At 60.8% G+C, this 115343-nt stretch carries 108 protein-coding genes, 1 pseudogene, 1 riboswitch and 1 other annotated feature (1 of these 111 running past the window's edge); of the genes and pseudogenes, 48 read left to right on the forward strand and 61 right to left on the reverse strand.

Annotated features, from left to right (window positions below):
• Positions 1-105: 105 nt before the first annotated feature.
• The 5 genes and pseudogenes from AX760_RS26315 to AX760_RS18405 all read right to left on the reverse strand — a co-directional run bounded on the left by AX760_RS26315 (position 106) and on the right by AX760_RS18405 (position 3095).
• Positions 106-473 (reverse strand): annotated as a pseudogene (locus AX760_RS26315) (endonuclease domain-containing protein).
• A 166-nt stretch (positions 474-639) separates the two neighbouring features.
• Positions 640-1713 carry an ACR3 family arsenite efflux transporter gene (arsB, locus tag AX760_RS18390; protein ID WP_071834453.1) on the reverse strand — a complete coding sequence of 358 codons (1074 nt, stop codon included), beginning with the start codon at positions 1711-1713 and terminating at the stop codon, positions 640-642.
• A gap of 77 nt (positions 1714-1790) precedes the next feature.
• On the reverse strand, positions 1791-2222 hold the full coding sequence (gene arsC / locus AX760_RS18395; RefSeq protein ID WP_071834454.1) for an arsenate reductase (glutaredoxin): 432 nt from the start codon (positions 2220-2222) through the stop codon (positions 1791-1793).
• Positions 2219-2746: an arsenate reductase ArsC gene (locus AX760_RS18400; protein ID WP_071834455.1), complete on the reverse strand. Its 528-nt coding sequence runs from the start codon at positions 2744-2746 to the stop codon at positions 2219-2221. Before AX760_RS18400 ends, arsC (AX760_RS18395) begins: the two co-directional genes overlap by 4 nt.
• Before the next feature lie 16 nt (positions 2747-2762).
• Positions 2763-3095 carry an ArsR/SmtB family transcription factor gene (locus tag AX760_RS18405; protein WP_071834456.1) on the reverse strand — a complete coding sequence of 111 codons (333 nt, stop codon included), beginning with the start codon at positions 3093-3095 and terminating at the stop codon, positions 2763-2765.
• A gap of 148 nt (positions 3096-3243) precedes the next feature.
• Here AX760_RS18405 and AX760_RS18410 point away from each other — a divergent pair, with 148 nt between their 5' ends.
• The 3 genes from AX760_RS18410 to AX760_RS18420 all read left to right on the forward strand — a co-directional run bounded on the left by AX760_RS18410 (position 3244) and on the right by AX760_RS18420 (position 6507).
• The gene (locus AX760_RS18410) at positions 3244-3585 is read left to right on the forward strand and encodes an ArsR/SmtB family transcription factor (RefSeq protein WP_071834620.1); all 342 of its coding nucleotides are present in this window, start codon (positions 3244-3246) and stop codon (positions 3583-3585) included.
• On the forward strand, positions 3582-4829 hold the full coding sequence (gene arsK / locus AX760_RS18415; protein ID WP_071834457.1) for an arsenite efflux MFS transporter ArsK: 1248 nt from the start codon (positions 3582-3584) through the stop codon (positions 4827-4829). Before AX760_RS18410 ends, arsK begins: the two co-directional genes overlap by 4 nt.
• An 87-nt stretch (positions 4830-4916) precedes the next feature.
• Positions 4917-4972: a sequence feature (sul1 is cis-regulatory element that is thought to sense ions involved in sulfur or methionine metabolism; They are found in Alphaproteobacteria), on the forward strand.
• A 68-nt stretch (positions 4973-5040) separates the two neighbouring features.
• The gene (locus tag AX760_RS18420; RefSeq protein ID WP_071834458.1) at positions 5041-6507 is read left to right on the forward strand and encodes a SulP family inorganic anion transporter; all 1467 of its coding nucleotides are present in this window, start codon (positions 5041-5043) and stop codon (positions 6505-6507) included.
• Positions 6508-6533: 26 nt separating this feature from the next.
• On the opposite strand, the gene AX760_RS18425 is transcribed toward AX760_RS18420, so the two are convergent.
• From AX760_RS18425 to AX760_RS18470, 10 genes are all read right to left on the reverse strand, one after another.
• Positions 6534-7220 (reverse strand): winged helix-turn-helix domain-containing protein, encoded by a 687-nt coding sequence (locus AX760_RS18425; protein WP_071834459.1) that lies wholly within the window; start codon positions 7218-7220, stop codon positions 6534-6536.
• A 15-nt stretch (positions 7221-7235) separates the two neighbouring features.
• Positions 7236-7922, reverse strand: coding sequence for a phosphate regulon transcriptional regulator PhoB (gene phoB, locus AX760_RS18430; RefSeq protein ID WP_071834460.1), 687 nt, complete (start codon positions 7920-7922; stop codon positions 7236-7238).
• Positions 7923-8010: 88 nt separating this feature from the next.
• Entirely contained in the window at positions 8011-8727 is a 717-nt protein-coding gene (gene phoU / locus AX760_RS18435) for a phosphate signaling complex protein PhoU (protein WP_071834621.1), read from the reverse strand.
• Between the two features lie 73 nt (positions 8728-8800).
• Entirely contained in the window at positions 8801-9616 is an 816-nt protein-coding gene (gene pstB / locus AX760_RS18440) for a phosphate ABC transporter ATP-binding protein PstB (RefSeq protein ID WP_071834461.1), read from the reverse strand.
• A 13-nt stretch (positions 9617-9629) separates the two neighbouring features.
• Entirely contained in the window at positions 9630-10952 is a 1323-nt protein-coding gene (gene pstA / locus AX760_RS18445; RefSeq protein ID WP_071834462.1) for a phosphate ABC transporter permease PstA, read from the reverse strand.
• Complete coding sequence (gene pstC / locus AX760_RS18450; protein WP_071834463.1) at positions 10949-12433, reverse strand: phosphate ABC transporter permease subunit PstC; 1485 nt, start codon at positions 12431-12433, stop codon at positions 10949-10951. Before pstC ends, pstA begins: the two co-directional genes overlap by 4 nt.
• Before the next feature lie 96 nt (positions 12434-12529).
• Positions 12530-13564, reverse strand: a complete 1035-nt coding sequence (locus AX760_RS18455) for a PstS family phosphate ABC transporter substrate-binding protein (RefSeq protein WP_071834464.1) — start codon at positions 13562-13564, stop codon at positions 12530-12532.
• 160 nt (positions 13565-13724) lie between these two features.
• Positions 13725-14138, reverse strand: a complete 414-nt coding sequence (locus tag AX760_RS18460) for a VOC family protein (RefSeq protein WP_071834465.1) — start codon at positions 14136-14138, stop codon at positions 13725-13727.
• Between the two features lie 43 nt (positions 14139-14181).
• Positions 14182-15234, reverse strand: coding sequence for a L,D-transpeptidase family protein (locus AX760_RS18465; RefSeq protein ID WP_071834466.1), 1053 nt, complete (start codon positions 15232-15234; stop codon positions 14182-14184).
• 160 nt (positions 15235-15394) lie between these two features.
• A complete protein-coding gene (locus AX760_RS18470) occupies positions 15395-16102 on the reverse strand; it encodes a L,D-transpeptidase (RefSeq protein WP_071834622.1) in 708 nt (235 codons plus the stop codon).
• 385 nt (positions 16103-16487) lie between these two features.
• Here AX760_RS18470 and AX760_RS18475 point away from each other — a divergent pair, with 385 nt between their 5' ends.
• The gene (locus AX760_RS18475; RefSeq protein ID WP_071834467.1) at positions 16488-16841 is read left to right on the forward strand and encodes a hypothetical protein; all 354 of its coding nucleotides are present in this window, start codon (positions 16488-16490) and stop codon (positions 16839-16841) included.
• 61 nt (positions 16842-16902) lie between these two features.
• Here the strand turns inward: AX760_RS18475 and AX760_RS18480 are convergent, their stop codons facing one another.
• A complete protein-coding gene (locus tag AX760_RS18480) occupies positions 16903-17913 on the reverse strand; it encodes a DUF1775 domain-containing protein (protein ID WP_071834468.1) in 1011 nt (336 codons plus the stop codon).
• Between the two features lie 101 nt (positions 17914-18014).
• A complete protein-coding gene (locus tag AX760_RS18485; protein WP_071834469.1) occupies positions 18015-18413 on the reverse strand; it encodes a hypothetical protein in 399 nt (132 codons plus the stop codon).
• A 164-nt stretch (positions 18414-18577) separates the two neighbouring features.
• Positions 18578-18665, forward strand: a riboswitch (glycine riboswitch).
• Positions 18666-18807: 142 nt separating this feature from the next.
• Here AX760_RS18485 and gcvT point away from each other — a divergent pair.
• From gcvT to gcvP, 3 genes are read left to right on the forward strand one after another with little or no spacing between them, the layout of a single operon-like run.
• Positions 18808-19947: a glycine cleavage system aminomethyltransferase GcvT gene (gene gcvT, locus AX760_RS18490; RefSeq protein ID WP_071834470.1), complete on the forward strand. Its 1140-nt coding sequence runs from the start codon at positions 18808-18810 to the stop codon at positions 19945-19947.
• Positions 19948-19964: 17 nt separating this feature from the next.
• A complete protein-coding gene (gcvH, locus tag AX760_RS18495; protein ID WP_071834471.1) occupies positions 19965-20327 on the forward strand; it encodes a glycine cleavage system protein GcvH in 363 nt (120 codons plus the stop codon).
• Positions 20327-23191: an aminomethyl-transferring glycine dehydrogenase gene (gcvP, locus tag AX760_RS18500; protein WP_071834472.1), complete on the forward strand. Its 2865-nt coding sequence runs from the start codon at positions 20327-20329 to the stop codon at positions 23189-23191. The genes gcvH and gcvP overlap by 1 nt, the downstream gene beginning before the upstream one ends.
• A gap of 52 nt (positions 23192-23243) precedes the next feature.
• Here the strand turns inward: gcvP and AX760_RS18505 are convergent, their stop codons facing one another.
• The 9 genes from AX760_RS18505 to AX760_RS18545 form a co-directional block, all read right to left on the reverse strand.
• Entirely contained in the window at positions 23244-23663 is a 420-nt protein-coding gene (locus AX760_RS18505; RefSeq protein ID WP_175552094.1) for a response regulator, read from the reverse strand.
• Positions 23664-23677: 14 nt separating this feature from the next.
• Positions 23678-25549 carry a PAS domain-containing sensor histidine kinase gene (locus tag AX760_RS18510; RefSeq protein WP_071834474.1) on the reverse strand — a complete coding sequence of 624 codons (1872 nt, stop codon included), beginning with the start codon at positions 25547-25549 and terminating at the stop codon, positions 23678-23680.
• A gap of 110 nt (positions 25550-25659) precedes the next feature.
• Positions 25660-26052, reverse strand: a complete 393-nt coding sequence (sufA, locus tag AX760_RS18515; RefSeq protein ID WP_071834623.1) for a Fe-S cluster assembly scaffold SufA — start codon at positions 26050-26052, stop codon at positions 25660-25662.
• 110 nt (positions 26053-26162) lie between these two features.
• Positions 26163-26543, reverse strand: coding sequence for an SUF system Fe-S cluster assembly protein (locus AX760_RS18520; RefSeq protein ID WP_071834475.1), 381 nt, complete (start codon positions 26541-26543; stop codon positions 26163-26165).
• 10 nt (positions 26544-26553) lie between these two features.
• A complete protein-coding gene (locus tag AX760_RS18525; protein ID WP_071834476.1) occupies positions 26554-27795 on the reverse strand; it encodes a cysteine desulfurase in 1242 nt (413 codons plus the stop codon).
• Between the two features lie 56 nt (positions 27796-27851).
• Complete coding sequence (sufD, locus tag AX760_RS18530) at positions 27852-29126, reverse strand: Fe-S cluster assembly protein SufD (protein ID WP_071834477.1); 1275 nt, start codon at positions 29124-29126, stop codon at positions 27852-27854.
• 10 nt (positions 29127-29136) lie between these two features.
• Entirely contained in the window at positions 29137-29895 is a 759-nt protein-coding gene (gene sufC, locus AX760_RS18535; RefSeq protein ID WP_071834478.1) for a Fe-S cluster assembly ATPase SufC, read from the reverse strand.
• A gap of 74 nt (positions 29896-29969) precedes the next feature.
• On the reverse strand, positions 29970-31439 hold the full coding sequence (gene sufB, locus AX760_RS18540; protein WP_071834479.1) for a Fe-S cluster assembly protein SufB: 1470 nt from the start codon (positions 31437-31439) through the stop codon (positions 29970-29972).
• A gap of 145 nt (positions 31440-31584) precedes the next feature.
• Positions 31585-32751, reverse strand: coding sequence for a cysteine desulfurase family protein (locus AX760_RS18545; RefSeq protein ID WP_071834624.1), 1167 nt, complete (start codon positions 32749-32751; stop codon positions 31585-31587).
• Between the two features lie 227 nt (positions 32752-32978).
• On the opposite strand from AX760_RS18545, the gene AX760_RS18550 reads away from it, so the two are divergent.
• Positions 32979-33656, forward strand: coding sequence for an alpha/beta hydrolase (locus AX760_RS18550; protein ID WP_071834480.1), 678 nt, complete (start codon positions 32979-32981; stop codon positions 33654-33656).
• A gap of 57 nt (positions 33657-33713) precedes the next feature.
• Here AX760_RS18550 and AX760_RS18555 read toward each other — a convergent pair whose 3' ends face one another.
• Together AX760_RS18555 and AX760_RS18560 are read right to left on the reverse strand one after the other, a co-directional pair.
• Complete coding sequence (locus AX760_RS18555; RefSeq protein ID WP_071834481.1) at positions 33714-34904, reverse strand: GGDEF domain-containing protein; 1191 nt, start codon at positions 34902-34904, stop codon at positions 33714-33716.
• A 133-nt stretch (positions 34905-35037) separates the two neighbouring features.
• The gene (locus AX760_RS18560; protein ID WP_071834482.1) at positions 35038-36201 is read right to left on the reverse strand and encodes an anhydro-N-acetylmuramic acid kinase; all 1164 of its coding nucleotides are present in this window, start codon (positions 36199-36201) and stop codon (positions 35038-35040) included.
• Positions 36202-36337: 136 nt separating this feature from the next.
• On the opposite strand from AX760_RS18560, the gene tyrS reads away from it, so the two are divergent.
• Positions 36338-37591, forward strand: coding sequence for a tyrosine--tRNA ligase (tyrS, locus tag AX760_RS18565; RefSeq protein WP_071834483.1), 1254 nt, complete (start codon positions 36338-36340; stop codon positions 37589-37591).
• Between the two features lie 161 nt (positions 37592-37752).
• Complete coding sequence (locus AX760_RS18570) at positions 37753-38202, forward strand: Fur family transcriptional regulator (RefSeq protein ID WP_175552095.1); 450 nt, start codon at positions 37753-37755, stop codon at positions 38200-38202.
• Positions 38203-38242: 40 nt separating this feature from the next.
• Here the strand turns inward: AX760_RS18570 and AX760_RS18575 are convergent, their stop codons facing one another.
• The 5 genes from AX760_RS18575 to AX760_RS18595 form a co-directional block, all read right to left on the reverse strand.
• Positions 38243-39100 (reverse strand): metal ABC transporter permease, encoded by an 858-nt coding sequence (locus AX760_RS18575; RefSeq protein WP_071834484.1) that lies wholly within the window; start codon positions 39098-39100, stop codon positions 38243-38245.
• The gene (locus AX760_RS18580; protein ID WP_280950785.1) at positions 39097-39957 is read right to left on the reverse strand and encodes a metal ABC transporter permease; all 861 of its coding nucleotides are present in this window, start codon (positions 39955-39957) and stop codon (positions 39097-39099) included. The genes AX760_RS18575 and AX760_RS18580 overlap by 4 nt, the downstream gene beginning before the upstream one ends.
• Positions 39954-40853 carry a manganese/iron ABC transporter ATP-binding protein gene (locus tag AX760_RS18585; protein ID WP_071834486.1) on the reverse strand — a complete coding sequence of 300 codons (900 nt, stop codon included), beginning with the start codon at positions 40851-40853 and terminating at the stop codon, positions 39954-39956. Before AX760_RS18585 ends, AX760_RS18580 begins: the two co-directional genes overlap by 4 nt.
• Positions 40850-41752: a metal ABC transporter substrate-binding protein gene (locus tag AX760_RS18590; RefSeq protein ID WP_175552097.1), complete on the reverse strand. Its 903-nt coding sequence runs from the start codon at positions 41750-41752 to the stop codon at positions 40850-40852. Before AX760_RS18590 ends, AX760_RS18585 begins: the two co-directional genes overlap by 4 nt.
• 173 nt (positions 41753-41925) lie before the next feature.
• Positions 41926-45324, reverse strand: coding sequence for a YhdP family protein (locus AX760_RS18595; protein WP_071834488.1), 3399 nt, complete (start codon positions 45322-45324; stop codon positions 41926-41928).
• A gap of 349 nt (positions 45325-45673) precedes the next feature.
• Between AX760_RS18595 and AX760_RS18600 the strand changes: the two genes are divergently transcribed.
• The 5 genes from AX760_RS18600 to AX760_RS18620 all read left to right on the forward strand — a co-directional run bounded on the left by AX760_RS18600 (position 45674) and on the right by AX760_RS18620 (position 50638).
• Positions 45674-46141 carry a peroxiredoxin gene (locus tag AX760_RS18600; RefSeq protein WP_071834489.1) on the forward strand — a complete coding sequence of 156 codons (468 nt, stop codon included), beginning with the start codon at positions 45674-45676 and terminating at the stop codon, positions 46139-46141.
• 18 nt (positions 46142-46159) lie between these two features.
• Positions 46160-46987 carry a ferritin-like domain-containing protein gene (locus tag AX760_RS18605; RefSeq protein WP_071834490.1) on the forward strand — a complete coding sequence of 276 codons (828 nt, stop codon included), beginning with the start codon at positions 46160-46162 and terminating at the stop codon, positions 46985-46987.
• Between the two features lie 102 nt (positions 46988-47089).
• Complete coding sequence (locus AX760_RS18610; RefSeq protein WP_071834626.1) at positions 47090-48463, forward strand: M23 family metallopeptidase; 1374 nt, start codon at positions 47090-47092, stop codon at positions 48461-48463.
• Between the two features lie 164 nt (positions 48464-48627).
• Positions 48628-50202 carry a DEAD/DEAH box helicase gene (locus AX760_RS18615; protein WP_071834491.1) on the forward strand — a complete coding sequence of 525 codons (1575 nt, stop codon included), beginning with the start codon at positions 48628-48630 and terminating at the stop codon, positions 50200-50202.
• A 16-nt stretch (positions 50203-50218) separates the two neighbouring features.
• Positions 50219-50638 carry an NUDIX hydrolase gene (locus AX760_RS18620; RefSeq protein ID WP_071834492.1) on the forward strand — a complete coding sequence of 140 codons (420 nt, stop codon included), beginning with the start codon at positions 50219-50221 and terminating at the stop codon, positions 50636-50638.
• Positions 50639-50675: 37 nt separating this feature from the next.
• On the opposite strand, the gene AX760_RS18625 is transcribed toward AX760_RS18620, so the two are convergent.
• Genes AX760_RS18625 through AX760_RS18655 form a run of 7 tightly spaced genes read right to left on the reverse strand, consistent with a single transcriptional unit; the run spans position 50676 to position 56421 of the window.
• A complete protein-coding gene (locus AX760_RS18625) occupies positions 50676-50993 on the reverse strand; it encodes a TfoX/Sxy family protein (protein WP_071834493.1) in 318 nt (105 codons plus the stop codon).
• Between the two features lie 5 nt (positions 50994-50998).
• On the reverse strand, positions 50999-52618 hold the full coding sequence (locus AX760_RS18630; RefSeq protein WP_071834494.1) for an NTP transferase domain-containing protein: 1620 nt from the start codon (positions 52616-52618) through the stop codon (positions 50999-51001).
• The gene (locus AX760_RS18635) at positions 52615-53322 is read right to left on the reverse strand and encodes an XdhC family protein (RefSeq protein WP_071834495.1); all 708 of its coding nucleotides are present in this window, start codon (positions 53320-53322) and stop codon (positions 52615-52617) included. The genes AX760_RS18630 and AX760_RS18635 overlap by 4 nt, the downstream gene beginning before the upstream one ends.
• Entirely contained in the window at positions 53319-53654 is a 336-nt protein-coding gene (locus AX760_RS18640; protein ID WP_071834496.1) for an XdhC family protein, read from the reverse strand. The genes AX760_RS18635 and AX760_RS18640 overlap by 4 nt, the downstream gene beginning before the upstream one ends.
• A gap of 23 nt (positions 53655-53677) precedes the next feature.
• A complete protein-coding gene (locus AX760_RS18645) occupies positions 53678-54940 on the reverse strand; it encodes a vWA domain-containing protein (RefSeq protein WP_071834497.1) in 1263 nt (420 codons plus the stop codon).
• A gap of 1 nt (position 54941) precedes the next feature.
• Complete coding sequence (locus tag AX760_RS18650; RefSeq protein ID WP_071834498.1) at positions 54942-55871, reverse strand: AAA family ATPase; 930 nt, start codon at positions 55869-55871, stop codon at positions 54942-54944.
• Between the two features lie 22 nt (positions 55872-55893).
• Complete coding sequence (locus AX760_RS18655; protein ID WP_071834499.1) at positions 55894-56421, reverse strand: flavin reductase; 528 nt, start codon at positions 56419-56421, stop codon at positions 55894-55896.
• A gap of 151 nt (positions 56422-56572) precedes the next feature.
• Here AX760_RS18655 and AX760_RS18660 point away from each other — a divergent pair, with 151 nt between their 5' ends.
• The 6 genes from AX760_RS18660 (at position 56573) to AX760_RS18685 (ending at position 61891) form a co-directional block, all read left to right on the forward strand.
• Complete coding sequence (locus AX760_RS18660) at positions 56573-57676, forward strand: branched-chain amino acid ABC transporter substrate-binding protein (RefSeq protein WP_071834500.1); 1104 nt, start codon at positions 56573-56575, stop codon at positions 57674-57676.
• The gene (locus AX760_RS18665) at positions 57673-58707 is read left to right on the forward strand and encodes a P1 family peptidase (protein WP_071834627.1); all 1035 of its coding nucleotides are present in this window, start codon (positions 57673-57675) and stop codon (positions 58705-58707) included. Before AX760_RS18660 ends, AX760_RS18665 begins: the two co-directional genes overlap by 4 nt.
• Positions 58708-58786: 79 nt before the next feature.
• Positions 58787-59464 (forward strand): ribulose-phosphate 3-epimerase, encoded by a 678-nt coding sequence (rpe, locus tag AX760_RS18670; protein WP_071834501.1) that lies wholly within the window; start codon positions 58787-58789, stop codon positions 59462-59464.
• 31 nt (positions 59465-59495) lie between these two features.
• Positions 59496-60050: a hypothetical protein gene (locus AX760_RS18675; RefSeq protein ID WP_245295054.1), complete on the forward strand. Its 555-nt coding sequence runs from the start codon at positions 59496-59498 to the stop codon at positions 60048-60050.
• 64 nt (positions 60051-60114) lie between these two features.
• Positions 60115-61416 (forward strand): adenylosuccinate lyase, encoded by a 1302-nt coding sequence (purB, locus tag AX760_RS18680; RefSeq protein WP_071834502.1) that lies wholly within the window; start codon positions 60115-60117, stop codon positions 61414-61416.
• 166 nt (positions 61417-61582) lie between these two features.
• Positions 61583-61891, forward strand: a complete 309-nt coding sequence (locus tag AX760_RS18685; RefSeq protein ID WP_071834629.1) for a PilZ domain-containing protein — start codon at positions 61583-61585, stop codon at positions 61889-61891.
• Between the two features lie 77 nt (positions 61892-61968).
• Here AX760_RS18685 and AX760_RS18690 read toward each other — a convergent pair whose 3' ends face one another.
• Entirely contained in the window at positions 61969-62775 is an 807-nt protein-coding gene (locus tag AX760_RS18690) for a DUF2189 domain-containing protein (protein ID WP_071834503.1), read from the reverse strand.
• 221 nt (positions 62776-62996) lie between these two features.
• Here AX760_RS18690 and AX760_RS18700 point away from each other — a divergent pair, with 221 nt between their 5' ends.
• Both AX760_RS18700 and AX760_RS18705 read left to right on the forward strand, forming a co-directional pair.
• Positions 62997-63551: an RBBP9/YdeN family alpha/beta hydrolase gene (locus tag AX760_RS18700; RefSeq protein ID WP_071834505.1), complete on the forward strand. Its 555-nt coding sequence runs from the start codon at positions 62997-62999 to the stop codon at positions 63549-63551.
• 188 nt (positions 63552-63739) lie between these two features.
• On the forward strand, positions 63740-66286 hold the full coding sequence (locus AX760_RS18705; RefSeq protein ID WP_175552096.1) for a sensor domain-containing protein: 2547 nt from the start codon (positions 63740-63742) through the stop codon (positions 66284-66286).
• 51 nt (positions 66287-66337) lie between these two features.
• Here AX760_RS18705 and AX760_RS18710 read toward each other — a convergent pair whose 3' ends face one another.
• A complete protein-coding gene (locus tag AX760_RS18710; protein ID WP_071834507.1) occupies positions 66338-66652 on the reverse strand; it encodes a DUF1476 domain-containing protein in 315 nt (104 codons plus the stop codon).
• Positions 66653-66885: 233 nt separating this feature from the next.
• Here AX760_RS18710 and purC point away from each other — a divergent pair, with 233 nt between their 5' ends.
• The 6 genes from purC to arsC (AX760_RS18740) all read left to right on the forward strand — a co-directional run bounded on the left by purC (position 66886) and on the right by arsC (AX760_RS18740) (position 69967).
• On the forward strand, positions 66886-67650 hold the full coding sequence (purC, locus tag AX760_RS18715) for a phosphoribosylaminoimidazolesuccinocarboxamide synthase (protein WP_071834508.1): 765 nt from the start codon (positions 66886-66888) through the stop codon (positions 67648-67650).
• Between the two features lie 15 nt (positions 67651-67665).
• Positions 67666-67908 carry a phosphoribosylformylglycinamidine synthase subunit PurS gene (purS, locus tag AX760_RS18720; RefSeq protein ID WP_071834509.1) on the forward strand — a complete coding sequence of 81 codons (243 nt, stop codon included), beginning with the start codon at positions 67666-67668 and terminating at the stop codon, positions 67906-67908.
• A gap of 20 nt (positions 67909-67928) precedes the next feature.
• Positions 67929-68186 (forward strand): hypothetical protein, encoded by a 258-nt coding sequence (locus AX760_RS18725; protein ID WP_071834510.1) that lies wholly within the window; start codon positions 67929-67931, stop codon positions 68184-68186.
• Entirely contained in the window at positions 68183-68854 is a 672-nt protein-coding gene (gene purQ, locus AX760_RS18730; protein ID WP_071834511.1) for a phosphoribosylformylglycinamidine synthase subunit PurQ, read from the forward strand. Before AX760_RS18725 ends, purQ begins: the two co-directional genes overlap by 4 nt.
• Positions 68855-68907: 53 nt before the next feature.
• Positions 68908-69318, forward strand: coding sequence for a hypothetical protein (locus AX760_RS18735; protein ID WP_071834512.1), 411 nt, complete (start codon positions 68908-68910; stop codon positions 69316-69318).
• Positions 69319-69619: 301 nt separating this feature from the next.
• Positions 69620-69967 carry an arsenate reductase (glutaredoxin) gene (arsC, locus tag AX760_RS18740; protein WP_071834513.1) on the forward strand — a complete coding sequence of 116 codons (348 nt, stop codon included), beginning with the start codon at positions 69620-69622 and terminating at the stop codon, positions 69965-69967.
• Positions 69968-70041: 74 nt separating this feature from the next.
• On the opposite strand, the gene AX760_RS18745 is transcribed toward arsC (AX760_RS18740), so the two are convergent.
• Positions 70042-70287 carry a DUF1127 domain-containing protein gene (locus AX760_RS18745; protein ID WP_071834514.1) on the reverse strand — a complete coding sequence of 82 codons (246 nt, stop codon included), beginning with the start codon at positions 70285-70287 and terminating at the stop codon, positions 70042-70044.
• 102 nt (positions 70288-70389) lie between these two features.
• On the opposite strand from AX760_RS18745, the gene AX760_RS18750 reads away from it, so the two are divergent.
• Positions 70390-71808 (forward strand): aminotransferase-like domain-containing protein, encoded by a 1419-nt coding sequence (locus AX760_RS18750; RefSeq protein ID WP_071834515.1) that lies wholly within the window; start codon positions 70390-70392, stop codon positions 71806-71808.
• A 33-nt stretch (positions 71809-71841) separates the two neighbouring features.
• Here the strand turns inward: AX760_RS18750 and AX760_RS28080 are convergent, their stop codons facing one another.
• Complete coding sequence (locus AX760_RS28080; RefSeq protein WP_071834516.1) at positions 71842-72588, reverse strand: glyoxalase superfamily protein; 747 nt, start codon at positions 72586-72588, stop codon at positions 71842-71844.
• Between the two features lie 275 nt (positions 72589-72863).
• Between AX760_RS28080 and purL the strand changes: the two genes are divergently transcribed.
• From purL to AX760_RS18785, 6 genes are all read left to right on the forward strand, one after another.
• A complete protein-coding gene (gene purL, locus AX760_RS18760) occupies positions 72864-75095 on the forward strand; it encodes a phosphoribosylformylglycinamidine synthase subunit PurL (RefSeq protein ID WP_071834517.1) in 2232 nt (743 codons plus the stop codon).
• A gap of 18 nt (positions 75096-75113) precedes the next feature.
• Positions 75114-75347, forward strand: a complete 234-nt coding sequence (locus AX760_RS18765) for a BolA/IbaG family iron-sulfur metabolism protein (protein WP_037095612.1) — start codon at positions 75114-75116, stop codon at positions 75345-75347.
• 6 nt (positions 75348-75353) lie between these two features.
• Positions 75354-75581, forward strand: coding sequence for a hypothetical protein (locus AX760_RS18770; protein ID WP_071834518.1), 228 nt, complete (start codon positions 75354-75356; stop codon positions 75579-75581).
• 132 nt (positions 75582-75713) lie between these two features.
• Entirely contained in the window at positions 75714-76049 is a 336-nt protein-coding gene (gene grxD, locus AX760_RS18775) for a Grx4 family monothiol glutaredoxin (protein WP_071834519.1), read from the forward strand.
• Positions 76050-76481: 432 nt separating this feature from the next.
• Positions 76482-77717 (forward strand): multidrug effflux MFS transporter, encoded by a 1236-nt coding sequence (locus AX760_RS18780; protein WP_083531243.1) that lies wholly within the window; start codon positions 76482-76484, stop codon positions 77715-77717.
• Between the two features lie 53 nt (positions 77718-77770).
• Positions 77771-79054 (forward strand): multidrug effflux MFS transporter, encoded by a 1284-nt coding sequence (locus tag AX760_RS18785; protein WP_071834520.1) that lies wholly within the window; start codon positions 77771-77773, stop codon positions 79052-79054.
• A 79-nt stretch (positions 79055-79133) separates the two neighbouring features.
• Here the strand turns inward: AX760_RS18785 and AX760_RS18790 are convergent, their stop codons facing one another.
• The 7 genes from AX760_RS18790 to AX760_RS18820 form a co-directional block, all read right to left on the reverse strand.
• Positions 79134-79958, reverse strand: coding sequence for an inositol monophosphatase family protein (locus AX760_RS18790; protein WP_071834521.1), 825 nt, complete (start codon positions 79956-79958; stop codon positions 79134-79136).
• On the reverse strand, positions 79955-80845 hold the full coding sequence (gene ttcA, locus AX760_RS18795; protein WP_425348870.1) for a tRNA 2-thiocytidine(32) synthetase TtcA: 891 nt from the start codon (positions 80843-80845) through the stop codon (positions 79955-79957). Before ttcA ends, AX760_RS18790 begins: the two co-directional genes overlap by 4 nt.
• Before the next feature lie 127 nt (positions 80846-80972).
• On the reverse strand, positions 80973-81917 hold the full coding sequence (locus AX760_RS18800) for a glutaminase (RefSeq protein ID WP_071834522.1): 945 nt from the start codon (positions 81915-81917) through the stop codon (positions 80973-80975).
• A 91-nt stretch (positions 81918-82008) separates the two neighbouring features.
• Positions 82009-82626 (reverse strand): 30S ribosomal protein S4, encoded by a 618-nt coding sequence (rpsD, locus tag AX760_RS18805; RefSeq protein WP_071834523.1) that lies wholly within the window; start codon positions 82624-82626, stop codon positions 82009-82011.
• Between the two features lie 288 nt (positions 82627-82914).
• On the reverse strand, positions 82915-84426 hold the full coding sequence (locus AX760_RS18810; RefSeq protein ID WP_071834524.1) for a helicase HerA domain-containing protein: 1512 nt from the start codon (positions 84424-84426) through the stop codon (positions 82915-82917).
• Between the two features lie 126 nt (positions 84427-84552).
• The gene (gene murI, locus AX760_RS18815) at positions 84553-85350 is read right to left on the reverse strand and encodes a glutamate racemase (RefSeq protein ID WP_071834525.1); all 798 of its coding nucleotides are present in this window, start codon (positions 85348-85350) and stop codon (positions 84553-84555) included.
• On the reverse strand, positions 85337-86170 hold the full coding sequence (locus tag AX760_RS18820; RefSeq protein WP_071834526.1) for an RNA methyltransferase: 834 nt from the start codon (positions 86168-86170) through the stop codon (positions 85337-85339). Before AX760_RS18820 ends, murI begins: the two co-directional genes overlap by 14 nt.
• Positions 86171-86570: 400 nt before the next feature.
• On the opposite strand from AX760_RS18820, the gene AX760_RS18825 reads away from it, so the two are divergent.
• The gene (locus AX760_RS18825; RefSeq protein WP_071834527.1) at positions 86571-87785 is read left to right on the forward strand and encodes an NADP-dependent isocitrate dehydrogenase; all 1215 of its coding nucleotides are present in this window, start codon (positions 86571-86573) and stop codon (positions 87783-87785) included.
• A gap of 210 nt (positions 87786-87995) precedes the next feature.
• The gene (locus AX760_RS18830; RefSeq protein ID WP_071834528.1) at positions 87996-88346 is read left to right on the forward strand and encodes a hypothetical protein; all 351 of its coding nucleotides are present in this window, start codon (positions 87996-87998) and stop codon (positions 88344-88346) included.
• A gap of 279 nt (positions 88347-88625) precedes the next feature.
• Here AX760_RS18830 and AX760_RS18835 read toward each other — a convergent pair whose 3' ends face one another.
• From AX760_RS18835 to recA, 3 genes are all read right to left on the reverse strand, one after another.
• Positions 88626-89477 (reverse strand): AraC family transcriptional regulator, encoded by an 852-nt coding sequence (locus AX760_RS18835; RefSeq protein ID WP_071834529.1) that lies wholly within the window; start codon positions 89475-89477, stop codon positions 88626-88628.
• A 159-nt stretch (positions 89478-89636) separates the two neighbouring features.
• The gene (gene alaS / locus AX760_RS18840; protein ID WP_071834530.1) at positions 89637-92300 is read right to left on the reverse strand and encodes an alanine--tRNA ligase; all 2664 of its coding nucleotides are present in this window, start codon (positions 92298-92300) and stop codon (positions 89637-89639) included.
• 311 nt (positions 92301-92611) lie between these two features.
• A complete protein-coding gene (recA, locus tag AX760_RS18845; protein ID WP_071834531.1) occupies positions 92612-93700 on the reverse strand; it encodes a recombinase RecA in 1089 nt (362 codons plus the stop codon).
• 239 nt (positions 93701-93939) lie between these two features.
• Here recA and AX760_RS18850 point away from each other — a divergent pair, with 239 nt between their 5' ends.
• Both AX760_RS18850 and AX760_RS18855 read left to right on the forward strand, forming a co-directional pair.
• Positions 93940-94887: a carbohydrate kinase family protein gene (locus AX760_RS18850; protein ID WP_071834532.1), complete on the forward strand. Its 948-nt coding sequence runs from the start codon at positions 93940-93942 to the stop codon at positions 94885-94887.
• Between the two features lie 31 nt (positions 94888-94918).
• Positions 94919-95842 carry a pseudouridine-5'-phosphate glycosidase gene (locus AX760_RS18855; protein WP_071834533.1) on the forward strand — a complete coding sequence of 308 codons (924 nt, stop codon included), beginning with the start codon at positions 94919-94921 and terminating at the stop codon, positions 95840-95842.
• 48 nt (positions 95843-95890) lie between these two features.
• Here AX760_RS18855 and AX760_RS18860 read toward each other — a convergent pair whose 3' ends face one another.
• Entirely contained in the window at positions 95891-97840 is a 1950-nt protein-coding gene (locus AX760_RS18860; protein ID WP_071834534.1) for a putative bifunctional diguanylate cyclase/phosphodiesterase, read from the reverse strand.
• A 426-nt stretch (positions 97841-98266) separates the two neighbouring features.
• Between AX760_RS18860 and dksA the strand changes: the two genes are divergently transcribed.
• Positions 98267-98686, forward strand: a complete 420-nt coding sequence (gene dksA, locus AX760_RS18865) for an RNA polymerase-binding protein DksA (RefSeq protein WP_071834535.1) — start codon at positions 98267-98269, stop codon at positions 98684-98686.
• 187 nt (positions 98687-98873) lie between these two features.
• Here dksA and AX760_RS18870 read toward each other — a convergent pair whose 3' ends face one another.
• A complete protein-coding gene (locus tag AX760_RS18870; protein WP_245295055.1) occupies positions 98874-99842 on the reverse strand; it encodes a flagellar biosynthetic protein FliO in 969 nt (322 codons plus the stop codon).
• 387 nt (positions 99843-100229) lie between these two features.
• On the opposite strand from AX760_RS18870, the gene cckA reads away from it, so the two are divergent.
• The 5 genes from cckA (at position 100230) to AX760_RS18895 (ending at position 107008) form a co-directional block, all read left to right on the forward strand.
• The gene (gene cckA, locus AX760_RS18875) at positions 100230-102803 is read left to right on the forward strand and encodes a cell cycle histidine kinase CckA (protein ID WP_425348871.1); all 2574 of its coding nucleotides are present in this window, start codon (positions 100230-100232) and stop codon (positions 102801-102803) included.
• A 120-nt stretch (positions 102804-102923) separates the two neighbouring features.
• Positions 102924-103436, forward strand: coding sequence for a SixA phosphatase family protein (locus AX760_RS18880; RefSeq protein ID WP_083531244.1), 513 nt, complete (start codon positions 102924-102926; stop codon positions 103434-103436).
• Between the two features lie 169 nt (positions 103437-103605).
• Positions 103606-105081 (forward strand): YcjX family GTP-binding protein, encoded by a 1476-nt coding sequence (locus tag AX760_RS18885; protein WP_071834537.1) that lies wholly within the window; start codon positions 103606-103608, stop codon positions 105079-105081.
• Positions 105078-106181, forward strand: a complete 1104-nt coding sequence (locus AX760_RS18890) for a YcjF family protein (protein WP_071834538.1) — start codon at positions 105078-105080, stop codon at positions 106179-106181. Before AX760_RS18885 ends, AX760_RS18890 begins: the two co-directional genes overlap by 4 nt.
• Positions 106182-106456: 275 nt before the next feature.
• Positions 106457-107008, forward strand: coding sequence for a hypothetical protein (locus tag AX760_RS18895; RefSeq protein ID WP_071834539.1), 552 nt, complete (start codon positions 106457-106459; stop codon positions 107006-107008).
• A gap of 58 nt (positions 107009-107066) precedes the next feature.
• Here AX760_RS18895 and folK read toward each other — a convergent pair whose 3' ends face one another.
• Genes folK through folP form a run of 3 tightly spaced genes read right to left on the reverse strand, consistent with a single transcriptional unit; the run spans position 107067 to position 108814 of the window.
• Positions 107067-107588: a 2-amino-4-hydroxy-6-hydroxymethyldihydropteridine diphosphokinase gene (gene folK, locus AX760_RS18900; RefSeq protein WP_425348875.1), complete on the reverse strand. Its 522-nt coding sequence runs from the start codon at positions 107586-107588 to the stop codon at positions 107067-107069.
• Complete coding sequence (gene folB / locus AX760_RS18905) at positions 107581-107949, reverse strand: dihydroneopterin aldolase (RefSeq protein WP_071834540.1); 369 nt, start codon at positions 107947-107949, stop codon at positions 107581-107583. The genes folK and folB overlap by 8 nt, the downstream gene beginning before the upstream one ends.
• A gap of 4 nt (positions 107950-107953) precedes the next feature.
• Positions 107954-108814 carry a dihydropteroate synthase gene (gene folP, locus AX760_RS18910; protein WP_071834541.1) on the reverse strand — a complete coding sequence of 287 codons (861 nt, stop codon included), beginning with the start codon at positions 108812-108814 and terminating at the stop codon, positions 107954-107956.
• Positions 108815-108918: 104 nt separating this feature from the next.
• Here folP and AX760_RS18915 point away from each other — a divergent pair, with 104 nt between their 5' ends.
• On the forward strand, positions 108919-109542 hold the full coding sequence (locus AX760_RS18915) for a DUF922 domain-containing Zn-dependent protease (RefSeq protein WP_083531249.1): 624 nt from the start codon (positions 108919-108921) through the stop codon (positions 109540-109542).
• Between the two features lie 562 nt (positions 109543-110104).
• Here the strand turns inward: AX760_RS18915 and AX760_RS18920 are convergent.
• On the reverse strand, positions 110105-110425 hold the full coding sequence (locus tag AX760_RS18920) for a 2Fe-2S iron-sulfur cluster-binding protein (RefSeq protein ID WP_071834636.1): 321 nt from the start codon (positions 110423-110425) through the stop codon (positions 110105-110107).
• Between the two features lie 210 nt (positions 110426-110635).
• Positions 110636-111004: an Hpt domain-containing protein gene (locus tag AX760_RS18925; protein ID WP_071834542.1), complete on the reverse strand. Its 369-nt coding sequence runs from the start codon at positions 111002-111004 to the stop codon at positions 110636-110638.
• 662 nt (positions 111005-111666) lie between these two features.
• Between AX760_RS18925 and AX760_RS18930 the strand changes: the two genes are divergently transcribed.
• A protein-coding gene (locus AX760_RS18930) for an apolipoprotein A-IV repeat region-like domain-containing protein (protein WP_071834543.1) crosses the window boundary here: on the forward strand, positions 111667-115343 show its 5' portion. It continues 2671 nt past the right edge of the window; only the first 3677 of its 6348 coding nucleotides appear in the window; its start codon is at positions 111667-111669; the stop codon falls past the right edge of the window.

Below are 115343 nucleotides of genomic sequence, written 5' to 3' on the forward strand. Positions count from 1 at the left end.
TCGATCGTCCACATCGCAGCTTCCTTTCGTGATTCGAAAGCACAAAAGGAATCACAACCGCGCACAACCCGCAAACCGAAGTCCGCTAACCGATTCCGCCGATTCTCAAAGTCTCCGGACGGACACTAAGATGTTGATTTTGTATCCTCTCCCACAAGGGGAGAGGTAAAGCTCCCATTCGCCGGTATCCTTGAGTTCAGCCAAAATCGTCAGGCAGACGCCATCGAGGTTTTTGATGATGTCGTCGTTCCAGAAGCGCAGCACACGAAAACCTTTCGCTTGAAAGAATACATCGCGGGCGAGATCGCGCGGACTTTCGGCATGCTGGAAGCCATCACCTCGACGATCAGCCGCGCTTCAAAACAGACGACGTCGAGAATGCAGCTATGAAGCGGCACCTGCCGGCGAAATTTATGGCCTTCGAGTTGGCTGTTACGCAGGGCCTGCCAGCGGGTTTTCGCCAAGCGTCGCATCCGCCCGCATGGCGCGGGCGCGGCTGCGATTGATCGGCGGCGGCCTGTGGCGCATGGGCGGCTCCGGGTGTTTCGCGCACTGTAGCAAAAATCCCTTCACCTGCGATTTACAGGACATGACCAAAGCGAAATGCTGATTTTGCATCCACTCTGGTCGTATCCGCCATTACGCCGCCGGTGCGCGCCGATTGTCCGTCGGGAAATACCGCCGTCCCATCCAGAGTGCGAACTGCACGAGGATGATCAGCACCGGCACCTCGACCAGCGGGCCGATGACGGCGGCGAAGGCGACGGGGGACGCAAGCCCAAAGGCGGCGATGGCAACCGCGATGGCCAGTTCGAAATTGTTGCCGGCCGCCGTGAAGGCAACAGCCGTCGAGCGCGGATAGTTCGTGCCGACCGATTTTGCCATGAGGAAGCTGACGAAGAACATGATCAGGAAGTAGATCGTCAGCGGAATGGCGATCATCACGACATCGAACGGCAGGCGCACGACATCGCCGCCCTTGAGGCTGAACATGGCGACGATGGTGAACAGCAACGCGGCCAGCGTGATCGGGCCGATCGCCGGCAGGAAGACACCCTCGTACCAGTCCCTGCCCTTCGTTGCCGTCAGGATGCGCCGCGACAGATAGCCGGCTACAAAGGGGATGCCGAGATAGATCAGCACGGCCTCCGCGATTGTCCAGAACGAGACGTCGATGACGCTGCCCTCAAGACCGAACAGTGGCGGCAGGAATGTCAGGAAGAACCAGGCATAGACGCTGAAGAACAGGATCTGGAAGATCGAATTGAAGGCGACGAGGCCGGCGACATACTGGTTGTCGCCGCGCGCCAGCTGGTTCCAGACCAGCACCATGGCAATGCAGCGGGCAAGGCCGATGAGGATCAGGCCGGTCATGTATTCGGGATAATCGCGCAGGAAGAGCACGGCCAGCCCGAACATCAGCGTCGGCCCGATGATCCAGTTCTGCACGAGCGAGATTGCCAGAATGCGCTTGTCGGCAAAGACCAGATGCAGCTCCTCATACCGAACCTTGGCAAGCGGTGGATACATCATCAGGATCAGGCCGATGGCGATCGGAATATTGGTGCTGCCGACCGACAGGCTGTTCAAGGCGGCGGGAAACCCCTCGAACAGGCTGCCGAGCGCCACACCAAGCGCCATGGCGGCAAAGATCCAGACCGTCAGGTAGCGGTCGAGAAAGGACAGGCGAATGGACGGCTCTGCGGGCTGCATGGCGGGTTCCTTGCATAAAAGGTCTGCTTCCGCCCGTTCGGAGGCGGAAAGCCGGATATCATTGAACGGTGGTGTGATCAGACCCGACGGCCAGCCTCGTCGACGACGCTCTCGCCGTCTTCTTTCGAAAACGCCCCCTGCTGCGCGCTCGGCAGCAGATCGAGCACGACTTCCGACGGCCGGCACAGCCGGACGCCGAGCGGCGAGACGACGATTGGCCGGTTGATAAGGATCGGGTGTTCCATCATCGCATCGAGAAGTGCCGCATCGTCAAGATCCGTGTTGCCGAGACCGAGCTCGGCAAAGGGTGTGCCCTTTTCGCGAAGGAGGTCGCGGGCACCGGTGCCCATGCGCGCGATCAGTTGCGCCAGCAGGGCCCGGCTGGGCGGGGTTTTCAGATACTCGACGACATGCGGCTCGATGCCTGCATTGCGGATCATCGCCAGCGTGTTGCGCGAGGTTCCACAGTCGGGGTTGTGATAGATGACGATATCGGCCGGGCTGTTCATGCGACGTCCGGCCTCCGGTTGGTGGTGCCTTCCATCTGGCCGATATCGCGAAGCTTGGCCGTCAGGCTGAGGCGCTCGAGGCTCTCGACGGGCAAGGCTGCGAAGGCGGCGATGCGAAGCTTCATGTAGCGCAGCGTGGTCGCAAAGGCGACGCGCTTTTCGGCATCGGTGCCTTGGACATCGGCAGGATCCTCAACGCCCCAATGGGCCGTCATCGGCTGTCCCGGCCAGACCGGGCAGGCCTCGCCGGCGGCATTGTCGCAAACCGTGAAAACGAAATCGAGCGCCGGCGAACCTGCCGTTGCAAACTCATCCCAGCTCTTCGAGCGCAGCCCCTCGACGGGGTAGTTGTGGCCAACAAGCGTTTCGAGGGCGAAGGGATTGACCTCGCCTTTCGGATAGCTGCCTGCCGAGAATGCATTGAACTTGCCGGCGCCATCCTTGCGCAGAACGCTTTCGGCAATAATCGATCGTGCGGAATTTCCCGTGCAGAGAAACATCACGTTGAAGGTCGTCTTGGTCATCGTGACCGCTCCTGTTTTAACAGCATGGTTCGAGTTCGGCGATCAGCGGCGCGCAGAAATCCGCGTTTCCGCCGCAGCAATCCTTGATCAGGTAAAGCATCAATTCGCGCAGGCGCGGCACGTCGGCCCGATAGACAATCACCCGGCTGCGCCGTTCGGCCGACAGCAGCCCGACCCGCGACAGGATGTTGAGATGGGTCGACATCGTGTTGTGCGGAATGGCGAGCGCCCGGGCGATCTCCCCGGCCGGCAGGCCGTCGGGGGAATGACGGACCAGAAGCCGGAATGTTTCCAGCCGGGTCGATTGCGCGAGTGCTGCCAAAGCGAGAATTGCATCTTCCTGTTCCATATGTCGAGAATACTGGAAATATCGACTGGGTCAATGGTGCAGCTGTATTTTCGCCGCGAAGAGCGGGCCGCCAACGCAGGCCATCTGACAGGGCTTCATCAGCGATCGTGGCTTGACGCGCGGCTTGACCGGCGATACCGATATTTCCATGAATATAGAAATAGCAGCATCACAAATGGATTCGCTTGGCAATCCGACACGGCTTCGGATCTACCGGATGCTGGTCCGCGCCGGTATCGACGGGTTGCCGGTGGGTCGGCTGCAGCAGTCACTGGACATTCCTGGCTCGACCTTGTCGCACCACTGCAAAAAACTCATCGAGGCGGGCCTCGTCACGCAGGAACGCCATGGAACAACGCTGATCTCGAGAGCGAACTATAAGGCGATGAACGCCCTCATCGGCTATCTCGTCGACGAATGCTGCGCCGACGGGAGATGCGACGAACGACAGGTACCGGCAAAGACAGAACCAGGGAAACACGCGGAATGACCCAGACATCCGCGCCCGGGCGGCTGATCTGGGCGCTCGGCGCCACCCAGATCATCGGCTATGGCACGCTCTACTACGCCTTCAGCATTCTCGCGCCGGATATGGCGCGGGAGTTTTCCGTGCCGGTAGAGCAGATCTTCGGCCTTCTGTCCCTCGCCCTCCTGATCGGCGCATTTTTCGCCCCCAAGGCGGGCGGCTGGGCCGATCGCTACGGTGCCGGCCGCCTGATGGCGCCGGGATCATTGGCCGCCGGACTGGCTCTGGCGCTGGCCGCAATGGCCCCGAACATTCTTGTGCTCGGCAGTGCACTGGTCGCCATGCAGATCGCGTCGATCTTTGTCCTCTACAGCACGGCATTTGCAGCCCTCGTTCAGGTCGGCGGCGCCATGGCGCGCCGAAGCATAACCCATCTCACTTTGATCGCCGGCTTCGCCTCCACGCTGTTCTGGCCCTTGACCGCAGCGCTGCACGATCATCTCTCATGGCGCAGCCTCTACCTCATCTTTGCCGCCCTCAATATTCTCGTCTGCCTTCCCATCCATCTCTGGGTGAGACGGCTGCCGCCTGCCCGGACCGCGGAGCCGCTTGCGCCTGGCGTCTTGGCGGAGGGGCCGCCCATAGCGCCACCCGCGAGCGCGGATGCAGGGCGCACGATTTTCCTGATCATGCTTTTCGCCTTCTGCATCGAAGGCTTCGTCCTCGCCTCGATCCTGGTGCACATGGTGCCGATGATCACCGCCCTTGGGCTCGGCACCGCCGGACTGATGGTCTCGACCCTGTTCGGACCATCGCAAGTCGCAAGCCGCTTGCTCAACATGATGTTTGGCGGGCGACTGTCGCAGTTGATGCTGGCCGTCATTTCCGCAGGCCTCCTCGTCTCGGCCCTTTGCGTTCTGCTGCTGTCCGGTTCGTGGATCCCCGGTGTCATCGTCTTTGCAGTCCTGTTCGGGCTGGGCTCCGGCCTTGCCAGCATTGTCGGCGGAACGCTGCCCCTCGAATTGTTCGGAAAAAAAGGCTATGGCGCCCGGCTTGGCTGGGTTACGGCCTCAAGGCAATTTTCGACAGCGGCTGCCCCGTTCGCCTTTGCGCTGATGATGCAATCCTGGGGGCTGGATCTGGCGCTGACAGCCGGCATCCTGGCCGCAGCCCTTGCCGTTGCGGCCTTCACCGGGATTGCGGTTCTGAAAGGCAGGTCGGTCCGTCCCCGATCGCCCTCGTCTGGACCCGCAGAGTACGAGGCGTGATTCTGTCCTGAGGGGCTTCAACTGCCTAAGGTCCTCATATTTTGCATTGCAACGCAGCAAAAATGCGGTTTATAAGACTGCCATCACCACGGACCCGGTGAAATTCCGGGTGGCTCTTCTGGCCGCCGATCCGCCAGACCACGCAAAACCTGCATGCCCCCGGCGAAAGCACCACAGCGCGCGCCTTTCATGCTTTGCGAGAACTCACACCATGTATTTTTCGTCTCTCCGTCGGGATTGGTCAGCCAATCCCATGCGCGAAATGCTCGCCGGCGCCGTCGCGACGTTTGCTCTGATCCCGGAAGTCATCGCCTTCTCGTTCGTCGCCGGCGTCGATCCGCAGGTCGGCCTGTTCGCGTCCTTCGTCATCGGCATTGTCATCGCCTTCACCGGCGGGCGTCCCGCAATGATCTCGGCTGCGGCCGGATCCGTCGCGCTGGTGGCTGCGCCGCTCGTCCATAGCCACGGGCTGCCTTATCTTTTCGCCGCAGGATTGCTCGCCGGTCTGTTCCAGATTGTTTTCGGTCTGCTGCGTCTGGGCGTCCTCATGCGCTTCGTGTCCAAATCGGTCCGCACAGGCTTTGTTAACGCGCTCGCCATCCTCATTTTTGCAGCGCAATTGCCGCATATCCTCGGGGGAGACGGGCTTGCCTACGGCATGCTGGCTTGCGGCCTTGCGATCATTTACCTGGTGCCGAGGATCACCACGGCGATCCCCTCGCCGCTGATCTGCATCCTCGTTCTGACGGTCGCGACGATAACCCTGCAGCTCCCCGTCATGACGATTGCCGATCTCGGAAAACTGCCGGATTCGCTTCCGATGTTTGCATGGCCGTCCGTGCCGCTGACGATTGAGACCCTGGCCATCATTGCCGGACCGGCGCTGGCCATCGCCATGGTCGGCCTGCTCGAATCGATGATGACGGCGAGCGTCGTCGATGACCTCACCGGCACGCAAAGCTCCAAGAACAGGGAGTGCACAGGCCTCGGCATCGCCAATGCAACAGCCAGCCTGTTCGGCGGGATCGCCGGTTGCGGCATGATCGGCCAGACGGTCAGCAACGTGAAATATGGCGGACGCGGGCGGCTTTCCACCCTGTTTGCCGGCGCCTTGCTGCTGATCCTGATGGTCGTGCTGAAGCCTTGGGTTTCCCAGGTCCCCGTCGCCGCCCTGCTGGCCATCATGGTCATGGTCTCAATCGACACCTTCGACTGGTCGTCATTGAAGGCCGTGGTCGTTCACCCGAAAATGTCGAGTGCCGTGATGGTCGTGACAGTCCTCGTGACGATCGCAAGCTCCAACCTGGCGCTGGGCGTTACCGTCGGCGTTCTGCTGAGCGGCGTTTTCTTCACATTCAAGGTTTCCAGCCTCTTGAAGGTGGAGACGGATGTCGACAGCGCCGCCGGCCGCATGCTCTATCGTGTCACCGGTCAGGTTTTCTTCGCCTCCGCAGACATCTTCATCGAGGCCTTCGATATCGGTGCGGAAAACGGCATGGCGGTGCGCATCGATGTGACCGATGCCCATTTCTGGGACATCACGGCTGTCGCGGCCCTCGACAGGGTCGTGCAGCGGTTCGAGGGGCATGGCACGGCCGTCGAGGTTGTCGGGCTCAATCAGGCGAGTTCAACGCTGATCGGCAGCCTGGACGGGTCGACCAAGCTGAAGGAAGTCTAAGCCTTCTGTCGATCCGGTCGTTGCTGTCAGCGATCGCCGAGCGCATAGCCGGCGCCGCGCACGGTGCGGATGACGGTGTCGGTCTTGCCAAGGCCGATGCCTTTTCGCAGGCGGTTGATGTGCACGTCAACGGCGCGCTCGTCCACTGTGGCGTCATCACCCCACAGGGACAGCCGGATCTCGGAGCGGGAATAGACCCTGCCCGGCGCGCGCATCAGGAATTCGAGCAGCTTGAACTCCGTCGGACCCAGCCGGACCTCTTTTTTCCTGCGATGGACGCGGTGGGCTTGGCGGTCAAGCACGATGTCGCCGACCTTGATCATCGGGTCGAGCAGCGCCGGATTGACCCGCCGCAGCAGGTTTTTCACACGCGCGACAAGCTCCAGCGCGCTGAAAGGTTTGGTGATGCAGTCATCAGCACCCGCAGTCAGACCGGCGCGGGCCGCGTCGAGGTCGTCACCGGCAACGAGCAATATGATCGGAAGACGATGCGTCGCTGCTGTCGTTCGCAATGCGTGGCACATGTCGATGCCGGACATGCCCGCAAGCACGCTGTTTAACACCAGCACGTCGGGCACGCCGATCCCCAGGCGACGGTCAACCTCTGCGGCACTGGAAAGCAGCGTTACGGCAAACCCCTCAACCGCGAGCGCCCTCTGCAACAGGACACGCAACGTCTCGTCGCCATCCGCGACGACCACACTTGCTCCCATCGTGCCGCGTTCCCTTTACTGGCCTTCCATCGAATAACCTGCGCCCCGCACGGTGCGGATGACATCCTGCATGTTGGAAAAATTCAACGCCTTCCTCAGGCGACCGACATGTACGTCCACCGTCCGCTCGTCGACATAGATGTCGTGCCCCCAAACGCCGTCCAGTAACTGGGAGCGCGAATAGACGCGGCCCGGTGAGGCCATGAGAAATTCCAGCAGGCGGAACTCGGTCGGCCCAAGCCGGACTTCCCGGCTCTTGCGATGGACTCGGTGGGTTTCGCGATCCAGTTCGATGTCGCCGCAGCGCAGGACGGAGGACAGGACTTCAGGCTTGGCGCGGCGCAGCATGGCCTTGACGCGGGCCATCAGTTCCGGTGTGGAAAAGGGCTTGACGACATAGTCGTCGGCGCCTGTGGCCAGGCCGCGCACCCGTTCGCTCTCTTCCCCGCGTGCCGTCAGCATGATGATCGGCAGGCGTTCGGTCTCCGGACGCTGGCGCAGCCGGCGGCACAGTTCGATGCCCGACACGCCCGGCAACATCCAGTCCAGGATAAGCAGGTCGGGCAGGCGTTCCTGAAGGCGCATTTCCGCTTCGTCGCCACGATTGATCGTATCGACTTCAAAACCTTCGGCCTCGAGATTATAACGCAGGAGAACGCTGAGCGCCTCCTCGTCTTCGACAACGGCAATTCTTGGCAGCATGCGGTATCAACTCCTTACGCCGGAGCGAGGACCCTGCCCTCGCCCGGTGATTTATGACCAGACAGTCTGTCGTCGTCTTCAGAAGACGCTACGTGCTGCTTTCCAGTGCACCGACCGTGTTGGCACTGTCGTCCTTCGGGCGATCGCCAACGGGCTGCGCGCCGGTTGCCATATAGTAGATCGTCTCGGCGATGTTGGTAGCGTGGTCGCCAATGCGTTCAATGTTCTTGGCGCAGAACAGAAGATGCGTGCACGGCGTGATGTTGCGCGGATCTTCCATCATGTAGGTCAACAATTCGCGGAACAGCGACGTGTAGATCGCGTCGATCTCGCTGTCGCGTTCGCGGATGCTGTTGGCTTTTTCCACAGAGCGCGAGGCGTAGACGTCGAGCACTTCCTTGAGCTGGACAAGCGCAAGCTCGGCCAGATGCTCCAATCCGCGCGAAAGCTGGCGCGGCAGGCTGGCATTGGCAACAGCGATCACACGCTTGGCATTGTTCTTTCCCAGGTCGCCCACCCGTTCCAGGTCGGCCGCAATGCGGATCGAACCCATGATTTCGCGCAGGTCAGCTGCCATCGGCTGGCGCCGTGCAATCGTGATGATGGCTTTTTCGCCGATCTGGCGTTCGGCATCATCCAGGATGACGTCGTCGGAGATGACTTTTTGCGCCAGTGCGAGATCGGAATTGACGAGCGCGCGAACCGATTCGGCCACCATCTGTTCGGCAAGGCCGCCCATCTCCGAGATGCGCCGGGTCAGATACTTCAGATCTTCGTCATAGACGGAAGCAATGTGCGTAGACATGTTTTTTTCCTTGATCACAATCCGGGTTGGAAAGCCGCCGTCCCGCCGCAACGGGAAAGCGGTGCGACAATCCTCAGCCGAAGCGGCCCATGATGTAGTCCTGCGTACGCTGGTCGTCCGGATTGGTGAACATCTTGTCGGTGTCGTTTTCCTCGACGAGATTGCCGAGATGGAACATCGCGGTGCGCTGCGACACACGCGCCGCCTGCTGCATCGAATGCGTTACGATGACGATCGTGAAATTGGCGCGCAGTTCGTGGATCAACTCCTCGACCTTGGCCGTCGCGATCGGGTCAAGCGCCGAGCACGGCTCGTCCATCAAAATCACTTCCGGGCTGACGGCAACCGCGCGGGCGATGCAAAGGCGCTGTTGCTGACCGCCGGACAGACCGGTGCCAGGCTCCTGCAGGCGATCCTTGGCCTCGTTCCAGAGACCGGCCCTCTGCAGGCTCGTTTCAACAATCTGGTCCATCTCCGCCTTGTTGCGGGCGAGACCGTGAATGCGCGGCCCGTAGGCGACGTTTTCATAGATCGATTTTGGGAACGGGTTCGGCTTCTGGAAAACCATGCCGACGCGGGCCCGCAGTTCGACAACGTCGATCGACGGATCATAGATATCGCCATCGTCGAGCGTGATCTTGCCGGTCACCCGGCAGCTGTCGATCGTGTCGTTCATGCGGTTGAGGCAACGCAGGAACGTCGACTTGCCGCAGCCGGATGGACCGATCAGCGCGGTGACCGTGTTCTGCCGGACATTCAGGTTCACATCGAAAAGCGCCCGCTTTGCGCCGTAGTAAACCGAAACGTCCTTGCCAATCATCTTGAAGGAAACGTCATTCATCTTCTTGTCCAGCGCCTTTTCAACTGCTGCCTCTGACATCATATTCATGTTCTATACCCCACTACCAGCGACGCTCGAAGCGTCTCCGCAAGAGAATTGCGCCAAGGTTCATGACAATCAGGAAGGCCAGCAGAATGATGATGGCTCCGGACGTCCGTTCCACGAATGCACGTTCAGCCTCGTTCGCCCACATATAGATCTGCACCGGCAGTGCCGTCGAAGGTTCCATGGGCGAGCCCGGATAATCGACGACGAAGGCGACCATGCCAATCAGGATCAAGGGCGCGGTCTCGCCGAGAGCCTGGGCCACGCCGATAATGGTACCGGTCAGAATTCCCGGCGCCGCCAGCGGCAGGACATGGTGGAAGATAGTCTGCATCTTCGAAGCCCCGAGACCCAGGGCCGCGGCGCGGATGGATGGTGGGACAGCCTTGAGGGCAGCGCGGGTTGCGATGATGATGGTCGGAAGCGTCATCAACGTCAGCACAAGGCCGCCGACCAGGGCTGCCGACCGCGGCATCCCGGCAAAATTGATGAAAATTGCCAGTCCTAGCAGACCGAAGACGATGGATGGCACAGCCGCAAGATTGTTGATGTTGACCTCGATAAGGTCGGTAAATCTATTCTTTGGCGCAAACTCTTCGAGGTAGATGGAGGCTGCGACACCGATCGGCAGAGACAGCACGACGACGATCAGCATCATGTAGAGAGAGCCGAGTGCCGCGACGCCAACGCCGGAGGCTTCAGGCCGGCTCGATGCGCCAGACGTGAACAGTCCGGAGTTGAACTCCTTCGTCATCACACCTGATTCCCGCAACTGATCCATCCAGGTCAGCTGCTGATTGTTAATTTTGCGACGCGCTTCGTCGACCGTCAGATCGACCTGGCCCTTGTTGGCCGAGTCTACATTCGCTTCGGCCAGCAAGGCGACATTCACCGTCTTGCCGATCACGGACGGATCCGCCATCACCACGTCGCGCAACTGGATGCGGGCACTCGGCGAGATCATATCCGTTGCACGCTTGACGAGCGCGCGATTGGCGGGGTCGATGTTCAGGATCTTGATCATCGCATTGCGCACAAGCACGGGATAGTTTGCCGAAAGAAGGACCGATGGGTCCGTTGTGCGTTCCGCATCCGGATCGATCGTCTGCTCGGAAAACTCGATCGGCAGTGTGATTGTCGTCTGGACAAAGGCCGTGTAGCCGTTCGAAAATACGGTCCAAAGCAGGGTGAAAAGAAAGAAAAGGCCGATCAGGATTGCGCTAATTCCATAGATCCTGAAGCGTCTTTCGGCAGCATAACGACGCTTGATGCCAATATCACGATAGGCACGTGGCGCACCGGCGATGCCGGATGAAACAGAAGAGGAAATGTCGGTCATTCGTACTGTTCCCGGTATTTGCGCACGATGTAGAGCGCATAAATGTTGAGGAAAAGAGTGATCACAAAGAGCGTAATGCCAAGTGCAAATGCCACCAGCGTTTGCGGAGACGTAAATTCAAGGTCGCCGGTCAGCTGGTTGACAATCTTGACGGTCACAGTGGTCATTGGCTCGAAGGGGTTCAGCTGCAAACGGGCTGCAACACCGGCTGCCAGGACCACGATCATAGTTTCGCCCACGGCACGGGATGCAGTCAGCAACAGCGCGCCGACAATCCCTGGCAGAGCGGCTGGAAGAATGACACGTTTGATGGTCTCCGAACGCGTAGCCCCCAGTCCGAGAGAGCCGTCTCGCATGGCCCGCGGTACCTGCGTGATGATGTCATCCGACAAGGACGAGACAAACGGAATGAGCATGATGCCCATGACCAGACCTGCCGTCAGAACGCTCTGCGCCTGGATGAAATTGACGTAGTTGCCGGTGACCAGACCGTTCAGCTCCGTCGAGATGTCGCGCAGGAACGGGCCGACGGTGACCAGTGCGAAAAAGCCGTAGACGATCGTCGGAATACCCGCGAGAATTTCGAGCAGTGGCTTGGCCGTGCCGCGCACGACGGGACTTGCATATTCCGCCATGTAGATTGCGGCGAACAGTCCAACCGGCACCGCAAAAAGCATTGCGACGAGCGCGATGTAGAGTGTGCCCGCAAGCAGAGGAATGAGACCAAACTGACCAGCGGTTGCGGCTGCACCAGCAGCAGCAAAGCGCGGATCCCAGACTGTGCCGAAGAAAAAGCTGTAGGCTGGAACCGACTGGAAAAAGCGTGTCGTCTCCGACAGCATGGACCCGACGATGCCGACGGTGGTCAGGATGGCAATGGAAGACGCAAGGATGAGACCCGCCAGGATGACGCGCTCGACCTGATTTCGGGCGCGGAAACGCAGGCCGATGCGGCGAACTGCAAAAAATGCCCCCAGAACCCCAATGGCGAACACAACGATCGTCATCAGCAAACGGCTCGTCGCCGAAAGCGCGTTGAAGCTTTCTGCCGCTTCGATCATGAACGGTTGTGCCTCGCTTGCGAGCGGCACACCCTTCGAGGCGAGGATCTCGCGCAGATTTCCGGTGCCGGATTTAGCCGCTTCCAGCTCTTCGGCGCTCAGCAACAGGATCCCGCCTGCCATGGAGCGTGTCGTGCCCAAGGTTAGCTCGGTCGTGGCGCTGCCCTGGGAGAGAACGCTGTCTGGAAACGAGGAACGGATGAGGCTGTCAATATAGATCGGCGCGGCGATCAGCCAGACGAAGAGGACAATGAGTGACGGGATTACCGCCCAGATCGCCACATACGATCCGTAATATACCGGCCGGGAGTGCAAAGCCGACAGCTTCCCCCCGGAGATCGACAGGGATCTTGTACGTCCGGTCACGTAGCCGATCAGGCCCAGAACTAGAATGAACAATATAATCAGCGAGGTATTCACGAGCCATTCTCCCCGGCGCGATCAGTCATTGACTGCGGTAGTCGCAAGAATATCCGGCACGCCGTCATGGCGTGCCGGATATCGTGTTTGGATCGATTACATGACGTTTCCGGCTTCGAAGCTCTTGCGGATTTCTTCACGCTCTGCATCCGGAGCTGCAACGAGACCATAGGCTGCGAGCGGGCTGTCGGGGCCGATCATCTGATCATCCGTGAAGAATTCAACATATTCCTTCAGGCCCGGGATAACGCCGAGATGTGCCTTCTTGACGTAGAAGAACAGCGGGCGGGAGACCGGATACTCGCCGGAAGCAATCGTTTCCGTCGAAGGAGCAATGCCGCTCATGGTCGCGACCTTGAGCTTGTCGGCATTGTTTTCATAGAAGGACAGGCCGAAAACGCCGATGCCGTTCTTGTTGCTGTCGATGCGGGCCAGCGTTTCGGTGTAGTCACCGTCGATGTCGACAGCAAGGCCGTCCTTGCGCACGGCAATGCACTTGGCTTCTGCAGCGTCTTCATCGGCAGCAAGACCCTTGAGGGCTTCGGCAGCGCCGGTTGCTTCGCAGCCTACAGCGAGAACTTTTTCTTCAAACACTTCACGGGTACCGTGCTTTTCGCCCGGGATGTAGGCCGCGATTTCAACGTCCGGCAGAGCGGCGTTGACTTCCGACCACTTCTTGTAAGGGTTTGCAACGATCTTGCCGTCAACAACCAGTTCGGCAGCCAGGGCCAGATACAGGTCCTTCGGCTCAAGCTTCAGGTCGGCATTGCCAGCGTCGGTTGCGAAAACGATACCGTCATAGCCGATCTTGATTTCCTGGATTTCCGTGACGCCGGCTGCCTTGCAGGCCTCAACTTCGCTTGCGCGGATCTTGCGCGAGGAGTTGGCGACGTCGATCGTGTCCGGGCCAACGCCCTTGCAGAATTCCTTCAGACCGCCCGACGAGCCGCCGGATTCAACAACCGGTGTCTTGAAGTTCGGGAACGTTTCGCCAAAGGTCTCAGCAACGATCTTGGCGTAGGGCAGAACTGTCGACGAACCGGCGACCTGAACCAGATCGCGAGCCGAGGCAGTACCAGCAGTTGCCATCATGATTGCGACGAGTGCGCAGCTTCCAAGTAGTTTCTTCATGGATTATCTCCCGTAAATTCGGATGGACGCTTTGGCGTCGTGATCCGTTTAGAGGGCGCGCGTAACAGTTTTGTGACAGAATTGTTTCACACAGACGACGGTCGCCCGGAGGCATGGCAGTTGCCCCAGAAGCTGAGGCTTAATCCGGGCCGTCCGAATATCAGCCACATGCCGGCGGGCGGTGATCGTTGATCTCGATCCAGTATTCGTCCGGGTCCTGCACGTAGATCTGGCGGAAGCCGTTGCGGTGGACACCGATCACGCCGGGATTGCCGGGCCAATCGGTAAAGACGATGCCACGGGCGGTGATATCAGCGACAAAAACATCGAAATCGGCGGTCGATACGGCGACATGGACATCCTTCGTCACCTGCGTTTCGCCAAAATCGCCCTGGATCAGGTGGATCGCATCACCGCCACCGATGGCGAGCCATGCAACATTGGCGCTGCCGCTCCGCTGGATCGGCGCAAAGCCCATCACGTCCCGATAGAAGGCAAGGCTTGCCTCAACGTCGCGGACAAGCAGCGCAAAATGATCGAGCCCGAACCTGTAGCGCCCAAACCTGTCCGTCATCGCACAAGGCCTTTCCGTATGTCCTGAAATCAGCCTTGTCGGCCTACTTTCCCGAGAAGGGATCGGCAAGCGCTGCCTCCGGCCGGCTGATCGGATATTTCGTCGCGGAAATGCTGGCGGCGAGCCGCTTTGGTCCCTGCGTCTTCAACAAGGCACGGAAGCTCGGATGCATGCCGCCATCGGAATAGGCGGTCATCGACGACATGGCAGGGACAGAGCCGGTGATGGCAGCATCGAGTTTCTGCGCTTCCGCATCAATCCTCGCCATCGCCATCGGCTCCAGCTGGTTGATCGCCGGGGGGCATGACGCCAGCGCATCGGTCGGCTCGCCGCCTTCGAATTCCCGATTGAAGACGTAGCGGCCACCGCAGACCGAGACCTTCGGCTGGCGGCGGGTGACGTTGAAGGCGTCATAGCCTTCTTTCATCGTCCGCCAGAACGACATGTTCACATCGCCCCGATGCGCTGCCATTTTGTCCGCCGTCATCCGGAATGGGTAGGCCTGTACCTGGAAACGATCCTGCCCGCTCGACAGCGCCTTTTCGACAATCGCGTAGATCTCGCCGACACCCTGATCGGTCATTGCATAGCAGCCGGAGGACGAGCAGGCGCCATGCACCATCAACGCATCGCCGGTATAGCCGAGCGCCGATTCAAGCCTGTTTGGATAACCGAGATTGAAGGAGACGTAGAATTGCGAGTTCGGATTCAGCATGCCTTTCGAGACATGATAGAAGCCTTCCGGCGCGCGCCGGTCACCGACCTTGGTTTTCGGCCCGAGCTCTCCGGACCAGCGGCAGATCGGATAGGTCTTGAAAAGCGCATAGGCGCCGGACCGGTCCACTTTCCAGACTTCCAGCTCGCTTTCCTGCTTGAAGATGCGCACCAGAACCGGGCTTTCCGGCTTCATGCCCTTTTTGGACATCGCTGCGATGACCTTGCCCGTAAGCTGCGGTGGCGCCTCTGAAATATCCTCGAGCGACATGCAGCCGGACAGAACGGAGGCCAGCCCCACGACTGCCACTGTCCGGGCAAGCCTGCGGCGACTGCTGAAAAGCCGGTCTACGGCGCGGTGAAGAGCATGAAAAGCGTACATGGTCACTCTTTGGATCAGAAACGCGACGAAGTTTTGTCGATCAGTCGACACTGTGCCGTCTTATGGCACAGATTCCTTATATTCGGTTACCGCTTCGTTAACCGCCTGAGTGCGCGTCGTGAAACGCATGGCTACCGCGCGTTTCACGACGATAGGCAAACTACTGCCGCACGACGATCTTGGCCTTGGACGGAACACGGGTGTAAAGATCGATCACATCCTGGTTGAGCAGGCGCACGCAGCCGGAGGATACCGCCTTGCCGATCGACGTCCAGTCCGGATTGCCGTGCAGGCGATAGAGCGTGTCCTCGCCATTCTGGAAGATATACAGCGCCCGGGCGCCGAGCGGGTTCTTCAGCCCCGGTTCCATGCCGCCGTTGGCGATCGAATATCGGGCCAGTTGCGGCTGGCGCTCGACCATTTCGTTCGGTGGTTTCCAGCGCGGCCAGGTCTGGCGCCAATGAATGATGCCGTCGCCCTGCCAGGAAAAGCCGTCGCGTCCGATGCCGACGCCATAGCGCATGGCAGTACCGCCGGGCTCGACGACATAGAGCAGGCGCGATGGCGTATCGACAACGACCGTGCCCGGGGCTTCGCCTGTCGGGTCATCAACGCGCTGCCGGTAATACCTTGGATCAATCTGCCGGTACGGCACCGCCGGGATGAGAAAACCGCCATCCGAAACCGGGCCGTACATCACCGCCAGTTCGGCGTCGCTCGGCGCGCCCATTGGCCGGCGCGAGGCGCCGGGCGCTGGCATTATCCGACGGATAGCGGGTGATGTGGAAGTGCAGCCCGCAAGACCGACGGCCGAAAGTGCCAGCACACCCAGAAAGCCGCGTCGGGAGTAGGTTTCGTCAGGTGTCAAAGTCTCGTCAATTGTCATGGGCTCGTTCAATCCGCCGTCAAGTCGTGTGATGCACCGGGGCCAAGGCTTGGAAAAATGCCGTCAACCTGCGCAGCCATCCCGATTCAACCGGGTCAGCCCTGCCCTTATGCAGACAAGTGCCACAATTTCCAACGCAACAAACCGACCAGCCCCCGTCTTTCTGCTGTGCTCACCGCATCGTGATCGCCAGGCGGGGCGCTGTGTACCCCGACATGAAGAAAAGCAGCATTGTCTAAAATTCGATTCAAAGACCCGTATTGAATTTCATCGGTCGGAAAAACCTGTGCCGTAAGCTTTGAACACAAGGAGCGGACGACACCCGATGAGGCGCGCGGGAGGCGTGCAGGCAAGGAACGGACAAGCCATGACCCAGATTGTCACCATGTCGGCAACGACGGCCGCCTATGCGGCCGAAGTCGTAAAACCGTCGGCAAGGATACGCGGAGATGGTCCGACGGACGAGGCCATTACCCTGCTTTCGACACGACCCGCGCAGGAAGCTGCAGCGGTTTATCACGCCGTTGCTGCGCTGCGAAATCCGACGGCCCTGTCGCTCATGCTGATGAACTCCAAGGGACGCATGCCCCAGGAGAGCCGCGCGGAAGCCTTGCGCCTCTACAGGGAAAACGAGCTGGACGAACCAGAACCGGAAGAAACACCCGCCGACACCCTGCCTGAAACCCCGGCGGACGACGAAGATCTCTGGCCATTGGCATAGAGAACCGGCCTGCAGCGCAGGCCGGTCGTCGAAAACTGCATCTGCAGACGCGACGCACCGATCAGTGGTGTTTGTGCCCGCCCCCCGCGACGCCGCCCACCGGCAGGACATAGACAACCTTTCCGGCCTTCTCGAAGGTCAGTGTCACCGGCACGGCATCGCCTTCGGCAAACGGCTTGGCGACATCCATGAACATCAGGTGCAGGCCACCGCTTGTCAGCTCGACCGTTTCGCCGGCCGGGATCGCGATACCGTCATCGAGCTTGCGCATCTTCATGACATCGTTTTCCATGGTCATCTCGTGCAGTTCGACGTGGCCGGCCGCAGGACTTTCTACAGAAATCAGCCGGTCGGCCTCCGCACCATCATTGCGCACGACAAAACCGCCGCCGCCGACCTTGGCACCTGGCAGCATGGCCTTGACGGAACCGCCCGAAATTTCCAGATCCCCGGCCGTCACAGCCTGCCCGTCGCCAACCGGCATGGCTGCCATCTCCGCCATCGCCGCACCGGTCATTCCAGCCATATGGTCGTGGTGAGCCGATCCGGCATTCGTCGGCATCACGGTCAGGGATGGTGCCGGATGCTCCAGTGCATGGGCGCTCTGACCGTCCGCCGGGATCTGGTCCCAGACGACCTTGCCGTCTGCGCCGCACAACTGTGTCACCGGAAAGGCGATCGTCGTCTGCCTGTCGAACCCGGAAATCCGGCCACTGATCAGGAACGTGTCGTAGTATTCGTCTGAAAGGTCGCCACCCTTCCAGCGGATCTCGAGGGGGCCGGCACTCACCGGCTTGCCGTGATTGTCATAGGTCTTTTGATAATCGCCCTTGATGACCTCAAGCTCCCAACCGGCCTTCGGTTGCGGCTTGGCGAAAACAAAGCCCTCAGGCAGCTTGACCTGGACCTCGGTCGTCGGCTTGCCGTCGCAACCATGCGGGATCTGGACGACAACCTTGAAGCTGCTCTCGGAGCTGGCTGTATCGGTTTCAAGCGAGGCATGCGCATGCGCCATGCCTGTTGCCGCCAGGAGGAAAGCGCCGGCGAGAAAGGGAAGCTGTCTCTGTGTCATGAAAAGTCTCCGGACCAGACTGCGCAGGGTCTTGATGCGCGCTGGTTGATGCCGCTGTCGCGGTCAGATGATCTGAATTTTGAAATGCCGTGCTGATGCGATCAGAGGGACACGGGAGGTCCCTGGGCCGGCGGAAGCAGACGCGCATAGGCGATGACAGGCGCGTCGATCCAGACTGTTCCGGCAGAAACTTCTGTCTCGGAAACAAAGAGAGAACCCGTATCGGCCGGTGGGGGCAGAAGTGCTGTGGCCGCAAGGCGGCAGGCTTCGCAAAACGGCGCACGACCCTCATCATGTTGACCATGGCCGTGGTCGCCGCTGAGGCCGTCGAGACCAAAGCAGATGTCGGCAATCGACCCGTCCGGGAGGACATAGGCAGCGGCAATCTGCGGCGGAAGAACGCCGGCGGTCACCGGCTGATGGGCAAATGACAGAAACAGCAGCGCCAGTGCAGCCAGCATGCGCACCCCCGTCTGCAATGTCCCCTGTCGCTTTGCCATGGTCGTTCCCGTCTCCGAAAGTGAGTTAGCCCGCTTGCCGGAAAAATGCAAAGGCCGATTTGCCGCAGCAGCGATCGTTTGCCCGCTTGGACGAGGACGACAAAAATCTGTTTGGGCGCGACATTTTGCGCTTGCCAAAAACCGCCAACGCCCGTTATCTGGAATCGATCTTGTTGGGAGAATCCGGTTTGCGCCGGTGCCGAAGGAGCAACCGCCCCGGAAACTCTCAGGCCAAAGGACCAGCAAGGTGCCGGTAGGACTCTGGAGAGACGTGCGAAAGCACGCGCCGAAGGGATAACAATCTCAGGCAAACGGACAGAGGGGGCTCGCAGACGCAGTGCGCAGGCACTGCAGACATGAGCCGGTGCGCTTCGCACCAGACCTGGAGGCCGGATTGAACGACCATACATCCTTGAAGCAGACGCCGCTGCATGACCTGCATGTGTCCCTCGGTGCCCGCATGGTGCCATTTGCCGGTTATGCGATGCCGGTGCAATACCCCGCCGGCGTGATGAAGGAACACCTGTTCACCCGCAGTTCTGCCGGCCTGTTCGATGTTTCGCATATGGGACAGGTGACGATCCGCCCGAAATCCGGCCGGATCGAGGATGCGGCTCTCGCCCTTGAACACCTTGTTCCCGTTGATGTGCTCGGGTTGGCGCAGGGCCGCCAGCGCTACGGCCTGTTCACCAATGACAGCGGCGGCATTCTCGACGACCTGATGATTGCCAATCGCGGAAACCATCTGTTCCTGGTGGTCAATGCCTCCTGCAAGGAGGCCGACTTTGCCCATATGAAGGCGCATCTGAGCGAAAGCTGCGATGTCGAATTACTGCAGGATCGGGCGCTGATTGCGCTGCAGGGGCCGCACGCCCAGGCTGTTCTGGCCGAACTCTGGGCCGACGTTGCCACCATGCGCTTCATGGATGTGGTTGAGGCCGATCTCCACGATGTGCGCTGCATCATCTCCCGTTCCGGATACACCGGTGAAGACGGTTTTGAAATCTCCATCCCCGCCGCCGATGCGCCCGATGTGACGCGCCGGATCCTCGAACATCCCGACGTCATGCCGATCGGTCTTGGCGCCCGCGATTCTCTCCGGCTCGAGGCAGGCCTTTGTCTCTACGGGAATGACATCGACACCGGCACGACGCCGGTCGAAGCGGCGCTCGAATGGGCAGTTCAGAAAGTCCGCCGCACCGGTGGCACCCGCGCCGGCGGATTTCCGGGCGCGGATCGCATCCTGGCAGACTTTTCGGACGGAACATCACGCCGTCGCGTCGGACTGAAACCGGAAGGCCGTGCACCGGTTCGTGGCGGCGTTACCCTCTATGCCGATGCCGATGGCAAGACCCCGGCCGGCACGGTGACATCCGGTGGCTTCGGGCCCAGCGTCGATGGTCCGGTCGCCATGGGCTATGTCGATCAGGCCTATGCCTCAGCCGGAACGAAACTTTACGGGGAAGTCCGCGGCAAATATCTCGCCCTTGTGGTCGCCACCCTGCCCTTCATCACACCCACCTACAAGCGCTGACCAGGAGAACCCGTCCGATGCTGAAATTTACAGACGAACATGAATGGCTGAACATCGAAGACGGTATCGCGACCGTTGGCATTACCAGCCACGCAGCCGAGCAACTGGGGGATCTGGTCTTTGTCGAACTGCCAGATGCCGGAGCAAGCTTTTCAAAGGGCGATACGTCGGCAACCGTCGAATCGGTCAAGGCCGCCTCGGATGTCTATTGTCCGCTGGATGGCGAGATCGTCGACGTCAACCAAGCCATCGTCGATGACCCGTCCTTGGTCAACAGCGACCCGCAGGGTGCCGGCTGGTTCTTCAAGTTGAAACTGTCCGATCCGTCGGCGGCCAACGGGCTTCTGGATGAGTCCGCATATAAGGAGTTGATCGCGTAATGACGACTGCGGCCGATTTCACCTTCACCGACTACAAGCCCTATGATTTTGCCAATCGGCGTCATATCGGGCCCTCGCCCAGCGAGATGGCTGCGATGCTCGCCGTTCTCGGCTATGAGAGCCTCGACGCGCTGATCGACGACACCGTGCCACCGTCCATCCGCCAGACGGAGCCCTTGGCCTGGGGGCCGGCTATGACCGAGCGCGAGGCCCTCGACACTATGCGCGAGACGGCGAACCGCAACAGGAAACTCGTCTCTTTGATCGGCCAGGGCTATTATGGCACGATCACCCCGCCGGTCATCCAGCGCAACATCCTGGAAAACCCGGCCTGGTACACGGCCTACACGCCCTACCAGCCGGAGATCAGCCAGGGACGCCTCGAAGCTTTGCTCAACTACCAGACGATGGTCTGCGACCTGACGGGGCTCGACGTCGCCAACGCATCGCTTCTGGACGAGGCAACGGCTGCCGCAGAAGGCATGGCAATGGCCGAGCGGGTCGCAAAATCCAAGGCAACGGCGTTTTTCGTCGATGAAAACTGCCATCCGCAGACGATTGCCCTGCTGAAGACCCGTGCCGAGCCGCTTGGCTGGACGATCGTCATCGGCGACCCCTTTGCCGACCTCGATCCGGCCGCCGTTTTTGGTGCCATCTTCCAGTATCCGGGAACATACGGTCATGTCCGCGACGTCTCCGGCCTGATCTCGAACCTGCATGTGCAAGGCGCGATCGCCGTCGTGGCGGCCGATCCGCTGGCCCTGGCGCTGCTCAAGTCACCGGGCGACATGGGCGCCGATATTGCCATCGGCTGCACCCAGCGCTTCGGCGTGCCGGTCGGTTATGGTGGTCCGCATGCCGCCTATATGGCGGTCAAGGACGTGTACAAGCGCTCCATGCCCGGTCGTCTCGTCGGCGTCTCCGTCGACAGCCGCGGCAATCGCGCCTATCGCCTGTCGCTGCAGACCCGCGAGCAGCACATCCGCCGCGAAAAGGCGACCTCGAACATCTGCACGGCGCAGGTCCTGCTCGCCGTGATGGCCTCGATGTATGCGGTCTTCCACGGTCCACAGGGCATCAAGGCCATTGCCCAGAGCGTCCACCAGAAGACTGTTCGCCTTGCCATGGGCCTCGAAAAACTCGGTTACACCGTCGAGCCCGATGTCTTCTTCGACACGATTACGGTCGATGTCGGCAGGCTGCAGAGCGTCATCCTCAAATCTGCCGTGGCGCAAGAGGTCAATCTGCGCCGGATTGGCACCACCAAGATCGGCATCAGCCTCGACGAGCGTTCGCGGCCGGTTACGCTTGAAGCCGTCTGGCGGGCTTTCGGCGGCGATTTCCAGGTTGCCGATTTCGAGCCGGGCTATCGCCTGCCGAAGAGCCTTCTGCGCACCAGCGAGTACCTGACCCATCCGATCTTCCACATGAACCGCGCGGAAAGCGAGATGACACGCTACATCCGGCGTCTGTCCGACAGGGACCTTGCGCTGGATCGCTCGATGATCCCGCTTGGTTCCTGCACGATGAAGCTGAATGCGACGGCCGAAATGCTGCCGATCACCTGGCCGGAATTTGCGGAGATCCATCCCTTCGTGCCGGTCGACCAGGCAGAGGGCTATCGCCACATGATCACCGATCTGGGCGAAAAACTCTGCACGATCACCGGCTATGACGCAATTTCGATGCAGCCGAATTCGGGTGCGCAGGGCGAATATGCGGGCCTTCTGACGATCCGCGCCTATCACATCGCCAATGGCGACGTGCATCGTGACGTCTGCCTGATCCCGACCTCGGCACATGGTACCAATCCGGCGTCCGCACAGATGGCAGGCATGAAAGTCGTCGTCGTCAAGGTCAGTGACAATGGCGACATCGACATGGCGGATTTCCGGGCAAAGGCCGGGCAATATGCAGCCAATCTGTCCTGCTGCATGATCACCTACCCCTCGACGCATGGCGTTTTTGAAGAAAACGTTCGCGAGGTCTGCGAGATCGTCCACCAGAACGGCGGTCAGGTCTATATGGACGGCGCCAACATGAATGCCATGGTCGGGCTCGCCCGTCCCGGCGACATCGGCTCCGACGTCAGCCATCTCAACCTGCACAAGACATTCTGCATTCCGCATGGCGGCGGCGGTCCCGGCATGGGGCCGATCGGCGTCAAGGCGCATCTTGCCCCCTATCTGCCCGGGCATCCCGAGACCGATGGCGGCGACGGCGCCGTGTCGGCAGCCCCCTTCGGATCGGCCTCTATCCTGCCGATCTCCTGGAGCTATTGCCTGATGATGGGCGGCGAAGGCCTGACGCAGGCGACCAAGGTGGCGATCCTCAATGCCAACTATATCGCGGCCCGCCTGAAGGGCGCCTATGAGGTACTCTACAAGTCGGCCCGCGGGCGTGTCGCGCATGAATGCATCATCGATACGCGGCCCCTCGTCGACAGCGCCGGTGTGACGGTCGACGACGTCGCCAAACGCCTGATCGACTGCGGTTTCCATGCGCCGACAATGAGCTGGCCCGTCGCTGGAACGCTGATGATCGAGCCGACCGAGAGCGAAACGAAAGCTGAACTCGACCGTTTCTGTGATGCGATGCTGGCAATCCGCGAGGAAGCACGTGCCATCGAGGAAGGGCGTATGGACAGGACCAACAATCCGCTCAAGAACGCGCCGCACACGGTCGAAGACCTGGTCGGGGAATGGGACCGTCCCTATTCACGCGAGCAGGCCTGCTTCCCGCCCGGCGCCTTCCGTGTCGACAAATACTGGTCGCCGGTCAACAGGGTGGACAATGTCTACGGCGACCGGAACCTCGTCTGCACCTGCCCGCCGCTCGAGGACTATGCCGAAGCGGCAGAATAGCCAGGCTGACAGAAAGGGCGCTCCGGCGCCCTTTCTGCTGCCCGGTCAACGCTCAGATCGGCCAAGCCGTCGTTGGCGCGGGCGTAATCGCGACATCCACCCAGAAGCGGGTGAAACCCTCTGCAAACGTACGGTAACCACTGACCGACGAAGGCTTCAGGGCGTAGGCGTTGGCGCCGCAGGCATAGGAAATGGACACGTCGCGGGGGTTCATCGAGGAGGTCAGCATAATGACCGGTAGAATCGCGGTCTTTTCATTCTTGCGAATGCGCTTCAGAAGTTCCATGCCGCTGATGCCGGGCATGTTGATGTCAAGCAGGACATAGTCGAAGGCTTCGTCCGTCAAGCGCAGGCTGGCGATATCGGCATCATCGACATGGATGATTTCAAGACGACCACCGACTTCGGAAAAGGCGCGCACGACAAAGCGGGCATCTATAACGTCATCATCGACGACGAGCAGTTTTTTCAATCTGCTGTCCAAGATCATTCCTTCGCGGAGCCGTTGTCTTTCGGAAAAGCGACAGTGAATCGTGCGCCTCCGGTGAAGCTTGTGTCAAGTTCTATTCTGCCGTTGTGGCTCTCGACGATGCGCTTTGCCAGCGCAAGTCCGATACCCGTCCCCTGATAGACGCTCTCGTCGCGGTGCAGCCGCTGGAACACGTCGAAAATCTTGCCCGCGAATCGCGGGTCGATTCCGATGCCATTGTCTTCGACATGCAGATAATCGGTATCGGTGCTGCTTTCGCCATAGACGCGAACCACCGGTTTGGTATCGGGACGTCGATATTTGACGGCATTGCCGATCAGGTTCTGTGCCAGCCGCTTCAGCAACTCGGCGTCTCCACGGATCACCGGCAGGTCGCCGACATCGACCCGCGCATCTGCGGCCCTGATCAGGCTGCCGAGATTGAGGATCGCGTCCGTGACGGCGTCCGACAGCGGAACAAGGGCCCAGTTGCCGATCTGGTAGGCAATCTGCGAATAATCAAGCAGGCTCTCGATCAGGCGGTCCATGCGGCGCGCGCTCTGGCGCAGATGCACCGCGTAGCTTGGCAGATCCTCGAGATTTCCGGCCTGGAGGTCGTCGTTGATCATGTCGGAGAACATCGCGATATGCCGCAATGGTGCCTTCAGATCGTGTGACACCGTCCCGGTGAACTGGTTCAGGGCATCGTTCTTGCGCTGCAGTTCCAAGGTCTGCCGGGTGATCCGTTCCTGCTGTTGCATCTGCATCGTGATGTCCCGGCCGACGGAAATGACCTCTGAGACGCGCGTTCCGTCGAAGACGGCGAGCAGGGACCACAGGATCCAGGTCTCCGGTCGGCCAGGACGGACATGCAGAACTTCCTTCGAGCGTATCCCTTCTTCCGGCAGGACGGTGTCGAAAGCCAGGCGCGTTGGTTCTTTCATGCGTTCCGGCACATGGTCCAGCAGATCGGTCCCGACCATGGCCTCCGGCGTCGTCCCGAAGAAATCGGCATAGTTGCGGTTCACGAACAGCACCTGACGGTCGGGCGTGAAGCGACCGACAAGGTCCGGTATATTCTGCAGCAGCGACAGATATTCCTGCCTTTGCCGTTCCAGCGCCAGTTCGGTCTGCTTCATCGCTGTGACGTCGATGCGCAGGGCGATCGTGTTGCCGTCCTTGGTCTTGAAATTCTCGACGCGCAGCCAGCGATTGTTGGCATAGGGGAAAACCTTGGCATGTCCCGTCGGGTTGCGGAAGTCGAACAGGCGGCTCTCGATCCACTCCGCCGCCAGCGGCGAACCGAGCGGCGCCTCGGGATAGTGGCCGCCCTCATAGGCGATCCGGATGATATCCGCAGCCGTCATCCCCAGATGCAGAAAGGGTCCGGCCGGGCCGCAGACGCGGCGATAGGCCTCGTTGTAGACCATCAGCCGCTCTTCGCTGTCGAAGATGGCAAACCCCTCCGGTATCGCACCAAGCGCCGTGTCGAGAATCTTGCGCGCATTCCGGCGTGCCTTGTCGAGCTTCAAAATATCGGAAATATCATGAATGACGCCGATGAAGCCCAAGCTCTCCCCATCAGGCCCATCGACGCGGGTCGAGCGAAGCCGGGCGGAAAAAACGGTCCCGTCCTTGCGCTTGAACGCATATATGGCTTCTGTAATGGGGCTGGGATCATTCTCGACATTGCGCTTGTTGAGACAGGCCGCGTAATCATCCTCGGTGGCGTAGAGGATCGATGCAGGCTGACCCAGCAGTTCTTCTTCGCCAAAGCCGAACTGCCTGAGCGCAGCCTCGTTGAGGGAAAGGATCATTCTCTGCCTGTCGACCACGACGACAGGTTCCGGAAACATTTCGTAAAGCGCCCTGGCGAAATGATCCTGCATTTCCGGTCTCAGCCTTCCATCAGCCCTTGATCGCCGACCATAAGAACAGAAAAAGGGACCGGCGCATACCGGTCCCCATCTCACTTTTTCAATTTATGGAAGAGTTATGATCAACCTGCCTGAACGACGGCTCCGCCCTGGGCGGCCAGCGCTGCAAGGTCAGCGGGTTTCAGTTCCACGGATTCGCCACAACCGCAGGCGGATGTCTGGTTCGGGTTGTGGAACGTGAAGCCGGAACGCAGCGTCGTGACCTCGAAGTCCATCTGTGTGCCGAGAAGATAGAGCACGGCCTCCGGAGCGATCCAGACCTTGGCGCCCTTATGCTCGATCAGATCGTCCTTCGGGTTCGGTTCCGTCACCATGTCGATGGCATATTCCATGCCTGCGCAACCGCCCTTCTTGATCCCGACACGAATGCCCCGGGCGTCACCACCGGCATTGTCCACGATTGCGCTGACACGGCCAGCGGCTGCATCCGTCAAAGTCATCACTGCAAAGGCCATCGGCCGCATCTCCATTCACGATCAGGTTCAAGGCCTGACGTTTCATGTTCTAAATGTAATGGCCGACCGTTAAAGGATCAATATGGCGCCAGCCTGTTTATCCGCCAACCTCAGTACCAGCCGACGGCCACCTGTGCCTCTTCCGACATGCGGTCCGGCGTCCATGGCGGATCGAAGGTCATCGAGACCTCGACGCCCGAGACACCTTCGACGGAGCCAACGGCATTTTCGACCCAGCCCGGCATTTCGCCGGCAACCGGGCAGCCGGGCGCCGTTAGAGTCATGGCGATCTTCACCATGCGATCGTCCTCGATATCGATCTTGTAGATCAGGCCAAGTTCGAAAATGTCGGACGGAATTTCCGGGTCGTACACTGTCTTCAGCGCGGAAATGACATCGTCGCTGAGACGTGCCAGTTCGTCGGCGGGAATGGCGGAATGCACGATGCCGGCGCGCACGTCGATCTTGTCTTCGGTCGTATCAAGGCTCATGGTCTGTTCCTTACGCAAAGAATGTGCGGGCATGATCCAGCGCATCCACCAGCACGTCGACTTCGGCGCGCGTGTTGTAGAGGCCGAAGGATGCCCGGCATGTGGAGGTGACGCCAAAACGTTTCAAGAGCGGCTGGGCGCAATGGGTGCCAGCCCGCACCGCAACCCCTGCCCGGTCGATCACCATCGACACGTCATGGGCGTGAATGCCTTCGAGTTCGAAGGAAAAGATAGCACCCTTGCCCGGCGCTGTCCCGATGATCTTCAGCGAATTGATCCCCGTGAGCCTTTGATGGGCATAGGCGGCGAGATCCGCCTCATGGGCGGCGATCGCGGAACGCCCGATCATCTCCATATAATCGAGTGCATAACCAAGCCCGATCGCCTGGACGATCGGCGGTGTGCCGGCCTCGAAGCGATGTGGCGGTTCGTTATAGGTCACGCCATCCTCGGAAACGTCGACGATCATCTCGCCGCCGCCCATGAACGGACGCATCTCCTTCAGCCTGTCGGCCTTGCCATAGAGCACGCCGATGCCGGAGGGGCCGTAGAGTTTGTGGCCGGTCATCACGTACCAGTCGCAGTCGAGGTCCTGCATATCGACCGGCATGTGCACGGCGGCCTGGCTGCCGTCGACGAGAACCGGGATACCTCGCTCATGGGCAATGCGGCAGATTTCCTTGATCGGAACAACTGTGCCGAGTGCGTTGGACATGTGGGTGATAGCCACAAGCTTTGTCTTGTCGGTCAGGCATTTGACGAAATCATCGATGTGAAAGGCGCCCTGATCATCGACGGGAGCCCAGACCAGCTTTGCCCCCTGCCGCTCGCGGATGAAATGCCATGGCACGATGTTGGAGTGATGCTCCATGATCGACAGGACGATCTCGTCACCGGCGCCGATCTTGGGCATGCCGTAGCCATAGGCCACCGCATTGATCGATTCGGTCGAGGACTTGGTGAAGACGATGTTGTCGACCGAGGGTGCGTTCAGGAACCGCCGCACCTTCTCCCGGGACGCTTCATAGGCATCGGTTGCGGCGTTGGACAGGAAATGCAGACCCCGGTGCACATTGGCATACTCGTTCGAATAGGCGTTCGACACGGCGTCGATGACCACCTGCGGCTTCTGCGCCGACGCGCCATTGTCGAGATAGACAAGCGGTTTGCCATAGACGCTCCGCGACAGGATCGGGAAATCCTTGCGGATCGCTTCGACGTCGTAGGCAGGCACCGGTACAGTATGTTCCATGTCAGCGTCCCATCAGCGTACAATAATGACCGTGCGGAAAAATCCGCAGGGCCGGGTCAGGCGTGCTTTTCCAGCCAGTCGGCAATGATCGTTTCCAGCGTCTCGATCAGCGCCTCGTTTTCCAGTTCCTCGACGATCTCGTCGACAAAGGCGTTGACCAGCATGGCGCGCGCCTTGTTTTCGGGAATGCCGCGCGCCTGCAGATAGTAGAGATGCGTCGGGTTGATATCGATCACGGTTGCACCGTGGCCGCACTGGACGTCGTCGGCGAAGATTTCCAGCTCCGGCTTGGCCGAAAAATCGGCATCGTCCGAGAGCAGCAACGTGTTGCAGGCCATCTTGGCATCGGTCTTCTGTGCATCCGGAGCAACCCGGATCTGGCCCTGAAACACGCCCTTGGCGCGGTCGAACAAAACGTTGCGAATGACTTCCGTCGACGTCGTGTTCGGCACATCATGGCCGAGCGTGAAGGTCACGTCGGTATGGGTCTCACCGCCAAGCAGGTTGATGCCGCGTAGCTTGAAGTCGGCACCTTCGCCGGTCACCACGCCATGAATCTCTTGGCGCACCAGCTTGCCGCCGGCATTGATGACGAAGAGCTTCAGCTGTGCATTCGTGCCGAGATCGAAATTGATCTGTGCGAGATGGCTGTCGGCTGCCCCCTGCTGCTGCAGGATGATCCAGGTGATGTCGGCGCCTTCATCCAGAATGAGATCGGTGACGGAGGTGACAAGGCTGGCCTCATCGCTGACGGACAGATGCCGCTCGATGATGGTCGCCTTGGTGCCTGCCCCGAAGGTAACCGGGAAACGCGTGTGGCTCTGGCCGAGGCTCTGGACGAGTTGCAGTTCGAGCGGCACTTCGAGTTCTGTGCCTTCAGGCAATTCGATCTCGAAACCGTCGCGCACGAAGCTGCCGTTGATCCGGCCGATCGCATCGTCAGACCCACGCTCGATCAGGTCGGGTGCGGCAACGCCGTCGGCCAGGCTTTCGGCGTAGCGGCGGACATTGACGCCAACAGGCGCTGTCTTGTCATCCGCCTTGCCGTTGAGCACGGTCATAACAGAGGATCCGGCGACCAGCGGCTCGACCCGCTCGGCAAAGGCCGTCGGGTCGGCGACGGGCACAGTGCGCAGCAGCGCGCGAAGGTCGGTATAGTGCCAGGCTTCCACGCGCCGCGTCGGCAGGCCTTGCTTTTTCAGGTCGTCGACCAGCGTGTCGCGGGCCGAAAGCACGGCACCATCGCCAATCAGATCACCGATCTGCGCGGTATAGGCATCGACCAGCGCCGTTTCCGCCGCGGTCATCTTGATCGCTGTCTGGATGTTCATGGGTTTCTCCTCAAGCCGCTGCCGCGTCGATGATGTCGGCATAACCATTGGCTTCGAGATCGAGCGCCAGCGACTTGTCGCCCGACTTGATGACCTGGCCCTTGTAGAGGACGTGGACGCTATCCGGCACGATGTATTCGAGCAGGCGCTGATAGTGGGTGATGACGATCACGGCACGATCCGGCGAGCGCAGCGCATTGACGCCGTCAGACACGATCTTCAGCGCATCGATGTCGAGGCCCGAATCGGTTTCGTCGAGAATGCAAAGCTTTGGCTCCAGAAGCGCCATCTGCAGGATTTCGGCACGCTTCTTCTCACCGCCGGAAAAGCCGACGTTGAGCGGACGCTTCAGCATCTCCGGGTTGATCTGCAGCTTGGCGGCCGCTTCCTTGACGCGACGGATGAAATCCGGTGTCGAAAGCTCGGCCTCGCCGCGGAATTTGCGCTGCTCGTTCAGGGCGACCTTGAGGAACTGCATCGTGGCGACACCCGGGATCTCGACCGGATACTGGAAGGCCAGGAAAATACCCTTGGCAGCGCGCTCGGACGGGTCGAGCTCCAGAATGCTCTCGCCGTTGTAGAGGATGTCGCCTTCTGTCACTTCGTAGTCGCTACGACCCGAAAGGATATAGGAGAGCGTCGACTTGCCGGACCCGTTCGGGCCCATGATGGCAGCCACTTCGCCAGCCTTTACGGTGAGGTTCAGACCACGAATGATCTCGGTGCCGTCTTCGGCGATGCGGGCATGGAGGTTTCTGATTTCAAGCATTTCGTCTTCCCTTTGGGAACAGAATAAACATCGTGCGCAAGACGTTGCGCATCAGGTTCAAGTTGTGATGCCGCTTAGCCCACCGAGCCTTCCAGCGAAATCCCGATCAGTTTCTGCGCTTCGACCGCAAATTCCATCGGCAGTTCCTGGATGACTTCCTTGACGAAGCCGTTGACGATCAGCGCGATCGCCGCTTCCGTCGGAATGCCGCGCTGCAGGCAGTAGAACAGCTGGTCCTCGGAAATCTTCGACGTCGTCGCTTCATGCTCGAACTGCGCCGTCGAGTTCTTCGCCTCGATATAGGGCACGGTGTGGGCGCCGCACTTGTCGCCAATCAGCAGCGAATCGCACTGGGTGAAGTTGCGGGCGTTCGATGCCTTGCGGTGGGTCGAGACCTGGCCGCGATAGGTGTTCTGGCTGAAGCCGGCGGCGATGCCCTTGGAGACGATGCGGCTCGACGTATTCTTGCCGAGATGGATCATCTTGGTGCCGCTGTCGATCTGCTGATAGCCGTTCGACACCGCGATCGAGTAGAACTCGCCGCGGCTGTCGTCGCCGCGCAGGATGCAGGACGGATATTTCCAGGTGATCGCCGAACCCGTCTCAACCTGCGTCCACGAGATCTTCGAGCGGTTGCCACGGCAATCGCCGCGCTTGGTGACGAAGTTGTAGATGCCGCCCTTGCCGTTCTTGTCGCCCGGATACCAGTTCTGGACGGTCGAATACTTGATCTCGGCATCGTCAAGCGCAACGAGTTCGACGACAGCCGCATGCAGCTGGTTTTCGTCGCGCTGCGGCGCCGTGCAGCCCTCGAGATAGGAGACGTAGGCGCCCTCCTCGGCGATGATCAGGGTGCGCTCGAACTGGCCGGTGCCCTTTTCATTGATGCGGAAATAGGTCGACAGCTCCATCGGGCAGCGAACGCCCTTCGGGATGTAGACGAAGGAACCGTCGGTGAAGACCGCGCAGTTCAGCGTCGCGTAATAATTGTCGGTCGGCGGAACCACCGAGCCGAGATATTTCCGCACCAGATCCGGATGCTCGCGTACGGCTTCAGAGATCGACATGAAGATCACGCCGGCCTTCTTCAGCTCTTCCTTGAAGGTGGTCACAACCGAGACCGAATCGAACACCGCATCGACGGCGATCTTCGACGTCTTCACGCCGGCAAGGATTTCCTGCTCACGCAGCGGAATACCCAGCTTCTCGTAAACCTTGAGCAGTTCCGGATCGACATCGTCGATCGAGGTCGGACCGGGCGTGCTCTTCGGCGCCGCGTAGAAATAGATATCGTTGAAATCGATCTTCGGATAATCGACGCGGGCCCAGTCGGGCTCTTGCATCGTCAGCCAGCGTTCATAGGCGTCAAGACGCCATTCCAGCATCCATTCCGGCTCCTGCTTTTTCGCAGAAATGAAGCGGATGATGTCTTCGGACAGGCCTTTTGGTGCCTTGTCCATTTCGATGGTTGTCTCAAACCCGTATTTGTACTGGTCGACATCGATCAGGGCGACCTGATCGATTGTTTCCTGCACAGCAGCCATGTCGTTCTCCAATCAAGCCGGATACAAGGTCCGGCAGCTTGTCAACACGATACAATGTTCGTTGTACCGTCTATGTAGTGGCTCGAGGGCGATTTTCACCCTGCTTGCCCAACGGAAACCTGGATTTCCGCGAATTATTGCCTGCCTATGCCGCAGCCCCCGAAAGCCGGCGACGCCCTGCGACCTTGGCGAAAACACCCGCACAGCGATCGATCTCGGCATCCGTCGTGGATGCACCGATCGAAAGGCGCAAGGCGCCGAGCTGCGGATCGAAACCCATCGCCGACAGCACGTAGCTCTGGCCAACCTTGCCGGAAGAGCAGGCCGAGCCCGCAGACAGCGCGACCCCTTCGAGATCGAACGCGATCTGCCCCGTCTCGGCCTTTAGGCCCGGAAGACTGAAAAAACTGGTGTTGCACAGGCGCTCGATATCCCGGCCGTGTATCAGCACATCGGGGGCCGCCGCAAGCATCGCTGCTTCCAGCCGGTCACGCTGCGCCGACAAGGTTGCTGCCCGCATCGCTATGCCATCAGAGGCAGCCCGTGCGGCCGCGCCAAAGCCGGCGATCGCGGCCATGTTTTCGGTGCCCGAGCGGTGCCCCTTTTCCTGGCCGCCGCCGCGCATCAGGGCCGCCGGCATCAGGGCTTCGCCGCGCGCAACAAGCGCCCCGGCGCCCTTGGGGCCGCCGATCTTGTGCGACGAGATGATGATGAAATCCGCGCCGAGATCGTCCATGGAAATGGGCAGACGCCCGGCCGCCTGCACCGCATCGACGACCAGAATGCCGCCGGCAGCCTTGACGATCGACGCGACAGCCGCAATCGGCTGCACGATGCCGGTCTCGTTGTTGGCCAGCATCACCGCGACCATCGGCAGGCCCGTCGCCCGGTCATGGGCGGCAAGGGCCGTTTCGAGCGCGACCAGATCGATCGTGCCCTGCGGCGTCACGGCAATCTCGCTGACATCAGCGCTTGTGAAGCGGCCACCCTCGCGAATCGCCGGGTGCTCGATGGCGGATACATAGAGATGGCCGATCGCCAGCGGCGTGCGGCCCATGCGGAAATGCGGCGTCAGGACGGCATTGGCGGCTTCGGTCGCACCGCTTGTGAAAACGACAGCGGAGGCTTGCGCACCGCATAGCTGCGCCACGTCCCGGCGGGCACTCTCGATCAGCATGCGGACCTTGCGACCTTCGGCATGCACGGAGGACGCATTGCCGTCCATGTCGAGCGCGCACAGGAGGGCCGAGCGCGCGGCTTCATTGAGCGGCGCCGTGGCATTCCAGTCCATATAGATACGCGATGCGACCATGAAGTCCCTGCACCAATCATGCCGGCCCTTAAGGTAAAGGTTCGCAGCTGGCGCATTTTCCTTGAATTTTTCGGTCTGCTTGCCGTAAGAGACGACACTCGCCACGGAAAGCCCGTGTCAAAGTTTTGAACGGTTCTAAACTGCGTTTTAAAAAACCTGACTGCTTTCGTCAAGACAGATCATCAGTCGGAAGTGCATTTAGCATCGAAAACATGCCCGGAGAGCCAATGCCCGAAATCATTTTCAACGGACCCGCCGGTCGTCTCGAAGGCCGATACCAGCCTTCCAAGCAGAAAAGCGCGCCAATCGCGATCATTCTGCATCCGCATCCGCAGTTCGGCGGCACGATGAACAACCAGATCGTCTACCAGCTGTTCTACATGTTCCAGAAGCGCGGCTTTACGACGCTGCGCTTCAACTTTCGCTCGATCGGCCGCAGCCAGGGCGAATTCGACCATGGCGCCGGTGAACTGTCGGATGCTGCCTCTGCGCTGGACTGGGTGCAGGGCCTGCATCCCGATTCGAAAAGCTGCTGGGTTGCCGGTTACTCCTTCGGCGCCTGGATCGGTATGCAGCTCCTGATGCGCCGTCCGGAAATCGAAGGCTTCATGTCGATCGCGCCACAGCCCAACACCTATGACTTCTCGTTCCTCGCGCCCTGCCCGTCCTCCGGCCTGATCATCAATGGCGACCTTGACAAGGTTGCACCGGAAAAGGATGTCAACGGTCTTGTCGACAAACTGAAGGCACAGAAGGGTATCCTGATCACCCACAAGACGGTGCCGGGCGCAAACCACTTCTTCAACGGTCAGGTGGATACGCTGATGGCCGAATGCGAGGATTATCTGGATCGGCGCCTTGCCGGCGAACTCACGCCGGAACCCGCAGCCAAGCGGATCCGCTGAAACGATTTGTCCAAACGTGAAAAAAGGCCGGAGCGATCCGGCCTTTTCCATGGATGCTCAAAGCTGGGACTGCCTGTCCCCCCAGGATGGCTCCACGTCGCTGGCCCGGTTCACCCGGTTGCGGCCGCTCTTCTTGGCGCTATAGAGCGCTGCGTCCGCACGCTCCATGACGTCGGCGATTGGATCGTTCGAATCAACGCGTTCGCAGACGCCGAAACTCGCCGTCAGCCGTTCGTCTTCGGAAATGCCCGGTATGCGCAGGCTGGAAAATGTGCTGCGCAAGCCCTGCGCAAAAAGATAGCCGACGGTTTCGCTGGCGCTTGGCAGGAAAATTGCGAACTCCTCACCGCCAAGACGCCCGCAGATGGCATCTGACGGTGCGCGTTCCTTCAGCATGGCACCGAAGGCAGCAATGACCTGGTCGCCGGCCTGATGGCCATGCGTATCGTTGACCATCTTGAAGTGGTCGATGTCACAGACGACGATGCAATGCGGATGTGCGGCGACCGGACGGGCAAGAATCCTGCCGACACGTTCGTTGAAACCGCGACGGTTGAAAAGCGCCGACAGAAGATCGGTCTCCGATCTCGCCTTGGCGTCATCCATGATCTCGACAACCAGGACCGCAAGCAGCGTCAGGCCGATCGATACGACCAGCACGGCGCTCAGGCTCTGCGAGATCAGGGCATAGGCACTGGCCAGATAGGATTGGGCGTCGCGACCGGCACCAAAGGTGACGATGAAATAGACCTTCAAAAGGAACTGCACCGCGGTCATTGTCAGGAGGACCATCAAAAGGATATCCGGCTTTTCGCGCCGCCCCGACCTGTAAACCGCAAGCGTACCGGTTATGGCGGCCACGAAAAAAGGCATCTGATAGCCCAGTGCATGCTGCAGCGTGCTGCGCGGCATGTCGAAGATCATCAGATTGACGGCCAGCGATACCGCAATGAACCAGCCGGAGAGCACGATGTTGACCGGCATGGAATAAAGCCGGCCGATACCGAGGCGGATCATGAACAGCGCCGCCAGCACCGATGAAAAGGCGCCAAAACTTGCAAGCCTGTCGAAATCCGCGAAGCGGACAACAAGTTCAAAGACGGCAGACAGCGAAGCAACGGCAAAAGACAGCGCAAACCAGCGGCCCGCTTCGGGAATACGGCTGCGTTTTGCGATCACAAGGAAAAACACGCAGAAAAGCTGCGCGATGAGAAAGTTGACCGTCAAAAGAAAAAAAGCGCCGCTCATGCGTCCACCTGGCTTGGCTTTGCAAAGTGCTAAGCCTCCGTCCTGATGGCGACACCGCTCGACAAGCCCCCGGTCGAACGAAATGCCTACATTCAGAACGGCTTTAGTCTACCTCACGCCGGCAAAAGAACCGTTAACCGCCGGGCATCGGCGCCACGGATGCTGTCGGATCGACGGCGGCAAAAACGCCACCGCTGACCGCCTCGCGAACGCCGGTCGTGCCTGGAAGCGTCAGCGGCAGGCCAGCCAGAGAGCGAACGGCCAGATACGCCCAGGCTTCCGCCTCCATCGTATCGCCATTGAGACCGACCGTTTCAGCCGGGATTGCAACGGCGTTTTGCTGAGCCGCCAGAGCAGAAAGATCCGCCATGATGATCCTATTGAGGCGGCCACCGCCACAGATGATGTAGGTTTTCGGCACTTCCGGCAGATGGCCAGCCGATTTCAGGATTGCGGCCGCTGTGACATGGGCGAGCGTGCGCGCACCGTCGGCAAGGCTGGCCTCGCATCCTTCCGGCGGCTGGAAATCGTTGCGATCCAGCGAGCGGCGTTTCCGGGCCGTGAAGAATGCGTTCGAGAGGTAGCGATCGCTCAGCGCCGCAATCACACCGCCTTCGCTGGCGATCATGCCGCCCTGATCATAGGGAATGCCGGCATGCGCCTCGACCCATTGGTCAATCAGCGCGTTGCCCGGGCCGCTGTCATAGGCGATGATCGCGCCATCTGTGCCGATGAATGTCAGATTGGAAATGCCGCCGATATTGACGAAGGTCACCGGGCCGCGAATGGCGGCAGTGGTCGACAGCATCGCTGCCAGCGCCGCGTGATAGACCGGAATGAGCGGCGCCCCCTGCCCGCCATGAACCATGTCGTTGGCGCGCATGTCATAGACGACGGCGATGCCCGTTTTCCGCGCCAGCAATTGACCGTCGCCAAGTTGAACCGTCAGCGCCATATCCGGTCGGTGCAACACCGTCTGCCCGTGGAACCCGACAACATCGACATCTCCCGGCAAAATGCTGTTCTCTTTCAGAAATCGGTCAATGGCGTCAGCATGCCGTAACGTCAGCTGCTCTTCGACATCGGCCAGAACGCCTGGCCTCTGCGACCGCTCCACAATCGCCTTGGCATCGTCAAGCGCCTGCTTCAGACGATTTCGAAAGACCGGATCATAGGCGATCCCCATTGACGGTCCCTGCTCCACATGGCCGCGCCCGTCCGTGCGCAGCAGGGCCACGTCGATGCCGTCCAGACTGGTTCCGCTCATCAGGCCGATCGCCGTCTTGATTTCCGCCATGAAAGCGTCTTTCCTTCCGCAATAAACGCGATGCAAACAGATGTAATCTGGCGAAAACAGTGCTAAACGGCCCGCCAATATCCAACAAGCACTAAAAAATCCGTCCACTGCAACAACCAGCCAAGAGAGACAGATCATGTCCGAGTTCAAGTCCGATTTCCTGCACACGCTGAAAGAGCGCGGCTTCATCCACCAGACCTCCGACGATGCCGGCCTGGATGCGCTGTTTGCCAAGGAAACCGTGACGGCCTATATCGGTTTCGATCCGACGGCACCGAGCCTGCATGCCGGCGGCCTGATCCAGATCATGATGCTGCACTGGCTGCAGAAGACCGGTCACCGGCCGATCTCGCTGATGGGCGGCGGCACCGGCATGGTCGGCGATCCCTCCTTCAAGGACGAAGCCCGGCAACTGATGACACCTGAGACGATCGGCGCAAACATCGCCAGCATCAAGACGGTGTTTTCCAACTACCTGTCCTACGGCGAAGGCCCGAAGGAGGCGCTGATGATCAACAATGCCGACTGGCTGCTCGGCATCAACTATCTGGAATTCCTGCGCGATGTCGGCCGTCATTTCTCGGTCAACCGCATGCTTGCCTTTGACAGCGTCAAGACCCGGCTCGAGCGCGAGCAGTCGCTGTCCTTCCTCGAATTCAACTACATGATCCTGCAGGCCTATGATTTCGTCGAACTCAGCAAGCGCACCGGCTGCCGGCTGCAGATGGGCGGTTCCGACCAGTGGGGCAACATCATCAATGGCATCGATCTTGGCCATCGCATGGGAACGCCGCAGCTATACGCGCTGACCTCTCCGCTTCTGACCACCGCGTCGGGTGCGAAAATGGGGAAATCGATGAGCGGCGCCGTCTGGCTGAACCCGGACATGCTGTCTGCCTATGATTTCTGGCAATACTGGCGCAACACCGAGGATGCCGATGTGTCGCGCTTCCTGAAACTCTACACGACACTGCCGATGGACGAGATCGCCCGCCTGTCGCAGCTTGGTGGTGCGGAGATCAACGAGGTCAAGAAGATCCTGGCGACCGAGATCACCGCCATGCTGCACGGCCGTGCGGCTGCCGAACAGGCTGCTGAAACCGCCCGCAAGACCTTCGAAGAAGGCGCACTGGCCAACGACCTGCCGTCGATCACGGTTCCGGCAGCGGAGCTCGGCGCCGGCATCGGCATTCTCGCGCTGCTCGTCCGTGCGGGGCTGGCCGAATCCAATGGCAAGGCCCGGCAGTTCATGAAAGACGGAGCGGTTCGCGTCAACGACCGAGCTGTCAGCGACGACAGGGCGATGATCGGGTCCGGTGACGTCACGGCAGATGGCGTGATCAAGCTGTCGCTTGGCAAGAAAAAGCACATTCTCGTGCGACCGGCCTGACGGCGTCGTTTCAGGCAAAAGCGTTGCGACGGCGGCGTGTGCCTGTCCTGTATGATCGTTTTGGCATGCGGAATTTTGTATTTCGCGCGCAACTGCGATAGATCGAAGGTTGAGACCGGTTTGTATCCAGCGAACCGGATCATTTGAGAAGCCCGAGTCCCATGTCGATGCAATCCAGCGAGCAAATCACACGCCTTTGCAAGGAAAAAGGCCTGCGCATGACCGGCCAGAGGCAGGTGATCATGAAGGTGCTCTCAGGTGCGACCGATCATCCTGACGCTGTCGAACTGCATCGCCGCGTCAGCGAAGTCGACACGCGCATATCCATCGCCACGGTCTACAGGACGGTCAAGCTGCTGCAGGACAAGGGCATACTCGAGCGGCATACGTTTGGCGACGGGCGTGCCCGCTACGAGCCCGCAGCCCAGGAACACCACGATCACCTCATCAATATAGAAACCGGCGAAGTTACCGAATTTCGATCGGACGAGATCGAGCGTCTCCAGGAAGAGATCGCCCGCCGGCACGGGTTCACCATCGTCAGCCACAGGCTGGAAATCTACGTCAAGCCGCTGGACGGCAAGGCCCCCCGCCGCCCGATCAAGCCGTGACACTGCGGCGCTTCATCTCCCGGTGACGGCGCGTGGCCGTTCATCCAACCGTTGTTTCGCTGGCGTCGGTTTCGGTTTGCGCTGCCTTGCGCGTCGACACCACGAAGGCGATGATGAACGCTGCTGTCATCAACAGGACGATGGTTGGAGCCGGTGCGCTGTCGATGAAGAATGAGAGATATACACCGAAGAAGGCGGAAACGGTGGCGATCAGCACGGACAGAACGAGCATGCCCTGGAACGTCCGGGCCAGCAGGAAGGCAATGGCCCCCGGTGCGATCAACACCGCAATCGCCAGGATCAGACCGACGGCTTTCAATGCGCCGACGATGGTCAGCGATATCAGGCACAGCAGGCCGTAATGCAGCAGCCGCACCGGAAGGCCGATCGCCTGCGCCTGCGCCGGGTCGAAGGCGTGCAAAAGCAAATCCCGCCATTTGACAAGGATGATCGCGCTGGCAAGAAACGCAATCAGCCCGGTCTCGGCGATATCACGCCAGCCGACGCCGAGCATGTCGCCGAACAGGATGTGGTCGAGATGCACGTCGGACTGGATCTTGACGTAGAGCACCAGTCCAAAACCAAACATGCCCGAGAACACGATGCCCATCACCGTATCCTGCTTGATGCGGCTGTTGTCCTTCAGGAAGCCCGTCGCCACGGCGCAGGTCATGCCGGCTGCAAAGGCGCCGACCGCTAGCGGCAGGCCGACGATGTAGGCGATGACGATGCCCGGCAGAACCGCATGGGAGATCGCATCGCCCATCAGCGACCAGCCCTTGAGCACGAGAAAACACGACAGCAGGGCGGCCGGCACGGCAACCAGCACGGAAATGACCAGCGCATTGACCATGAATTCAAACTGGAAGGGTGCAAGCAGGGTTTCGAGCAGGGTCATGGTCCGGTCTCCACCGTCAGCCGGGCCCGGCGCCGGGCCGCCAGCATGCCGTGCTTCGGCGCGAAAAGGAACGCAGCGAGGAAAACGAGGGTCTGCAGGCAGACGATGATGCCGCCGGTGGCTCCGTCGAGAAAATAGCTGACATAGGCGCCGACGAAGCTGGTGATCGCGCCGATCGCCACCGCAATGATCAAAAGCCGCGGAAAGCGGTCGGTGAGCAGATAGGCCGTCGCTCCCGGAGTAACGACCATGCAGATCACCAGAAAAGCGCCGACGGTCTGAAGGGCGGCAACGGTAGAGGCGGATAGGAGCGTGAAAAACAGGATCTTCAGGGCCGTCGGATTGAGACCGATCGAACGGGCATGGGTTTCATCGAAGAACACGACCATCAGGTCCTTCCATTTGACCAGTAGTATAGCCAGCGAGACGATCCCGATTGCAGCGAGCTGCAGCGTATCCTCCGGCGTGATGGCAAGGACATTGCCGAGCACGATGGTCTGGATGTTGACGGACATCGGAGACAGCGATGCCATGAACAGGCCCAGGCCAAAGAAGGAGGAAAAGATCAGGCCGATGATGGCATCCTCCTTCAGCTTGGTGCGCTGGTTGAGAAACAGCATCGCCGCGGCGGCAAGACCGCCGGAGAAAAATGCACCGATCGAAAACGGCAGGCCGATCATGTAGGCCCCTGCGACGCCGGGAACGATCGCATGCGAAAGCGCATCACCGATCAGCGACCAGCCCTTGAGCATGAGGTAGCAGGAAAGAAAGGCGCAAACGCCACCGACGAGCGCGCAGACCCACATGGCGTTGACCATGTAGTTGTAGGTGAAAGGTTCGAGCAGCAGCGCCATCAGTCGCGACCGCCGCTAGCGCTGCCAGCTCCGTCGTCCTGGTAGAGGACCAGGGGACGTTCGTCATCGCTGAGGAACCCGGTCGGCCGATGGGCGCCGCCGTTTGGACCATTCAGCACGAAATGTCGCAGGACACCGCCAAAGGTCTTTTCGAGATTGGCCTGGGTAAAGGTCTCGTTCGTCGGACCATAGGCAAGGACCGTGCCCTTGATCAGCACGGTGCGATCGCAGAATTCCGGCACGCTGCCGAGATTGTGCGTGGACACAAGCATCACCCTGCCCTCGTCGCGCAAGGACTGCAGCAAGCCAACGATGGCGTCTTCCGTCTTGACGTCGACGCCGGTAAAGGGCTCGTCGAGGAGGATCATCCGCCCGTCCTGGGCAAGGGCGCGCGCCAGGAAAACACGTTTTTTCTGGCCACCGGAAAGTTCGCCGATCTGCCGCTTCCGGTATTCGCTCATGCCAACCCGCTCTAGGGCCGTCGAGACCGCCTCCCGGTCAGCGGCCTTGGCGATCCGCAACATGCCCATATGGCCGTAGCGCCCCATCATGACGACGTCCTCGACCAGCACGGGAAAGTTCCAGTCGACGTCCTCGCTCTGCGGCACATAGGCGACCAGGTTCTTCTTCAGCGCCTGCTCCACCGGCAGTCCGAGAATGCGGATGTCACCCTTGGCGAGGCGGACAAAGCCCATGATCGCCTTGAACAACGTCGACTTGCCGGACCCGTTGACGCCGACCAGCGCGGTGATCGTGCCGGTGGGAATTTCGAAGCTGACATTCCGCAAGGCGGTATGTCCATTGCGATAGGTGACGGACGCGTCGCGCACGACCAGTCCGGGATTGCCCTCTGCATCCGAAGGCGCGGGTGTTGCCAAACCTGTGACGTTGGCATTCATTGCGATGTTCCCTGGGCCAGGCCCTTTTCCACGGTGTCCGACGTCACCCGCAGCAGATCGAGATAGGTCGGCACAGGTCCATCGGCCTCACTCAACGAATCGACATAAAGCACGCCGCCGTAAAGCGCGCCGGTTTCGCGGGCGACCTGGCGGGCAGGCTTGTCGGAAATCGTGCTCTCGCTGAACACAGCGCCGATCTTGTTGGCCCTGATGCCATCAATCACCTTGCGCACCTGCTGCGGCGTACCTTGCTGGTCGGCATTGATCGGCCAGAGATAGAGTTCCTGGAGGCCGAAATCCCGGGCCAGATAGGCGAAAGCCCCCTCGCTCGACACCAGCCAGCGCTTGTTCTGCGGGATAGCCTCGAGCTTCTGGCGAATCGGCGCGATGGTCGCCTTGATCGTTTCCTTGTAGGCGCTCGCATTGGCGGCATAGGTGTCTGCATTCGCCGGATCGTATTTGGCCAGCGCATCGCGGATATTGTCCACGTAGATCAGCGCATTGTCCGGGGACATCCAGGCATGGGGATTGGGTTTGCCTTCATAGGGGCCCTCGACGATGCTCATCGGCTCGATCCCCGTTGAAACGACGACACTCGGAACGTCGCGCAGGTTCTGGAAGAATTTTTCAAACCAGAGTTCGAGGTTGAGGCCGTTCCAGAGGATCAGCTGTGCGCCCTGTGCCCGCTGGATATCGCCGGGTGTCGGCGAGTAATTGTGGATTTCCGCGCCTGGTTTGGTGATCGATTCGACGATGGCAGCGTCGCCCGCCACGTTTTTCGCCATGTCGGCAATGATGGTGAAGGTCGTCGCCACCTTGAATTTTTCCTGCGCGACTGCCGCCCCTCCGCTCAGGCACAGCGCCAGTGCGCCAGCCATTCCGATGAACATATGCTGCATGGAGCGAAAAGGCATTGTGGCGAACTTCCTTGTTGCGAATGAGTTGCAACAGCATCTATAGCCGGCCTGAAGTTTTTTGCAAGGGCAACGAAGTCGCACAAGGCGTGCCGTCTGCGATGATCGGCGTCGTCCCGGGTGATCGGGCCTCGCTCAACTGCAAATGCCGATTGCTCTCACTGGAACTCGAAGATGCTGCGGAAGACGCCCGGTGCGATGAGCGACAGCGGGTTGATCGTCAGTTGTGGCTTCTTGTAGGGACCATCCAGCTTGAAGGTGATGCCCAGCAGGCCGCGATCGCGACCATTTCCAAGGATCGCGCCGATCAGCGGCAGTTCGCCGAACAGCCGGTTCAGGCCATAGGCCGGCATGAATGTGCCTGTCATGGCCATATTGCCCCTGGCATCATGGACGGTCCCCTGGAACGTCGCGCCGATATCGGTGCCGCGCACCACACCACGATCGACACGCACCGAACCCGGATCGAGCAGAAGTTCGGCAAAGCCGCGTTCAAAACGGGCGGTACTGACATCGATGTCGCGCTTGACAGCCTGGTTGAGGCTGCGCCCGTTGGCGTCGGCCGGCGTCGAAACCATGGATTTCAGCCGGTCTTCGTCAACAAGGGTAAAGTTCCGGATATCGACGGCACCCCGCCAGGACCCGGCGCCGCGGTCGCGCAGTTTCAGGTTGAGAAGACCGCCGCGCATATTGCTGTAGATGTCCGCAAAGCGCGCCAGCGAAGCGGCATCGCCGCTGGTCAGCTCCAGCGTGTTGTCCGCCGCCCCGCCGACAAGTTTGGCAACAACCGCCTGGCCACTGTCGGTGATCGCCGACAGGTCTAGCCCACGGATCTCGCGGCCGCGGGCCTTGTAGGTAAATTTGACACTCGACAGGGTTTCGTTGTGAAAGCCCTGGACCTGATCAAGACGCGCCTCGATCGTGACGCTCTTGCCATCTCCCGCAGCCTTGGCGCTCTCCGACGGCCGGCGCAATTGCTCGATCACCGGCCGGACATCGGCGGATGAGCCCTGGACATCCATGCTGTAGCCACCCTTCTGCCGGGCAACATTGACGGCGTAATTGTCGCCGGCCGCGAGACGCACCGATGTAAAGCGAGCCGTATGCAAGCCGGCTTTGTCGATCTGCATCTGGCCGCGCGCACCGAACCCGTCACCGGACAGGGAAAAATCACTGATCGTTGTCGTACCGTCCCGTGTCGCTGCCGAGAATTCCGCCTTGGCTCCGATCCCCGGTCCTTTCGACCAGCCGACCCAGGGAAAGGAAAGGGAGGCACGGGCAAGATCCAGCGACACGGTCTGCGTGTCCGTCTCGTCGATCGAGAGATTCACACCGACCGAACCCTCGACAATGCCTGACAAAGCCGGTGCAATTTTTCGCACAGCATCGCCGTTCAGCGTACCCGATATCTCTCTCTTCCGCTTGACGCGGCTTTCCGCCCCGACGGGTTCGACGACGGCAAGCGTCATGGGCATGCCGTCAATCATGGCTTTGGAATCCAGGACAGCCTGGTTCTGATCAACCCGCAACGTGCCTCGGATATCCGAAATGTCACGCCCGGCAATCTGCTTGTTCAAGGTCACGCCATTCAGGACCATCTCCGTCTGCCATTGTGGCGGCGGCGGTTTCTGCGCCATGACGAGACCGAAGCGGGCGCCGACCAGCGCCGTCATCGGGCCGGAAAAATCCTCCACCTTGAAAGATGTACGCTGCAGCGCACGGATCGGCCGATAACTGACCAGTTCGGCGATGGCATCCGCCTCACCCGCGACCTCGACCTTCATTTCCGCCATCAGCGGCTTTTCATGCACATCCGGCAGTTGGAAATTGCCGCCGGCCAGGCGCACAGCCCGGCCGGACGGGAAATAGGCCGTCCCGCCCTTGATCTCGACATCCATGGACTCGCCCCTGAGCGTCAAGCGCCCCGAGGCGTCGCGCAGCGGTGGAATGTCTCCGGCGAGACTGACCCGCGCGTCCTCGATATCGAAACTGACATTCAGTTCGCCACCACTGAGTTGCAGCGGACCGACGTTGTTGCTGATCCGGCCCTGGGGAAGGAAAACCTCTAGCCTCGCATTGCGCGCGATGCCACCATAGACGTTGGCGATCACCCATCGACGCGCATTCTTGCCGATCCACCATGGCCAGAGTTGTTTGACGGCCGCAGATTGCACACGGTCTGTGAGCCCGACAAAGCTGATCTGCGGCGATGTTTCGCCAAAAGTCATCGCCAGCGAACCGGCAATAGAGCCCATGGCGCTGGAAACCGTTAATTCGTCGAACAGCAGTTCATGGCTGGCCGTGAGAAAATGTCCCCGCGCCTTGGCGTCGAAAATCAACGGTCGATCGGTCACATCTGTGGGCGCGGCGCTGGCCGATTGCAGCAAGAGGTCCAGCACAAAGCCGCTGGGAGCAATCCCGCCAGACGCCTCTATGTCGCTGACGGCCCCGGTAAAGGGAAACGACGACCGGCCGAAATTGAGTGCGGACGGAAGAACTTCGATCGAATGCCGTTCAAAATCATAGGCGAGCACAATGTCGGATGTTTTCAGGTCGGAGGTCAGCCCACCGGCGTGAAACAGGCCTTCACCGATCTGCGCCTTGATCTGCATGGAGGGCTTCGTGCCGTCGCCGGCACGAATGGCATTGATGCTGAGGTCGGCGCCAGAAACGATCCCGAAAGCCTGTTCAGGCCCGGTTTGCGGGCGATAGAGGAAAGGCGTCAGCGGCATACTCGTGCCGCTGCCCGCCAGACTGACGATTCGTCCATCCTTGCTGGCCGCTTCGAGCGTCAACGCGCTGGCTTCGCCGGCAATCTGGACCTGGCCGGAAATCTGCATCGAACCGTCGCGCGCCCGATTGAAGTCGAGTGCTTCGATGACAACAGGAATAACGCGCGCACGTGGTCCGGCAAACGAGAGTTTCACGTCGGAGATCCGCACAACCTGTGTGTTGCTGCGGGCGATCAGTTGCGAAATGCGATCGATCTGCGCGAACACACCTTCGAGCCCCTCGCCGACCTTGGCGATGCGCAGGGCCGTCAGATCGATTGGCCGGCCCTGCGGCAGCAGCGCCGGGTCGAGCATCACGCCGTCCGCCTCGAGCCGGGAGACAGCGACCCTGCCGCGCAGCAAGGCCAGAGCATCCAGTTCGATCGATACGGACTCCGTCGTGACCAGTCGCTTGTTGGAGAGGTTTACAACCAGTGCCACATTTTGCGCTTTCAGCGCCAGCGCGCCGCTCATCGTCAGCCGCAACACGGTGCTTTCGACATCGGCGTGATAGGCGTCGCCCAGTGCGGCATTCAATGCCTTTTGCGCGCGGGCATTCAAGGTCGCATCAAGTGCGCCACTTTCGATCGTTGCCAAAAGGCCGGCAAACAGAAACACCCCGACCATCGCCAGATAGATGATACCCTTGCAGACACGCCAGATCCGTCCGCGCGGCGGCGGTGCATACAGGATGCAGGGATCATGCGCCTGCGCCGACGGCAACGAATGCAGCGCAACAATATCTTGCTTGCGAAAGCTGACCTTTTCGCTGGGTATTTCGTTCATAGAGCCGGTGAGCCTCCCGCAAAATCAAACCCGGACATAGTGCATTCTGCACGTTTCACCATGCCCGAAACCTGTCCTGCGCCTAAAAACGCCATCCTGGCGCTAACCGGCGCCGGAGATCTTCCGCCGTAGCGACACAACCAACAGGTGGAAACGACCGGCATTCTTTGAAGACAATGCCTGGAAACACTAGTCAAACGCCGTGGACTCGGCAATCAAACTCTGGTGCTTGCATCTGATCCCTGTCAAAACGCTGTCGAGATCCGCATTGCATTCAGACGCGTATGAAATTGCTATCCGGAACCGACATCGTAGAGGCGCTACGATACTGTCCAAGAAAGGAATTTTCGTGACCGAACTGACCATTGGCGCATCCGCCCCTGATTTCACGCTGCCCCGGGACGGGGGCGGAACGGTTTCGCTCGCGGAGTTCAAGGGAAAGGCCGTGGTCCTGTTCTTCTATCCCAAGGACGATACAAGTGGGTGCACGGCTGAATCGATCGCCTTCACCAGCCTTGCCGCTGATTTCGAGGCGGCAGGCGCTGTGATCATCGGCTTGTCACCTGATTCGGTGAAAAGCCACGACAAGTTCGCAAAAAAGCATGCGCTCTCCGTGATCCTGGCATCGGATGAAGAAAAAGCCACGCTGTCAGACTATGGCGTCTGGGTGGAAAAGAGCATGTACGGCCGAAAATACATGGGTGTCGAACGCACGACGGTTTTGATCGACAAGGACGGAAATCTGGCCAGTGTGTGGCAGAAGGTCAAGGTGCCCGGCCATGCCGAGGCGGTTCTCGATGCCGCAAAGGCGCTCTGAGCCGTTGACGGGACATCCATGACCGAGCTTCCGGCAATTCGCAGCCTGCGCGACGGTGCCGCCCGGGCAATCCGGGCGGACGACCTTGATCTGAAGACGGCCCTTGCGCAGGAGACCGCACGACGCTGGACGGAGCGCACTTTGTCGCTGCGCTCCCCGCTCGATACGACTGTCCCGGACCGACCCGGCCGGCCGGAGCGACCGGCTCTCATTCCGCCCCGACAGGTCGCCAAGCGGGCCTTGACGACCGAGCGGGGACGCATTGCACTGATGCACGCGATTGCCCATATCGAACTGAATGCGGTCGATCTCGCGCTCGATATCGTCGCCCGCTTCGTGACGGAACCTGTTCCCAATTCCTTCTTCGACGGCTGGATGCGCGTGGCTTTCGAGGAGGCCAAGCATTTCCTGATGGTGCGTGACCGTCTGCGGCAGATGGGCGCCGACTACGGCGACCTGCCGGCGCATGACGGGCTGTGGCAGGCGGCCCATGACACGCGCAATGACCTGACGACGCGGCTGGCGGTGGTGCCGCTCATCCTGGAAGCGCGCGGACTGGACGTCACCCCGGCCTTGCAGGCGAAGATGCGCGAGGTCGGCGACCATGACAGCGCCGCGGTGCTCGATGTCATCTATCACGACGAGAAAGGCCATGTGGCCGTTGGCGCCAAATGGTTCCGCTTCCTCTGTGCGCGGGAAAAACGCGACCCTGCAATCACCTTTCAGGCAATGGTGCGCGCCAATTTTCGCGGACCGCTGAAGGCGCCATTCAACGACATCGCCCGCGCCGAAGCGGGCCTGACGCCCTCGTTTTATCGGTCCATGACCGCCTCCGTGAACAACTGAGAATGGAGGTCGAATACCGACAGGAAAGCCTTTATTAACCTTAACAGTGTCTAATCCACCCCCATAAGGACGGCGAGAATCGTAGGTTTCGGGGGTGATTTGGTGTCTGCTCAAACTGAAAGCCGGGTTTTCGGCAAGCGTGCCCAAAAACATGTCATCATTCTCGCCAGCGGCGACCGCGTTCGACATATGACAGTCGAGCCCTGGATGGCCGCGCTCGTCGTTTGTTTCCTCTGCGTCTTTACCGTCGGCTATTTTGCAGCGACTTCCTATCTTGTGCTGCGCGACGACCTGATCGGCGGCACGATGGCCCGCCAGGCGCGCATGCAATATGAATATGAAGACCGGATCGCGGCCCTGCGTGCGCAGGTCGATCGCGTCACCAGCCGGCAATTGCTCGACCAGCAGGTGGTGGAGGAAAAAGTCGAAAAACTGCTCGAGCAGCAGATGGCTCTGTCCTCCCGCCACGGAAAGCTGGGCTCGCTGCTGGAGCGCGCCGAGGATTCCGGGCTTTCAGAAAGCGAAATACCGATCCCGACCATAAACCCGCAGGCCTATGGCAACCCGCAAGCCCATGACAATGCGCAGGCTTTTGGCAAGCGCGCCGATGCCAGCGGTGGCGTCAGGGCGATCGAGCGGCTGATGGGGATTGGTGGCACAAAGGCCGACGAAGCGACGACGCTCGCCGCCTATGCACCGGGCGCTGCATCCAGGTTCGGTCCGCAAGAGACCATGTCGGATCGCGCCGACCGGCTGTTTTCAAAGGTCACGCATTCGCTGAAGGACATCGAGCGTGACCAGGTGGTTCGGATCCAGGCGCTGACCACGGGCGCCTTCGAGACTGCGGACGCTATCGACACGATCCTTCAAAAGACCGGTATCGAGCCGGGTGAACGTGTCGGGAACGAGACCGCGACGCTGGAAACCGCTCCGTCCGGTGATACGGCGATGGGCGGCCCCTTCGTCGAGCCGGAAACGACAGAAGCGTTTGACAATTCCCTGGTGGCGCTGGACACGGCTCTGGTTCGGCTGGAGCGCGCCCGCACGCAGGCCAAAAGCCTGCCATTCAACAATCCTGCGCCGGCAAGCGACATTACCAGCCGCTTCGGCAATCGCCTCGATCCGTTCTTCGGGCGTCTTGCTTTGCATGCGGGCATCGATTTTCGCGCACCTGTGGGCACGACGATCCACGCAACCGGTCCCGGCACGGTGATCACCGCCGCACGCACCGGCGGCTACGGCAACATGATCGAAATCGATCACGGCAATGGCATCACCACGCGCTACGCGCATCTCTCCAATATTCTCGTCAATGTCGGCGACCGGATTACGGCGGGCGACGCCATCGCAGAGTCTGGCAGCACGGGCCGCTCGACCGGGCCGCATCTGCATTATGAAGTCCGCTTGCACGGCCAGGCCGTCGACCCGATGCGTTTTCTGAGCGCCGGGCTAAAACTGACGCAATATATCAACTGAACGCCCAAAGCTGCCCTTCACGCTTTCTGTTTACCGTCCCTCCCCTGAAATGCCCGGTTTTCTTGACTTTACTCGGCGTTGGGCTTATGAGGCGCAGCGATGGCAGTCAAAGGATTGCCGAGTCACCAGAGTTCAATTGAACCGGAACGGAAACAGATTTCCCTTTGACCACTTTTGCTGATCTTGGCCTGAGCCAAAAAGTTCTTTCCGCAGTGACCGATGCGGGCTACACCATTCCGACGCCGATCCAGGCGGGTGCTATTCCGCCGGCTCTACAGCGGCGCGACATTCTGGGCATTGCCCAGACCGGAACAGGCAAGACGGCCTCGTTCGTTCTGCCGATGCTGACGCTGCTCGAAAAGGGCCGCGCCCGGGCTCGTATGCCCCGCACACTGATTCTCGAGCCGACGCGCGAACTGGCGGCACAGGTTGCAGAGAATTTTGAAAAATACGGCAAGAATCACAAGCTGAACGTTGCCCTTCTGATCGGCGGCGTCTCCTTCGACGAGCAGGATCGCAAGATCGAACGTGGCGCTGACGTGCTGATCTGCACGCCCGGCCGTTTGCTAGATCATTGCGAGCGCGGCAAGCTGCTGATGACCGGCGTCGAGGTTCTCGTCATCGACGAAGCCGACCGCATGCTCGACATGGGCTTCATCCCCGACATCGAGCGCATTGCCAAGCTCATCCCCTTCACGCGCCAGACATTGTTCTTCTCGGCCACGATGCCGCCGGAAATCCAGAAGCTGGCCGACCGCTTCCTGCAGAACCCGGAGCGCGTCGAGGTTTCCGTGCGCTCGTCGACGGCGGCGACCGTGACGCAGCGATTCGTCGCGACCCACAGCAAGGACTACGAAAAGCGTGCCGTTCTGCGTGATCTGATCCAGAAACAGGACGATCTGAAGAACGCCATCATCTTCTGCAATCGCAAGCTGGATGTGGCCGAGCTGTTCCGCTCGCTGTCGCGTCACGGCTTTTCGGTCGGCGCCTTGCACGGCGACATGGACCAGAGCTCGCGCACCAAGATGCTGGCCGGCTTCAAGGACAACGCCATTACGCTTCTGGTGGCGTCTGACGTCGCCGCGCGCGGCCTCGACATCCCCGATGTCAGCCACGTCTTCAATTTCGACGTGCCGATCCATGCGGAAGATTACGTCCACCGCATCGGCCGCACCGGCCGTGCCGGGCGTTCGGGCGCTGCCTTCACGCTGGTCTCCAAGCGTGACAGCAAGTTTGCTGATGCCATCGAAAAGCTGATCGACAAGAAGATCGAATGGCTTGATGGCGACCTGTCGGCACTCCCTGCCCCGATGGAAAGCCATGAAAGCTCCGGCAAGCCGGAACGCGGCGGTCGCGATGGCAAGCGTGGCGGACGCCGCAACGAGCATGATCGCGAACGCGGTCCGCGCTCGCCTCACGGCCATGTTGCCCCAACCCATCCAGTCACAAGTCAAGTTGCAACGTCCGGTCACAAATCGGACATCAAAACAGACGATATTCCAAAAGAGATCGAACCGGTCATCACAAAGGCAGAACCAGTGAAATCAGAACGCAAGGCAGAAACGAAACCGCAGCACGCCAGCCGCAATAGCAACCGTTCTGTACCTGCGCCTTACCCGGCTAACGATGACGTACGCGATCGTCGCAACCGCTACCGCCGTGACCAGGACGATGGTCCGACACCGGTCGGTTTTGGCGACGATATCCCGGCGTTCATGCTGATCGCCGGCAAAGCCTGATTCATCAGGCTTTTGCATGGGACTTCCAGGCATTGATTTCCCCGGTGTGGGATGTGGGCTTGCCGTCTTAAAGGACGGCAAGCTTTTGCTTTGTCGCAGGCTGAAGGCACCGGAATCCGGCTATTGGAATATCGTCGGCGGCAAGGTCGATCATCTGGAGCTTTCCAGCGACGGTGCACGCCGCGAGGCCGAAGAGGAAAGCGGCCTTTCCATCCGCTCGCTTGATTTTCTCTGCATCAGCGAACAGATCATTGCCGCCGATCAGCAGCACTGGGTGTCGCTGATCTATGTCACGGACGATTTTTCCGGCGAACCGCAACTGACCGAGCCTGATAAACTCTCCGATATCGGCTGGTATGCGCTGGATTGCCTGCCGCAACCGCTGTCGCGCTTTGCGCAAGATGCCGTAGCGGCGTTGAAAGCCCGGCGAGCATAGCCGATCCCCCGGCTTCGCAAAGCGACGTGCCTGACCGCTATTTGCGCGCTCGCTGGGATGCCTGATCGGCAAGCCTGACCCAGCGGGCCATCTCGTCCGGATCATCGAAAGCCGCGTCCGGCACGGACCAGTAGGGCATATGCACGGGCTTGCCCTTACCGTCATAGGCCCATTGCCGGCTGCCGGCAGCCAGAAAATCCGGGGCGCTGATCGCGTCGGCCTTCAGCAGGATCTCGCCATTCACCTCCAGCGCGAGGATGCGGCCGTCGACATAGATGCCCTTGCCGCCGAACATGCGTCTGATGCGGACCGGCCCGAGCGTTTCGAACATTTCCGCAATGGCCTCATTGTCCATGTCGCCTATCCCTTGAGAATTCCGCCAGCAGCCAAAACGGCGTCCGGCGTGTCAAGATCGAGATGGGCCGCCGGCCCCAGTTCGACGTCGATGATCGCAAGGCCACAGCTTTCGACCACCTGTCGCGCGCCGACGTCGCCCTCCAGGCTGCGGATCGCGGCAAAGGTCGCCCGGGGGAGAATAACGGGATTGCCACGTTTTCCGGCATGGCTGGCGCGCACCACGGCCTCGCCCTTCGATTGCGCAAACGCCGCCAGCATCCGGCGCAGATCATCAGGAACAATTGCCGGCATGTCGGCCAGCATCACCAGCAGCCCGCTGGTCTGGTCGCCGAGTGCGTCGAGCCCTGTCTTCAACGACGATGCCATGCCGTCGGCGTAGGCGGGGTTTTCGACGATCCTGACATCGAGCCCGGCAAGCGAACCAGCGATCTCCTGTGAACGGTGGCCGGTGACGACGACGACTTTTGATCCGCTGGCCGCGATCGCTGTCTCCACTGTCTTTCGCACCAGCGGTACGCCATCGAACTCGGCCAGCAGCTTGTGGTGGCCGGAGAGGCCCATGCGGCTTGCCTGTCCGGCGGCAAGCACGACAATGTCGATCAAGGCATAATCCTCAGGCATAGTCGTGCGTTCGCGCGGCAATGGCCGGCTCGGTATTTCCATCAGCAATCCGCCAACGCCCATGCCCGAGATCTCCTGCGCCGATGGCTGCTCGCCGACGAGGATACGGTTCAGCACCCAGTCGAAACCATTCTCCTTCGGACTGCGCGCGCAACCAGGTGCGCCGATCACAGGAATGTCGCCGAGATGGCCAATGACAATCAGGTTTCCGGGATCAACAGGCATGCCAAGATAATCCACGACTCCGCCGGCAGCCCGCAATCCGGCCGGCAGCACGTCGTCCTGGTCGGCCACCGCCGATGCACCAAAGACGATGATGAGTTCCGAGGTGGGGGCGGCCTGTCGGATCGCTGCGGCAATGGCCTCGGTGGTGTGCTCCACCCGCATCTCACCCAGAAGCGTGCTTGCGGACGGTCGCAGCCGCTCCTCCAGTATGCGTCGCGTCTTGTCCATGACACTGGTTTTGAGCGACGGCAGCAGGGTGGCGACGAGCGTCACGCGGAGCGCCCGGAAGGGCTTGACCGCAAAGGCAGGCGCCGCCTGCAGCAGCGCGCAGGCCTCCTCGACAGGCGCTGGCGCCACGGCAAGCGGGATGATCTTGATGGTCGCCACCATATCGCCGGCGCAGACTGGCACATGATCGGCAAGACAGGCAAGCGTGATCGCCGGGTCGATCCGGTTCAGCCGATCGACCACGGCACTATCGGCCACGAATACACCGTCTGACGTCGCGTAGAGATTGACCCGGCCGGTGGCAGCCTCGGAGGATCGCACGTGATCGTGCCGGATCACCGCAGCCAGCCGGCTCGCGGCCGCGTCTTCCAGCAGATCGCCCGGATCCAGCCGGGCGACGACCACGTGTCCCATGCCGGCGGCCTCGATCGCCGCAAGATCCCCCTGTGTCAGGATATGGCCCTTGGACAGGCGCGTCTCGGCAAGCTTGATTGCATGGGCGAGCACGCAGCCCTCTGCCGTCTCGACGGGAACCGGACCAAATTTCATGACGTGCCTTCCGCAAGTGTCGACACCGAGCGCGTGCGAAAGGCGCGGATGATCTCGGCAAGGATCGCAACGGCGATTTCCGGCGGATTGCTTGCACCGATATCCAGGCCGATCGGCGCCGCTATCCGCTCGATCATGGTCTGCGCCACGCCTTCTTTTCGCAGCCGCTCGACGCGCGTCGCATGGGTCTTGCGGCTGCCGAGCGCGCCGACATAGAAACAACCGCAGTCGAGCGCAGCTTTCAACGGGAAATCGTCGATCTTCGGATCATGGGTGACGGCGACCAGCGCGCTGTAGGGGTCGAGCGGGCGCAGTTTCAACACATCTTCCGGCCAATCGGCGACGAGATCGACGCCGGTGAACCGCTCAGGCGTGGCGAATGCCGTTCGGGGGTCGATGACCATGAGATCAAAGCCGGCAATGGCGGACAGTCCAGCCAGCGCTTGGGAAATATGCACGGCGCCGATGACGACGATGCGTGGCGGCGGCAGATAGACATTCAGAAACAGGCGCTCGCCATCGACTTCGACGAGTGCGGACTTGCCGCTGCGAAAGGCGTTGTCGACGACATCCACCAGCCCCGGCGGGGCCGGCTGCCCCTCGATCAGGATAAAACTGGAGTTTCCCGACAGCGTCGTCACCGAAAGCGCGGCCTTGCGACTGCGGCGCGCGGCGTTCAGCGAAGCAAGATCTTGCGCCTTCATGCGTCACCCAGCTTCTCGACATGGACGCGGATGCGGCCACCGCAGGACAAGCCGACGCGCCACGCCGTTTCGTCGGCGACCCCGAATTCGAGCATCATCGGACGGCCATGTTCGATGACGTCGGCGGCCTCGCCGATTACAGCGCCTTCGACACAGCCCCCGGACACGGAACCGTGGAAATTGCCGTCCGCATCGATCACCAGATGGCTGCCGACCGGACGGGGCGCCGAACCCCAGGTCTCGATGACAGTGGCGATGGCAACCTTGCGGCCATCATTCAGCCAGCGTTCGGCGACCATCAGCGGATCATTCTCGTAGGGATTCTGGACCATGTTCCTGCCTCTCTGCACCGAAGTCATGTACGGCTCAGGAACCGTCGCGGATCGCTGTCGCCGCGTGCCGTTCCAGACAACGCCGCCACCAGATCGCCGATCGCCTGAAGATTGTGGACAGCGCGCAATTCGTCGACATGCGGCAGCATGGCCCGCACGCCGCGCGCACGCGCTTCAAAGCCCTCGAACCGCAGCAAGGGGTTGAGCCAGACGAGCTTTCGGCACGACCGGTGCAAACGGTCCATTTCGCGCGCCAGGTCACCCACGTCGTCGCGCTCGAGACCATCGGTGATCAAAAGAACGACAGCTCCCTGCCCCAGCACCCGGCGCGACCAGAGGCGGTTGAAGTCGTGCAGCGTTTCGCCGATCCGCGTTCCGCCGGACCAGTCCCGCACCGCACCGAGACAGTCATCAATCGCCTGGTCGGGATCGCGGTTCTTCATCTGCCGTGTCACATTGCTCAACTGCGTTCCGAAGAGGAAGGCGTGCACACGCCGCCGCTTCTCCGTCAGAACATGCAGGAAATGCAGGAAGATACGGGTGTATTGGCTCATCGAGCCCGAAATATCGGCGAGAACGACGAGGGGCGGATGGATCATCTTCGCCTCGCGGAAACGTGGCAGGATCAGATCGCCACCGGTTTTCATGGCATCGCGCATGCTGGCGCGCGGATCGATCCGGCGCGGACGCCGGGATGCGCGGAACCGCCGTGTCGCGACACGGTCCATCGGCAGGACCAGCGCTGCCAGCGCTTTTTTCGCAGCCACGATTTCCAAAGCCGTCATCTGCGCAAAATCCGTCTTGCGAAACAGTTCGCTGCCCGATGCGGTATACCGCGCGTCGATCTCGACCTCCGGTTCGTTGCGTGGCGGACGGTTGGCATCCTTGCCGGAAAACAGCGCGTCGCTGACACGGGCCTCGCCGGCCCGCCGCTTTTCCTTCTCGCGCTGGTCCGCCATCTTCGGCGACAGCATGGCGATCATTTTTTCAACGAGATCGCGCGAGCGCCAGAACAGCCGGAACGCTTCGTCGAAAACCGCATCGTCCTCGCGGCGCTTGACGAAGATACAGTGCAGGGCCGCATGAAATTCCGCCCGCGAACCGATCCCGATCAGCCTGACAGCCCGGATGGCATCTGTGACCGCGCCCGGGCCGATCTTCAGACCCGCCTTGCGCAACACGCGGGCAAAAAACACGATATTGTCGGCCAGGCGCCCGTCGGAAGGGCGCTCCGAGCCTTCGTCGTGCCCCGCAAGACTGTCGGATTGTGGAGCAAGCGCTGCCATTCTATCCCGCCGCCCGCTGTTCGCTCTGCACTTCGCTGAGGAGCCTGCGGCCTTCGCTGCCTTCGATGCGGGCGATATCATCCTGGTATTTCAACAGGGTACCCAGCGTATCAGCGATGGTCTCGGGGTCGAGCGCCAGCCTGTCGAGCTCCGTCAGGGCCGTTGCCCAGTCGATGGTTTCGGCGACCCCAGGATTCTTGAACAGATCGAGCGTGCGCAATTTCTGCACATAGGCAACGATATCCTGCGACAGGGCGGCGGAGCATCCCGGTACCTTGCGCCGGATGATTTCCAGTTCCTGCTCGGCTTTGGGATAATCGACCCAGTGATAGAGGCAGCGGCGCTTCAGCGCATCATGCACCTCGCGCGTCCGATTGGTGGTTATGATGACGATTGGCGGCTCTTGCGCGCGGATCGTCCCGAGTTCGGGGATCGTCACCTGGAAGTCCGAGAGCACTTCAAGCAAAAATGCTTCGAACGCCTCGTCGGTGCGATCCAGCTCGTCGATGAGAAACACCGGCGCCCTGCCCGGCTCACCCGAAATCGCCTGCAGCACCGGCCGGCGGATCAGGTATTTCTCGGAAAAGATATCGCGTTCAATGCTGGATCGGTCGGTTGTGCCGGAGGCTTCGGACAGCCGGATTTCCAGCATCTGGGCCGGATAGTTCCACTCGTAGACGGCCGACGAGACGTCGAGGCCTTCATAACATTGGAGCCGGATCAGCGGGCGATCCAGCGCCTTGGCGAGAACCTTGGCGATCTCCGTCTTGCCGACACCGGCCTCGCCCTCGAGGAACAGGGGGCGCTTCATGCGCAACGACAGGAAGAGCACTGTCGCCAGCGCCGTGCCGGCCAGGTAATCGGCCGATTCGAGCATCGCCATCGTCTCGTCGATGGAGGTCGGTATTGTCCCGCGCTGATATGAAGTCATCGTTCGTGCTCCCGGGGGAAGCCTACAGCGTCCGGTAGCCACGGTCCAGATAAAGCAGGGCCGGTTTTTTGTCACCGAGCTTGACGCCAACGACTTCGCCGAAAATGACGACATGCGTTGCGACCGTCTTAATATCGACGATCCGGCAGTCGAATGCCGCCACGGCACTCGCGAGAACCGGTGCCCCGGTTTCGAGGGTGGTCCAGTCGGCTTTTGAAAAGCGCAAGGCCGGATCAAGCTGATCACGACCGGAAAAGGCATGGGCGATTTCGGTCTCGTCCGCCGACAGGACGTTGAGCGCAAAACTGCCGCCGAGCGAAAAAATCGCATTTCGCGGATTGGCGCCGTTCAGGCAGACCAGCAGGGTCGGCGGACTGTCGGATACGGAGCAGGCGGCGGTAATCGTCACGCCGCGACGCTCGCCATCCTTCTCGGCCGTTACCACCTGTACATGCGCCGCAAGCCGGCTCATGGCGTCGCGGTAGGTCAAGGGGTCGAGTCGCGGCTTGTCCAACACTGCTTTCTCCTGATCGATAGCAGCCCCATACATAGACGCTGAAAAGAATTATGAAACCCGCCGGGCCACGAATTTCTGGCTTAATCGCGGCAATTGTCGTTGCATCACCGCAGCCGTCGATCTTTTCCTTTGACGCTTGCGGCCACATCTTTAAAACATGGCCTTTCTTAAGCTGGGAAGCCGCATGCTCCGTTCGTCCGTCGCAATCCTGATCCTGACCAGCCTTAATCTGGTGGCTATGACGCAGGCCAAACCGGCAGCCGCGGCCGGCCTTAAGATCGCGCTTGTTGCACCGACGCAGGGCCCTTTTGCGCTTCTCGGCAAGCAGATGCTGGAGGGCGCGCAATTCCAGGCGCAGGATCGCGGATCGGAGATCATAACGATCGACGAGACCTGCGAGGCCAGCGATGGCGCAGCGCTCGCAAAGGCCGTTGTTGCGGCCGGCGCCGAGGCTGCCATCGGCTTCCTGTGCACCGAGAGTCTCGAAGCCGTTTTGCCGGCGCTGGCCGAATCCGCGATCCCGGCGCTGTCGCTCAGCGTCCGCTCCGACATTCTGATGGAGGATGCGCTGCGCATGAAATGGCCGTTCTTCCGGCTGGTGCCGAGCGCCAAGGCGGAAGCGGCGAAAATCACCGACGTCATCCTGTCGCGCTGGAAGGACGAACCCCTCGCCCTGATCGACGATGGCACCATCAATGGCCGCGAACTGGTCGAAAGCGTGCGCGAAGCGCTGGCTGGCATCGGCCTGACACCTGTTTTCAACGACACCTACCGGCCGGCCCAGGAACAGCAGGTCGCGCTTGTCCGCCGGCTGGCAAAAAGCGGCGCGACGCATGTCTTTACCGGTGGCGACCGGATCGATACCGCCATCATCGCCCGGGATGCGCGCTCGGAATCCCTGAACCTGACGCTGATGGGGGGCGAAGCGCTGAACGCGGCCGACCAGTCTGTCCCGCTGGAAAACGGCGTATTGGCCGTCACCCTGCCGGATTATGCGACCCTTCCGGAGACGAGACCCGTCAGCGACGCCATGAAGGCTGCCGGCCTTGTCGTCGAAGGCTATGTCCTGCCGGCCTTTGCCGCCGTCTCCCTTTTGGAGCAGGCAAAGGATCAGGCCGCAACCGATAGTACCGGCCTCCTGGAGGGCTTTTCAAAAGGCCCCTATCCCACGGTTCTCGGCCCGATCCGCTTCGACACTGGCCATGAACTGGCGGACAATCCCTACCAGCTGATGCAGTGGCAGAACGGCCGATTCGTGCCCGTGCCATCCGCACAGCCAGCGAACTGATGCGCCCCGGCCCGCGCAACCTGATCACCGATGTCGCCGGCCTGACGGTCGGAAACGCGGCGGACGACGTTCTGAAATCCGGCGTCTCCGTTGTCCTTTGCGATCCGCCGGCCGTCGCCGCCGTGCAGGTGCTCGGGGGTGCGCCCGGCACCCGCGAGACCGACCTGCTCGCGCCCCACAATACCGTCCAGACCGTTGATGCCATTGTACTGTCGGGCGGTTCCGCCTTCGGCCTTGATGCCGCCTCTGGTGTGCAGGCAGCCTTGCGGGCGATGGGGCGCGGCTTTGCTGTTGGGTCCCTGCGCGTGCCGATTGTTCCGGCCGCGATCCTGTTCGATCTCATCAATGGCGGTGACAAGGACTGGGGCCGATATCCGCCCTATCGGGATCTCGGTTTTGCCGCAGTCGAGAGCGCCTCCCGGCATTTTGCAACGGGAACGGCCGGTGCCGGCACCGGCGCGCTGACCGCGACCTATAAGGGCGGCCTTGGTTCGGCCTCGACCGTTCTGCCGAACGGCGTAACCGTCGGCGCGCTGGTTGCGGTCAACGCGCTTGGCTCCGCGACCATCGGCGATACCAGGCACTTCTGGGCCGCGCCTTTCGAGGAAGGCGGCGAGTTTGGCGATCTCGGCATGCCCCAGCCGTTTCCGCGCAATGCGCGCGACCTGCGCATCAAGTTCCGCGACCGCTCTATCGACGTACAGAACACCACGATTGCCGTGATTGCGACCGATGCCGTCCTGTCAAAGGCGGAGGCCAAACGCCTGGCAATCGCCGCCCATGACGGTTTTTCGCGAGCACTCTGGCCCTCGCATACGCCGCTCGATGGCGACCTGGTGTTTGCGCTGGCGACCGGCGCAAGCGGCAAGAGCTTGTCCGTATCGGATTTCATCGACCTTGGCGCAGCCGCTGCCGCCACGATGGCGCGCGCCATTGCGCGTGGCGTCCATGACGCCATTCCTGCTGCAGGCGATCTCCTGCCGGCATGGCGATCGGGCGAACAATGGCGATCGGGCGAGGACATGCAATAAGGACGACGCAACATCCGCGAATGTTGTTTGATTGCCCCAGCAATGTTATGGCCGGGGAAACTTATGGAGTGCGCCCGACATGTCCCTTCCGATCCGGATTTCCCCTTCCATTCTGGCTGCCGATTTCGCAAAGCTCGGGCAGGATGTGCGCGATGTCGCTACCGCCGGTGCCGATTGGATCCATCTTGACGTGATGGATGGGCATTTCGCGCCCAATATCTCCTTTGGTCCTGATGTCATCAAATCGCTGCGCCCCTACACGACGGCGACCTTTGACTGCCACCTGATGATTGCGCCGGCCGATCCCTATCTCGAAGCCTTCGCAAAGGCGGGCTGCGATATCATCACCGTCCATGCCGAAGCCGGACCCCATCTGCACCGGTCGTTGCAGACCATCCGCGCGCTCGGCAAGAAAGCCGGCGTTTCGCTCAATCCGGCCACACCGGAAAGCGTCATCGAATATGTGCTCGACACGGTTGATCTGGTGCTGGTGATGACCGTCAATCCGGGATTCGGGGGGCAGAAATTTGTCGAGGCGACCGCCGAAAAGATCCGCCGTATCCGTGCCATGATCGGCGACCGCCCGATCGAGCTGGAGGTCGATGGCGGCATAGCTCCCGATACGATCGCGATCGCGGCTGCGGCCGGCGCCAATGTCTTCGTCGCCGGCTCGGCGATATTCAAGGCTGGGTCGATCGAAGGCTACAGGAACGCGATCAGCCAGTTGCGCGCAGCCGCGGAAAGTGGCGTGAAATGAGCCGGTCGGAAGGCTACGGCGGTCCGGGCATATGAGGGTTGACGCCGAAAACGCGATGCACAGGTCGCCGGGCTTCTTCCGGTGTCTGGGCTGGCGTCTGCTGGCGGCTTTGCCCACCGGTCGGCAATTGCTGTTGGGAGCGCCGCTCTGGGGCCTGCTCATGGCGGTGTCGGCCGCAATCACCCTTCTGCTCCGGGAGGGGGAAGCCACATTCCAGCTGCCGAAGATCCTCCTGCTGTTTTTTGCAGGCGGGGCCCTTGCCTGGCCGTTTTCGTATTTTCTGGGCCGTTTTTGCGCCCTCGGTCGCAGCGCCGAAACGCGGTTTGCTGCCTATTTCCTGTTCTTGACCGTTTTGACGATCGCCGCGACGGCCTTCCTCTATGCCATGGACTACCGGCTTTTCTACGCACGCTGGCATGCCCCACTCGGCACGCGGATCTGGCAATACCAGTTCCTGTACACCACGGGTGCGGCTGTCTACCAGTTCGTGGTCCTGGGCATACGGCTCTACCTGCCCTTCGGATTGGCAGCCCTTGGCGCGACCAGTCTGTGGCTCGCCAGGCGTCCGCACGATATGCAACGTTGAGATTGCCCGCCATCTTTGCTAGAGGCTCAGCCAAACTTATTCTGATGATGAAAGCTGAAAGCCCATGATCCCGCGTTACTCCCGTCCGGAAATGGTGGCCATCTGGTCGCCCGAAACGAAATTCCGCATCTGGTTCGAGATCGAGGCCCACGCCTGCGACGCGCTCGCCGAACTTGGCGTGATCCCGAAGGAAGCCGCACGAACGATCTGGGAAAAGGGCGGAGCCGCCACGTTCGACGTTGCGCGCATCGACGAGATCGAGGCCGTCACCAAACATGACGTGATTGCCTTCCTCACGCACCTTGCCGAAATCGTCGGTCCGGAGGCGCGCTTCGTGCACCAGGGCATGACCTCGTCAGACGTGCTCGACACCTGCTTCAACATCCAGCTCGTCAAGGCGAGCGACCTGCTGCTCGCCGATCTTGACAAGCTGCTCGAAGCCCTGAAACGCCGCGCTTTCGAGCACAAGGACACGGTCACCATCGGCCGCTCGCACGGCATCCATGCCGAGCCCACCACATTCGGGGTGAAGCTGGCGCTTGCCTATGCCGAATTCGAGCGCTGCAAGAAGCGCCTGATCGCGGCGCGCGAGGAAATCGCCACCTGCGCCATTTCCGGCGCCGTCGGCACGTTCGCCAATATCGATCCGCGCGTCGAAGAGCATGTCGCCAAGGCCCTGGGGCTGGCTGCGGAACCGGTTTCGACGCAGGTCATTCCGCGCGACCGCCATGCGATGTACTTTGCGACACTGGGCGTCATTGCCTCCTGCGTCGAACGCCTGGCGACCGAAATCCGCCACCTGCAGCGCACCGAAGTCCTGGAAGCGGAAGAGTATTTCTCACCCGGCCAGAAGGGCTCGTCGGCCATGCCGCACAAGCGCAATCCGGTGTTGACCGAAAACCTGACCGGCCTGTCGCGCATGGTCCGCTCCTATGCTTTGCCGGCTATGGAAAACGTGGCGCTCTGGCACGAACGCGACATCTCGCACTCCTCGGTCGAGCGCATGATCGGTCCGGATGCGACGGTAACCCTGGATTTCTCGCTGGCGCGTCTCACCGGCGTCATCGACAAGCTTCTTGTCTATCCCGAGACCATGATGAAGAACATGAACAAGTTCCGCGGTCTGGTGCATTCGCAGCGCGTGCTTCTGGCACTTACCCAGGCCGGCGCCTCGCGAGAGGATTCCTACCGGCTCGTCCAGCGCAATGCGATGCGTGTCTGGGAGGAAGGCAAGGACTTTCTTGAGGAACTGCTCGCTGACAGCGAAGTCCGTGCGCTATTGCCGGAAAGCGAGATCCGCGAGAAATTCGACCTTGGCTATCACACCAAACATGTCGACACGATTTTCCACCGCGTTTTCGGATAATGCCGGCTCCCGGTTGAGGCGTGGGAGGGCCCCGTAATGGGCCCTCCGCACCGACTGTGCGAAATCGGCTCAGATTTCTATAATGCCACCGAAATCCCTCAGCTTTCCTTCAGGCCTTTCTGCGACAGTTTTGATCGAGGAATCGATCGGCTTTCGGGGAGGCTCCATGCCGCAGCATCAGGTCACGGAACGCAAGGTCCGACGGACGGCAACTACGTTCACCGGCACCGTCACCTGCAAGAACGGGACGAGCCGGGGTATCGTCAAGGACCTGTCACCATCCGGCATCTGCTTCCAGCTTCATTTCGACATCAATGCCAAGACCGGTCAGGAAGTAACAATCGACAGCGAGGAACTCGGCCATCTGACCGGCATCGTGCATTGGTACCGTGGCGACAGGATCGGTATCAGGCTGCTCCACACCTCTTCCAATCGGGACGCGCAACTCACCTCCTTCTACAAATATTTCCGCTGAAAGCATCGATTGCGCCGGCCCGCACCGATGGGCCGCCTCAAAGTCCCGCCCGTCCCAGTCTCGCGGACCCTGTGCAGTCAGACCGGCTTTTCGGGCTCGATCAGCTTGCGATAGAGATGCCAGGTGGCATGGCCGAGAATGGGCATGACCACGGCAAGCCCGACGAAGACCGGGATCGAGCCGAGCACCAGTCCAGCGGCAACGATCAGCCCCCAGACGGCAATGGGAACCGGATTGGCCAGTGTCGCCCGGATCGATGTCTCGACAGCCGAGACGGCACCAACATCCCGGTCCAGCAACAGCGGAAACGATACGACGACGGTAGCCAAAACAATGGCCGCGAAAACGAAGCCGACGGCGTTACCAACGAGAATCAGATTGAAGCCCGCCTCGGTCCCGACGATGCCGTTCATGAAAGCCGCCAGCGAGGCCGGAGGAACCTCGCCGAGAAACCGCACATACAGCGCCTGCGCAACCACCAGCCAGGCGACGAACAGGATCAGAAGCATGGCAGCGACGGCCAGGATCGCCGGCAGCGCCGGAGAATGGCGCACGTCGAACGCATGTCGCCATGCGGTATCGAGACCCCGCTCGCGACGGCGGCTGATTTCATAAAGCCCGATGGCGGCAACCGGCCCCAAAAGCGCAAAACCGGATGCCAGCGGATAAAGGATCGGCAGCATGTTCACACCCGAACTCCAGGTGGCGAGAACGACACCGGCGATCGGATAGATGAGACAGAGGAAAACATAGTGGGACGGTTTCGTGCGGAAATCGTCGAAACCAAGACGCAGCGCGTCAAAAACATCAGAAACGGCGATCTTGCGAACGCCCGGATGTGCAAGCGCCTCGCCCGGCCCCGCCATTACATGAAAAGCTGTCATGCCCGTCCTCCGTGTTGAAAAGGTCCGTTACAGCGTCCGGGAAAGTCATGATGTCATCGTCAAAAAGGCATGGACGGCGACCGCATGCGTTTTGATCCCGTATCGTCGCTGCAGCCGGCAGCAAAAGCGGGCTCTTACGAGCGCGACTGCAGCTATGCTACACCTGTTTCAAGCGTCTTTCACTTGACTTCCGTCCTGCCCGACCTCACATCGCCGTTACTATGAAAACATCCGAAGCAGATATCCTCATCGTCCCCGGCTACACCAATTCCGGTCCCGAGCACTGGCAGACCCGCTGGCAGAGCAAACTCACGTCGGCGCGGCGGGTCGAACAGGCGGAATGGGCCAAACCCGTGCGCGAAGACTGGATCGCGCGCATGGTGGAAGAGGCAAACGCGGCCACAAAGCCCATCGTCATCGTTGCCCATTCTCTCGGCGTCGCAGCCGTTGCCCATGCGCTTTCGGGTATCGAAAAGAAGATCGCCGGCGCTTTTCTCGTCGCACCCCCGGACGTTGCCAATACCAAGATCAGGCCGAAACACCTGATGACATTCGGCCCCTACCCGCGCGATCCGCTGCCGTTTCCATCGATGATCGTCGCCAGCCGCAACGACCCGTTCGGCACCTATGAACATGCGGGCGACATAGCCAATGCCTGGGGTTCGCTTCTGGTCGATGCCGGGGAATCCGGCCATATCAATACCGAGTCAGGCCATGGTCCCTGGCCGGAGGGAACCATGGTGTTCGCCCAGTTCATCAGCCGGTTGAAGCCGTGAATACCGATGCGGTGCAGACAGGTCTCTGTCGCAAAGAATTTACCTGTCCTGAATTATGCGGCAAAGCGTGCCTCATTAATCCGAACTTCACTGTCCTTGATCATCATCGCCTAAAATGAGCGAGATCGAAGACACCGGTGCCCAGCAGAGATGACGAAAAAAAACACCTGGAACCATGTACGCCGGTGGTGACAGGGTTTGATTCTGGCGTCTTTGCTCAGGCAGCGGGCGGCATTTTCATCATCAGCGGGGACGGCCTGGTCCAGTTGGCCAATCCCGCGTTTGGCCGCTTGGCCGGATCGCAAGACGCCACACTCATCGGTCTGCCATGGCGCGTGTTCGTGCATCCGGACGACGCAGCCACCATCGAAGAGACGATTTGCGAGATCCGCAATTCCGTGTATTCGACCAGGACCGTCTCCATGCGTCTGCAACCGACGGGGTCCAGCCCGGTCTGGACGATCGCGAGTTTCGCCAGAATGTCCGCCGGTGCCGGGTCTATGGACGTGATTGTCCAGGTTCAGGTGATCGACAGCCTGATGCAGACGCTGGGCGCACTGCAAAAGAGCGAAATACGCTGGAAATACGCATTGGACAGCGCCTATCAGGGTGTCTGGGATCACGACTTCAACCTGGAAGAATTCTTCTATTCCGCGACCTGGCGCAAAATTCGCGGCCTTGCCGCACATACGCCTGTCGATGGCTCGCTTGAAAAATGGATGGAGGGTGTCCATCCCGACGATCGGGCGCACGTCCTAGCCTGTATCCATCAACAAAATGAAGGCCTCGTCAACTTCCACGTTTTTCAGTACCGCGAGCGTCATGCCGATGGTCACTGGGTGTGGATTGAAAGTCGCGGTTCATCGGTCGAATGGGACGCTGACGGCAAGCCGACCCGCATCATCGGCACGGATACGGACATCACCGAGCGCAAGCGCGACGAAGCGACGCTGGCCGAGATTTCCCGCAAGCTTCGCTTGGCTCTGGACGTCTCGAAAATCGGTGTCTTCGACTTCAATCTCGATACCGGCGAAGCGCTCTGGGACGAGCGTATGCTGCAGATCTACGGACTCGATCGACCGCAAAGCCGCTATTCGCCTGTCGATTGGGAAAAACTCGTCCATCCGCAGGATCTGGCCACAGCGTCCGCGAATGTTGCCGCTGGCATCAGCGAAAACAGGCCATTCGTGAATGCGTTCAGGATCGTTCTTGAGGACGGGACAATGCGCTCCATCCGCTCCAACGCGGCCCCCTACACCGATGCAGAAGGCGCCTCCAGGCTGATCGGCGCCAACTGGGATGTAACCGAAGACGTTGCCTTGCAAGCCGAACTGGCCAAGGCCAAGACGCTTGCCGAAGCCCGCAACCAGGAGCTTGAAGCGGCCCGCGTGCGCATCGAATACAATGCACTGCATGACCACCTGACAGGCCTTCCCAATCGACGCTATCTCGACCAGAGACTTGACGAATGGGTCGTGGACCCGATGCGCAATTCCGCCATCCTGCACATCGATCTCGATCGCTTCAAGCAGATCAACGACACGCTCGGACATCAGGCGGGCGACGCTATGCTCTCCCATACGGCGCTGACACTGAAACGATTTGCGCAGGATGACGATTTCGTGGCGCGAATCGGTGGTGATGAATTTGTCGTGCTTTGTGGGCCGGGCCGCAACAAGACCGATGTCGTTGCCTTGACCGACGCCATTATCACGGCTCTGCGCCAACCGGTCCCCTATGAAGGCCATCTTTGCCGCTTCGGCGCCAGCGCGGGTATCGCCTGGGCCGGAGACGAGACGCACGATGCCAAGCAGTCGCTGATGAATGCCGATATCGCCCTTTACCGGGCAAAGGGGCTCGGACGAAATCGCTACGAGTTCTTTACAAAACAGTTGCAGACGCAGATCCATCACGCCAAGCGCACCGCCGACGAAATCATGAAAGGGCTGGAGGAGCACGAATTCGTACCCTACTACCAGCCTCAGTTCTGCGCTCGGACCCTCGAAATCTCCGGCGTCGAGACGCTGGCGCGCTGGAATCACCCCGTGCACGGCGTGCTTGCGCCCGCCTATTTCATGAAGGTTGCCGAGGACATGAACGCGCTGTCGGCGATCGACCGCAGCATCGCGGAGCAAGCGCTTGGGGATTTCAACGACTGGGAGCGCATGGGGCTCGGAATCGACCGCTTTTCCGTCAATGTCTCCTCGCGGCGGTTGCGTGAACCTGGCTTGATCGACAGCCTGAAGGCATTGCAGATCAGGCCCGGTATCCTGTCCTTCGAATTGCTTGAATCGATCTTCCTGGACGATCTCGAGGATTCGGTCACCGAGACGATCAGCGTCTTGAAGCAGTTGGGGATCGATATCGAGATCGATGATTTCGGCACCGGGCACGCCTCGATCGTCGGCCTTTTGAAACTCAGCCCGAGCCGTCTGAAAATCGACAGGGTTCTGGTCGAACCGATCAAGGAGTCAGCGGAGCAGCGTCGCCTTGTCGGCTCGATCATCGACATAGGCCACTCGCTGCACATCGATGTGGTCGCCGAGGGTGTCGAAACGCTGGCGCATGCCGATATCCTGCGCGATCTCGGCTGCGATATCCTGCAAGGCTTCGCTTTTGCAAAGCCGATGTCGAAGGTTGACCTGGAAGTCTTTGCGCGCTCCGGACACTGGCGTCAGTCGCCGCTACCAACCCAACCATCGCGGCCAGAGGCCGATCGGGATTCCGCCGCATAAAAAAATCCGCGCAGCATCGCTGCACGGATTAAAAAACGTTTTTCTGGCCGATCAGCCGTTCTGGATCTGCGTTACGGCTTCGGAAAGCAGTTCCAGCATCTTCAGACGGATATCGTCATCGCTCTGCGAGATACCGGCCGCATCGAAGTCGGCGCGCAGCTTGCGCACGACGTCCTCATGTCCGGCTTCTTCAAAATCGGCGGCAACCACTTCCTTCGCATAGGCGTCTGCATCGGCCTTGCCGAGCAAGCCGGCCGCCCAGAGACCCACAAGCTTGTTGCGTCGGACTTCAGCTTTGAATTTCAGTTCCTCATCAAGCGCGAACTTTGATTCAAACGCCTTTTCACGATCCTGCATATTGGCCATGTTTCCATCTCCCAAACGATTTTGCGCCGCAACGGCTTCGTCCCCATAAACCAAACCCCCGCAAAAAGTGCAATGCGAACTTATCGGCGGCCCATCACTTTCCCGCCAGTCTGATCTAATTCGGGGATCAGATGAGAGCGCGATTGTGAAATCTGATCTTTTCGGTTATGGACCCGACTAGAGAATGACGATGGCGCAGCCCAGGAGCGCCAGCAACCGTAGAGACAATATTCATGAACCGTCGCCGCCGTATCTACGAGGGCAAGGCAAAGATCCTTTACGAAGGTCCCGAGCCAGGCACTCTGATCCAGTTCTTCAAGGATGACGCTACTGCCTTCAACGCAAAGAAGCATGAAGTCATCGACGGCAAGGGCGTGCTCAACAATCGTATTTCCGAATACATCTTCACGCATCTGAACCGGATCGGCATCCCGACCCATTTCATCCGTCGGCTGAACATGCGCGAACAGTTGATCAAGGAAGTGGAGATCATCCCGCTCGAGATCGTTGTCCGCAACGTCGCTGCCGGTTCGCTGTCCAAGCGCCTCGGCATCGAGGAAGGCGTAGTCCTGCCGCGCTCGATCATCGAATTCTATTACAAGGCCGATGCACTGGAAGATCCGATGGTCTCCGAGGAGCATATCACGGCTTTTGGCTGGGCAAGCCCGCAGGAACTTGATGACATCATGGCGCTTGCCATCCGCATCAACGACTTCCTCACTGGCCTGTTTCTCGGCGTCGGCATCCAGCTGGTCGATTTCAAGATCGAATGCGGCCGCCTGTTCGAAGGCGACATGATGCGTATTATCCTGGCCGACGAGATTTCGCCGGACAGCTGCCGTCTCTGGGACGTGGAGACCAAGGAAAAGATGGACAAGGACCGGTTCCGCCGCGATATGGGAGGGCTCGTCGAGGCCTACCAGGAAGTGGCCCGCCGTCTTGGCATCATGAACGAAAACGAACCAACGCGCGGCTCCGGCCCGGTTCTGGTGAAGTAAGCAGGAAAAACGACAGTGATCAACGCACGCGTGACTGTGACGCTGAAGAACGGCGTTCTCGACCCCCAGGGCAAGGCCATCGAGGGCGCGCTCGGCGCCCTCGGTTTCGACGGCATCGGCCATATCCGCCAGGGCAAGGTCTTCGATCTCCAGATCGAAACGGAAGACCGGGCAAAGGCCGAAGCCGACCTGAAAGCCATGTGCGAAAAACTGCTCGCCAATACGGTGATTGAGAATTATACTATCTCACTCGCCTGATGGTTGAATGAGGTGGTGCAATGGCTGAAGTCGCCAACGCGTTGATGTATAAATTGCTGAAGCGCGTTGATGGTGATGTTACTGCCTTGAAGGACGGCCAGCGGGAGATTCGATCAGAGTTGAACGTGATGCAGGGAACGACGATTGCCATGCATCAGGACATTCACAACATCTACGGACTTCTTGCTCGTCACAAAACACGCCTCGACCGTATCGAAAACCGCCTCGAACTGCGCGCACTCGCCGAGGCCCAATCCAGGTTTGAACCGCACCCATGAAATCCGCCGTCGTTCAGCTTCCAGGCCTCAATCGCGACCGCGACATGATCGCCGCGATCACCAAGATTTCCGGCCAGGCGCCGATCACCATATGGCAGACGGAAACCGACATTCCGGATGTTGATCTGATCGTTATCCCCGGCGGCTTTTCCTATGGCGACTACCTGCGCTGCGGTGCGATTGCTGCCCGCATGCCGGTGATGCAGGCAATCAAGGCGAAAGCTGAAGCCGGCGTCAAGGTGCTCGGCGTCTGCAACGGCTTCCAGATCCTCGTCGAAGCTGGCCTCCTTCCCGGCGCGCTGATGCGCAACGCCTCGCTGAAATTCGTCTGCAAGGAAATCAAGCTGGAAGTGGTGAATGCCGACACGGATTTCACCCGCGCCTACGGCAAGGGCCAGATCATCCGCTGCCCGGTCGCCCATCATGACGGCAATTATTTCGCCGATGATGAAACGCTGAAGGCAATCGAGGGCAATGGTCAGGTCCTGTTCCGCTATGCGGAAGGCACCAATCCGAATGGATCGATGAACGATATTGCCGGCGTGATGAACACCCGCGGCAATGTACTTGGCATGATGCCGCATCCGGAAAACCTGATCGAGGCGGCCCACGGCGGCGCCGATGGCCGCGGTCTTTTCGCATCCGCACTCGAAGTCATCGCCGCTTAACCATCTGGCTGCTAGAACGGTTCGAGACGAGATCGAATCACCGAGGCTTTCCGATGCGCACTTCCCTCATCCTTCGCGGGCTTGCCCTTGCCGGCCTCACCGGCCTGACGGCGATCGGTGCCGGTTGCCAGTCCGAGCGTCCTTCAGCGCCGCCGGCACAGAGCACCGCGGCCCTGCCGACCATGGAGAGAGTGGCGCTTGCGGCCAACCGCTGCTGGTTCAAGTCCGGCGACGCAGCCTTCAAACCTTATCGCCTGGCGCCGGAACTCAATTCCTTCTCCGGCCGCCCGCGCATTCTGATCGTGCACCGCAATTCTCCGGAATCTCGGCCGCTCGCAGTTGTTCAGGCCGAAGGGCACCCGGCAAAAATGCAGGCCTTCGGCCCGCTTCTTGACGAGCAGGTCGGTCCGCGCATGACCTCCGATATCCGCCGCTGGGCCTCCGGCAACTCCGGTTGCAACTGAGCGTCCCGTCAAGCGAGTGCGCGCCCGTCCTGAGAAGAGACGTGCAAATCGACGGGCAGGGTTCGCTTTCACAGTTCCCTTTTGAAACCAATTCCCTGACAATCGCAGCCGTGATCAGCCAGAGATTGAACGGAGTACCCATGACAGGCACGCAAAACAGTCTAACAACAACAGCTGTGACAACCTCGGCACAGTTGTAGGCAGCCCTGCAGTCTCCCTCCCGCGGAAACCCTGCCCGTTGCCGCCAACTTCAATTGCACCCCGCTCGTTTGTAATCGTCCGATTTTAGAGGCCCGTTTTCATGGCAATCACGATTTACCACAATCGCAACTGCGGAACCTCCCGCAACGTCCTGAAGTTGATCCGCGATGCGGGTTACGAACCGACCATCATCGACTACATGGAGAGCCCACCCGGCCGCGAAGAGATGCTTGCCCTGCTGATTGCCATGGATATGTCCCCACGAGCACTGCTGCGCACCCAGGAGACGCTCTATACCGATCTGCAACTCGATGACGGCGCGCTGGACGACCGCGCACTGCTCGACGCCATGCTGGCCAATCCCCGACTGATCGAGCGCCCGATCGTCATCAGTGAAAAGGGTGTCCGGCTTTGTCGGCCGAAGGAAAAAGTTCTAGAGCTTCTCTAGTCCTGCGCGCCACAGGAAATGCCGCCGCCCGCAACGGGACGGTCAAGCGCATGGTGGGAAGACGGCCTTCCCCGTCAGTTCCAGAAGGAGCGGCAGCTTTCCTGCCGCGCTTCGGCACGCGTCACGCCGATATCGTCCAGCTGGCTATCGCTCAGTTCGGCCAAATCAAGACGGCTACGCGCCTTATCACGCCGGATTTGAAACCACCGCCACGCCGCTGCGATTGCGCCGGTCAAAAGCCTCCACGAATCCCTGGTCGATGACCGCACCACCCGATCCTCGCCGGATTGCACCGCCTTGATTGTCTCTATTATATTCATTGCTTTGATCCAATTTCAATTGATTGTACCCGCCCTGTTTCCGCACTCCCTTCGTCATTCATAATTGACACCGTTTAGGGTGCAATGTAGATAATTGTTACCATGACAAATTGGATTCCAGACCCGACGCAGGGGCAAGGCCCGCTTTACGCCCGCATTGCCGATCAGATCGAGCAGGCGATCATGGACGGCGTTCTTGCTGTGGGCACGAAGCTGCCGCCGCAGCGCAATCTGGCCTTCGACATCGGCGTGACAATCGGCACCGTTGGACGCGCCTATACGCTGGTGCGCGAGCGTGGTCTGGTCAGCGGCGAGGTCGGCCGTGGTACCTATGTGCTGGACAAGCCCGAAAGCCGCCCCGCTGAACAATCGGATCCACTGACCGCGTCGCTTGCCGGCACCCGCCCGATCAACGCGCCGTCGGGCAAGCTGCGTTTCGACAGCACGGCCGCCCCCGACATCGGCCAGGGCGCGACGCTCGAGATACTGCTCGGCCAGATCACCCGCGAACATCAGTCGGACATTGCCAGCTATGCCCGCAATTTCCCCGACCACTGGTTCGAGGCAGGAAGCCAATGGCTGGCAAAGGGCAATTTCCGCCCTGCCCCGGATTGCATCGTTCCGACGCTTGGCGCCCATGCCGGCGCGGTGGCTGTGATTGCAGCTGTCACGGCGCCCGGCGACAAGATTGCCTTCGAGAACCTCACCTATTCACAGATCAGCCGCAGTGCCGGCCTGATCGGAAGACGGCAGGTGCTGATGGAATCGGATCATCTCGGGCTGATCCCGGAGGATTTCGAAAGGGTTTGCGCGCAACAGCACCCCAAACTCGCCTTTCTCATGCCGGCAGCCCAGAACCCGACCGTGATCACCCTGTCGCTGGAGCGGCGCCAGGCCATCGTCGATATCGCCCGCCGCCATGGCGTCTGGCTTCTGGAGGATGATCTTTACGGCGCCATGACCGGCGATCCGACGCCGCTCCTGGCAGAGCTTGCGCCGGAGCGAACATTTCTGGTTGGCGGCCTGTCGAAATCGGTTGCTGCCGGGGTCCGTGGCGGCTGGGTCGCCTGCCCGCCGCATTTCAGCCAGCGCATTCGCATCGCCCACAAGATGGTGAGCGGCGGCATGCCGTTCCTTTTGGCCGAACTCTGCGCCCGCCTGGTGCTCACCGGCGAGGGGCAAAGACTGCGGGAATACGGCATCGCCGAAATTCGCCTGCGCGAGCAGATGGCCCGCGAGATCTTTTCCGGGCTGGACTTCAACTCCCACCCGCATGTCCCCTTCCTCTGGCTGAAGCTGCCGGAACCCTGGCTGTCGGGGACGTTCAAGAATGCGGCGCTTGCCGAAGGCGTGCTGGTCGACGACGAGGACGAATTCAAGGCCGGGCGTATCGACCGCGTCTTTCACCGGGCGAGAATCGGCTTTTCCTCCCCGCAGAATCGCGAGGAGGTACGTCACGGTTTCGAGACCTTGCGCCGCCTGCTCGACAGCGGCAGAACCGGCTACGACAGTTTCGCGTGAATGAAACGGGGCCTTGCACCGAAGAGATCGATGTCACGCCAAACCGAGATTTGTCGGGTGCAACAGCAGTGACTTCGCCGCCGGCATACGCGCCGGCTTTGATTCAACGGCCGAAACCGCCACCGACCTGTCAACGACCTCGAGAGTAAAATCCCGCGCGAACGCTATACCCTTGCCACGAAGATAGAATCCGAAGTGAAGGCTCTGTGCTGTGTGCGGCACATCGAGAACAATCGAACGGTGGACCCAATCACTGGTTCTCCGTACCGCACCCTCCTCCTCTCGATATTCCATATTGTCAAAGCGGAGCATTCCCCGTTCGTCATCGACGCGCAGCCAGATCGTTGCCGCCGAAATCACAGCCTCGGTTCGCAGCCAGGCCGAAAACTTGACTTTGTTACCCAGAAACGGCTTCGCCTCGATGCTTTGCATCATGGTCCCGAAAGGTCTTGCGGCATCATCCAGCCCCTCGGTCTCCGGCCTTCGTTTGATGAAAGCGATCGGCCCCCGATTGCCCTTCTCGGTGCCCATATCGAAAAAATCCATCCGTGAGCCCGCAGGCAACCACCCTTCGGGCAGATGGTGGACCGGCTCTTCAAGCGGGTCACCCTCTTCAAGCGGATCACCCGCAAGTTTTGAGGCAAGAATGTTCCAGTTCTCAAAGCCGAACTGGCGGGCGACAATCTCAAGGCTTTCACTGTGAGAGATCCGGATCTCTTTTTGAGCCAGAGAATCGGACAGTGTTTTTGCCATCACTTTCGCGTCGCGAAATGTGCGCATTCTTCGTTCCCTATCTGGGCGGAGAAAGATGTCACTGCTCGCCTTGCTGACATGACCGCCCGAAACAGGGTTCGATCCATAATCCGTGCTTTCACCATGTCCGATTGGACGCGAGCGGCAGGTTGCGCGGAACCCAGCGTTAGATAAATTTAACCGCGTTCACCTGTCAAGCATCATGCCTTCACGTGTGGTTTTTTGCGTTTTTTCTATCGCACCAGCCTACGGCTTGCGGTAAAGAGACCCCAACGCTCTCCAAATGGATTTCACGGTACCCGATGACCATTTCCAATACCCGCCCCATTACCCCGGACCTGATTGCCTCGCATGGCCTCAAGCCGGACGAATATCAGCGCATTCTCGGGCTGATCGGACGCGAACCGACATTTACCGAACTTGGTATCTTCTCGGCCATGTGGAACGAGCACTGCTCCTACAAGTCCTCGAAAAAGTGGCTGAAGACGCTGCCGACCACTGGTCCGCGCGTTATCCAGGGACCGGGTGAAAACGCCGGTGTCGTCGATATCGACGACGGTGACGTTGTCGTCTTCAAGATGGAGAGCCACAACCATCCGTCCTATATCGAGCCCTATCAGGGGGCTGCGACCGGCGTCGGCGGCATTTTGCGCGACGTTTTCACCATGGGTGCCCGTCCGATCGCGGCCATGAACGCGCTGCGTTTCGGTGCCCCGGATCATCCGAAGACCCGTCATCTTGTCTCCGGCGTCGTCGCCGGCGTCGGCGGCTACGGCAATTCCTTCGGCGTGCCGACAGTCGGTGGCGAAGTTGAGTTCGATGCGCGTTACAACGGCAATATCCTCGTCAACGCCTTTGCGGCTGGCCTTGCCAAGTCCGATGGCATCTTCCTGTCGGAAGCCAAGGGCGTCGGCCTGCCGGTCGTCTATCTCGGTGCAAAGACTGGCCGCGACGGTGTCGGCGGTGCGACCATGGCGTCGGCCGAGTTCGACGAATCGATCGAGGAAAAGCGCCCGACGGTTCAGGTCGGCGACCCCTTCACCGAAAAATGCCTTCTCGAAGCCTGCCTCGAACTGATGAAAACAGGCGCGGTCATCGCCATCCAGGACATGGGGGCTGCCGGCCTCACCTGCTCGGCGGTCGAGATGGGCGCCAAGGGCGGCCTCGGCATCGAGCTGCTGCTCGATCAGGTGCCGGTGCGCGAAGAGCGCATGACCGCCTATGAAATGATGCTCTCGGAGAGCCAGGAGCGCATGCTCATGGTGCTCGAGCCGTCCAAGGAAGACGTTGCCAAGGCGATCTTCGTCAAGTGGGGCCTCGATTTTGCGATCGTCGGCAAGACCACGGACGACCTGCGCTTCCGCGTCATTCACCAGGGCGAGGAAGTTGCCAACCTGCCGATCAAGGAACTGGGTGACGAAGCGCCGGAATATGACCGCCCCTGGACGCCGGCCAGGGTCGCAGCACCGCTGGCCGATGGCGACGTGCCGCAGGCGGACGTCGCCGATGCCGTGCTTGCGCTGGTCGGTTCGGCCAACAATTCCTCCCGCCGCTGGGTCTACGAGCAGTATGACACGCTGATCCAGGGCAATTCGCTGCAGCTTCCCGGCGGAGACGCCGGTGTCGTGCGCGTCGAGGGCCATGATACCAAGGCGCTTGCCTTTTCCTCCGACGTCACGCCGCGATATGTCGAGGCCGACGCATTCGAGGGCGGCAAGCAGGCCGTCGCCGAATGCTGGCGCAACATCACGGCAACCGGCGCTTTGCCGCTGGCGGCAACCGACAATCTGAATTTCGGCAATCCGGAACGTCCGGAAATCATGAGCCAGCTGGTTCATGCGATCAAGGGTATCGGCGAAGCCTGCCGGGCGCTCGATTTTCCGATCGTCTCGGGCAATGTCTCGCTCTACAACGAGACCAACGGCCAGGGCATCCTGCCGACCCCGACGATTGGCGGCGTCGGCCTTCTGAGCGACTGGTCGAAAATGGCCCGCATCCGCTTTGCCGCCGAAGGTGAAACGATCCTGCTTGTCGGCGCGCCGGACACCTGGGGCACGCATCTCGGTCAGTCCGTCTACCTGCGCGATGTGCATGGCCGCAGCGACGGCCCCGCTCCCCATGTCGATCTCGCCCACGAACGAAAGGTTGGCGACTTCGTCCGCGGCCTCATTCAGGATGGCGCACTCACCGCCGTTCACGATTGCTCGTCCGGCGGCCTTGCCCTTGCCGTCGTCGAAATGGCGATGGCCGCGGAGATCGGCGCGACCGTTTCAGCACCGTCCGGTGACGCTATCCCGGCATTCTTTGGTGAAGACCAGGGGCGCTATGTCGTCACGGTTTCGAAAGCCAAGGTTTCGGCCGTCGCGGCTGCAGCCGTCACTGCAGGTGTCTCGCTCGTCGAAATCGGTTTGACGGGTGGCGGCACTGTGACGCTTGGGGCAGCACGGCCGCTGCCAATTCAGCAATTGCGCTTGGCCCATGAATCATGGTTCCCTGATTTCATGGACGGCGAAAACAAAGTTGCCGCCGCGTAATTTCAGGGAGTACCGACGATGCCGATGGCACCTGGCGATATTGAAGACATGATCAAGTCGGGCATTCCCGGCGCAAAAGTCACCATCCGCGATCTGGCCGGCGACGGCGATCACTATGCCGCCGAAGTCGTGGCCGAGGCCTTCCGGGGCAAGAGCCGCGTGCAGCAGCACCAGATGGTCTACAACGCCCTGAAGGGCAATATGGGCGGCGTCCTGCACGCGCTTGCCCTGCAGACCTCGGCACCGGAGTGATCCACCATGGCTGGGCTGCTCAATGAACTGGTAGCGGGCGTCGTTGACAGCGTGCTCAAGGAAATCCTGAAGAAGGCTGGTTCGAAGACGACCACGAAGCGCAAGAAGCGCCAGACGCGTTCGGCAACGACCGGACGCTTCAAGAAGGCCAAACCGGTCAAGCGCGTCATTGCCAGGAAACAGGTCAGCCGCCGCCGGACTACGGCCTCGCGCAGCAAGACGCGCAGTCGTTGACGCGTCTTTTCGATATTTTGTGAGGGCCATCAATTTTTGTTGCAATTGGGTGATGAAAATCAGCGGCGCGCATGTTATCTAGGAAAAATCGATAGCCCCGCCCCTTGAAGCGGGCGCAGGAAGGACAAGATCATGAGCGGAATTAACGATTTCATTGAAAACGAAGTGAAGAGCAACGATGTCGTTCTCTTCATGAAGGGTACACCGCAGTTTCCGCAGTGTGGCTTCTCCGGACAGGTCGTGCAGATGCTCGATTATATCGGCGTCGACTACAAGGGCATCAACATTCTCGCCGATGCCGACCTTCGCCAGGGCATCAAGGACTATTCCAGCTGGCCGACGATACCGCAGCTTTACATCAAGGGCGAATTTGTCGGCGGATGCGACATTGTCCGCGAAATGTTCCAGGCGGGCGAACTGCAGTCGCACCTCGAGGAACAGGGCATTTCGGTGAAGGGCGCCGCCTGACAGGGCAGCGGTTCATCTCGAGAGCGGAAAAGGCGGGCTGACCGCCTTTTTTGATTCCGGAAGACTATGCTTATTTTCTAATATTGAATGCCCTTGATCAGCACGGTCGGGAGCGTTGATACGTCATGGCACAGGCCATGATCGACGCTCGCGTGCCGACGGGTTTACGGCCGCACCAGACCAGACACCCCGTGGGCTTTGAAAATCCGGAGCGTTGAAAAACGGGGCCTTGAAAATCCCGGGCGACGCTACCCCGCACAGGGTCTACTGCTATCCGCGCTCATCCGGCCTGATCCGTGGCCGCCTTAGAGCGAATCCGTTTCGACATGCCGACCGGCCTTCCCAGCCTGCCGACGGTCAAGTCTCCAGCCGGCCAATCCGGCTGCCTTCCATACTGCATGCGCGCCTGCGCATCCGCCAGGACAGAGTGTTATGACCACCACATCCGAAGCACCGGGTATTCCGATGCTGTCAAAGGCCCAGTTCGTGGCTCTCATGGCCATGCTCATGGCCATCAACGCCCTATCGATCGACATCATGCTCCCCGGACTGCAGGAGATCGGCGCGAGCCTCGGTATTGCCGACGAAAATCACCGGCAATATGTCATCACCGCCTATCTGATCGGCATGGGGTTCGCCCAGTTGTTCTTCGGGCCGCTGTCGGACCGGTTCGGTCGCAAGCTGCCTTTGCTTGGCGGCCTTGCCATCTATGGCGTCTGCGCGCTGGCCATCGTCTTTGTGCCGAGCTTTTCCGGGCTTCTGGCCCTGCGCTTCGTGCAAGGTATCGGGGCCGCTGCCACGCGGGTGATCTCCGTGTCGATCGTTCGCGATGTCTATGGCGGCCGTCAGATGGCGGAGGTCATGTCGCTGGTGATGATGGTGTTCATGGTCGTGCCGGTGATCGCGCCAAGCATAGGGCAGTTGATCATGCTGTTTGCGGAATGGCACATGATCTTCGTCGTCATCGCGCTCTTTGCCGCGCTGGTTGCCACGCTGGTCATCCTGCGTCTTCCGGAAACCCTGGCCGAAGAGAATCGCCGGCCGTTTACCGCAACATCGATCATCGGCGCCTTCCGCATTGTCCTCACCAACCGTATGGCCCTGTTCTACACGCTGGCCACGGCCTTCATCTTCGGCTCGCTGTTCGGCTTCATCAATTCCGCGCAGCAGATCCTCGTCGGCATTTACGGGCTCGGCGTCTGGTTCCCGCTGGTCTTTGCCGGTTTTGCCGGCATGATGGCGGTGGCCTCCTTTACCAATTCGCGCATGGTGAAACGTTATGGCATGCGGCGCCTGTCGCACGGCGCGCTGATCGGCTTTGCAACCGTTAGCCTGATCTGGATGGTCGCATCCCTGTTCGGCCCGGTTCCGCTTTGGCTGTTCGTCCTGCTCTACGGCACGGCAATGTTCCAGTTCGGCCTGATTGGTCCGAACTTCAATGCCATGGCGATGGAGCCGCTCGGCCATGTCGCGGGCACGGCGTCATCGGTTCTGGGCTTCACCCAGACGATCGGCGGCGCTGTCCTCGGTGCAGCGATCGGCCAGGCCTTCGATGGCACTGTCACGCCCTTGGCGCTCGGCTTCTTCATCCTGTCGGCCATCGGCCTCGGCTTCGTTCTGATCGCCGAAAAAGGCAAGCTCTTCAGTCCCAACAATCCGGCGTCCTGATCGCTCCCAGATCGCCACGCCGCCCCTCGCTCCAGAATTCCACAGGACCAACCATGACATCCCCCACGACGACTGAAGGCACGGCCCCTTCCGGATCGACCCGGATCGGCCTCGGCTTCCTCGAATTCGTCATCACCATCGCGCTGATGACCGCCAGCGTGGCCATGGCGATCGACATCATGCTGCCGGCCCTGCCGGCGATGGGCACGGCACTGAACGTGACCGATCCAAACGATGTCCAGTTGGTCATCGGCGTATTCTTCCTCGGATTCGGCGTCTCGCAGATCGTCTTTGGCAGCCTGTCGGACGCCTTTGGCAGGCGCGCAACACTGCTGGCCGGCCTGGCCTTCTATGCCTTCACGATGTTCTTGGCCGCCTTCGTGCAGGATTTTCAGTCGCTGCTGATCCTGCGCTTCATCCAGGGCATCGGCGCTGCCGCCGTGCGCATCAACAGCATGGCCATCGTCCGCGATTGCTTCGGCGGTCGCGACATGGCGCGGGTCATGTCCTACGTCTTCATCGTCTTCATGGTGGTGCCGATCGTCGCGCCCTCCGTCGGCCAGTTGATCATCTCGGTTGCCACCTGGCACTGGATCTTCATCGCGCTCGGCGTCATCGGCGGCATCCTGTTCGTCTGGGCGCTGCTTCGCATGAAGGAATCGTTGCCGGTGTCGGAGCGTCAGCCCCTGTCGGTCGCCGCCGTCACCTCCGGCTTCAAGACAGTCCTGACCAACCGCATCACCTGCGGCTACATGATCGGCCTGACGCTGTTCACCGCCGTCATCTGCGCCTATGTGGTCACGGTGCAGCAGGTGTTCGGCGTCGTCTACGGCCTTGGCGAATGGCTACCTCTGGCCTTTGCCGGCACCGCCGGCGGCATTGCGATCGCCAATTTTGCCAATGGCTATTTCGTGCGCAGCTTCGGCATGCGGCGCATCTCGCATGTGGCGATGATCCTGTTCACGCTGGTGGCGATCGCCATCGGCCTCTATGCGCTGGCTGGCCGTCCGCCATTTGTCGTCGCCTATATCGCATTCACCCTGCTCTTGATGTTCTTCGCGGTCATTGCGACGAACTTCACGGCGATCAGCCTCGAGCCTATGGGCCATATCGCGGGCACCGCCACGGCGATTACCGGTTTTGTCTCGACCACCGGCGGTGCGCTTCTCGGCGGTGCCATCGGCCAGATGTTCGACGGTACGATCCTTCCGCTTGTGGCCGGTTTTGCCGTCTTCGGGGCCCTGACGATTCTCGCCACGCTCTGGGCGGAAAACGGCAAGCTGTTCACCCATCCGAGCGACGACCACGCCACTGCCGACCATGGCGGCCATATGTAGACCGGCACAACCCGGAGACAGAAAAGCCCACCGGACAGCATGACCGGTGGGCTTTTTTCATGCCAGATTTTTTGCGTGGTCAGACCGTGAAGACTTCGCGGCGCAGTTCTTCCCAGGTGTCCCTGTCCGGAGCCAGCAACAGGCCGCCATCGACATGCTGCGGCAGGTAGGGCGATCCATCGAAACGGGCCGCATAGGCGCCGGCTTCCTGCGCGATCAAGGTGCCCGCCAGATGGTCCCAGGGCATCAGCTTCTGATACATGAGGAAGTGAAAATGCCCGGCCGCAAAGCCCCGGTATTCGTGAGCGGCACAGCGATAGCTCGTAGCAATCCGCACCTTCGACATATTGCCCATAACGAGACGCCGATCGTCCTGCGCATAGTAGGTTGTCGAGGCGCAGCCAACGAGATTTTCCAGCGAGACAGAAGCGGCGCAGGCCAGACGGTCCTGGGTGCCATCGGCGCGGCAGAACCAGGCACCCGATCCCTTTTCCGCGATGACCCAGTCATTGCCGAGCGGATCATAGATGATGCCGGCAATCGTTTCGCCTTTCGAGACGACGCTGGCCATGACCCCGAACAGGGAGAGGCCGGCCGCATAGTTGAACGTTCCGTCGATCGGGTCGACGATGATCGCGAGATCGGCATCCGCAATTTTGTAAAGCAGCTCAGGCTCTGCAGCCACCGTCTCTTCACCGACGAACAGCGCGTCGGGTGCAAACTCCGCGACCCGCGCCTTGATCAGCCGTTCCGCCGCTTCGTCGGCCTCGGTCACGAGATCGATGGCTTCGCTCTTCATCCGCACATCGCCGCTGCCGAGGTTGCGAAAACGCGGCAGGATTTCCTTGTAGGCGGCCTCCTGCAGAACATTGGCAAGGGCTGCGATATCGACGGTCTTCGTCATGCTTTTGGCTCCGCGAACAGGGATTTGAAATCAAACAGCTTGGGATCGAGCAGATGCGATGGATTGGCGTGGCCAAGCGCCCGCAGCATCGTATCCTTGCGGCCGGGCATGCGGCGCTCGATATCGGCCAGCATGGCTTTCATGGCGTTGCGCTCCAGCCCATCCTGTGAGCCGCAAAGGTCGCAGGGAATGATCGGGAATTCCATCGCGGCGGCGAATTTCGCGAGGTCGTCCTCGGCCGCATAGGCAAGCGGACGCAGCAGCATCAGGTCGCCCTCGTCGTTCAGCAGTTTGGCCGGCATGGTCGCAAGACGTCCGCCATGGAAGAAATTCATGAAGAACGTCTCGAGGATGTCCTCGCGGTGATGACCGAGCACCAGCGCATCACAGCCCTCTTCACGGGCGATGCGGTAGAGATTGCCGCGGCGCAGGCGCGAACACAAGGCGCAATAGGTACCGCCAGCCGGGACCTTTTCCTTCACGATCGAATAGGTATCGCGATACTCGATCCGGTGTTTCACGCCGATCGAGGCCAGATAGTCCGGCAGGACGTGTTTGGGAAAATTCGGCTGACCTTGGTCAAGATTGCAGGCGACCAGTTCCACCGGCAGCAATCCGCGCCATTGCAGGTCCATCAGGATCGCCAGCAGGCCGTAGCTGTCTTTGCCGCCGGACAAGCCCACCAGCCAGCGCTTCTGCCCGGACAGCATGCCGAAATCCTCGATCGCCTGCCGGACCTGACGCAACAACCGCTTGCGCAGCTTGTTGAACGACACGGAGGACGGCATCCTGGCAAAGATCGGGTGCTGGTGGTCGTCTGGCACCAGGTCCGCGTCGGAGGGCGCGGGCGCGGTGCCGCGCTGGGCTGAGGAAATTGGAAGGTCCATCATGCTGTCCCGTGCAACGCGCCGAAAGCCGAAGGCCGGACGCAGGAATTCAATCCCCTGCACTTGCCTGCCTTGCCCCCCAAGATCAAGCAAAATCAGGGATTCGCTGTCGAAACGATGGGGCGTCTCAGGCGCCGAAGACCGACCAGCCGGTGCGGTTGGCGAGCATTTCCAGCGCCAGTGAGCCAATCAGCGAATTGCCGTTGTGATTGAGGCCCGGCGACCAGACTGCGACAGATGCCTTGCCCGGCGCGACGCACAGGATACCGCCGCCGACGCCGCTCTTGCCCGGCAGGCCGACCCGATAGGCAAAGTCACCGGACCCGTCATAATGGCCGCAGGTCAGCATCAGTGCATTAATGCGCCGCGCACGCTGGCGTGAGACGACCGAGTGTTTCGTCAAAGGATTGGTGCCGGACGCAGCCAGAAACAGCCCGGCCTTGGCAAGATGAACGCAACTCATCGATAGCGCGCATTGGTGGAAATAGACACCGAGCACGTGATCGACGGGATGATCGAGTTTGCCAAACGAGCGCATGAAATTGGCAAGGGCGAAATTCCGATATCCGGTCGCAGCTTCCGAGCGAGCCACTTCGGCGTCGATGACGATGTCGTCCTCGTCCGCGAGATAGCGGACGAAGCGGACGATCTCGCCGATCGCCTCCTTTGGCGTATGCCCGGCCAGCACAAGGTCGGTGATGGCAATCGCACCGGCATTGATGAAGGGGTTGCGCGGTATGCCATGCTCGTGTTCGAGCTGGATGATGGAGTTGAATGCGGAACCGGATGGCTCGCGTCCAACCCGCTTCCAGATGTTTTCGCCGTGTTTGCCGAGTGCCAGCGTCAGGGTGAATATCTTCGAGATGCTCTGGATCGAAAACGGCATTTCGGCGTCGCCAGCCTTGTGGATGGCCCCATCGACGGTGACGATCGCCATGCCGAACCGTTTGGGATCGACGCACGCCAGTTGCGGAATGTAGTCGGCAACCTTGCCCTCGCCGAGCCGTGGCGTCAGGTCGCGATGGATATCATCGATTATCGACTGCAGGTCCAAGGGGTCCGTGCCTGGCATCAGTCATTCTCCGGATGAGTGCAGCGCAACAAAAAAGCCACTCATCTCTGAGTGGCTTTTCCAAAATTGGCAAGGCACAAGCCTCAACAAATCAACGCGAGTAGAATTCGACGACCAGGTTCGGTTCCATGACGACCGGATACGGAACGTCAGACAGGCCCGGAACGCGAACGAATGTCGCGACCATCTTGTTGTGATCGACGTCGATGTAGTCAGGAACGTCGCGTTCAGCCAGCGAAACCGCTTCGAGAACGATGACGAGCTGCTTGGACTTTTCGCGAACTTCGATCACGTCGCCAGCCTTGCAGCGGTACGAGCCGATGTTGACGCGAATGCCATTGACCGTGACGTGGCCGTGGTTGACGAACTGACGGGCAGCAAAGACCGTCGGTACGAACTTGGCGCGGTAGACGATCGCGTCGAGACGCGATTCGAGCAGACCGATCAGGTTTTCGGAAGTGTCGCCCTTGCGACGGTCAGCTTCGGCGAAGATCGCACGGAACTGCTTTTCACGGACGTCGCCGTAATAGCCCTTGAGCTTCTGCTTGGCGCGCAGCTGCACACCGAAGTCGGAAAGCTTGGACTTGCGACGCTGGCCGTGCTGGCCGGGGCCGTATTCGCGACGGTTCACCGGGGACTTCGGACGACCCCAGATGTTCTCGCCCATACGGCGGTCAATTTTGTACTTAGACGATTCGCGCTTGCTCATCGTATTTCCCTTCAACAGGTTACACCGGTTTGTTGCCAAACCGGATCAAGGAAACACGCCCTCCTCTGAACTTCTTTTGAAAGCTCTGACAGGTTTCTCACATTACGCTAACGGAGAAGCCACGGGACATGTCGGTTTGCGCATCTCCCTTGGCCGCGAGCGGACAAGAAAGGCATATGCGCTTCATAAAAGTAACACCGGGCGTTTCGGCCCGGTGTTGAGCGGGTCTTTAGGTAAGTTTCACAAATTTGTCAACGACTGCAGGAAACAATTGGCAGGCAATGCCGGCTATTCCGCAGCAGACTTGCTTTCGACCGGCAATTCCAAGGCATCGGCAGCACCCGGCGCTGTTTCGACCTGCAGATCGGGAAAGGCGACGATTCGCTTGCCGGAAAAATCGCTGTGCACGACGATCAGGCCCTGCTCCTCGAAATAGCCCAGCAGGCGGCGGGCACGGCGCGCCGAGTGCGTCCCGTAGGCACGCGCGATCATCGCATCCGACGGGCAAGGCAGGCCCCGCACCGCCGATTGCGCAACCAGGAGAAAGACGCCCTGCAGGTCGTCGGTCACGGTGCGCGACAGGCCAAGCGCCAGCGCCCAGATTTCGCTGGCCGCTGTGTCTGGATCGACACCAGAGCGGGCCACCGCCATCTTGCGGCGAAAGACGCTAAGCGACAGCGGTGCACCGGGTACCCGGCGGATCCGGCAGCGCACCAGAAAATCCTGAAACAGCTCGGCATCGGCGCGAAAGGCTGCATCGGGATTTTCGAGGATCTCGGCCAGCATACCGTCGAGCAGGGCTTCACGATCGGCCGCCGGCATTTCCGGTGCGGGCGCCTTCTGCTCGGCAATCGCTGCCGGCTCCGGCCGCGGACGGGAGAGTTCGGCAAGGATATCGGTCGTTGGCCGCGGTGCGCTTGCCCGCCGCACAAGCGGCCGGATCAGTTCGTCGGGGTCCGGCGTGAAGATCAGGTCTTCGACATCGGCCACGGCCTGCGGCAAGGGCGTCAGCTTCGGGCTGGTCGAGCGGGCGGAGGTCTCGACATGGCCGATCGTCACCGGCAGCGGTCGGCGCGACAGGGCCGGGCCGAGCGCCACGAAAGAGCCGCGCTTCAGATCGCGGAACATTTCCGCCGTGCGCCGGTCCATGCCGAGCAGATCGGCGGCGCGCGCCATGTCGATGTCGAGAAAGGTCCGGCCCATGAGGAAGTTGGAGGCTTCGGCGGCAACGTTCTTGGCGAGCTTTGCCAGGCGCTGCGTGGCGATGACCCCGGCAAGGCCACGCTTTCGGCCACGGCACATCAGGTTGGTCATGGCCCCGAGCGAAATCTTGCGCGCCTCTTCCGAGACGTCGCCGGCAACCGAGGGCGCAAACATCTGCGCCTCGTCGACCACCACAAGCACCGGATACCAGTAATCACGATCGGCATCGAACATCGCGTTCAGGAAGATCCCGGCGCTGCGCATCTGCTGCTCGATGTCGAGGCCTTCGAGGGACAGAACGCAGGAGACACGGTGCTGGCGGATGCGCCCGGCAATGCCGACCAGTTCGGCCTCGGTCCGCTCACCCTCGATCACGACATGGCCGAATTTGTCGGCCAGCGTGACGAAGTCGCCTTCGGGATCGATGATGCACTGCTGCACCCAGGGGGCCGACTGTTCGAGAAGCCGGCGCAGAAGATGCGATTTTCCAGAACCCGAATTGCCCTGCACCAGCAGGCGGGTCGCCAGAAGCTCCTCGATATCGAGCGGCACGCTCGTCCCGTCGGACGCCGTCCCCATGTCGATGCCGACTTTCATATTCACCTCGTTCTCAATGCCATGCCGGATGCGCCGCCACGAACCCGCAAGCCCCGACCCATACCATGGCTCGCCGCCATATGCGCTGGTCGTGGGCCGAAACCCACAGCAAAGACGGCCATTGCCCTACCGAACCGTGAGGCCAAAACCCTGCATCAGGCGGCGGGTGGAAAAATCAGGACGTCCCGATGTGAAAATCGCGGGATCTTCCCCGATCAGCGGCTCGACATCCGCCATCAGTGGCACCAGCGAGCGTGCACGCCGGGCAATCGCTTCTGCCGGGTCGAGCCAGTCGACCGGCCAGGGGGCAAGGCGGCGAAAGACATTGGCCATGAAGGGATAATGCGTGCAGGCAAGGACGACAATATCGGTCTTTCTACCGTCCCTTTCCACGAAACACTGGCTGATTTCGGCCAGCACCGCGTCGTCGGATAGGGTTTCGCCGCGGATATAGGCCTCGGCCATGCGCGCCAGATTCTCCGAACCGACAAGGCGGACATGGCATTGCGAGGCGAAGGACTGGATCAGGTCGCGGGTATAGGCCCGCTTGACCGTTCCCGGTGTGGCAAGCACCGAAACCAGGCCCGACCGGGTCCGCTCGGCCGCCGGCTTGATTGCCGGCACGGTACCAACGAAGCGCATCTCTGGAAATGCGGCGCGCAGATCGGCGCCGACAAGCGTGAAGGCGGTGTTGCAGGCAATGACACAGAGTTCCGGATCATGCGTTGCGAGCAGGCCGCGAAACAGCGAGATCACCCGCTCCTTCAGCGCATCCTCCTCCCAGCCGCCATAGGGAAAGCCGGCATCGTCGGCGGTATAAATAAAGTGCCGCTCCGGCATCAGCACGCGCAATTCGCGCAGCACGGTCAACCCGCCAATGCCGCTGTCGAAAACCAGGATCGGCTTCAGGTCAGAGCTCTTCACCGCTGTCGTCACCCTTGTTCGCGCGGGAATTTTCCGGCGCCCCTGCCCCCCTTGGCGCGTCGCGCGTAAAGCGATCGAGCGAGGAGATGATGCCGCGCACGAGGCGGATTTCCGATTCGGCAAAAGCCGGCCGCGTCAGAACTGCACGCAGATTATCGATCAATTTCGGCTTTTTGGCGAGAGGCCGGAAATAACCGCGGGCCTCCAGCGCCTCTTCGACATGGTCGAAAAGCCCCTGCAACTGGTCCTTCGTTGCCGGTTTCTGCTCGAGCGCATGAAACGAGGTTTCATCCGGTGCGCCCATGCTGGTCTTCATCCATTCATAGGACATCAGAAGAACCGCCTGCGCCAGATTGAGCGAGGCAAAGGCGGGATTGACGGGAAAGGTGACGATCTCGTCGGCCAGCGCCACCTCCTCATTGGTGAGGCCGGTGCGCTCCCGGCCAAACAGGATTCCGGTTGCCTCGCCCAGATTGAAGCGCGTCCGCAAGGTCTCGGCAGCAATCAGCGGCGAGCGCACCGGCTTGTAGCCGTAGCGGTCACGCGCCGTCGTTGCGTAGACGAAATTCAGATCGGCGATGGCCTCCGGCAGGGTATCGTAGATCTTGGCCGCATCGATGACGTGATCGGCGCGGCTGGCAGCGGAGCGGGCCTTTTCGCTCGGCCAGCCGTCACGCGGGCTGACCAGGCGCAGCTCCGACAGACCGAAATTGGCCATGGCGCGGGCCACCATGCCGATGTTCTCGCCAAGCTGCGGATGCACCAGAATGATCGCCGGGCCCTCGGTGAGGAGAATGCGCTCGCTGTTCGTACCTGCCATGGGTTTCAGCCTTCCTGTCTTTCGGGCGCTTCACTGGCACACTTGCGCGAGGAAGGGAAGAAGCGCGCGAAGCAGCGCCTTTTGGAATGCCAGCTGAATGCCAGCTGAATACAAGTCCTGCTGTCTGGCTATGTTCAGAAACTGCGCTGTCAACGAACCGCCGTCATCTCCCACCACCGGGATTGTCGCTTCCGCGGCACGTCGTCCACACGAGCCACCGCCGTCAAGCCTGAGGCCATGCCGTGTATGCCGCCGCCGGGGCAATCGCAACGCAAGCGATCCTAGCCAAAAGTTTCGCCATCGCGTGCTTTGCGTCGCGCGCACACAATGCTATAGCGCAAAACGGTTTTACCTTCACGAAACGGGGCATCCGCCCCCTCCCAAATACGAGGCATACTCCATGACGAAGATCAAGGTCGCCAATCCGGTCGTCGAACTCGACGGCGATGAAATGACCCGCATCATCTGGCAGTTCATCAAGGACAAGCTGATCCATCCCTATCTGGATATCGATCTCGAATATTATGACCTCAGCATGGAAAACCGCGATGCCACCAACGATCAGGTGACGATCGACAGCGCCCATGCCATCAAGAAGCATGGCGTCGGCGTCAAATGCGCCACCATCACCCCGGACGAGCAGCGCGTCGAGGAATTCGGCCTGAAGAAGATGTGGAAGTCGCCGAACGGCACGATCCGCAACATCCTCGGCGGCGTCATCTTCCGCGAGCCGATCATCTGCAAGAACGTGCCGCGCCTCGTCCCCGGCTGGACCAAGCCGATCATCGTCGGCCGCCACGCCTTTGGCGACCAGTACCGCGCCACCGACTTCAAGTTCCCGGGCAAGGGCAAGCTGACGATGAAGTTCGTCGGCGAAGACGGCACGGAAATCGAACATGAAGTCTATGACGCCCCGGCTGCCGGCGTTGCCATGGGCATGTACAACCTCGACGAATCGATCACCGATTTCGCCCGCGCCTCCCTGAACTACGGCCTGCAGCGCGGCGTTCCGGTCTATCTTTCGACCAAGAACACCATCCTCAAGGTCTATGATGGCCGCTTCAAGGATATTTTCCAGGCCGTCTTCGAGGCCGAATTCGCCGCCAAGTTCAAGGAAGCGAAGATCACCTATGAGCACCGCCTGATCGACGACATGGTCGCCTCGGCGCTGAAATGGTCCGGCGGTTATGTCTGGGCCTGCAAGAACTATGACGGCGACGTCCAGTCCGACATCGTCGCGCAGGGTTTCGGCTCGCTCGGCCTGATGACCTCCGTCCTGATGACGCCGGATGGCCAGACCGTCGAAGCCGAAGCCGCCCATGGCACGGTGACGCGCCATTATCGCCAGCACCAGAAGGGCGAGGAAACCTCGACCAACTCGATCGCCTCGATCTTTGCCTGGACCCGGGGTCTCGCGCACCGCGCCAAGCTCGATAACAATGCCGAACTGGAACGCTTCGCCGACACGCTCGAAAAGGTTTGCGTCGATACCGTCGAAAGCGGCTTCATGACCAAGGACCTGGCGCTGCTCATCGGCCCTGACCAGCCATGGCTGTCGACCACCGGCTTCCTCGACAAGATCGACGAGAACCTCAACAAGGCCATGGCTGCCTGATCGAAGCACCACCCGACCGACGTTCCGAAAACCCGGCCTTGCGCCGGGTTTTTGCTGCCTGGCGTTGGGCGATCCTGCCCTAAGCCCCCCTTGTCGCCGAGGCGGCAGCTGTGCTCAAATGAACCAAGAGGAGAAACGGCGGGCGCGGTTTACCGGCACATCACGCAGACTGAACATCAGGCTATGCCGGGGGCGGCAAAAGGGGGAAACATGCGATACACACAGGCCATCATGGCATTGGCCATGCTCGTGCCAACCGGCGCTGCTCAAAGCCACGCCGGGGAACTGACGCCGATACTCGTGTCCGGCGGAAGCTGCGGCTGGTACGTCGTGCTCGGCTGCGGCAAGCGGGCCACCGACCAGCAAAACAAGCGCGACGACCTTGGCGGACCGAATGCCGGCGGCGGCGCTGGACTGCGCGTGATCACCACCAACGACTACGCCAATTTCCGACCGGGCTATTACTGCGTCGTCGACGGACCCTATGCGAATAAGAGCGACGCCCAGAGCATCGCCTGGGCCGAAGCCGTTCCCGACGCCTATGTCAAAAAGGGCTGTTGATCATCCGGCCAAAAGCGCTGTCCCTGAACATGGTCAACCAGGCTTCCCGGCGGGCAGCGGCGGGCACACGCAACACCGTCACAGGTGAACCCCTTCCGACGGGTTCAGTCGAGCAGTGATGCAGACCCGCCAATGACAGGACCGCATCACCGTTTGCTGTCTCGGGATCGACGTCCTGCCCCAGAGGCAAGGTCGTTCACAGATCAACATCCCGACCGAAGGCAAAGCGCGACCGGCGGCTTGACTCCGTCGATAACGCCCAGGTTCAGCAAACGCCGCTTATTTCAGCGGCAGGTGGATATCCGTCAACAGGTCGATGGGTGCGGTATCGCGCGGATTGTTGACATATTCCTCGAACCTTACGGTATCGCGAAATTCCCTGCCCGATTGCGGCAGCCAGACCCCGTAAAGCCACTGATAGGCCTTGTGCATGTCGGCATAGGGTCCCTTGTGTCTGAGGATCGCATATTCGCCGCCCTCAAGATGCTGGTGGACGAGTGTTTCCTGTGTGGGCACATGCTGTCCTTCGGTAACGCAGGCGAAGGAACGCAGTCTGTCTTCCGCAACGAGATCCGGATCGTCCAGATAGATGCCGACCATGCGCATGTCTGGACGAAAGAGGTTGTGTGCCATAAGCGTGCCGCCTAGTCTCTCGAAAGCACGGTCGATCGCCATATAGGACCCTTCATGGGGCACCCCGACGAGTTCGCGGGGGGCGAGGGTTTTCATTGTGACATCGTACATTGCGGATTTACCTTTTTGCGGATTCGATTGAAAGATCGTGTGGCTGCCCTCCCTCCGATACCGCGCAGGCGGCATGCCGAACACCGACTTGAAAATCCGGTTGAACGACTGAAGATTGGGGTAGCCCGATCGTCTCGCTATCTCCTCGACAGAAAGAACCGTGCCCACCAGATCGCCGGCAGCCCTGTGCAACCGCAGGCGCTTGACGGTAGCCGCCAGCGTCTCGCCATGCACGGCCCGGTAAACACGGTGCCAGTGATGCGGCGAGAGGCAGGCTATCTCCGAGAGCCGATCAAGATCGAGCTCTTCGTCAAGATGATCATGGATATAGGCCGATACGCGCTGCAAGCGGCGTTCATAGGCGGCCCAGATGCTGGTGTCTTTCATGTCGTCCCTCAAGCAAGCCGAACACGCGCAAACAAGCATATTGCCATTTGACAAATCCTGCGAACCCTTCGCCTCCAGATCAGCGGCAGGCCGAGCCGCTGAATGCAAAAAACCGGATCTCGCGATCCGGTTTTGCAAACTGTGCAGAGAATTCCGCTCTCAGCCGGCGATGGCTGCGGCAACCGCCTGAATGGCATCCGCCGCCTTGTCGCCATCCGGTCCGCCGGCCTGGGCCATGTCGGCGCGCCCGCCGCCACCCTTGCCGCCAAGGGCTGCAGAGGCGATACGCACCAGATCGACGGCGCTGACCTTTGCCGTCAGATCGTCGGTGACAGCAACAACTGCGCTTGCCTTGCCGTCGCTCGATACGCCGATGAAGGTGACGACGCCGGAGCCGAGGCTCTTCTTGCCATCATCCGCAAGGCTCTTCAGATCCTTCGGATCGACGCCGGTGACGACCTTGCCGAGGAACTTGATGCCGGCGATGTCCTGGACCTGATCGGCCGCGCCGCCAGCTTCACCACCGCCCAAAGCGAGCTTCTTCTTCGCCTCGGTCAGCTCGCGTTCCAGCTTGCGGCGTTCGTCCATCAGCGCCTCGACACGGGCGGCGACCTCCTGTGGTTGCACCTTGAGGCTGGTAGCCAGCGCCTTCACGCGTTCATCCTGCTCATTCAGATAGGCAAGCGCCGAAACGCCCGTGAGCGCTTCCAGACGGCGCACACCGGCACCAACAGCACTTTCACCGACGATGCGAACCAGGCCGATCTCGCCGGTTGCGCCGACATGCGTGCCGCCGCAGAGCTCGACCGAATAGGCACGGCTGGCCTTGGAGCCACGCAGGCCCTGCCCCATCGACACGACCCGGACTTCGTCGCCGTATTTTTCACCGAACAGCGCCATCGCGCCCTCGGCAATGGCATCGTCGACGCTCATCAGGCGCGTCGTGACGGCCGTGTTCTGGACGATGATCTCGTTGGCCATCTCCTCGACGACCTTCAACTCCTCGGCGGTCATCGGTTTCGGATGGGACACGTCGAAACGCAGGCGCTCCGGCGCGACCAGCGAGCCCTTCTGCGCCACATGCGTGCCGAGAACTTCGCGCAACGCCTCGTGCAGCAGATGCGTCGCCGAATGATTGGCCCGCAGGCGCGCACGCCGCGCATGATCGACGGTCAGCGCCACCGCGTCGCCGGTCTTCACAATGCCGTCCTCGATCGTGCAGCTATGCACGAAAACGCCCTCGCCACGCTTTTGCGTGTCGGTGACCAAGAGTTTTGCACCGTCGGAAACGATCACGCCGGTATCGCCCATCTGGCCACCGGATTCGCCATAGAACGGCGTCTGGTTGAGGACGATCTGAACCGTCTCGCCCTTGCCCGCCTGGTCGATCGCCTTGCCGTCCTTGACGATGGCGAGCACGACGCCTTCGGCGGTCTCCGTATCATAACCGAGGAACTCGGTCGCGCCGACCTTCTCGCGCAGCTCGTACCAGATCGTCTCGGTCGCCTTGTCGCCGGAGCCCGACCAGCTGGCGCGCGCCTCGGTCTTCTGGCGTTCCATGGCGGCACCAAACGCGGCCGTATCAACGCTGATCCCCTTGGCGCGCAGGGCGTCCTGCGTCAGGTCAAGCGGAAAGCCATAGGTATCGTAAAGTTTGAAGGCCGTTTCACCATTCAACTGGTCGCCTTCGGCAAGATCGGCCGACGCGTCGGACAAAAGCCCGAGACCGCGTTCCAGCGTCTTGCGGAATCGGGTTTCCTCGAGCTTCAACGTCTCGGAAATCAGCGATTCGGCCCGCAGCAGCTCCGGATAGGCGCGGCCCATCTGACCAACCAGCGCCGGCAGCAGCTTCCACATCAGGGGATCGCGGGAACCAAGCAGCTGCGCATGACGCATGGCGCGGCGCATGATGCGGCGCAGCACATAACCACGACCCTCGTTCGACGGAAGCACGCCATCAGCGATCAGGAAGGCGGAGGCGCGCAGATGGTCTGCAATGACCCGGTGGCTGGCGCGCTGGTCGCCTTCCGCCTTGACGCCGGTCGCTTCCTCGGAGGCGGCGATCAGCGCGCGAAAAAGGTCGATGTCATAATTGTCATGTTTGCCCTGCAGCAAGGCGGCAACGCGTTCCAGGCCCATGCCGGTATCGATCGATGGCCGCGGGAGATTGACGCGCTCCTCCTTGCTGACCTGCTCGTACTGCATGAAGACGAGGTTCCAGATCTCGATGAAGCGATCGCCATCCTCATCCTTGGAACCGGGTGGTCCGCCCCAGATATGGTCGCCATGGTCGTAGAAGATTTCAGAGCACGGCCCGCAGGGACCGGTATCGCCCATCGCCCAGAAATTGTCGCTGGTGGGAATGCGGATGATGCGGTCTTCGGAAAGGCCGGCAATCTTCTTCCAGAGATCAAAGGCCTCGTCATCGGTGTGATAGACGGTCACCAGAAGGCGCTTGGCATCGATCCCGAATTCCTTGGTGATCAGTGTCCAGGCAAGCTCGATGGCGCGCTCCTTGAAATAATCGCCGAACGAGAAATTGCCGAGCATCTCGAAAAACGTGTGGTGGCGAGCGGTATAACCGACATTGTCGAGGTCATTGTGCTTGCCGCCGGCACGCACGCATTTCTGCGCGGTGGCCGCCGTCGAATAGGGCCGTTGCTCAAGTCCGGTGAAGACATTCTTGAACTGCACCATGCCGGCATTGGTGAACATCAGCGTCGGATCGTTGCGCGGCACCAGCGGGCTCGACTGTACGACCTCGTGGCCGTTCTTCTTGAAGTAGTCGAGAAATGTCGACCGGATTTCATTCACGCCACTCATCTTGCGCCCTTACCTAACATCCAAACCGCCATGCGACCGGTTCACCGGCCTTGCGGCACCACATCCCCAAAACAACGCAGCAGCCAAAGCTGCCAGCCGTTTCCCCTTCGTGACAGCGTCGCGCCGCAAACGGTCGCACAACAGTCGCTGAAATTCATTGATCCGCTGCAATTCTGCAGCCGAGCCACAGGCTTTTATCGCCCGGGCAAACCCCTGTCCAGCGGACAAAGGAAAACGTCCAGCGGGCAAAAGAAAACCGGCCACCCTTGCGAGGCGGCCGGTCGAACAAAACCAGAAAGATCCCAAAAACGCTACAGGGAGCCGTCCGCACCGTCGTCACCCGCTTCCGGACCGCCATTCTCCAGAAACTTCTCGGCAATCAGACCGGCATTCTGGCGAAGCAACAGTTCGATTTCATTTGCCGTATCCGGATTGTCGCGCAGGAAGCTCTTGGAATTTTCCCGACCCTGCCCGAGACGCTGGCTGTTGTAGGAGAACCAGGCGCCGGATTTCTCGACGATACCGGCCTTGACGCCGAGATCGACCAGTTCACCGGTCTTGGAGACACCCTCGCCATACATGATGTCAAACTCCACCTGCTTGAAGGGCGGTGCCATCTTGTTCTTGACGACCTTGACGCGGGTCTGGTTGCCGACAACCTCGTCACGCTCCTTGACCGCGCCGATGCGGCGGATGTCGAGGCGTACGGAAGCGTAGAATTTCAGCGCATTGCCACCCGTCGTCGTTTCCGGCGAACCGAACATGACGCCAATCTTCATGCGGATCTGGTTGATGAAGATGACCATGCAGTTGGATTTGGAAATCGACGCCGTCAGCTTGCGCAGCGCCTGGCTCATCAGACGCGCCTGCAGACCCGGCAGGCTGTCGCCCATTTCCCCTTCGATTTCCGCACGCGGCACCAAGGCTGCGACCGAATCGATGACGAGAACGTCGATCGCGCCGGAACGCACCAGCGTGTCGGTAATTTCAAGTGCCTGCTCGCCGGTATCGGGCTGCGAGATCAGCAGATTTTCGAGGTCGACCCCAAGCTTGCGGGCATAGACCGGATCGAGCGCGTGTTCGGCATCGACGAAGGCGCAAATGCCGCCCTTCTTCTGGGCCTCTGCGATCGTCTGCAGCGCCAGTGTCGTCTTGCCCGAGCTTTCGGGGCCATAGATCTCGACGATACGGCCGCGCGGCAGGCCGCCGATGCCAAGCGCGATGTCGAGGCCGAGCGAGCCCGTCGAAACGGTCTCAACTTCGACGATGCTGTCTTTTCCGCCGAGCTTCATGATCGAGCCCTTGCCGAACGCCCTTTCGATCTGGGAAAGTGCCGCGTCCAGTGCCTTGCTTTTATCCACCGATTTTTCCTCTACGAGCCGCAAAGAGTTTTGTGCCATGTGATCCACCTTTAGGTTATTGAAGCTGCCGAGGCAATGAAGACGACCTGGAAAGATTTGTACACTTTTTGTTCTGTTTTTGCAAGAGGTACTCAAGTCAATGAACTATCATCGGAAAATGGCATTTGTTCTATTTTTGTTCAGAGTGTTTTTTCGACCTGGAACGACCATAAGATGCCCCGCTGCCGGGGCGCTGGGCCAAGGCTGCGATTCGGCGCAAAATGTGTAAGGGAGCGGCAATGACGAACGGCCAGATCTGTGTTTTCGGAGGCGCGCACATCGATCGTCGGGGTCGCATCAGCGGAACGACAGCAGCCGGTGCCAGCAACCCCGGCGCCTGGTTCGTGGAGGCCGGCGGCGGCGGTTTCAACGCCGCCAGAAACTTGGCGCGCCTGGGCCATCGCGTTCACATGATCAGTGCCCGCGGCGGCGACGCGGATGGTGAAACGGTGGCTCAGGCAGCGGAAGCCGCTGGCGTCATTGATTGCCCCTTCACCTTTCTCGATCGCAAGACGCCGAGCTATACGGCAATCCTGGAAAGCGACGGCAATCTCGTCATCGCCCTGGCCGACATGGATCTCTACCGGTTGTTTTCGCCACGTCGTCTGCGCCAGCGCGCCATGCGCGACCTGCTGGCCGGCTGCGCCATGGTGATTGCAGATGCGAACCTGCCGTCCGAAACGATTACCAGTCTGGTGTCGGCCGCGACGGCGCAGAACAAGATTGTCGCCGGCATTGCGATCTCTCCGGCCAAGGTCACCCGCTATTCCGCATGCCTGGACGGCTTGACCTTCCTGTTCATGAACCAGGCAGAGGCGCGCGCGCTGATCGGCGGCGATGTCGAGGCTGCAGAAGAATGGCCGGTCCGACTTCGGGCCGCAGGCCTGAACGGCGGCGTCGTCACCCGCGGCGGCGAACCGGCCATCGCCTTTCACGGCATGCATTCGGTCAGCGTCGCGCCGCCGTCGCTCGAGGCGCTGGGCGATGTCACGGGTGCCGGCGATGCGCTGGCAGCCGGTTTTCTGTCTGCCCATGCGAACGGCGCGGATCTCGCCAGCAGCCTGCGCCACGGCATTGCCGCTGCCGGCATCACCGTTGGCTCGGCGCTTGCCGTTTCCGAAAAAATCTCCCAGCAAGCCGTTTTGGAAACGATAGGGCTTGTGCCGCCAGCCAAAACCCTGTCATGAACGCGCCGCGAAAAGCTGCAGAGGATAAGCCATGACCAAGTCGTTTTCCCCGTTCCTGCCGATGGAATATTCAAACGAAGTGGCCGCCGCCAAGGCGCGCAATGCACCGATCGTGGCGCTGGAATCGACGATCATCACCCATGGCATGCCGTATCCGGGCAATCTGGAGATGGCCCGCAGCGTCGAGGCGATTATCCGAGAGGAAGGCGCCGTTCCTGCGACGATCGCCGTGATCGATGGCGTTCTGCATATCGGTCTCGATGATGCAAAGCTCGAGGCGCTCTCGAGGACCAGCGGTGCCATGAAGCTGTCGCGCGCAGACCTCGCCTTTGCCATTGCTGAACGACGCACGGGTGCAACCACGGTCGCGGCGACGATGATTGCGGCGTCGCGCGCCGGCATCCGCGTCTTTGCCACCGGCGGCATTGGCGGCGTGCACCGCAAGGCCGAGGAAACCTTCGATATTTCGGCCGATCTCGAGGAACTGGCGCGCACCGGCGTCATCGTCGTCTGCGCCGGTGCCAAGGCAATCCTTGATATTCCAAAGACGCTGGAAGTCCTGGAAACCCGCGGCGTGCCGGTCGTCACCTATGACAGTGACAAATTCCCCGCCTTCTGGTCGCGCGATTCGGGCCTGAAAAGCCCGCTGATGCTCAACAGCCCGGCGGCCATCGCCAATTTCCAGACGATGCGCGACCAACTCGGCGTCGATGGCGGCATGCTGGTTGCCAATCCGGTTCCGGAGAAGAACGAAATTGCCCGCGAGGAAATGGAGATCTACATCACCCGCGCGCTTGAGAATGCAATCCGGGACGAGATTTCCGGCAAGGCGGTGACGCCCTATCTGCTCGACAGCATTTTCCGGATGACCGATGGACGCAGCCTCGAAACCAACATCGCCCTGGTCGAGAACAACGCCCGGCTTGCCGCCGAAATCGCCGTCGCGCTCGCATGAGCAAGGCATAAGGCGTATCGGGCACCGGCTGCTTAGGCGCATGCCGGATCAGCCGGCGATCGCGGTCCGCTCTTCGAGGAGATCGAGGGTCTGTTGCACGGGCATCGGGCGCCCGAAATGGAATCCCTGCATGATGGAGCAGCCGAGCCGCCGCAGGATGGCCACCTGCTCCACGGTTTCCATGCCCTCGACCACGCAGACACAGCCGATATTGCGGCAGAGATCGACGATCGTCTTGACGATGTTCTGGCTGAGCCCGTCGGCGCCGATGTCGACGATGAAGCTGCGATCGATCTTGATCTTGCGCAAAGGCAGGCGATGCACGTAGCCGAGACTGGAATGTCCGGTGCCGAAGTCGTCGAGCGCAATGCCGATACCACGTTTGATCAACAGGTTGAGATTGTCGCGCGCCACGTCGAAATTGGTCATGACGGCTGTTTCTGTCACCTCAAAATCGAGATTCTGCGGGTCAAACCCGCTCTCCTCCAGAATGGAGAGCAGCGTCTCCAGCGTCGATCGGGAAACGATGTCGCGGGCGGAAAGGTTGAAGGACAGCCGCGTCGGCTGTGGCCATTGGACGGCCGCATCCAGCGCCTTGGCAAAGAGAATGGCCGTCATCTGCCCCATCATGCCGCAGCGCTCGGCGGACCGGATGAAGACATCAGGCGCAACACGCCCGAGCTTTGCATTGTCCCAGCGGGCCAAGGCTTCGAACCCCAGAACCTGCTGCGTATCCGTATCGATGAAGGGCTGGAACAGCACATGCAGTTCACGCTCGAGATCGGCGCTCTTCAGTTCCTGGTCGATGCGGCTCTGCTGCATGATTTCACGTTCGTGCTCCTGCGAAAACACCACGGTGCCGCCGCGCGAATGCTGCTTGGCATGGTAAAGCGCAAAATCCGCCTGTTCGAACAGGTGGGCCGCATTGGCTTCGCCCGTCGAATGCTGCGCGAAGCCCAGCGATCCCGAGACTTTCGCCGTGATGCCGTTGAGGTAAAAGGGCTTCTGCAGTTCCGCGCAGACAGCGCTCCCCAGTCGCGACAGCGCCGCCTCGTCAAGATCGGCGTCGACGATCAGACCGAACTCGTCGCCGCCAAGCCGGGCCGCAAAGATGTTCCGGTCGGTGAACAGGCTCAGGCGCCGTGCTGCCTCCATCAGCAATCGGTCGCCGGCGGCATGGCCGAAGGCATCGTTGACCGGCTTGAAGCCATCGAGATCGATGATGCCGACCGCAAGCGGCCGGTTCTCGCGGACAGCAGCGGCAAGCCGGAAATCCAGTTCTGACCGAAAGCTGCGACGATTGGGCAGGTCCGTCAGGCTGTCGAGATTGGCAAGCCGGCGGTTTTCGTCGCTGAGCAGCTGCGTTTCCTGCTGCTTGGCGATCAACGCCTTTTGCGAGCCGATGAGATCCGTGAAATCGCGATACTGCGTGAACAGAATATAGACCATCGCGCCGACAACGAGCACCATGTTGAAGGCGATCGCCACAAAAACGGCATTTCCGGTCGAGGCAAAGAACACGGTGAAGGGCACAAGCACTGCAGCCGTCACGACCAGCGCCGCAGCCCGCACATGCATCAGGCAGAATATGCAGCTTATGACAGTATTGGCCATATAGAAGGCGACATGCCCCTTGGCGTAGGCATCACCATAGGGAAACAGCGCCAGCGCCCACGCGGTGAAACAGAGGCCAAGCACACCAGCCAGATAGACCGTTCCCTGCAATTGCCGGACGGCCTTCGCGTGCGGCACGGCCCGGCGGCGTGTCCGCCACCAGACACAGATGCGGATAAGACAGCCGAGATAGAGAACAGAGGGCAGATAGACGCTCAGTGCCAGCGGTGCGCTCTCGAAATGTGTTAGCGACAAGGCAATCGTATTGGTCATCAGCGTGAAGTAAAGCAGGGGGACCTGCTTGGTGAAAGCCGAAAGCTGAGCCTGAATCAACTCAGGATTCTTGCTGTCAATCACCAAAAGCCCAGCCAACGTCCGAAACATCCCCACCTCCTCTTAGCCTGGACGATGCTCCGGGATAATGATGAAGGTTTGCTGAAACATCCACATCAAAAAGGGCGTGAATGGAGTTTGATGTCAGTGGAATATACTTGGGGACCCGAAAAACAGGGTGGCACTCCTGCGCGCCCAAAAGACAACGCCGACTTTTTGTGCAGGCGGTACAGGCGGCATCGGCGTCCGTCAGCGACCGTTCGGCATCACGATTGCAAAATTCGACCATTACCGCCGTGCCTCCCCAAGAGTACCGGTGTTACTTTATGACTTGACTGTAATCTTGATGAAATATTAGCCGGTTAGCGTGGTTCGTGAGCAATATTAAAAAGCTGTGCGCTGATTCCTTGAGGCTTGAAACACCGCCTTCATGGGTCTATACACCGCCGACATGAGATGTTCTTCAGGAGAATCGCGTTGAGTGAGAAGATCGATCTTGGTACCTTCGTCCTGTCAGAAGACGACGAATTTATGAGTGCAAGCCAGCGTGCCTATTTCCGTGCGAAACTGAACGCTTGGAAAAACGACATCCTTCGGGAAGCCCGCGAGACGCTTGGCCATCTGGCCGAAGAAAGCGCCAATCACCCTGACCTGGCCGACAGAGCCTCCTCGGAAACCGATCGGGCAATCGAGTTGCGCGCCCGTGATCGGCAGCGCAAGCTGATTTCGAAGATTGACGCTGCCCTGCAGCGGCTTGACGAAGGCACCTATGGTTACTGTGAGGAGACCGGAGAGCCGATCGGCTTGAAACGTCTGGATGCCCGACCGATCGCCACCCTGTCGATCGAGGCACAGGAACGGCACGAGCGTCGCGAAAAGGTCTATCGCGACGAATAACACGCAATCTGGTCTTGCGGTTTTGCCTTGGAAATTTAAACGGCGCGGCTTGTCTGCGCCGTTTTCCGTTGCAGCATTGGCGGTTTTGACTGCCCTGCCCTGCCAGCGCCATAGCCTCGCGTGCCGGTCGCGACCGACTGCGCATTAACGAGACGTTTTGAGCCGTCAAGCGCATCGCGCCGCCGGATCAAGGTTTGCGGTTGCCGGCGATTTCGCCAAGCATGCGGTTCATTTCCTCCTCCAGCGAAGGCTCCTGCCGTGCTGCGGGTCCATCCAGCTTCGGCTCCTGGCGTCCGGCACTGGCAGGCCGATTGACCGTATCGGAACGCGCAGACGATTCCGGCGTCAGCCGCTGCAGGTCGCCACTGATCTCGGCGTCCAGAAAACTTTCGAAATCCGCGGGCGGTTTTTGCGCCACAGGCTGAGCAAGGGCAACCACTGCGGCCTGCGCCGGGCGTGCCTGCTGCGGTATCTGCGCCGTCGTGCCACTGGCGGCAAGCACCCGGTTCCTGGCGGCATCGAGGATGTCTTCCGGGGCGCTGCTTGCCGGAAAAGGTGTCGCAGCCATGCTGGCACTGACAGGTTGCTCCCGGGAAGGAACAGCCTGCGACGGCAGGCGATCGATCGTTGACGGACGCGGCAAAACAGCGGTCTCGTCGCGCGGTATCCTGACCTGCGCCGGGGGAACCACCTGGCGGGGCTGATCCGCCATCTTTTCCGGACCGTCGCCGTAAAGCACATTGGCCATCGCCGAGACCGGCGCCGCCCTCGTCTCGGGCGAAGGCTGTTTTTGCGGCTGTTGCACGACACGCCGCTCCGCAGTCGGCTGAGGCAGCGCTGGCTGCTCCTGTGGCATGGGCGTCGCCTGCCGCGGCGGCGCGATGCGGGTCTCGATGACGATATCCGTCGGACCGCCGATCATGATCAGATGCTCGACGTCATCGCGCCGGACCAGCACCAGCCGCCGGCGGGTATCGATCGCAGCGGCATCCAGCACAGCCAGTCGTGGCTGGCGATTCTTGCCGCCCCGGATGAAGGGAGACGATGGCCGGTTTCGAATGAACCAGAAGACGCCGACGAGGCAGAGAAGCGCAAACGCAACGACTAGCGATGCCACGATGAACTTCGCACCGTTCGTCCCAAGCATCTCTTCCATTATCGTCACACTCCGTTTCGTACAAAAATCATGCCGCCACTTGACGGCTTTTTTCGGGCCTATTCAACCCGGTCATCAGCCATTGTCCAAAGGAGACTGGTGAAAGCCGTTTTTGATCGGGTGATCAAGGCGATATCGGCGGAAACAGACATTCCTTGTGAATTGACCATGTCTGCGTCCAAGCAAGTGCTTTTTGCTTTTGCCATGCGCTGTTAAAGATGATTCTTGGCTGATGTTCGGCGAGGCGTTGCCTCACGGAACCGGGGCCGGTGGCAACACCGTGTTCGGGTCAGACTTGCCGGACAGACGCCCGTTCATTCCCGATCGGTGCAGCCGGCGATCAACGAGGCGCGTATGACGAAATTGCGACAGGCCGGGGACTATCATATGCCCATCGTGGACCGCGGCACACGCCCCGGCACGGTGCTGCGCATCATCCTCCTGGCCATCGTCCTGACGGTTTCGGCCGCCGCCTTCGTCGTCTTCAAGAGCCAGCTCGAAAACGAGATCGTGCTCGGCATCCTCGGCATCCTGGCGATGGTTGGCATTTTCTTCCTGGTCTCGTCGATCATCGGCTTCATCGAAGTCATGCCGCAGTCGCGGCCCGACGATCTGGCGCGTGCCTTCCTCGACGCGCATGAAGACGGCACGCTGGTCACCGATCGCAAGGGCCGGATCATCTACGCCAACGCTGCCTATGGCGCGCTGACGGGCGCCACCAAGGCAACCGAGATCCAATCGCTCGAAACCATCCTGTCGCGCAATCGCGAGGCGACCGAGGCGATCTACCGGCTGACCAACGGGCTGCATGAAGGCAAGGCCGGGCATGAAGAGTTCCGCCTTCTGAAGCCACTCAGTTCCAGTGGCGGATCCGCAGGCTCCGGCGCCCACTGGTTTCGCCTCAAGGCGCGCGTGTTGCCGCTCGAAGATGGCCAGCGCAATCCGCTCTATCTCTGGCAGGTCTCCGACATTACCTCCGAGCGGGACGATCAGGAACGGTTCTTCAAGGAACTGCAGAACGCCATCGACTATCTCGATCATGCGCCGGCCGGCTTTTTCTCGGCCGGAAAAAAGGGCGAGATCTTTTACATCAACGCCACTCTGGCGGACTGGCTCGGGCTCGATCTCACCAAGTTCCAGCCGGGCTCGATGAGCATTGCCGACCTGGTGGCCGGCGAAGGCCTGGCGCTGGTGCAATCGGTTCAGGCCGAGCCGGGACTGAAGAAGACCAAGGTGCTCGATCTCGACCTGCGCAAGGCCAACGGCCAAAGCCTCGCTGTCCGCCTCGTGCATCGTGTTTCGTCCAACCGCGACGGCGCACCGGGCGAAAGCCGGACCATCGTTCTGTCGCGGGCCGGCGATGACGAAAGCGACCAGTCCGCCTCGATCGCGGCCATGCGCTTCACGCGTTTTTTCAACAACACGCCGATGGCCATCGCCTCCGTCGATGGCGCAGGGCGCATCCTGCGAACCAACGCGCCGTTCCTCAAGCTGTTTTCCGCGGTCGTCTCGCGTGACGACATGGAGCATGGAGCCTTCCTCGAGACCGTCGTGCACGAGCCCGACCGTGCGCGCCTGCGCGAGGCGCTTGATGCCGCGAAGGACCGCCAGAGCGACATTGCGCCGATCGATTCGCTGCATCCGAAGGACGAGACGCGGCATTTCCGGTTCTACGTGAATGCGGTTATCGACCAGAGCGACCAGGCTCCGGAAGAGGCAGCGATCGTCTATGCCGTTGAAATCACCGAGCAGAAGGCGCTCGAAACCCATATGGCGCAGACCCAGAAGATGAATGCGGTGGGCACGCTCGCCGGTGGCATCGCGCATGATTTCAACAATGTGCTGACCGCCATCCTGCTGTCCTCCGACCATTTGCTGCTGTCGGCCCGCCCTTCCGACGCAAGTTTTGCCGACCTGATGGAAATCAAGCGCAACGCCAACCGCGCGGCGGTCCTCGTGCGCCAATTGCTCGCCTTCTCGCGCAAGCAGACCATGCGGCCGACCGTTCTCAACATGACCGACGTTGTCGGCGACCTGCGCATGCTCGTCGATCGCATGACCGGAACCAACGTCAAGCTCGAAGTCGACTACGGCCGCGACCTCTGGCCGGTCCGTACCGATCTCGGCCAGTTCGAGCAGGTCGTTCTCAATCTCGCCGTCAATGCCCGCGATGCTATGCCCGACGGTGGTGTCATCACCCTGCGCACCCGCAATCTTCCAGCCGGCGAGGTTGCAGCCCTCAGCCGCCGCGACCTGCCGGAAGAGGACTACGTGATGATCGAGGTCTCCGACCAGGGAACCGGTATCCCGACGGAAATCCTCGACAAGATCTTCGAACCCTTCTTCACGACCAAGGAAGTTGGCAAGGGCACCGGCCTCGGCCTCTCCATGGTCTACGGCATCATCAAGCAGTCCGGCGGATATATCTATCCGGAATCCGAGATGGGCAAGGGCACGACGTTCCGCATCCTCCTGCCACGCTATATCGAGGAAGTGGTGACGGATGCCGCCGGCAACATCGTCACGGAAACGGTCCCTGCGCTGGGAACGGTCAAACCGTTCAAGACCGAGGAACCGACAGACCTGACCGGCGATTCCGCGGTTGTTCTTCTCGTCGAGGATGAGGAGGCGGTTCGCCGCGGCGGCAAGCGCATGCTGGAAACCCGGGGCTACACCGTGCATGAAGCCGGATCAGGCGTCGAAGCTCTGGAGATTATTGCCGAATTCGGCGACACGATCGACATCGTTGTGTCTGACGTCGTCATGCCGGAAATGGACGGACCGACGCTGCTGCGCGAATTGCGCAAGATCCACCCCGACATGAAGTTCATCTTTGTCTCGGGCTATGCCGAGGATGCCTTCGCCCGCAATCTGCCGGCCGATGCAAAATTCGGCTTCCTGCCAAAACCCTTTTCGCTCAAGCAGCTGGCGGTGGCCGTCCGCGAAATGCTGGATTCCTGAACCGGCCATACGACGATCGGACGGGAAAATCGCCTTGATCTTTGCCGGGCCGGAGGCGACAAACACAGAGTGCTGCGCCGTGGTCGGCGGGCGATGAAACCAGTCTCGGAAGTCACATCGATGCCGCCTGCTGCTGCCCAGATTTTTCGCCTCTACCTCATGCGGCACGCACAGGCCGGCTGGGCGCTGCCGGGCCAGAAGGACTTCGATCGCACGCTGGATGACACGGGCTATGCGCAGGCGGAGATGATCGCCGATCGTGCGGCCGATCGCGGTTTCCGGCCGGACAAGGTGCTGTGTTCGACCGCCACACGTTGCCGGGAAACAGCCGAGGCGCTGCACCGGGCCATGGGCGAAGAGCTCGAGATCGACTACACAGACATGCTCTATGCAGGGCCGGCGAATGTCTACACGGATATTATCGACGCCTGGCAGGACGACGGTTCCCTGATGCTGGTCGGGCACAATCCGATGATGGAGGAGCTGGTACAGGCGCTGCTCGGCGAAACCGCCGCCGCCAATGCCACGCCCACCGGCTATCCCTGCGCTGGCCTCGCGGTGATCGATATCGACCGCAGTCCGTCGGCGCGCGCTTCGGCGCCCGGCCGGCTCGTGGCCTTTCTGGCGCCATAGCGACTGGAAAGCGGGCAATCTCCTGCCCGCTTCTTCTTTTTTTGGTCGCCCTGTCGTCCTATATCGCAGGAGACCGTCCTGTCGCGCAGGTGCTGTTCTCCATAGCCGCTGATAAAGCACATGATGCTCCTTGCGCACCTATCGACCTCACATCTGGGAAAAACGCCCTTTGCCGCCAATTCTGACCAGCCTCACCGACGATGCCCGCATCGCCATCGACAATCTGGCGGACCGGGCGTCCGGCTTCGTCAACCCGACCCTGCGTCTCGGTGTCACCGGCCTGTCGCGCGCCGGAAAGACCGTGTTCATCTCCTCGCTTGTGCACAACCTGCTGAATGGCGGACGGCTGCCGGTTTTCGAGGCTGTCCGCTCCGGGCGCGTCTCGAAGATCAGGCTGGAACCCCAACCCGACGATGCCGTGCCGCGCTTCCAGTACGAGGACCACGTGACAGCGCTCGTCCGCGATCGTCTCTGGCCGGATTCGACGCGCGCCATCTCCCAGCTGCGCATCACCCTTGACTACGAGAGTGCCAGCGGCTGGAACCGGATGTTTTCGCCGGGGCGACGGTCGATCGACATCATCGACTATCCCGGCGAATGGCTGCTCGACCTGCCCTTGCTGGCGCAGGATTTCCGCACCTTCAGCCACAACACCGTCGAGCGCGCCCGTCGTGGCATCCGCGCCGAGCTGTCGTCGCAATGGTTGACGCTTGCCGAGGCAATCAAGATCGAAGGCGCCGCCGACGAGGGCGATGCGCGGCGGCTCGCGGAAACCTTCACAGCCTATCTGAAGGCCTGCAAATCCGACGAGCGCTCGCTGTCCACCCTGCCGCCCGGCCGCTTCCTGATGCCGGGTGATCTCGAAGGCTCGCCGGCGCTGACCTTCTCTCCCCTGGCCGACCTGCCGGAGGGGCGTGCCCCCAAAGGCTCGCTCTGGGCCATGATGGAGCGACGCTACGAAGCCTACAAGACGCATGTGGTCAAACCATTTTTCCGCGAACACTTCGCCCGCCTGGACCGGCAGATCGTGCTGGTCGATGCGCTGCAGGCGATCAATCGCGGACCGGAATCGCTGCTTGATCTCGAGGGCGCGCTCGCCGATGTTCTCGCCTGCTTCCGCTCCGGCACCAATTCCTTCCTCTCGTCCCTTGTGACGCGCAGGATCGACAAGGTGCTGATCGCCGCCACCAAGGCCGACCACCTCCACCATGAAAGCCATGACCGCCTCGAAAAAATCACCGGCCGGCTGGTCGCCCGTGCGATCGAACGGATCGGCATGAGCGGTGCCGGCATCGAGGTGATGGCGCTCGCCTCCGTCCGGGCGACGCGCGAAGCCTCGGTCAACCACGGCGGCCACGCGCTTCCGGTCATCGTCGGAACGCCGATCGCGGGGGAGACAATCAATGGCGAAACCTTCGATGGCGAACGCAAAACAGCTATATTTCCCGGGGACTTGCCAGAGAATCCGGATTCACTTTTTCAAGACCTTGAATCAAAAGCTGAGGAAAGCCTCGTGTCCGATCTGAGTTTCGTGCGCTTCCGTCCACCGCATATCGAGGAAACCGGCGGCGGCCTGAAACTGTCGGTGCCGCACATCCGGCTCGACCGGGCCATGCAATTCCTGTTCGGAGACCGGCTGGCATGACCGACACACCTGACACCCCGCGCCGCAAGCCCGCCTCGTTCACGCTGGACAGCGGCCCCGCCCCCTCGCAGATCGACAAGCCTGCGCCTGACAGGCAAAGCCGACGTGCGCCGGGAAGCTTCGACGAGAACATCGTCATGACGGCCGATGCGGAGGACCCGTTCATCGAAACGACGACCGCCTTGTCCGCGCAGGCCATTCCGGAAGCCCGGCCGCGCAAACGCCGTTTTTCCTTCGCGCGCCTTGCCGCCGGTGCCTTCGGGCTCCTGTTTTCGCTGGCAGTGGGCCTGTGGATCGACAGCCTGATCCGCGATCTGTTCACCCGGGCGGACTGGCTCGGTTATCTCGCTATCGCTGCGGCGGCGATCGGCGCAATGGCCTTTCTGGCTGTCGTCGCCCGCGAGTTGGCTGGTCTTTGGCAGCTGAAGGCCGTGCAGGCCCTGAAACAGGAAGCCATCGAGGCGAGCCTTGCCCCCTCGCCCAAAGCGGCGCGCAAGGTCATGGATCACCTCGTCGCGCTTCTGGCGACCAAACCGCAGACGGCGCGCGGGCGGACGCGGCTGAAGGAAACCGAAGGCGAGATTATCGACGGCCCGCATCTTCTCGACCTGACCGAGCGCGAACTGCTGACGCCGCTTGACCGCGAGGCCCGGGCACTCATCCTCAATGCCGCCAGGCGCGTCTCGATCGTCACCGCCGTCAGCCCCCGGGCGCTGGTCGATATCGGTTACGTCGTCTACGAATCCGCCCGCATGATCCGCGCCATGGCGGAGCTTTATGGTGGCCGGCCGGGCACATTCGGCCTGTTGCGGCTGATGCGCGACGTCATCGCGCATCTTGCCGTCACCGGCTCGATCGCCGTCGGCGACAGCCTGATCCAGCAGGTGCTCGGCCATGGAATCGCCGCAAAACTGTCGGCGCGGCTGGGTGAAGGCGTGATCAACGGCCTGATGACCGCGCGCATCGGCATCGCGGCGATGGACCTTTGCCGCCCCATGCCGTTCAAGGCGCTCCGGCGTCCCGGCATTGGCGATTTCATCGGCGACCTGACGCCGGGCATGTCGGGCAAGAATATGTCCGGCAAGAATATGTCCGACTAGACCTGGCCCGGCTGGACATGACCCGGCTGGATATGGCCCGGCTGGAGATGGCCAGACAATCCCTAGACGCCAGCAGATCATTGGTAGCCGAGGCCGTGCCAGCCCCCGCCCTTGCCGCGGCGGAACGGCGCTGATTTATCGCGTTTTCGAGCATCCTAATTGAAACATATCGTGAGACCATTTCTCGGCCGGCCAAAGCCCGCAGAAACAGTCCATTAACCATTTAAGCGCAAATGTAGCCTTACATTCTGGACGTTGACCTTCAAGGATCGTTTATGTATTCGCGCCCTTCTTTGATCGCCTGCAGCTTCGCCGCAGTCACACTTTCCGCTCTCGTCGCCACGGCAACGCCTGCCCTTTCCGGCAGCCGCGACAAGGCCTTCTTCGAGCAGGTTTCGGGCCAGTGGAAGGGCCCGGGCGAAATCGTTGCCGGCAAATACAAGGGCACGAAATTCACCTGCGACCTGACCGGCGATGCCGCACAGGGCAAGTCCGCATCAATCAAGCTCGACGGCTTCTGCCGCGTCGGCGTGTTCAAGCAGCCGATGTCCGCCGTAATCACCCAGGCCGGCAACAGCTACAAGGGCAAGTTCCTCGATGGCGCCAGTGGCAAGGGCCTCGATATCATCTCGGGCAATGTCTCCACAGACAAGATCGTTGTCGGCATCAACCGCAAAAAGCTGAACGGCGCGATGATCGCCCGCCTGCAGGACGCGTCGACGATGAACATCACCATCTCGGTCAAGGTCGAGGAAACCATGGTCCCGGTGATCGGCGTCAGCCTCAGCCGGCAGGTCGACACCATGGCCGTCGGCTCGATCGAATAGGCTTTCCAACAGCCCACGCAAAAAAGAGCCCGCTGGATCAGCGGGCTCTTTTTACGTTTCAGCGGACTGTTTTCCACCAGGTGGCGTCTGCAGATGCCGCTTCAATGCCGGCGATATCGGCCTGTTCGAGCCAGTCGGCCACCATCCGGCCCGCGATGACCATACGGGGCGCAAAATCCGCAAGCGGCATCAGCACGAAGCCACGGCTGGTCATGCGCGGATGCGGGATTTCCAGCTTCTCGCTCGCAAGGCTGGCGTCGCCATAGGTCAAAACATCGATATCGATCGTCCGCGGACCCCAGCGTTCGAGGCGCTCGCGCTTCATCTCGCGCTCGATCGACAGGCAGGTATCAAGCAGGTCATCAGGCAAAAGCGTGGTCTCGACTTCGGCACAGGCATTGAAAAACCAGGCCTGATCGGTCTTGCCCCAGGGCGGCGTGCGATAGAGCCGTGAGACGGCTTTCACCGAACAGTCGGGACGGGCATCAAGCGTCGCCAGCGCCCGTGCCATCGAGGCGGCGGGATCGCCGATATTGCCGCCAAGGCCGAGTGTTGCAAGCACCATCGTCATGTCAGGCAAAATGCTCGACGGTGACTTCGACATAATCGAGCACGCCCGGCACAGGCGCATTGGGTTTGCGGACAGACACCTCGGCCCGGCGGATCTGCGGAAAACGGGCGCAGAGCGTCTGTGCCACTTCGAGTGCCAGCGCCTCGATCAGATAGCGGCGGCGGCCCGTGATGATCTTCTCGATCTCTGTGAAGGCAATGCCGTAATGGACGGTATCCTCGATCGAATCATCGACGAGCGCGGTTCCCGGTTCCACATCGAGAATGGCGTCGACGAAGAAGCGTTGCCCGAGAAACTCCTCCTCGTCGTGAACACCGTGGCGCGCGAAGAAGGCGCAGTTCTTGAGCGTGATCCTGTAGGTCGCCATCATGATCTCAGTCCTGCCCTTCGTTCCGCGCCGCCAGCATAGCATCTGCCACCAGCAACGCATCCCTGTTGATTGCGACATCGTGTACCCGGAAAACAGCAGCGCCCGCCATGCGCAGGACTGCAGTTGTCGCAGCCGTGGCAGCATCCCGGTCCACAGCCTCGCGGCCGGTGATCTCCCCCAGGAAGCGCTTTCGCGACGTGCCGGCGAGAAGCGGCGCTCCGAAGCGGTGGAGATCGCTGAAACGCGCCATCAGCGCGATGTTTTCGCGCGCGTCCTTGGCAAAGCCGAAACCTGGATCAAGCACGATCTGCCGCCTGTCGACGCCGGCTGTCCCGGCAATCTCGAGCGAACGTTCGAGAAAATGAACCTGGTCGGCGATCACGTCGGCGAGTTTTTCGCGGTCGCGGCCGGTATGCATGATGCAGAGCCCGGCCTGCGTGTCGGCGGCAATATTTGCAAGATCAGGCTCACGCTGCAGCCCGTGCACGTCGTTGATGATGTGGGCACCGGCCGCAATCGCCAGACGGGCCGTCTCTGCGCGATAGGTATCGACCGAAATCACGGCGTCCGCCTGTTGGGCAAGCGCTACGATGACCGGCAGGATGCGATCCTGCTCCTGCGCCGGCGACACGGGATCAGCGCCCGGCCGGGTGGATTCGCCGCCGATGTCGACAATGCCCGCCCCTGCCTCGACAGCCCTCAGCGCCCGATCGACCGCACCGGCCGCATCCCGGTCCGCACCGCCATCGGAGAACGAGTCCGGCGTCACGTTGATGATCGCCATCAGCACACCGAGAGGACCAAGCGTCAGACGGCGCCCGTGCGCGAGATGCCAGTCAAAAGGTTGAAAAGGATCGTACATCATGACTTTCGCCGCGGATGCCTGCGGCTGCCTGCGATTTTGTGTTGCGCTGACGCTGGCTATGCCCCAAGCTTTGGGGAACTTCAACTGCAGAGACCGCCATGCCGATGCCTTCAGGCCGAATTTCCTCCACAGCGCTGTTGATTTTGGCGCTCGCCCTCGGTCATGCCGGAAATGCCATGGCCGAAACGCAGATCAGCAAGAGCTTTTCGTATTTTTCCGTGGGCGGGCGGACCGCCGAAGAACTCGACAAGGCGCTGTCCTCGCATGGCCCCCTGATGAAATCGACGGGTGCGCGCCATCCCGGCGCAACGAAAATCAAATTCGGCGGCACGGTGACCTACGTCAACCGCAGCGGCAAATGCGCAGTCGGCAACGTCAAGGTCACACTCAACACAAAACTTATCCTGCCGCGCTGGACCAACCGCAAGCGTGCCGGGCGCGATCTTGGGCTCGTCTGGGACACGCTGTCGAGCGACATCAAGCGCCATGAGGAACGCCACGCCGAAATCGCCCGCACACATGCGCGTGATCTCGAGCGGAGCTTCATGGCGCTGCGTCCGGAGGCGGATTGCGAGCGCCTGCAGGCGCGTGTCGCCCGCGTCAGTGAAACCGCCATCGCGGCCCATGATCGCGACCAGGCCCGTTTCGACCGGGTCGAGGCTGCTAATTTCGACCGCCGGATGATTCGCCTGCTGCAATACCGCCTCGACACCCTGCGCAAACAGTAATCAGAGCCCGGCTTCCACCGTCAGGGGCAAGCTCCGACGGCGTTCCGCAAAGCCGGACTGTTTTAAAAGCTCTCCAACATCAAAGAGATACCGGCAGGATGCCATTGCATTGACGGTTCTTGCACGCCAAAATCGCAGTGCCGACGGCGTTGATTTTCAAAAAAAGCGCGCAGAAAAATCCTGCGAATCTTGCGCAAACCTTGTGCGTCAATAGTATTTCAGTGGTGATTTCTAGCGATAGAACAAAGCGCAGAGTTCCGCTATGTTTGGATCATAGAGTGAAAGACAGGCAGACAAGCCTTTTCACAAGAATTCAGGGCGTGCCCGAGTAAGCTCATGATGAGCGAAGTGTTTCCCGAGTAAAGTTTTCGCATGTATATCTGCTCGGGCTTGATCGAATAGTCGGTCGCCGGACAGTCATGCACAGATGTTCTCCTGGCGTATCCTTTTGCTGCAGATGTTCCCTCCCTCATCTGCATGCGATGCGCCCTCCTGGCCCCGCTCGCCTTACATGGCAAGCGGGGCTTTTTTTTCAAAATTTATTGGAGAGCAACGCGGCCAATCAGGCCTGGCGTTCGGGCACATGCACGACAAGACCGTCGAATGCATCCGCCATCTTGATCTGACAGGACAGGCGCGAGGTCGGCTTCACGTCATAGGCGAAATCCAGCATGTCCTCTTCCATCGCTTCGGGTGCGCCGACGGCGGCCGACCATGCCTCGTCGATATAGACATGACAGGTGGCACAGGCACAGGCACCGCCACATTCGGCTTCGATGCCCGGAACGGAGTTGCGCACGGCATTTTCCATGACGGTCGAGCCGTTCTGGACGTCAAGGTCGTGGCGCGTGCCGTCAAAGGCGACGATGGTCAGTTTTGTCATGGTCGGTTCCGGATGCTGGCGTTGTTTCGGCGTGCCGCATCGAAAATTGCGCCGCCTTTCCAAAAAGACGGCGCGCAACACGGCAGATTCAGCTGATTTCTTCCAACAATTCAGGCTGCCAGTCAACTCGGCAAGCCTGCGGCGAAAAGCCGACGATGCACAAAGCCGGGCCGCATGCCCTTCGCGGGCACTGTTATCTACTGGATCCGTTTAACGGCAGAGCTTGAGGATGAATATTTCTGCTTCGAGAACGGAGGTTGCAAGTGCCGCCAGATGGCCGGCGTCCTGCGGATGATCCTCGACGGTCTGTGCAGTCTGGGCGACGGTGAAGGCACCGACGGCGAGCGCAGCCCCCTTCAGCCGATGCGCCGTCGCCAGACGATGATCGACGCTGTCGGAGGACAGTTCCTTCATCAGCTGACGCGTCTGCCGCGCAAACATCTGCAGCACTTCGAGTTCCAGGTGCTTGTCACCCATGGTCTGTGTCGCGAGATGGACCAGATCGATCGGCCGCGATTTTGAAGGACATGCACCGCCGAAATTATCGGGGGCTTCGAAAGCGATCTTGAGTGCCGCCATTTTGGCCAATTTCCTTGTTTTCTAATTCAACAGCCGATGGGGTCCGGTTTGCCGCCCGCATCGTAAAAACCTATCCAGATCCTCAACGAGCAGGTTCGGCCGACCATTGAAATCAACCACCTGTCGAAGCACTCTCATGACAGAAGACTGTGCCGGGATTGCGTTCGAGCAATGCAATCCAGCCTATTTCCCGTCTGCCTTGCCGGTTATTAAGCCGCAGCGGCGCTGCTATCAGATTAAATCGGGGCGCAATGAAGGCATAAATCGCCCGGCATGGTTAACGACAGTTAAACCGCCTGAATTCCTTGGCTTTTCGGATTCAAAAGCCCTTTGGGCATTAAGAAGTTGTTAGCATTTTAACGATTGGAGAAGGGCGTTAATTGTCAGAAACAGGTGAATGTGTCACTACGGTACGGTTAGGGACAGTTTGTGCCGGCTTGCCGCCACGGTCCCGGTGGAAAAGAGCATGCGTGGCTATCTTCATGGTCCCGATGCCACTATCCACCGGTGTGAATGAATTGGGTGACCTGTCAGGGTATTGCGTGACTGTGATGCGTGTATCTTGCCGTCACCGCCTGAATGCGGAGATGCTCCACAAGGGACAGGCGGTCCTCATGGAGATTGGTCGCAAACGGGCAGTTTGGTAACGAGGCGTATCCGTAATGGCGACAAATAAAAGCAACGAATCGATCGACGACAAGGCTTTCCAGGCATTGGAAAATGCGCTGAAGATCGACTTTGACGAGCTTAAGTCGGCCCTGAACGAAAAGACTTCCTTGGATGATCCGGAGGAACATGTGTCTGAACCCACGACCAAGGCTTCGGCATCCGACCAGCAGAGACATGCAAAACAGGCCGGCGAACCTGCGGCAAAAACCGCAAGGCCCCAGGATCAGGCAAGAGGCCTGACGCCGGAACAGGCGCCCCGGGCGCCGTCCTTCGCGCCGGCAAACGACGACGGCCGCAAGACGCCGGCAGCCATCCTCCGGTCCCTCGAAATCCGCTCCAGCCGGACAACGATGCGCATTGCCGCTGCCGTGGCGCTGCTGTGGGTCATTGGTGGTCTTGGCGTCGCCAACCTTCTCTACGGGCCGGAAATCTGGCAGATCCGCTCGCTTGCGGATCTCGCAGCCATGCCTGGTGCCGTTGGCGTGGCGATCTTCATCATTCTGCCGGTCATGCTGTTCTTCTCCTTTGCCATCATGATTTCCCGGGCCCACGAACTGCGCAGCGCCGCCCGCTCCATGGCGGAAGTCGCACTGCGCCTTGCCGAGCCGGAAACGGCAGCCTCCGAGCGGATCATGACGGTCGGCCAGGCGGTTCGCCGCGAGGTCTCCGCGATGAACGAAGGCATCGAGCGCACCATTGCGCGGGCGACCGAACTCGAAACGCTGGTGCATTCCGAAGTCAACGCGCTGGAACGCAGCTACAGCGACAACGAACTGCGCGTCCGCACGCTGGTCCAGGAACTGGGCCTCGAGCGAGAAGCCATCGTTGGCCATGCCGAGCGGATCCGCTCCTCGATTTCGGGTGCGCATGCGCAGCTGAAGGACGAACTGGCGCTGGCAGGCGAAGACATCACCACCCGGATCGGCACATCGGGCGAAGCGTTCGCATCGATGATCGAGACCCGTGCTGCCGCCCTGATGGAAAAGTCCAATACCGCGACCCAGACCATCAGTGCCATGCTGTCGACCCGCACCGATGCGCTTGTCTCGGGCCTGACGACGGCCGGCGTGTCACTCAGCACCGAATTCGATTCCCGCCTCGAAAACCTCAGCCAGACCCTGGCCAAGCGCGGCCAGCAATTGCTTGGCCAGTTCGAGACCCGCGCTTCCTCGCTCGACGCCAATACGGAAAAGCTGAATGCCGCCCTCAACGAGCGGGCTCGCCAGCTGAACGAAACATTGATCGCCCGCACCCGCGATCTGAACGAAAGCCTGAACATCGGCCAGCAGGCGATCACCGGTGGCCTGGACGACATCCTGCAATCGCTGAATGCGACGCTCGACGAACGCGGGGCCAGCTTCCGCCAGAGCCTGAAGTCGACTGCCGACGACACGATCATGGACCTCGACCTGCGCTCCGGCTTCTTCGAGGAGAAACTCCAGGCGACTGTCGGCACGCTGGCGACAGCCTTTGATTCACGCTTCCACGAATTTGCCAATGCCTTCGACAAACGCGCCGGAATGCTCGATTCGAAACTGATGGAAAGCCTCGCCCGCATCAACCAGACGGTGTCCGGTGGGTCCGATGCGATCGGCGGCATGCTCGACAGCAGCATCGAGAAATTCGAGAATGCGCTTTCCGACCAGTCTCTGACCCTGGCGACGACACTCGGCACCACGCAGGATTTCATCGAGCAGACCATCAGCGGCAAGACAAGCGAACTTGGCGAGGCCATCGGCAACGCCCACAGCCGGATCGACAGCGTCCTGTCGGAACGCTCCGGTGCGCTGATGAGTGCGCTTACCGAAGCGCAGGATCGGATCGAATCCGGCTTCAGTCAGCGCGCCGATACGCTCGAAACAAACCTCGCCGGCAGCGAAATGCGCCTTGCCGCATCACTCGATGCACGCACCGGCAATCTCGTCGACGGCCTGCAGTCGGCCCATAGCCGCATCGAGCAGACGCTCGCAAGCCGCGCCGACGAAATCACCAGTGCGATCGCTTCCAGCCAGTTCAAGCTCGACAATACGCTCTCCGAGCGCACAGCCGCGCTGACCGGCGTCCTGACGTCGAGCACGACAGCCATCGAAACCGCTCTGGGCGGCACGGCCGAGCATCTCGACACGCTCCTGTCCGAGCGCACCGCCAGCCTGTCGGCGGCGCTTGCGTCGGGCACAGAAGGCATTGCCGAAACGCTTGCCATGGGAACCGCAGCCGTTGAAATCTCGCTTGGTGGAACAGCCGAGCAGATCGACGGTATTCTGTCCGAGCGCACTGCAGCGCTGACCGATGTCCTGACCTCGAGCACGACGGCCATCGAAACGGCGCTGGGCGGCACGGCCGAGCAGCTTGGCTCGATCATGTCCGAGCGCACGGCCAACCTGTCGGCAGCGCTTTCGTCCGGGACCGAAGGTCTCACGGAGGCACTCGCCATGGGCGCCGCCGCCGTCGACATGTCGCTTGGCGGCACCACCGAACAGCTTGAAACCCTTCTTGCAGAGCGGACAGCGGCTTTGTCCGGCGTCCTGTCGTCCAGCACCGATGCGATCGAGACCGCCATTGGCGGGACGGTCGAGCGGGTCGGCGGCATTCTGTCGGACCGCACCCAGGTGCTGGCCGCCGATCTTTCGGCGCGCACCGAAACACTCGATGTCATGCTCGCACAGCGCAATGCCGATATCGCCGGGACCATGTCGGCAAGTGCTGCGGACATGGCCGAAACACTGTCGAGCCGGACCGAGGAAATCGCCGACAACCTGTCGTTCCGCGCCACTGCGATTGCCGAAACCATGTCCGATCGCGTTAGCGACATCGAACAGCAACTGTCCGGCCGCGTTGCCGAGATTGCCGACAATCTCAGCGGTCGCGTCAGCGAAATTGCCGGTACGATGACCCGCACCTCGGGCGACATTGCCGGTGCCCTGTCCGGCCATGCGTCGGAAATTGCCGCGTCCATGGCGAGCAAGGCCTCCGAAATCGAGCAGACCCTGTCGGGCCGCGCCGCGGAACTGACCGGGTCCTTGTCCTCGACGCACGATCGTATCCGCGCGACGCTGGATGACCGGATCAATGCGATCAATATCGCCGTCAGCGAAGGCAGCAACCATCTCACCGAGGTGCTCTCGGAACAGACGACATCGATCGCTACAACACTCGCAACAAGTGCGAGCATGCTGGAAATGACGCTCGAAGAGCGGCAGAGCGAACTTGGATCCGCCATTGACCGCAGCGCCGATGCGCTCGACCAGCGCATGCGCGATAGCACCAGCCTCGTCGCCAGCCGCCTGGGCGAAACGGCAGACCAGATCGGCCATGCCGCCGACACGCTGAACAACCGCATGGACGCCTCGGCATCCGGTATCCACGCCAGCCTGGAAGAAACAAGCAACCGGATCGAAAGCAGCCTCGGCCATCTCGAAGGCCGCATCCGCGAGAGCGTCGGCAGCGTCCACGCCATCGTCGACACTGCGGGCCAGCAGATCGGCGAAACGCTGTCCGGCCGCGCCGCGGAACTTGGCCGCGTCAGCGAAGCTGCAGCGAGCCGGATTTCCCAAACACTGTCGACGCACACATCCGAACTGGACCGCGTCAGCGAAGCCGCAGCGAGCCGAATTTCCGAAACACTGTCGACCCACACATCTGAACTGGACCGCGTCAGCGAAGCTGCGGC

The sequence above is a fragment of the Pararhizobium antarcticum genome, from assembly GCF_001885585.1.
GTDB lineage: Bacteria > Pseudomonadota > Alphaproteobacteria > Rhizobiales > Rhizobiaceae > Pararhizobium > Pararhizobium antarcticum.

Coding starts and splice junctions, on each gene's coding strand:
- AX760_RS18550 (WP_071834480.1), top strand. CDS start 32,979: ATGCCCGAAATCATTTTCAACGGACCCGCCGGTCGTCTCGAAGGCCGA.
- folB (WP_071834540.1), bottom strand. CDS start 107,949: ATGATGGCGACCTACAGGATCACGCTCAAGAACTGCGCCTTCTTCGCG.
- pstA (WP_071834462.1), bottom strand. CDS start 10,952: ATGACCGACATTTCCTCTTCTGTTTCATCCGGCATCGCCGGTGCGCCA.
- AX760_RS18825 (WP_071834527.1), top strand. CDS start 86,571: ATGACGAAGATCAAGGTCGCCAATCCGGTCGTCGAACTCGACGGCGAT.
- cckA (WP_425348871.1), top strand. CDS start 100,230: ATGCCCATCGTGGACCGCGGCACACGCCCCGGCACGGTGCTGCGCATC.
- phoB (WP_071834460.1), bottom strand. CDS start 7,922: ATGCTGCCAAGAATTGCCGTTGTCGAAGACGAGGAGGCGCTCAGCGTT.
- sufB (WP_071834479.1), bottom strand. CDS start 31,439: ATGGCTGCTGTGCAGGAAACAATCGATCAGGTCGCCCTGATCGATGTC.
- AX760_RS18595 (WP_071834488.1), bottom strand. CDS start 45,324: ATGAACGAAATACCCAGCGAAAAGGTCAGCTTTCGCAAGCAAGATATT.
- AX760_RS18870 (WP_245295055.1), bottom strand. CDS start 99,842: ATGGAAGAGATGCTTGGGACGAACGGTGCGAAGTTCATCGTGGCATCG.
- AX760_RS18790 (WP_071834521.1), bottom strand. CDS start 79,958: ATGACGAAGACCGTCGATATCGCAGCCCTTGCCAATGTTCTGCAGGAG.
- AX760_RS18700 (WP_071834505.1), top strand. CDS start 62,997: ATGAAAACATCCGAAGCAGATATCCTCATCGTCCCCGGCTACACCAAT.
- AX760_RS18850 (WP_071834532.1), top strand. CDS start 93,940: ATGACGAACGGCCAGATCTGTGTTTTCGGAGGCGCGCACATCGATCGT.
- purL (WP_071834517.1), top strand. CDS start 72,864: ATGACCATTTCCAATACCCGCCCCATTACCCCGGACCTGATTGCCTCG.
- pstB (WP_071834461.1), bottom strand. CDS start 9,616: ATGAATATGATGTCAGAGGCAGCAGTTGAAAAGGCGCTGGACAAGAAG.
- purQ (WP_071834511.1), top strand. CDS start 68,183: ATGAAATCCGCCGTCGTTCAGCTTCCAGGCCTCAATCGCGACCGCGAC.
- sufC (WP_071834478.1), bottom strand. CDS start 29,895: ATGCTTGAAATCAGAAACCTCCATGCCCGCATCGCCGAAGACGGCACC.
- AX760_RS18690 (WP_071834503.1), bottom strand. CDS start 62,775: ATGACAGCTTTTCATGTAATGGCGGGGCCGGGCGAGGCGCTTGCACAT.
- alaS (WP_071834530.1), bottom strand. CDS start 92,300: ATGAGTGGCGTGAATGAAATCCGGTCGACATTTCTCGACTACTTCAAG.
- arsC (WP_071834513.1), top strand. CDS start 69,620: ATGGCAATCACGATTTACCACAATCGCAACTGCGGAACCTCCCGCAAC.
- AX760_RS18810 (WP_071834524.1), bottom strand. CDS start 84,426: ATGAAAGTCGGCATCGACATGGGGACGGCGTCCGACGGGACGAGCGTG.
- phoU (WP_071834621.1), bottom strand. CDS start 8,727: ATGTCTACGCACATTGCTTCCGTCTATGACGAAGATCTGAAGTATCTG.
- AX760_RS18685 (WP_071834629.1), top strand. CDS start 61,583: ATGCCGCAGCATCAGGTCACGGAACGCAAGGTCCGACGGACGGCAACT.
- AX760_RS18915 (WP_083531249.1), top strand. CDS start 108,919: ATGCCTTCAGGCCGAATTTCCTCCACAGCGCTGTTGATTTTGGCGCTC.
- AX760_RS18420 (WP_071834458.1), top strand. CDS start 5,041: ATGTATTTTTCGTCTCTCCGTCGGGATTGGTCAGCCAATCCCATGCGC.
- AX760_RS18835 (WP_071834529.1), bottom strand. CDS start 89,477: ATGAAAGACACCAGCATCTGGGCCGCCTATGAACGCCGCTTGCAGCGC.
- AX760_RS18630 (WP_071834494.1), bottom strand. CDS start 52,618: ATGAAATTTGGTCCGGTTCCCGTCGAGACGGCAGAGGGCTGCGTGCTC.
- AX760_RS18830 (WP_071834528.1), top strand. CDS start 87,996: ATGCGATACACACAGGCCATCATGGCATTGGCCATGCTCGTGCCAACC.
- AX760_RS18625 (WP_071834493.1), bottom strand. CDS start 50,993: ATGGACAATGAGGCCATTGCGGAAATGTTCGAAACGCTCGGGCCGGTC.
- AX760_RS18660 (WP_071834500.1), top strand. CDS start 56,573: ATGCTCCGTTCGTCCGTCGCAATCCTGATCCTGACCAGCCTTAATCTG.
- AX760_RS18525 (WP_071834476.1), bottom strand. CDS start 27,795: ATGGAACATACTGTACCGGTGCCTGCCTACGACGTCGAAGCGATCCGC.
- ttcA (WP_425348870.1), bottom strand. CDS start 80,845: ATGGACCTTCCAATTTCCTCAGCCCAGCGCGGCACCGCGCCCGCGCCC.
- AX760_RS18480 (WP_071834468.1), bottom strand. CDS start 17,913: ATGACACAGAGACAGCTTCCCTTTCTCGCCGGCGCTTTCCTCCTGGCG.
- AX760_RS18455 (WP_071834464.1), bottom strand. CDS start 13,564: ATGAAGAAACTACTTGGAAGCTGCGCACTCGTCGCAATCATGATGGCA.
- AX760_RS28080 (WP_071834516.1), bottom strand. CDS start 72,588: ATGCGCACATTTCGCGACGCGAAAGTGATGGCAAAAACACTGTCCGAT.
- AX760_RS18545 (WP_071834624.1), bottom strand. CDS start 32,751: ATGGTCGCATCGCGTATCTATATGGACTGGAATGCCACGGCGCCGCTC.
- gcvH (WP_071834471.1), top strand. CDS start 19,965: ATGCTGAAATTTACAGACGAACATGAATGGCTGAACATCGAAGACGGT.
- AX760_RS18570 (WP_175552095.1), top strand. CDS start 37,753: ATGTCGATGCAATCCAGCGAGCAAATCACACGCCTTTGCAAGGAAAAA.
- AX760_RS18485 (WP_071834469.1), bottom strand. CDS start 18,413: ATGGCAAAGCGACAGGGGACATTGCAGACGGGGGTGCGCATGCTGGCT.
- AX760_RS18780 (WP_083531243.1), top strand. CDS start 76,482: ATGACCACCACATCCGAAGCACCGGGTATTCCGATGCTGTCAAAGGCC.
- purC (WP_071834508.1), top strand. CDS start 66,886: ATGAACCGTCGCCGCCGTATCTACGAGGGCAAGGCAAAGATCCTTTAC.
- arsC (WP_071834454.1), bottom strand. CDS start 2,222: ATGAACAGCCCGGCCGATATCGTCATCTATCACAACCCCGACTGTGGA.
- AX760_RS18585 (WP_071834486.1), bottom strand. CDS start 40,853: ATGAATGCCAACGTCACAGGTTTGGCAACACCCGCGCCTTCGGATGCA.
- AX760_RS18465 (WP_071834466.1), bottom strand. CDS start 15,234: ATGTACGCTTTTCATGCTCTTCACCGCGCCGTAGACCGGCTTTTCAGC.
- AX760_RS18405 (WP_071834456.1), bottom strand. CDS start 3,095: ATGGAACAGGAAGATGCAATTCTCGCTTTGGCAGCACTCGCGCAATCG.
- AX760_RS18800 (WP_071834522.1), bottom strand. CDS start 81,917: ATGCCAGGCACGGACCCCTTGGACCTGCAGTCGATAATCGATGATATC.
- AX760_RS18635 (WP_071834495.1), bottom strand. CDS start 53,322: ATGAAGGCGCAAGATCTTGCTTCGCTGAACGCCGCGCGCCGCAGTCGC.
- AX760_RS18890 (WP_071834538.1), top strand. CDS start 105,078: ATGACCGACACACCTGACACCCCGCGCCGCAAGCCCGCCTCGTTCACG.
- AX760_RS18510 (WP_071834474.1), bottom strand. CDS start 25,549: ATGCAGGATCATTTCGCCAGGGCGCTTTACGAAATGTTTCCGGAACCT.
- AX760_RS18725 (WP_071834510.1), top strand. CDS start 67,929: ATGGCTGAAGTCGCCAACGCGTTGATGTATAAATTGCTGAAGCGCGTT.
- AX760_RS18895 (WP_071834539.1), top strand. CDS start 106,457: ATGTATTCGCGCCCTTCTTTGATCGCCTGCAGCTTCGCCGCAGTCACA.
- AX760_RS18620 (WP_071834492.1), top strand. CDS start 50,219: ATGGGACTTCCAGGCATTGATTTCCCCGGTGTGGGATGTGGGCTTGCC.
- AX760_RS18605 (WP_071834490.1), top strand. CDS start 46,160: ATGACCGAGCTTCCGGCAATTCGCAGCCTGCGCGACGGTGCCGCCCGG.
- AX760_RS18750 (WP_071834515.1), top strand. CDS start 70,390: ATGACAAATTGGATTCCAGACCCGACGCAGGGGCAAGGCCCGCTTTAC.
- AX760_RS18925 (WP_071834542.1), bottom strand. CDS start 111,004: ATGGCGGCACTCAAGATCGCTTTCGAAGCCCCCGATAATTTCGGCGGT.
- AX760_RS18880 (WP_083531244.1), top strand. CDS start 102,924: ATGCCGCCTGCTGCTGCCCAGATTTTTCGCCTCTACCTCATGCGGCAC.
- arsK (WP_071834457.1), top strand. CDS start 3,582: ATGACCCAGACATCCGCGCCCGGGCGGCTGATCTGGGCGCTCGGCGCC.
- AX760_RS18770 (WP_071834518.1), top strand. CDS start 75,354: ATGGCTGGGCTGCTCAATGAACTGGTAGCGGGCGTCGTTGACAGCGTG.
- AX760_RS18675 (WP_245295054.1), top strand. CDS start 59,496: ATGAGGGTTGACGCCGAAAACGCGATGCACAGGTCGCCGGGCTTCTTC.
- AX760_RS18475 (WP_071834467.1), top strand. CDS start 16,488: ATGACCCAGATTGTCACCATGTCGGCAACGACGGCCGCCTATGCGGCC.
- AX760_RS18860 (WP_071834534.1), bottom strand. CDS start 97,840: ATGTTTCGGACGTTGGCTGGGCTTTTGGTGATTGACAGCAAGAATCCT.
- AX760_RS18560 (WP_071834482.1), bottom strand. CDS start 36,201: ATGGCGGAAATCAAGACGGCGATCGGCCTGATGAGCGGAACCAGTCTG.
- AX760_RS18855 (WP_071834533.1), top strand. CDS start 94,919: ATGACCAAGTCGTTTTCCCCGTTCCTGCCGATGGAATATTCAAACGAA.
- AX760_RS18640 (WP_071834496.1), bottom strand. CDS start 53,654: ATGGTCCAGAATCCCTACGAGAATGATCCGCTGATGGTCGCCGAACGC.
- AX760_RS18575 (WP_071834484.1), bottom strand. CDS start 39,100: ATGACCCTGCTCGAAACCCTGCTTGCACCCTTCCAGTTTGAATTCATG.
- AX760_RS18650 (WP_071834498.1), bottom strand. CDS start 55,871: ATGACTTCATATCAGCGCGGGACAATACCGACCTCCATCGACGAGACG.
- AX760_RS18410 (WP_071834620.1), top strand. CDS start 3,244: ATGAATATAGAAATAGCAGCATCACAAATGGATTCGCTTGGCAATCCG.
- AX760_RS18920 (WP_071834636.1), bottom strand. CDS start 110,425: ATGACAAAACTGACCATCGTCGCCTTTGACGGCACGCGCCACGACCTT.
- AX760_RS18520 (WP_071834475.1), bottom strand. CDS start 26,543: ATGAGCCTTGATACGACCGAAGACAAGATCGACGTGCGCGCCGGCATC.
- gcvP (WP_071834472.1), top strand. CDS start 20,327: ATGACGACTGCGGCCGATTTCACCTTCACCGACTACAAGCCCTATGAT.
- AX760_RS18400 (WP_071834455.1), bottom strand. CDS start 2,746: ATGACCAAGACGACCTTCAACGTGATGTTTCTCTGCACGGGAAATTCC.
- recA (WP_071834531.1), bottom strand. CDS start 93,700: ATGGCACAAAACTCTTTGCGGCTCGTAGAGGAAAAATCGGTGGATAAA.
- AX760_RS18460 (WP_071834465.1), bottom strand. CDS start 14,138: ATGACGGACAGGTTTGGGCGCTACAGGTTCGGGCTCGATCATTTTGCG.
- AX760_RS18425 (WP_071834459.1), bottom strand. CDS start 7,220: ATGGGAGCAAGTGTGGTCGTCGCGGATGGCGACGAGACGTTGCGTGTC.
- AX760_RS18710 (WP_071834507.1), bottom strand. CDS start 66,652: ATGGCCAATATGCAGGATCGTGAAAAGGCGTTTGAATCAAAGTTCGCG.
- rpe (WP_071834501.1), top strand. CDS start 58,787: ATGTCCCTTCCGATCCGGATTTCCCCTTCCATTCTGGCTGCCGATTTC.
- tyrS (WP_071834483.1), top strand. CDS start 36,338: ATGTCCGAGTTCAAGTCCGATTTCCTGCACACGCTGAAAGAGCGCGGC.
- AX760_RS18765 (WP_037095612.1), top strand. CDS start 75,114: ATGCCGATGGCACCTGGCGATATTGAAGACATGATCAAGTCGGGCATT.
- sufD (WP_071834477.1), bottom strand. CDS start 29,126: ATGAACATCCAGACAGCGATCAAGATGACCGCGGCGGAAACGGCGCTG.
- AX760_RS18820 (WP_071834526.1), bottom strand. CDS start 86,170: ATGGCAGGTACGAACAGCGAGCGCATTCTCCTCACCGAGGGCCCGGCG.
- rpsD (WP_071834523.1), bottom strand. CDS start 82,626: ATGAGCAAGCGCGAATCGTCTAAGTACAAAATTGACCGCCGTATGGGC.
- AX760_RS18590 (WP_175552097.1), bottom strand. CDS start 41,752: ATGCAGCATATGTTCATCGGAATGGCTGGCGCACTGGCGCTGTGCCTG.
- AX760_RS18645 (WP_071834497.1), bottom strand. CDS start 54,940: ATGGCAGCGCTTGCTCCACAATCCGACAGTCTTGCGGGGCACGACGAA.
- arsB (WP_071834453.1), bottom strand. CDS start 1,713: ATGCAGCCCGCAGAGCCGTCCATTCGCCTGTCCTTTCTCGACCGCTAC.
- AX760_RS18555 (WP_071834481.1), bottom strand. CDS start 34,904: ATGAGCGGCGCTTTTTTTCTTTTGACGGTCAACTTTCTCATCGCGCAG.
- folP (WP_071834541.1), bottom strand. CDS start 108,814: ATGATGTACGATCCTTTTCAACCTTTTGACTGGCATCTCGCGCACGGG.
- AX760_RS18655 (WP_071834499.1), bottom strand. CDS start 56,421: ATGTATGGGGCTGCTATCGATCAGGAGAAAGCAGTGTTGGACAAGCCG.
- sufA (WP_071834623.1), bottom strand. CDS start 26,052: ATGGCCTTTGCAGTGATGACTTTGACGGATGCAGCCGCTGGCCGTGTC.
- AX760_RS18745 (WP_071834514.1), bottom strand. CDS start 70,287: ATGAATATAATAGAGACAATCAAGGCGGTGCAATCCGGCGAGGATCGG.
- grxD (WP_071834519.1), top strand. CDS start 75,714: ATGAGCGGAATTAACGATTTCATTGAAAACGAAGTGAAGAGCAACGAT.
- purB (WP_071834502.1), top strand. CDS start 60,115: ATGATCCCGCGTTACTCCCGTCCGGAAATGGTGGCCATCTGGTCGCCC.
- AX760_RS18785 (WP_071834520.1), top strand. CDS start 77,771: ATGACATCCCCCACGACGACTGAAGGCACGGCCCCTTCCGGATCGACC.
- AX760_RS18735 (WP_071834512.1), top strand. CDS start 68,908: ATGCGCACTTCCCTCATCCTTCGCGGGCTTGCCCTTGCCGGCCTCACC.